At 76.7% G+C, this 83,236-nt stretch carries 85 protein-coding genes and 3 pseudogenes; 66 read left to right on the top strand and 22 right to left on the bottom strand.

Annotated elements, in window-relative coordinates:
- Positions 1 to 107: pseudogene (locus D0Z06_RS18415) on the top strand (IS5/IS1182 family transposase); the annotation flags it as partial.
- Between the two features lie 16 nt (positions 108 to 123).
- Here the strand turns inward: D0Z06_RS18415 and rpmB are convergent.
- Positions 124 to 315 (bottom strand): 50S ribosomal protein L28, encoded by a 192-nt coding sequence (gene rpmB / locus D0Z06_RS18420; RefSeq protein WP_117379010.1) that lies wholly within the window; start codon positions 313 to 315, stop codon positions 124 to 126.
- Between the two features lie 176 nt (positions 316 to 491).
- Here rpmB and D0Z06_RS18425 point away from each other — a divergent pair, with 176 nt between their 5' ends.
- The 12 genes from D0Z06_RS18425 (at position 492) to smc (ending at position 13,080) form a co-directional block, all read left to right on the top strand.
- A complete protein-coding gene (locus D0Z06_RS18425; protein WP_117379011.1) occupies positions 492 to 2,093 on the top strand; it encodes a DAK2 domain-containing protein in 1,602 nt (533 codons plus the stop codon).
- A complete protein-coding gene (recG, locus tag D0Z06_RS18430) occupies positions 2,093 to 4,276 on the top strand; it encodes an ATP-dependent DNA helicase RecG (protein ID WP_117379012.1) in 2,184 nt (727 codons plus the stop codon). Before D0Z06_RS18425 ends, recG begins: the two co-directional genes overlap by 1 nt.
- A gap of 7 nt (positions 4,277 to 4,283) precedes the next feature.
- Positions 4,284 to 4,838 (top strand): 16S rRNA (guanine(966)-N(2))-methyltransferase RsmD, encoded by a 555-nt coding sequence (rsmD, locus tag D0Z06_RS18435; RefSeq protein ID WP_117379013.1) that lies wholly within the window; start codon positions 4,284 to 4,286, stop codon positions 4,836 to 4,838.
- Positions 4,835 to 5,317: a pantetheine-phosphate adenylyltransferase gene (gene coaD / locus D0Z06_RS18440; RefSeq protein ID WP_117379014.1), complete on the top strand. Its 483-nt coding sequence runs from the start codon at positions 4,835 to 4,837 to the stop codon at positions 5,315 to 5,317. The genes rsmD and coaD overlap by 4 nt, the downstream gene beginning before the upstream one ends.
- Positions 5,314 to 6,000, top strand: a complete 687-nt coding sequence (locus tag D0Z06_RS18445) for an ATP synthase subunit B family protein (protein WP_117379015.1) — start codon at positions 5,314 to 5,316, stop codon at positions 5,998 to 6,000. The genes coaD and D0Z06_RS18445 overlap by 4 nt, the downstream gene beginning before the upstream one ends.
- 201 nt (positions 6,001 to 6,201) lie before the next feature.
- Positions 6,202 to 6,786, top strand: a complete 585-nt coding sequence (locus D0Z06_RS18450) for a YceD family protein (RefSeq protein WP_233517797.1) — start codon at positions 6,202 to 6,204, stop codon at positions 6,784 to 6,786.
- 2 nt (positions 6,787 to 6,788) lie between these two features.
- The gene (gene rpmF / locus D0Z06_RS18455; RefSeq protein ID WP_117379017.1) at positions 6,789 to 6,968 is read left to right on the top strand and encodes a 50S ribosomal protein L32; all 180 of its coding nucleotides are present in this window, start codon (positions 6,789 to 6,791) and stop codon (positions 6,966 to 6,968) included.
- 68 nt (positions 6,969 to 7,036) lie between these two features.
- A complete protein-coding gene (gene rnc / locus D0Z06_RS18460) occupies positions 7,037 to 7,897 on the top strand; it encodes a ribonuclease III (protein ID WP_117379079.1) in 861 nt (286 codons plus the stop codon).
- A 2-nt stretch (positions 7,898 to 7,899) separates the two neighbouring features.
- The gene (mutM, locus tag D0Z06_RS18465) at positions 7,900 to 8,808 is read left to right on the top strand and encodes a bifunctional DNA-formamidopyrimidine glycosylase/DNA-(apurinic or apyrimidinic site) lyase (protein ID WP_117379018.1); all 909 of its coding nucleotides are present in this window, start codon (positions 7,900 to 7,902) and stop codon (positions 8,806 to 8,808) included.
- A complete protein-coding gene (locus D0Z06_RS18470) occupies positions 8,805 to 9,074 on the top strand; it encodes an acylphosphatase (protein WP_117379080.1) in 270 nt (89 codons plus the stop codon). The genes mutM and D0Z06_RS18470 overlap by 4 nt, the downstream gene beginning before the upstream one ends.
- A 149-nt stretch (positions 9,075 to 9,223) precedes the next feature.
- Positions 9,224 to 9,415 (top strand): hypothetical protein, encoded by a 192-nt coding sequence (locus tag D0Z06_RS18475; RefSeq protein ID WP_117379019.1) that lies wholly within the window; start codon positions 9,224 to 9,226, stop codon positions 9,413 to 9,415.
- A gap of 98 nt (positions 9,416 to 9,513) precedes the next feature.
- A complete protein-coding gene (gene smc / locus D0Z06_RS18480) occupies positions 9,514 to 13,080 on the top strand; it encodes a chromosome segregation protein SMC (RefSeq protein WP_117379020.1) in 3,567 nt (1,188 codons plus the stop codon).
- Between the two features lie 103 nt (positions 13,081 to 13,183).
- Here the strand turns inward: smc and D0Z06_RS18485 are convergent, their stop codons facing one another.
- Positions 13,184 to 13,978: an endonuclease/exonuclease/phosphatase family protein gene (locus D0Z06_RS18485; RefSeq protein WP_117379021.1), complete on the bottom strand. Its 795-nt coding sequence runs from the start codon at positions 13,976 to 13,978 to the stop codon at positions 13,184 to 13,186.
- Positions 13,979 to 13,983: 5 nt separating this feature from the next.
- Complete coding sequence (locus tag D0Z06_RS18490; RefSeq protein WP_117379022.1) at positions 13,984 to 15,663, bottom strand: alkaline phosphatase D family protein; 1,680 nt, start codon at positions 15,661 to 15,663, stop codon at positions 13,984 to 13,986.
- A 72-nt stretch (positions 15,664 to 15,735) separates the two neighbouring features.
- Between D0Z06_RS18490 and ftsY the strand changes: the two genes are divergently transcribed.
- Positions 15,736 to 16,965, top strand: a complete 1,230-nt coding sequence (ftsY, locus tag D0Z06_RS18495; RefSeq protein ID WP_117379023.1) for a signal recognition particle-docking protein FtsY — start codon at positions 15,736 to 15,738, stop codon at positions 16,963 to 16,965.
- Positions 16,966 to 17,181: 216 nt separating this feature from the next.
- On the opposite strand, the gene D0Z06_RS18500 is transcribed toward ftsY, so the two are convergent.
- From D0Z06_RS18500 to D0Z06_RS18510, 4 genes are read right to left on the bottom strand one after another with little or no spacing between them, the layout of a single operon-like run.
- Positions 17,182 to 17,955: an energy-coupling factor ABC transporter ATP-binding protein gene (locus D0Z06_RS18500; protein ID WP_233517798.1), complete on the bottom strand. Its 774-nt coding sequence runs from the start codon at positions 17,953 to 17,955 to the stop codon at positions 17,182 to 17,184.
- A complete protein-coding gene (gene cbiQ / locus D0Z06_RS18505; RefSeq protein WP_117379024.1) occupies positions 17,952 to 18,734 on the bottom strand; it encodes a cobalt ECF transporter T component CbiQ in 783 nt (260 codons plus the stop codon). Before cbiQ ends, D0Z06_RS18500 begins: the two co-directional genes overlap by 4 nt.
- Position 18,735: 1 nt before the next feature.
- Positions 18,736 to 19,074, bottom strand: coding sequence for a PDGLE domain-containing protein (locus D0Z06_RS25910; RefSeq protein WP_199522409.1), 339 nt, complete (start codon positions 19,072 to 19,074; stop codon positions 18,736 to 18,738).
- A complete protein-coding gene (locus tag D0Z06_RS18510) occupies positions 19,071 to 19,772 on the bottom strand; it encodes an energy-coupling factor ABC transporter permease (protein ID WP_199522410.1) in 702 nt (233 codons plus the stop codon). Before D0Z06_RS18510 ends, D0Z06_RS25910 begins: the two co-directional genes overlap by 4 nt.
- A gap of 346 nt (positions 19,773 to 20,118) precedes the next feature.
- Between D0Z06_RS18510 and D0Z06_RS18515 the strand changes: the two genes are divergently transcribed.
- The 4 genes from D0Z06_RS18515 (at position 20,119) to D0Z06_RS18530 (ending at position 24,828) form a co-directional block, all read left to right on the top strand.
- Positions 20,119 to 21,447, top strand: coding sequence for an ammonium transporter (locus D0Z06_RS18515; RefSeq protein ID WP_117379025.1), 1,329 nt, complete (start codon positions 20,119 to 20,121; stop codon positions 21,445 to 21,447).
- Positions 21,444 to 21,782, top strand: a complete 339-nt coding sequence (locus tag D0Z06_RS18520) for a P-II family nitrogen regulator (protein WP_012950005.1) — start codon at positions 21,444 to 21,446, stop codon at positions 21,780 to 21,782. The genes D0Z06_RS18515 and D0Z06_RS18520 overlap by 4 nt, the downstream gene beginning before the upstream one ends.
- A 382-nt stretch (positions 21,783 to 22,164) precedes the next feature.
- Positions 22,165 to 24,525, top strand: coding sequence for a [protein-PII] uridylyltransferase (locus D0Z06_RS18525; RefSeq protein WP_117379026.1), 2,361 nt, complete (start codon positions 22,165 to 22,167; stop codon positions 24,523 to 24,525).
- Positions 24,526 to 24,612: 87 nt separating this feature from the next.
- Positions 24,613 to 24,828 (top strand): hypothetical protein, encoded by a 216-nt coding sequence (locus D0Z06_RS18530; protein ID WP_117379027.1) that lies wholly within the window; start codon positions 24,613 to 24,615, stop codon positions 24,826 to 24,828.
- 19 nt (positions 24,829 to 24,847) lie between these two features.
- Here D0Z06_RS18530 and D0Z06_RS18535 read toward each other — a convergent pair whose 3' ends face one another.
- Together D0Z06_RS18535 and D0Z06_RS18540 are read right to left on the bottom strand one after the other, a co-directional pair.
- The gene (locus D0Z06_RS18535; RefSeq protein WP_117379028.1) at positions 24,848 to 25,894 is read right to left on the bottom strand and encodes a baeRF3 domain-containing protein; all 1,047 of its coding nucleotides are present in this window, start codon (positions 25,892 to 25,894) and stop codon (positions 24,848 to 24,850) included.
- Positions 25,891 to 26,316: a hypothetical protein gene (locus D0Z06_RS18540; protein ID WP_117379029.1), complete on the bottom strand. Its 426-nt coding sequence runs from the start codon at positions 26,314 to 26,316 to the stop codon at positions 25,891 to 25,893. Before D0Z06_RS18540 ends, D0Z06_RS18535 begins: the two co-directional genes overlap by 4 nt.
- A gap of 242 nt (positions 26,317 to 26,558) precedes the next feature.
- Between D0Z06_RS18540 and D0Z06_RS18545 the strand changes: the two genes are divergently transcribed.
- Positions 26,559 to 26,897 carry a helix-turn-helix transcriptional regulator gene (locus D0Z06_RS18545; protein WP_199522411.1) on the top strand — a complete coding sequence of 113 codons (339 nt, stop codon included), beginning with the start codon at positions 26,559 to 26,561 and terminating at the stop codon, positions 26,895 to 26,897.
- A gap of 7 nt (positions 26,898 to 26,904) precedes the next feature.
- Here the strand turns inward: D0Z06_RS18545 and heR are convergent, their stop codons facing one another.
- Positions 26,905 to 27,696 (bottom strand): heliorhodopsin HeR, encoded by a 792-nt coding sequence (heR, locus tag D0Z06_RS18550; RefSeq protein WP_117379030.1) that lies wholly within the window; start codon positions 27,694 to 27,696, stop codon positions 26,905 to 26,907.
- 260 nt (positions 27,697 to 27,956) lie between these two features.
- On the opposite strand from heR, the gene ffh reads away from it, so the two are divergent.
- A complete protein-coding gene (gene ffh, locus D0Z06_RS18555; protein ID WP_117379031.1) occupies positions 27,957 to 29,543 on the top strand; it encodes a signal recognition particle protein in 1,587 nt (528 codons plus the stop codon).
- On the top strand, positions 29,540 to 30,625 hold the full coding sequence (locus D0Z06_RS18560; protein WP_199522412.1) for an amidohydrolase family protein: 1,086 nt from the start codon (positions 29,540 to 29,542) through the stop codon (positions 30,623 to 30,625). Before ffh ends, D0Z06_RS18560 begins: the two co-directional genes overlap by 4 nt.
- 3 nt (positions 30,626 to 30,628) lie before the next feature.
- On the opposite strand, the gene D0Z06_RS18565 is transcribed toward D0Z06_RS18560, so the two are convergent.
- Both D0Z06_RS18565 and D0Z06_RS18570 read right to left on the bottom strand, forming a co-directional pair.
- Positions 30,629 to 31,873 (bottom strand): sensor histidine kinase, encoded by a 1,245-nt coding sequence (locus tag D0Z06_RS18565; protein ID WP_117379032.1) that lies wholly within the window; start codon positions 31,871 to 31,873, stop codon positions 30,629 to 30,631.
- Entirely contained in the window at positions 31,870 to 32,556 is a 687-nt protein-coding gene (locus tag D0Z06_RS18570; RefSeq protein ID WP_117379033.1) for a response regulator transcription factor, read from the bottom strand. Before D0Z06_RS18570 ends, D0Z06_RS18565 begins: the two co-directional genes overlap by 4 nt.
- A 134-nt stretch (positions 32,557 to 32,690) precedes the next feature.
- Between D0Z06_RS18570 and D0Z06_RS18575 the strand changes: the two genes are divergently transcribed.
- On the top strand, positions 32,691 to 33,371 hold the full coding sequence (locus tag D0Z06_RS18575; protein WP_117379034.1) for a hypothetical protein: 681 nt from the start codon (positions 32,691 to 32,693) through the stop codon (positions 33,369 to 33,371).
- Positions 33,372 to 33,700: 329 nt separating this feature from the next.
- The gene (locus tag D0Z06_RS18580) at positions 33,701 to 35,449 is read left to right on the top strand and encodes a proline--tRNA ligase (protein ID WP_117379035.1); all 1,749 of its coding nucleotides are present in this window, start codon (positions 33,701 to 33,703) and stop codon (positions 35,447 to 35,449) included.
- A gap of 71 nt (positions 35,450 to 35,520) precedes the next feature.
- Here the strand turns inward: D0Z06_RS18580 and D0Z06_RS18585 are convergent, their stop codons facing one another.
- Positions 35,521 to 36,462 (bottom strand): helix-turn-helix domain-containing protein, encoded by a 942-nt coding sequence (locus D0Z06_RS18585; protein WP_158580030.1) that lies wholly within the window; start codon positions 36,460 to 36,462, stop codon positions 35,521 to 35,523.
- Between the two features lie 187 nt (positions 36,463 to 36,649).
- On the opposite strand from D0Z06_RS18585, the gene D0Z06_RS18590 reads away from it, so the two are divergent.
- The 17 genes from D0Z06_RS18590 (at position 36,650) to D0Z06_RS26765 (ending at position 50,598) form a co-directional block, all read left to right on the top strand.
- A complete protein-coding gene (locus D0Z06_RS18590; protein WP_117379037.1) occupies positions 36,650 to 38,776 on the top strand; it encodes a molybdopterin-containing oxidoreductase family protein in 2,127 nt (708 codons plus the stop codon).
- Between the two features lie 244 nt (positions 38,777 to 39,020).
- Positions 39,021 to 39,455 carry a 30S ribosomal protein S16 gene (gene rpsP, locus D0Z06_RS18595; RefSeq protein WP_117379038.1) on the top strand — a complete coding sequence of 145 codons (435 nt, stop codon included), beginning with the start codon at positions 39,021 to 39,023 and terminating at the stop codon, positions 39,453 to 39,455.
- A gap of 3 nt (positions 39,456 to 39,458) precedes the next feature.
- Complete coding sequence (locus tag D0Z06_RS18600) at positions 39,459 to 39,695, top strand: RNA-binding protein (RefSeq protein ID WP_117379039.1); 237 nt, start codon at positions 39,459 to 39,461, stop codon at positions 39,693 to 39,695.
- A 12-nt stretch (positions 39,696 to 39,707) separates the two neighbouring features.
- The gene (gene rimM / locus D0Z06_RS18605) at positions 39,708 to 40,253 is read left to right on the top strand and encodes a ribosome maturation factor RimM (protein ID WP_117379040.1); all 546 of its coding nucleotides are present in this window, start codon (positions 39,708 to 39,710) and stop codon (positions 40,251 to 40,253) included.
- Complete coding sequence (gene trmD, locus D0Z06_RS18610) at positions 40,254 to 40,985, top strand: tRNA (guanosine(37)-N1)-methyltransferase TrmD (RefSeq protein ID WP_117379041.1); 732 nt, start codon at positions 40,254 to 40,256, stop codon at positions 40,983 to 40,985.
- On the top strand, positions 40,978 to 41,478 hold the full coding sequence (locus tag D0Z06_RS18615; protein ID WP_117379042.1) for an NUDIX domain-containing protein: 501 nt from the start codon (positions 40,978 to 40,980) through the stop codon (positions 41,476 to 41,478). Before trmD ends, D0Z06_RS18615 begins: the two co-directional genes overlap by 8 nt.
- A gap of 144 nt (positions 41,479 to 41,622) precedes the next feature.
- Positions 41,623 to 41,979, top strand: coding sequence for a 50S ribosomal protein L19 (gene rplS, locus D0Z06_RS18620; protein WP_117379043.1), 357 nt, complete (start codon positions 41,623 to 41,625; stop codon positions 41,977 to 41,979).
- A 65-nt stretch (positions 41,980 to 42,044) separates the two neighbouring features.
- A complete protein-coding gene (gene lepB / locus D0Z06_RS18625) occupies positions 42,045 to 42,986 on the top strand; it encodes a signal peptidase I (protein WP_117379044.1) in 942 nt (313 codons plus the stop codon).
- A gap of 257 nt (positions 42,987 to 43,243) precedes the next feature.
- The gene (locus D0Z06_RS18630) at positions 43,244 to 43,945 is read left to right on the top strand and encodes a LuxR C-terminal-related transcriptional regulator (protein WP_233517799.1); all 702 of its coding nucleotides are present in this window, start codon (positions 43,244 to 43,246) and stop codon (positions 43,943 to 43,945) included.
- Between the two features lie 257 nt (positions 43,946 to 44,202).
- Positions 44,203 to 44,964, top strand: a complete 762-nt coding sequence (locus D0Z06_RS18635) for a ribonuclease HII (RefSeq protein WP_117379045.1) — start codon at positions 44,203 to 44,205, stop codon at positions 44,962 to 44,964.
- Positions 44,961 to 45,281 carry a DUF2469 domain-containing protein gene (locus tag D0Z06_RS18640; RefSeq protein ID WP_117379046.1) on the top strand — a complete coding sequence of 107 codons (321 nt, stop codon included), beginning with the start codon at positions 44,961 to 44,963 and terminating at the stop codon, positions 45,279 to 45,281. Before D0Z06_RS18635 ends, D0Z06_RS18640 begins: the two co-directional genes overlap by 4 nt.
- 128 nt (positions 45,282 to 45,409) lie before the next feature.
- Positions 45,410 to 45,766: a YraN family protein gene (locus D0Z06_RS18645; protein WP_117379047.1), complete on the top strand. Its 357-nt coding sequence runs from the start codon at positions 45,410 to 45,412 to the stop codon at positions 45,764 to 45,766.
- On the top strand, positions 45,763 to 47,283 hold the full coding sequence (locus D0Z06_RS18650) for a YifB family Mg chelatase-like AAA ATPase (RefSeq protein ID WP_117379048.1): 1,521 nt from the start codon (positions 45,763 to 45,765) through the stop codon (positions 47,281 to 47,283). The genes D0Z06_RS18645 and D0Z06_RS18650 overlap by 4 nt, the downstream gene beginning before the upstream one ends.
- Positions 47,280 to 48,566: a DNA-processing protein DprA gene (dprA, locus tag D0Z06_RS18655; protein ID WP_117379049.1), complete on the top strand. Its 1,287-nt coding sequence runs from the start codon at positions 47,280 to 47,282 to the stop codon at positions 48,564 to 48,566. The genes D0Z06_RS18650 and dprA overlap by 4 nt, the downstream gene beginning before the upstream one ends.
- A 56-nt stretch (positions 48,567 to 48,622) precedes the next feature.
- A complete protein-coding gene (locus D0Z06_RS18660) occupies positions 48,623 to 49,558 on the top strand; it encodes a tyrosine-type recombinase/integrase (protein ID WP_117379085.1) in 936 nt (311 codons plus the stop codon).
- 117 nt (positions 49,559 to 49,675) lie between these two features.
- A complete protein-coding gene (gene whiG / locus D0Z06_RS18665; RefSeq protein WP_199522413.1) occupies positions 49,676 to 50,467 on the top strand; it encodes an RNA polymerase sigma factor WhiG in 792 nt (263 codons plus the stop codon).
- Entirely contained in the window at positions 50,464 to 50,598 is a 135-nt protein-coding gene (locus D0Z06_RS26765) for a hypothetical protein (protein WP_255419357.1), read from the top strand. Before whiG ends, D0Z06_RS26765 begins: the two co-directional genes overlap by 4 nt.
- On the opposite strand, the gene D0Z06_RS18670 is transcribed toward D0Z06_RS26765, so the two are convergent.
- Complete coding sequence (locus D0Z06_RS18670; protein ID WP_233517800.1) at positions 50,567 to 51,151, bottom strand: murein hydrolase activator EnvC family protein; 585 nt, start codon at positions 51,149 to 51,151, stop codon at positions 50,567 to 50,569. The two genes, D0Z06_RS26765 and D0Z06_RS18670, sit on opposite strands and share 32 nt — an antisense overlap.
- Positions 51,152 to 51,444: 293 nt before the next feature.
- On the opposite strand from D0Z06_RS18670, the gene rpsB reads away from it, so the two are divergent.
- The 5 genes from rpsB to D0Z06_RS18695 all read left to right on the top strand — a co-directional run bounded on the left by rpsB (position 51,445) and on the right by D0Z06_RS18695 (position 55,977).
- Complete coding sequence (rpsB, locus tag D0Z06_RS18675; RefSeq protein ID WP_117379051.1) at positions 51,445 to 52,401, top strand: 30S ribosomal protein S2; 957 nt, start codon at positions 51,445 to 51,447, stop codon at positions 52,399 to 52,401.
- A gap of 81 nt (positions 52,402 to 52,482) precedes the next feature.
- Positions 52,483 to 53,298: a translation elongation factor Ts gene (gene tsf, locus D0Z06_RS18680; RefSeq protein WP_117379052.1), complete on the top strand. Its 816-nt coding sequence runs from the start codon at positions 52,483 to 52,485 to the stop codon at positions 53,296 to 53,298.
- A 223-nt stretch (positions 53,299 to 53,521) separates the two neighbouring features.
- On the top strand, positions 53,522 to 54,307 hold the full coding sequence (gene pyrH / locus D0Z06_RS18685; RefSeq protein ID WP_199522414.1) for a UMP kinase: 786 nt from the start codon (positions 53,522 to 53,524) through the stop codon (positions 54,305 to 54,307).
- 72 nt (positions 54,308 to 54,379) lie between these two features.
- Positions 54,380 to 54,937, top strand: coding sequence for a ribosome recycling factor (gene frr, locus D0Z06_RS18690; protein WP_117379053.1), 558 nt, complete (start codon positions 54,380 to 54,382; stop codon positions 54,935 to 54,937).
- Positions 54,938 to 54,957: 20 nt separating this feature from the next.
- The gene (locus D0Z06_RS18695; RefSeq protein WP_117379054.1) at positions 54,958 to 55,977 is read left to right on the top strand and encodes a phosphatidate cytidylyltransferase; all 1,020 of its coding nucleotides are present in this window, start codon (positions 54,958 to 54,960) and stop codon (positions 55,975 to 55,977) included.
- Here the strand turns inward: D0Z06_RS18695 and D0Z06_RS18700 are convergent.
- Positions 55,944 to 57,086, bottom strand: coding sequence for a GNAT family N-acetyltransferase (locus D0Z06_RS18700; RefSeq protein ID WP_117379055.1), 1,143 nt, complete (start codon positions 57,084 to 57,086; stop codon positions 55,944 to 55,946). The two genes, D0Z06_RS18695 and D0Z06_RS18700, sit on opposite strands and share 34 nt — an antisense overlap.
- A gap of 179 nt (positions 57,087 to 57,265) precedes the next feature.
- Between D0Z06_RS18700 and D0Z06_RS26470 the strand changes: the two are divergent.
- Positions 57,266 to 57,706: pseudogene (locus tag D0Z06_RS26470) on the top strand (TrmH family RNA methyltransferase); the annotation flags it as partial.
- 56 nt (positions 57,707 to 57,762) lie between these two features.
- Here D0Z06_RS26470 and D0Z06_RS18710 read toward each other — a convergent pair.
- Positions 57,763 to 58,527, bottom strand: a complete 765-nt coding sequence (locus D0Z06_RS18710; RefSeq protein WP_117379056.1) for a polyphosphate kinase 2 family protein — start codon at positions 58,525 to 58,527, stop codon at positions 57,763 to 57,765.
- Between the two features lie 134 nt (positions 58,528 to 58,661).
- Between D0Z06_RS18710 and D0Z06_RS25480 the strand changes: the two genes are divergently transcribed.
- From D0Z06_RS25480 to D0Z06_RS18730, 3 genes are read left to right on the top strand one after another with little or no spacing between them, the layout of a single operon-like run.
- Positions 58,662 to 59,978, top strand: a complete 1,317-nt coding sequence (locus D0Z06_RS25480; protein WP_158580031.1) for a hypothetical protein — start codon at positions 58,662 to 58,664, stop codon at positions 59,976 to 59,978.
- Positions 59,979 to 60,031: 53 nt separating this feature from the next.
- The gene (rlmN, locus tag D0Z06_RS18725; RefSeq protein ID WP_117379057.1) at positions 60,032 to 61,258 is read left to right on the top strand and encodes a 23S rRNA (adenine(2503)-C(2))-methyltransferase RlmN; all 1,227 of its coding nucleotides are present in this window, start codon (positions 60,032 to 60,034) and stop codon (positions 61,256 to 61,258) included.
- Positions 61,255 to 61,974 carry a VIT1/CCC1 transporter family protein gene (locus D0Z06_RS18730; protein WP_117379058.1) on the top strand — a complete coding sequence of 240 codons (720 nt, stop codon included), beginning with the start codon at positions 61,255 to 61,257 and terminating at the stop codon, positions 61,972 to 61,974. The genes rlmN and D0Z06_RS18730 overlap by 4 nt, the downstream gene beginning before the upstream one ends.
- Before the next feature lie 281 nt (positions 61,975 to 62,255).
- Here the strand turns inward: D0Z06_RS18730 and D0Z06_RS18735 are convergent, their stop codons facing one another.
- Entirely contained in the window at positions 62,256 to 62,582 is a 327-nt protein-coding gene (locus D0Z06_RS18735) for a DUF2631 domain-containing protein (RefSeq protein WP_117379059.1), read from the bottom strand.
- A 91-nt stretch (positions 62,583 to 62,673) separates the two neighbouring features.
- On the opposite strand from D0Z06_RS18735, the gene dxr reads away from it, so the two are divergent.
- From dxr to D0Z06_RS18760, 5 genes are all read left to right on the top strand, one after another.
- Positions 62,674 to 63,876 (top strand): 1-deoxy-D-xylulose-5-phosphate reductoisomerase, encoded by a 1,203-nt coding sequence (gene dxr / locus D0Z06_RS18740; protein ID WP_117379060.1) that lies wholly within the window; start codon positions 62,674 to 62,676, stop codon positions 63,874 to 63,876.
- Positions 63,828 to 65,264, top strand: a complete 1,437-nt coding sequence (locus D0Z06_RS18745) for a M50 family metallopeptidase (RefSeq protein WP_233517801.1) — start codon at positions 63,828 to 63,830, stop codon at positions 65,262 to 65,264. The genes dxr and D0Z06_RS18745 overlap by 49 nt, the downstream gene beginning before the upstream one ends.
- Positions 65,265 to 65,372: 108 nt before the next feature.
- Positions 65,373 to 66,551, top strand: a complete 1,179-nt coding sequence (gene ispG / locus D0Z06_RS18750; RefSeq protein WP_370453374.1) for a flavodoxin-dependent (E)-4-hydroxy-3-methylbut-2-enyl-diphosphate synthase — start codon at positions 65,373 to 65,375, stop codon at positions 66,549 to 66,551.
- Between the two features lie 8 nt (positions 66,552 to 66,559).
- Complete coding sequence (locus tag D0Z06_RS18755) at positions 66,560 to 67,411, top strand: GNAT family N-acetyltransferase (protein WP_117379061.1); 852 nt, start codon at positions 66,560 to 66,562, stop codon at positions 67,409 to 67,411.
- A 22-nt stretch (positions 67,412 to 67,433) separates the two neighbouring features.
- Positions 67,434 to 69,344, top strand: a complete 1,911-nt coding sequence (locus D0Z06_RS18760; protein WP_117379062.1) for a penicillin-binding transpeptidase domain-containing protein — start codon at positions 67,434 to 67,436, stop codon at positions 69,342 to 69,344.
- Positions 69,345 to 69,360: 16 nt separating this feature from the next.
- Here D0Z06_RS18760 and D0Z06_RS18765 read toward each other — a convergent pair whose 3' ends face one another.
- The 3 genes from D0Z06_RS18765 to D0Z06_RS18775 all read right to left on the bottom strand — a co-directional run bounded on the left by D0Z06_RS18765 (position 69,361) and on the right by D0Z06_RS18775 (position 71,157).
- On the bottom strand, positions 69,361 to 70,083 hold the full coding sequence (locus tag D0Z06_RS18765; protein WP_147332080.1) for a hemerythrin domain-containing protein: 723 nt from the start codon (positions 70,081 to 70,083) through the stop codon (positions 69,361 to 69,363).
- A 112-nt stretch (positions 70,084 to 70,195) separates the two neighbouring features.
- Positions 70,196 to 70,651, bottom strand: a complete 456-nt coding sequence (locus tag D0Z06_RS18770) for a ferritin-like domain-containing protein (protein ID WP_117379064.1) — start codon at positions 70,649 to 70,651, stop codon at positions 70,196 to 70,198.
- Positions 70,648 to 71,157, bottom strand: a complete 510-nt coding sequence (locus D0Z06_RS18775; RefSeq protein WP_117379065.1) for a hypothetical protein — start codon at positions 71,155 to 71,157, stop codon at positions 70,648 to 70,650. Before D0Z06_RS18775 ends, D0Z06_RS18770 begins: the two co-directional genes overlap by 4 nt.
- A 227-nt stretch (positions 71,158 to 71,384) precedes the next feature.
- Here D0Z06_RS18775 and rimP point away from each other — a divergent pair, with 227 nt between their 5' ends.
- The 11 genes and pseudogenes from rimP (at position 71,385) to truB (ending at position 81,197) form a co-directional block, all read left to right on the top strand.
- The gene (gene rimP / locus D0Z06_RS18780; RefSeq protein ID WP_117379066.1) at positions 71,385 to 71,978 is read left to right on the top strand and encodes a ribosome maturation factor RimP; all 594 of its coding nucleotides are present in this window, start codon (positions 71,385 to 71,387) and stop codon (positions 71,976 to 71,978) included.
- On the top strand, positions 71,975 to 73,099 hold the full coding sequence (gene nusA / locus D0Z06_RS18785) for a transcription termination factor NusA (RefSeq protein WP_117379067.1): 1,125 nt from the start codon (positions 71,975 to 71,977) through the stop codon (positions 73,097 to 73,099). The genes rimP and nusA overlap by 4 nt, the downstream gene beginning before the upstream one ends.
- 41 nt (positions 73,100 to 73,140) lie before the next feature.
- Positions 73,141 to 73,497: a YlxR family protein gene (locus D0Z06_RS18790; RefSeq protein ID WP_199522416.1), complete on the top strand. Its 357-nt coding sequence runs from the start codon at positions 73,141 to 73,143 to the stop codon at positions 73,495 to 73,497.
- 74 nt (positions 73,498 to 73,571) lie between these two features.
- Positions 73,572 to 73,715 (top strand): annotated as a pseudogene (locus D0Z06_RS26770) (translation initiation factor IF-2 N-terminal domain-containing protein); the annotation flags it as partial.
- 1,068 nt (positions 73,716 to 74,783) lie between these two features.
- Positions 74,784 to 76,616 carry a translation initiation factor IF-2 gene (infB, locus tag D0Z06_RS26480; RefSeq protein WP_233517804.1) on the top strand — a complete coding sequence of 611 codons (1,833 nt, stop codon included), beginning with the start codon at positions 74,784 to 74,786 and terminating at the stop codon, positions 76,614 to 76,616.
- 157 nt (positions 76,617 to 76,773) lie between these two features.
- A complete protein-coding gene (locus tag D0Z06_RS18800; protein WP_117379070.1) occupies positions 76,774 to 77,067 on the top strand; it encodes a DUF503 domain-containing protein in 294 nt (97 codons plus the stop codon).
- 85 nt (positions 77,068 to 77,152) lie between these two features.
- Positions 77,153 to 77,677, top strand: coding sequence for a 30S ribosome-binding factor RbfA (rbfA, locus tag D0Z06_RS18805; RefSeq protein ID WP_117379071.1), 525 nt, complete (start codon positions 77,153 to 77,155; stop codon positions 77,675 to 77,677).
- Positions 77,674 to 77,916, top strand: coding sequence for a hypothetical protein (locus D0Z06_RS18810; protein ID WP_117379072.1), 243 nt, complete (start codon positions 77,674 to 77,676; stop codon positions 77,914 to 77,916). The genes rbfA and D0Z06_RS18810 overlap by 4 nt, the downstream gene beginning before the upstream one ends.
- Positions 77,913 to 78,932 carry a DHH family phosphoesterase gene (locus D0Z06_RS18815; protein ID WP_117379073.1) on the top strand — a complete coding sequence of 340 codons (1,020 nt, stop codon included), beginning with the start codon at positions 77,913 to 77,915 and terminating at the stop codon, positions 78,930 to 78,932. Before D0Z06_RS18810 ends, D0Z06_RS18815 begins: the two co-directional genes overlap by 4 nt.
- Before the next feature lie 34 nt (positions 78,933 to 78,966).
- Positions 78,967 to 80,283 (top strand): MATE family efflux transporter, encoded by a 1,317-nt coding sequence (locus tag D0Z06_RS18820; protein ID WP_117379074.1) that lies wholly within the window; start codon positions 78,967 to 78,969, stop codon positions 80,281 to 80,283.
- A complete protein-coding gene (gene truB, locus D0Z06_RS18825; RefSeq protein ID WP_117379075.1) occupies positions 80,280 to 81,197 on the top strand; it encodes a tRNA pseudouridine(55) synthase TruB in 918 nt (305 codons plus the stop codon). The genes D0Z06_RS18820 and truB overlap by 4 nt, the downstream gene beginning before the upstream one ends.
- Here the strand turns inward: truB and larB are convergent.
- Both larB and D0Z06_RS18835 read right to left on the bottom strand, forming a co-directional pair.
- Complete coding sequence (larB, locus tag D0Z06_RS18830) at positions 81,172 to 81,933, bottom strand: nickel pincer cofactor biosynthesis protein LarB (protein ID WP_117379076.1); 762 nt, start codon at positions 81,931 to 81,933, stop codon at positions 81,172 to 81,174. The two genes, truB and larB, sit on opposite strands and share 26 nt — an antisense overlap.
- 37 nt (positions 81,934 to 81,970) lie before the next feature.
- Complete coding sequence (locus D0Z06_RS18835) at positions 81,971 to 82,651, bottom strand: HAD family hydrolase (RefSeq protein ID WP_117379077.1); 681 nt, start codon at positions 82,649 to 82,651, stop codon at positions 81,971 to 81,973.
- A gap of 83 nt (positions 82,652 to 82,734) precedes the next feature.
- Here D0Z06_RS18835 and D0Z06_RS18840 point away from each other — a divergent pair, with 83 nt between their 5' ends.
- Positions 82,735 to 83,073, top strand: a complete 339-nt coding sequence (locus D0Z06_RS18840; protein WP_117379078.1) for an antibiotic biosynthesis monooxygenase family protein — start codon at positions 82,735 to 82,737, stop codon at positions 83,071 to 83,073.
- Positions 83,074 to 83,236: the final 163 nt, after the last annotated feature.

An 83,236-nucleotide genomic window follows, 5' to 3' on the forward strand; every position in this document is an offset into this window, starting at 1 on the left:
CCTACCTCGCCCTGGCCGCGGCCATCGTCACCGTCCGTGCGCTGTGTCGGGCCGCCTGGCTGCTCTACCGCTGGGACACCCGACCACGATCACGACGCATCCGATGACCTACTGGCGGGGGCTCTAAGCGCGGGTCACCTTGCCGGCGCGGATGCACGAGGTGCACGCCTTGATCCGGCGACGGTTGCCGGGGGCGACCAGGGCCCGCACGGACTGGATGTTCGGGTTCCACCGGCGCGGCGTGCGGCGGTGCGAGTGCGACACCGACATACCGAAACCGGGCCCCTTGCCACAGACATCGCACACGGCAGCCACGGCGGATCACTCCCAGATGAGTCGTTCACAGACGGCGGCGCACCCACGGCAGCCGCACACAGACCGTCGGCGAGTCTAGCCGTTCCCGGCAGCCGCTGCCGGGGCAGGCCCGGCGCCGTCCCCGCTGCCGGGCCGGCGCGGGGCGACCCCGTCGGGACCGTGGGTACCCTCCGCCCGTGCTGGAGGCGCTCGACGACGCCGCGGTCGGCCGCTGGTGCCGGGCCGCGCACGCGGCGCTGGCCGGAGCACGCGGGGAGCTCGACGACCTCAACGTCTTCCCGGTGCCCGACGGGGACACCGGCACCAACCTGCTGCTCACCGCCGAGGCCGTGCTCGCCGCGCTGGACGGCCGGGTCGACGGCGAGCCGGCCTGGGTGGTCGTGGCCCGCGGCGCGGTGCTGGGCGCCCGGGGCAACTCCGGGACCATCCTCGCCCAGCTGCTGTCCGGCCTGTCCGAGCGGCTGGCCGGGAAGGGGCCGGCCGACGGGCCGGCTTTCGCCGAGGCGCTGCACCGGGCCGGCCGGACGGCCTACGGCGCGGTGGCAGACCCGGAGGAGGGCACCTTCCTCACCGTCGCCCGCGCCGCCGGGGAGGCGGCCACCGCGGCCGTCGCGGGCGGGTGCACCGCGCTGCCCGAGGTGGTGCGGGCCGCCGCCGACGGGGCGCGGGCCGCGCTCGACGCCACCCCCGGCCAGCTCGCCGCGCTCCGCGACGCCGGGGTCGTGGACGCGGGCGGAGCCGGGCTCAGCCTGGTCCTGGACGCGCTGGTGACCACGGTGACCGGCGTGGAGCCGGCCCGCCCGCCGCTGGTCCGCCGGCCGGCCCGCCCTCACGCGCACGGCGGGGACCGGCCGCACCAGCCGCCGCCCGGCCCCGGGAGCGAGGTGCAGTACCTGCTCGCCGACAGCGACGAGCAGGCCGTGGCCCGGCTGCAGGAGCGGCTCGCGGCGCTCGGCGACAGCCTCGTGGTCGTCGGCGTCGACACCGCCGCCGGCCGGGAGTGGAACGTCCACGTGCACGTCTCCGACGTCGGCGCGGCCATCGAGGCCGGCATCGAGGCGGGGCGGCCGCACCGCATCGCGGTCACCCCGCTGGCGCCGCAGCCCCCGCCGGCCCCGGACCCCGCGGCGCGGGCGGTGGTGGCGATCGTGCCCAGCGAGGGGATGGCCCGGCTCTTCGAGGCCGAGGGCGTCCGCGCGGTGACCTGCGGGCCCGACGGCCTCACCGAGGAGGAGCTGGTGGCCGCCGTCGTCGACTCGGGGGCGGCGACCGTCGTGCTGCTGCCCAACGACGCGGCGCTGACCGCGGCCGCCTCGCACGCCGCGGAGCACGCCCGGGGCCTGGGGCGCGACGTCGCCGTCGTCCCGACCCGGTCCCCGGTGCAGGCGCTGGCGGCGGTGGCCGTCGCCGACCCGGCGCGCCGCTTCGGCGACGACGTCATCACGATGGCCGAGGCGGCGGCCGCCACGCGCTGGGCCGAGGTGACGGTGGCCGACCGGGAGGCGCTGACCAGCGCGGGGCGCTGCCACCCCGGTGACGTGCTCGGCTCGGCCGAGGGCGACGTCGTGGTGATCGGCCGCGACCCCGCCGAGGTGGCCTGCGACCTGCTCGACCGGCTCCTGTCGGCCGGCGGGGAGCTGGCCACGGTCGTCGTCGGTGCCGAGGCGGGGCTGGGCGACGCGGTCTGCGCCCACCTGGCCGGCCGGCACCCGACCGTCGAGGTGGCCCGCTACGACTGCGGGGCCGGGGGTGTCCCGCTGCTCGTGGGGGTGGAGTGATGGCCGTCGACATGGCGACCCGGCTGGACCGGGTCCTGGGCGCGAAGACGGCCCGGGTGATGGCCGAGCAGCTGGGTCTGCACACCGTGCGGGACCTGCTGCGCCACTACCCGCGCCGCTACGCCCGCCGCGGTGAGATGACCCGGCTCGAGGACCTCCAGGTGGGGGACCGGGTGACGGTGCTCGCCCAGGTGCGCAAGGTCACCACCCGCAAGATGCGCAACCGTCCGGGCACGCTCACCGAGGTGACCGTCGGCGACGGCGCCGGGTCCATGCAGCTGGTGTTCTTCAACCGCAAGCACGCCAACCTGCGGGAGGGGGCCTGGGGCCTGTTCGCCGGCACGGTCGGCGAGTACCGCCGCGCCAAGCAGTTCGCCCACCCCGACTGCCACCTCATGACCGGGGACGACGACGAGGACTGGGCCCGCGCGCTCATCCCCATCTACCCGGCCACCAAGGACGTCTCGAGCTGGGTCATCCAACGCTCGGTCAAGCTGCTGCTCGACGCGACGGGCGGGTTCGGCTTCGTCGAGGACCCGCTGCCCGAGGAGGTCCGCGCCCGGCACGGCCTGCCCGGCCTGGCCGCCGCGCTGCTCGACATCCACCGGCCGACCGGCGAGGAGGACGTCGAACGCGCCGAGCAGCGGCTCAAGTGGGACGAGGCGCTGACCCTGCAGCTGGTCCTCGCCGGCCGGCGGCGCGCGGCGACCCTGGAGCCCGGCATCGCCCGGCCGCGGCGCCCCGGGGGGCTGCTCGACGCGGTCGACGCCGGCCTGCCGTTCGCGCTCACCGAGGGGCAGCGCGCGGTGGGCGAGGAGCTGGCCCGAGAGCTGGCCCGGGAGCAGCCGATGCACCGGCTGCTGCAGGGGGAGGTCGGCTCCGGCAAGACCGTGGTGGCGCTGCGGGCGATGGCCCAGGTCGTCGACGCCGGAGGCCAGGCGGCGCTGCTGGCGCCCACCGAGGTGCTCGCCGCGCAGCACGCCCGGGGCATCCGCGCGCTGCTGGGCCCCCTCGGCCGGGCCGGCGAGCTCGACGGCGACCCGGCCGGCACCCGGGTGGCGCTGCTCACCGGGTCGCTGAAGGCGGCCGCCCGCCGCGAGGCGCTGGCCGAGGTCGCCGAGGGGCGGGCCGGCATCGTCGTCGGCACCCACGCCCTGCTGCAGGAGACCGTGGAGTTCGCCGACCTGGGGCTCGTCGTGGTCGACGAGCAGCACCGCTTCGGCGTGGAGCAGCGCGACGCGCTGCGGGCCAAGGGCAGCCGGCCGCCGCACGTCCTCGTCATGACGGCCACGCCGATCCCGCGGACGGTCGCGATGACCGTCTACGGCGACCTGGAGACCTCCACGCTGCGCCAGCTCCCGAGCGGGCGGGGCGGGGTGCGCAGCTCCGTCGTGCCGGTCCGCGACAGGCCGGCCTGGCTGGACCGGGCGTGGGAGCGGCTGCGCGAGGAGGTGGCGGCCGGCCGGCAGGCCTACGTCGTCTGCCCCCGCATCGGGGAGGAGGCCGGCGCCGAGGAGGAGCCGGGGGACGCCGACGGCGCGCCGGCCGAGGAGGGCGGCGACGAGCGCCGCCCGCCGCTGGCGGTGCTCGACGTCGCCGAGGCCCTGCGCGAGGGTGCGCTGGCCGGCCTGCGCCTGGAGGTCCTGCACGGCCGGCTGGCGCCCGAGGAGAAGGAGGCCCGGATGCGGGCCTTCGCCGCCGGGGACGTCGACGTCCTGGTCGCCACCACCGTGGTCGAGGTCGGCGTGGACGTGCCCAACGCCACCGTGATGGTCGTCATGGACGCCGACCGGTTCGGCGTCAGCCAGCTGCACCAGCTGCGCGGCCGGGTCGCCCGCGGCAGGCACGAGGGCCTCTGCCTGCTCGTCAGCGAGGCCTCCGGCGGGTCGGCGACCGGGCAGCGGCTGGCGGCCGTCGCGGCCACCTCCGACGGCTTCGAGCTGGCCCGCCTGGACCTCGAGACCCGCCGCGAGGGCGACGTCCTCGGGGCTGCGCAGTCCGGCCGCCGGTCGGGCATCAAGCTGCTCTCGCTGCTGGAGGACGAGCAGCTCATCGCCGAGGCCCGCGCCGAGGCCACCGCGCTGCTGGCCACCGAGCGCGGCCTGGCCGACCACCCGGGCCTCGCGGCGGAGGTCGCCGCCCTCGCCACCGACGAGCGCGCCACCTACCTGGAGAAGGCGTGAGCCGCGGGTGACCCGGATCGTCTCCGGCGCCGCACGCGGGCGCCGGCTGAAGGTCCCGCCGTCGGGGGTGCGGCCCACCGGCGAGCGGGCGCGCGAGGCGCTGTTCAACAGCCTGGGCAGCCTGCTGGACCTCGAGGGCGCGACCGTCCTCGACCTGTACGCCGGCTCGGGGGCGCTCGGGCTGGAGGCCCTGTCCCGCGGCGCGGACGGCGTGGTCCTCGTCGAGAACGCGCCGCGGGTGCTGCCGGTGCTGCGGGCCAACCTCGCCGCCGTCGGGCTGCCCGGCGGGCGCGTGGTGGTCGGCTCGGTACCCGCGGTCGTCGCCGGCCCGCCGCCGGCGCGCTTCGACCTCGTGCTCGCCGACCCGCCGTACGCCACGCCCGCCGCCGGGGTCGTCGCCGTGCTGGGATCCCTGGTCAGGGGCGGGTGGCTGGCCGAGGGCGCCGTCGTCGTCGTCGAGCGGCCGGCGCGCGAGGAGCCGTGGCCCTGGCCGACACCCCTGCGCGGACTGCGCGATCGACGCTACGGCGAGGCCGTGCTCCGGTACGGTCGCTGTCCGTGAGACGTGCGGTCTGTCCCGGGTCGTTCGACCCCGTCACCAACGGGCACGTCGACGTCATCACCCGGGCGGCGGCGCTCTACGACGAGCTCGTGGTGGCCGTCCTGGTGAACCCCGGCAAGGCCGGGTTGTTCACCGTCGAGGAGCGGATGGCGCTGCTGCGCGACGCGGTCGCCGGCCTGCCCAACGTCACCGTCGACAGCTTCTCGGGCCTGCTGGTCGACTACTGCCGCGCCCACGACGTCCCGGTGATCGTCAAGGGCCTGCGCGCCGTCTCGGACTTCGAGTACGAGCTCCAGATGGCGCAGATGAACCGCGAGCTCGCGGGGATCGAGACGCTGTTCGTACCGACCGCGCCGCAGGTCGGGCACCTGTCCTCCAGCCTGGTCAAGCAGATCGCCACCTTCGGCGGGGACGTCTCCAGCCTGGTGCCCAAGGCCGTGCTCGACCGGCTCGTCGCCGCGCGGGGGGAGCGGTCGTGACGGAGGTCGTCTACCGCCTCTACGAGACCGTCGACGAGCTCAGCAGCGTCATCGAGAACGCCCGCAGCGTGCCGATGTCGGGCTCGTGCATGGTCCCCCGCGACCACCTGCTCGACCTGCTCGACGACCTCCGGGAGAACCTGCCCGACGAGGTGCACAAGGCCGGGGCGATCGTCGAGCAGCGCACCGAGATCCTCCAGCAGGCCCAGGCGGAGGCCGAACGGCTGACCGGCCGCACCCGCAGCGAGAGCGAGCAGGTCGTGGTGGCCGCCCGGCGGCAGCGCGAGGAGATCCTCGGCACCGCCCGGCGCCAGCGCGACGACCTGCTGGCCCGCGCGCAGGCCGAGGTCGAGGACCTGCTGGCCCGGGCCGAGGAGGAGGCCGAGCGGATCGTCGAGGAGGCCCGCCGGCACCACGAGGCGGTCCTGGCCGACGCGCAGGTGCAGCAGGCCGAGCTGCTCGCCGCCGCGCAGGCCGAGCACGACCGGCTGGTCACCGAGACCGAGGTCTACCGCAGCGCCGTCGAACGCGCCGACGAGGTCGGCGCGCAGAGCCAGGCCGACGCCGCCCGCGTGCGCGGCGAGGTCGACGAGTACGTCGACACCCGCCTGGCCGACTTCGGCACGACGCTGGAGCGCATGCTGCGCTCGGTGGAGAAGGCCCGCGGCGCGCTGCGCGGCTGAGAGGCCCCTCCCGGCCCGGAGCCCGGTCCGCACCGATCGGGTAGTCTCGACGTCCGGTCCGGCTGCCGGTCCCGCACCCGGCGGGTCCGCCCGGTCACCTCCCCGCTGCCTACCGCGAGTACCGACATGCCTGCCGCACCGACGCCCCGTCCCGGCGCCGCGTCCCCGGACGCCCGGCGCCCCTCAGCCGACCCGTGGCGCGTGGACCTGCGCGAGCTCGGCCGGCGGGCCGGCTCCCTGCACGAGCTCGAGCGGAGCATCCCGGCGCCGGCGGACTGGCGGGTCGAGCTCATCGGCGTCCCCGAGGGAGCGCCGATCGACCTGCGGCTGCGGCTGGAGTCGGTCATGGAGGGCGTGCTGGTCTCGGGCGAGGTCGACGCCCCCGTGACCGGGTCCTGCGCGCGGTGCCTCGAACCGATCGAGGAGACCCTCGAGCTCGACGTCCAGGAGCTGTTCGCCTACGAGGGCAGCACCACCGAGGCGACCAGCGAGGAGGACGAGGTCCGGCGCGTCGAGGGCGACCACCTCGACCTCCAGCCCATGGTCCGCGACCTCGTCGTCCTCAGCCTGCCGCTGGCGCCCACCTGCACCGAGGACTGCTCCGGGCTGTGCGCCGACTGCGGCCAGCGGCTCGACGAGCTGCCGGCCGACCACGCGCACGAGGTGACCGACCCCCGCTGGGCCGGGTTGGCCCAGCGCTTCGGCGTCGGCCCGGGTGCCCCGCAGGCCGACCGTCCCACTCCCGCACCGGGCACCCCCGGTCCGGACAACCCAGAGGAGAACTGACCGTGGCCGTCCCGAAGCGGAAGATGTCCCGCGCCAACACCCGTGCCCGCCGGTCGCAGTGGAAGGCCACCGCCCCGACGCTGACCCCGTGCCCGAACCGGGCCTGCGGCGCGCTCAAGCCCCCGCACCAGGCCTGCCCCACCTGCGGGCAGCACCAGGGCCGCCAGGTCCTGTCCGTCTGAGCGCCGGCGCACCGGCCGTGGGGACGCCGCCGCCGTCGGGTGGGCCGCCGGGCTCCCCGGCCGGTGCGGTGCACGCCGCGCGAGCGGCTGCCTGGCTGCGCGACGCGCTGGACGTCGAGCTGCCCGGCGGCCTGCTGGCGCTGGCGCTCACGCACCGCTCCTACGCCTACGAGAACGGCGGTCTGCCGACCAACGAGCGCCTGGAGTTCCTCGGCGACTCGGTGCTGGGGCTCGTCGTCACCGACGAGCTCTACCGGCGCTACCCCGAGCTGCCCGAGGGGCGGCTGGCCAAGCTGCGCGCCTCGGTGGTCAACATGAACTCCCTCGCCGGGGTCGCCCGGCAGCTGGGGGACGGCGGCCTCGGCCCGCACCTGCTGCTGGGCCGCGGTGAGGAGACCACCGGCGGCCGGGACAAGGACTCGATCCTGGCCGACGCCGTCGAGGCCCTGATCGGCGCGGTGCACCTCGGCCTGGGGCTGGAGGCGGCCGCGGTCATCGTGCACCGGCTGTTCGACCCGCTGCTGGACCACGCCGCCACCCGGGGGGCCGGCCTGGACTGGAAGACCAGCCTGCAGGAGCTCGGTGCCGCCCTCGGCCTGGGCGCACCCACCTACCAGGTGGCCGACACCGGCCCCGACCACGCGAAGACCTTCACGGCCGCGGTGCTCCTCGCCGACGTCGTCCGCGGCCGCGGCAGCGGGCGGACCAAGAAGGCCGCCGAGCAGGAGGCGGCGGAGGCCGCCTGGCGCGCGCTGTCGCCCGCCGCCGCCGGCACCGCGGCCCCGGCGGAGACCAGGGGCCCGGGGTCGGACCCGGCACCGGCGAGGGACCCGGCGTCCGCGGAGGGGACCGCACGCCCGCCGGAGGACGCGGCGTCCGCGGAGGAGACCGCGTCCCGGGCGCCGGCCCCCGCGCCGGTAGGGGACTGACCGTGCCGGAGCTGCCCGAGGTCGAGGTCGTCCGGCGGGGCCTCGAGCGCTGGGTCGCCGGCCGCACCGTGGCCTCCGTCGAGGTCCGCCACCCGCGGGCGGTGCGCCGGCACCTCGAGGGCGCCGACCACTTCGTGGCCGCGCTGACCGGCCGCACCCTCACCGCGGCCCGGCGGCGCGGCAAGTACCTGTGGCTGCCGCTCGCCGAGCCGGACGGCACGGCCGTCGGGCAGGCCCTGGTGGCGCACCTGGGCATGAGCGGGCAGCTGCTGGTGGAGAAGCCGTCCCAGCCCGACGAGACCCACCTGCGGGCGCGGTTCGTCTTCACCGACGGCGGCCGGGAGCTGCGCTTCGTCGACCAGCGCACCTTCGGGGGGCTGGCGGTGGAGGACACCGCCGACGACGAGGGGGCGGCCCCGGGCGCGCTGCCGCCCCGGCTGCGGCACATCGCCATCGACCCGCTGGACCCCTCCTTCGACGAGGCCGGGTTCAGCGCGGCCCTGCGCCGCCGCCGCACCGAGGTCAAGCGGGCCCTGCTCGACCAGACGCTGATCGGCGGTGTGGGCAACATCTACGCCGACGAGGCGCTCTGGCGTGCCCGGCTGCACGGCAACCGGCCCACCGACCGGCTGACCCGCGCGCAGGTGCACGACCTGCTCGAGGGGGTGCGGGACGTGCTGGGGGAGGCGCTGGCGCAGGGCGGCACCTCGTTCGACTCCCTCTACGTCGACGTCAACGGGCAGAGCGGGTACTTCTCCCGCTTCCTCGCCGTCTACGGTCAGGGGGACCGGCCCTGCCCCCGCTGCGGGACACCCATCGTCCGGGAGTCGTTCATGAACCGCTCCAGCTACAGCTGCCCGGTGTGCCAGCCCCGGCCGCGCAGCTCCGCGGCACGGTCCCGCCGGTCGTGACCCGCCGCGCCGTCGCGCTCGTCTCCGGCGCCGTGCAGGGCGTGGGCTACCGCTGGTTCGCGCGCAGCCGCGCGGAGGCGGCCGGGCTGGCCGGCTCGGCGACGAACCTGGCCGACGGGCGGGTCGAGGTCGTCCTCGAGGGGGACGACGCCGTGGTCGCCGCCGTCCTGGCCGACCTGGACGGCCCCGGGGCACCCGGGCACGTGACGGACGTGCAGGTGCGGGACGAGCCGCCACGCCGGGGGACGGGCTTCACCACGGCGTGACCAACGCGACATACCCCTGACACAGGGGGTCTGCAGTGTGGCCGTTGACCTGCGTGCTTGGTCCTGTCACCCTGGGAACACCACGACCGCGCCGACCGTCGTACGGGGCGCAGGTCCAACCCTCACGCAGTCGAAAGGCCGTTGTTGCCATGGCCAAGGCCCTGTTCGGTCACGTCGTCGCCCCCGCGGAGCTCCGGGTAGCCGAGGAGAACGCCGTCCTGCGGGCCAAGGTGCGCCGACTGGAGCAGGAAGTCGCGCAGCTGCGCGCCGAGCGCGACGCCCGCATCGCCCACGAGCTGCTCACTATGGCCGGCGAGAACGCCGAGCCCGCGCTCGCCTGAGCAGGATCCCGCCGCCCCCACCGCGCGGGGCCGCACGCGTCCCGCCCGCCCCTGAACTGCCGGGGGCGGGGCGGGCGACCGGCTAAGGTCCGGTACTCGTGCACCTGTCGAGCCTGACGCTGAAGGGCTTCAAGTCCTTCGCGTCCCCGACGACGCTGCGGCTCGAGCCCGGCATCACCGCCGTCGTCGGCCCCAACGGCTCCGGTAAGTCCAACGTCGTCGACGCCATCGCCTGGGTCCTCGGGGAGCAGGGCGCGAAGAGCCTCCGCGGCGGCAAGATGGAGGACGTGATCTTCGCCGGCACCGCCGGCCGCCCCGCCCTCGGCCGGGCCGAGGTCACGCTCACCATCGACAACACCGACGGCGCCCTGCCGATCGACTACACCGAGGTGTCGATCACCCGCCGCATGTACCGCTCCGGTGAGAGCGAGTACGAGATCAACGGCGACAAGGTCCGCCTGCTCGACGTCCAGGAGCTGCTGAGCGACTCGGGCATCGGGCGGGAGCAGCACGTCATCGTCGGGCAGGGGCAGCTCGACGCCGTCCTCTCCGGCCGCCCGGAGGACCGCCGCGCCTTCGTCGAGGAGGCCGCCGGCGTCCTCAAGCACCGCAGGCGCAAGGAGAAAGCGCTCCGCAAGCTCGACGCGATGCAGGCCAACCTCGACCGGCTGGCCGACCTGACCGCCGAGCTGCGCCGCCAGCTCAAGCCCCTGGGGCGGCAGGCCGAGGTGGCCCGCCGCGCCGCCGGTGTCCAGGCCGACCTCCGCGACGCCCGGCTCCGGCTGCTCGCCGACGACCTGGTACAGCTGCGGGAGGCGCTGGAGCGCGACGTCGCCGACGAGGCCGCGGCGCGTGCCCGCCGCGCGGTCGTCGAGGCGCAGCTGGCCGAGGCCGCGCGCCGGGAGGCCGCGCTCGAGTCCGCCCTGGCCGCCGACGCGCCGCGGCTCGGGGCCGCGCAGGAGACCTGGTACCGGCTGTCGGCGCTGGGGGAGCGGTTCCGCTCCACCGCCCAGCTGGCCGCCGAGCGGCACCGGCACCTCTCGGCCGCCCCCGCGGCACCGGCCCCCGGCCGCGACCCCGACCAGCTCGACGCCGAGGCCGAGCGGGTGGCCGCCACCGAGGCCGAGCTGGCCGCCGGGCTGGCCGCGGAGCGGGAGCGGCTGTCGGCCGCCGTCACCGAGCGGACCGCGGTCGAGGCGGCGCTGACCGAGGCCGAGCGGGCCTGGGTGGCCGCCGCGCGGGCGCTGGCCGACCGCCGGGAGGGGCTGGCCCGGCTCTCCGGCCAGGTCGCCGCCGCCCGCTCCCGCGTCACGGCCGGCGAGGCCGAGATCGAGCGGCTCACCGCCGCCGCCGCCGGGGCGACCGAGCGCGCCCAGGCCGCCGCGGACCGGCTCGCCGCGCGGCGCGCCGAGGTGGGCGACCCCGAGGACGCCGACGTCCGGCTCGTCACCGCGCACGCCGACGCCGTCACCACGCACGCGGAGGCCGCCCGCCAGGTCACCGAGCTCACCGCCGCCGAGCGGGCCGCCGAGCGCGACCGCGCCTCCTGGCAGGCCCGCCGCGACGCCCTGGCCCTCGGGCTGGCGCCGGCCGACGGCGCGGCCGCGGTGCTGGCCGCCGCGCTGCCCGGGGTGCAGGGCCCGGTCACCGAGCAGATCACCGTGGCCCCGGGCGCGGAGCTCGCGGTCGCCGCCGCGCTGGCCGGCCTGGCCGACGCGCTGGTCGTGGGCTCGGTCGCCGAGGCCGCCGCCGCCCTGGCGCACCTCAAGGACACCGGCGCCGGGCGGGCCGGGCTGCTGGTCACCGCCGGGCTGCCCGCCCTGCCCCGGGAGGGCTGGCCCGAGCTGCCCGAGGGGGCGCGCTGGGCGCTGGACCTGGTGCAGGCGCCCGGGGAGCTGGCGCCCGCGCTGGCCCGCGCGCTGGACCGGGTGGCCGTCGTCGCCGACCTGGCCGCCGCCGTCGGGCTGGTGACCACCCACCCCCGCGTCCGGGCGGTGACCGCCGACGGGGACCTGGTGGGCGCCGACTGGGCGGCCGGCGGGCAGGCCGACGCGCCCTCCGGGTTGGAGGTGCGGGCCCGGGTCGACGAGGCCGAGCGGGAGCTGGCCACCGCCGCCGCCCGCGCCGCGGAGCTCGCCGACCGGCTGGCCGCCGCCCGGGAGACCGCCCGGCAGCGCTCGGCCGACGTCGACGCCGCCCTCGCCGCCCGCCAGGCGGCCGACCGCACCCGCTCGGCTGCCGCCGCCCAGCTGGCCGAGCTCGGCGCCGCCGCCCGCTCCGCGAGCGCGGAGGCCGAGCGCTCGACCGCGGCCCGCGGGCGCGCCGAGGAGGCCCTCGAGCAGGCCCGGGGGGCGCTCACCGCGCTGGCCGAGCGGCTGGCCGGGGCCGAGGCGGCACCGGTCGAGGACGAGCCCGACCCCGCCGAGCGCGACCGGCTGCGGCTGGAGACCGCCGCCGCCCGCCAGGCCGAGACCGAGGCCCGGCTGGCCGTGCGCACCGCCGAGGAGCGTGCCCGCTCGCTGGCGGGCCGGGCCGAGTCGCTGCGCCGCCAGGCCCGCCAGGAGCGGGCCGCCCGGGAGCGGGCCGCGGTGGCCCGGGCCGCCCGGCAGCGGGGCGCGGCGGTGGCCGCCCGGGTGCGCGCCGGCGCGGAGGCGGCGCTGACCGCGCTGACCGACTCCCTGGCCCGTGCCGCCGCCGAGCGCGACGAGCTGGCCCGGGTCCGCAGCACGCGGGAGGCCGAGCTGTTGGAGGTGCGCACCGCGGTCCGCGCGGCGACCGCGGAGCTGGAGCGGCTCACCGACGAGGTGCACCGCGACGAGGTCGCCCGCACCGAGCAGCGCTACCGGATCGAGTCGCTCGAGGCCAGGGCCGCCGAGGAGTACGGGGTCGACCTGCCGACCCTGGTCGCCGAGTACGGGCCGGCCGCCCCCGTGCCGCCGTCCCCCGCCGACGTGGCCTCCGCCGAGGCGGCCGGGCAGGAACCACCGGCCCCGACCCGGTACGACCGGGCCGCCCAGGAGCGGCGCGCGGCGCGGGCCGAGCGGGACCTCGCCACGCTCGGCAAGGTCAACCCGCTGGCCCTGGAGGAGTTCGCGGCGCTGGAGGAACGGCACTCCTTCCTCGCCACCCAGCTGGAGGACCTCAAGGCCACCCGGCGGGACCTGCTCACCGTCGTCCGGGAGGTCGACGAGCGGATCCACGACGTGTTCGCCGCGGCCTTCGCCGACGTGGCCCGCGAGTTCGAGCAGGTGTTCGCCACCCTCTTCCCGGGCGGGCAGGGGCGGCTGGTGCTCACCGACCCCGAGGACATGCTCACCACCGGGGTGGAGGTGGAGGCGCGCCCGCCGGGCAAGCGGGTCAAGCGGCTGTCGCTGCTGTCCGGCGGCGAGCGGTCGCTGACCGCGGTGGCGCTGCTGGTCGCGATCTTCCGCGCCCGCCCGTCGCCGTTCTACGTGCTCGACGAGGTCGAGGCGGCGCTGGACGACGTCAACCTCGGCCGGCTGCTCACCCTGGTCGAGCAGCTCCGCGCGACGTCGCAGCTGATCGTCATCACCCACCAGAAGCGCACGATGGAGATCGCCGACGCCCTCTACGGGGTGAGCATGCGCGGCGACGGCATCACCGGCGTCATCAGCCAGCGCCTGCGCGAGGCCGAACCCGCCTGAGGCGGGCCCGCCGGGGGCCGGCAGGACCATCGCCGGCGGCGCGGGACCCGCGAACCCCGCGGACGCAGCCGCCGGCGCGGGGATCGGACGCCTCCCGCGAACATCAGACGCCGCTCGGGACCTCCAGGTCGACCACCAGCGGGCGGTGGTCCGACGCGCCGGCCCCCTCCAGGACGCGGGCCGCGGCGACGGTGACCCCCGCCGTGACCCACACGTGGTCCAGGCGCCGCACCGGGCGGCGGGCGGGGTGGGTCTCGCCGTGCTCGCGGTGCCAGAACCGCCAGCCGACCTCGTCCTCGCGCTCCCGGGCGAGCTGCCAGGCGTCGGTGAACCGCTCGCGCAGCGGGGCCAGCTCGGCCGCGTCCGGCTCGGTGTTGAGGTCACCGACCAGCACGCCGGCCCCCATCGGCGTGGTCTGCAGGTCCAGCAGCGCGCGGACCTGCGCGGCGCGGTGGGGGGCCGGCCCGGTGGTGAGGTGGGTGGTGGTCACCCAGAGCGTGCCGCCGTCGAGCTCGACGAGGGTCCGCAGCGCGCTGCGCGGCTCGCCGCTCCCGGGCAGCGCGTGGACGTCGCTGACCAGCAGCGGCAGCCGGGAGAGCAGCGCGTTGCCGTACTGCCGCGACCCGTCGCCGCCCCGGGGACGGTCGATGGCCGGCCCCCAGGCCAGCTGCATGTCCAGCGCCCGCGACAGCAGCAGCGCCTGGTCGACCTCCTCGCTGCGCTCCCCGAAGCGCCGGTCGACCTCCTGCAGGCAGATGAGGTCGGCGTCGGCGTCGGCCAGCACCGTGGCCAGGCGCGGCAGGTCGTGCCGGCCGTCCAGCCCGACCCCGTGGTGGGTGTTGAAGGTGACCAGCCGGACCGGGACGGGCGGCTGGTCGGGTCCGGGTGCGGGCTTCACACCGGTCAGCCTGGCAGCCCGGCGGGGACGTCGGCGGAGAGGGGCAGGTCGGCCACCAGGCGCACCGACTCCCGCGCCTCGTCGTCCCGCTCGCTGACCCAGAGCCGGAGGCGCGCCGCCCGGCCCTCGAGCACCAGCTCGCCGAGCTGGTTGCCGAAGAAGGGGCCGGCGGCCAGCGCCCAGTCGAGCTGCGACGGGCGGACCCGGGCCAGCCGGCCCAGCGCCGTGGTCAGCCGCCGCGCCCACCGGCTCCAGCCCGCCCGGAAGCCCAGCCGGACCACGGAGGGCGCCCGGTTGTGCAGCGGGGACACGGTCAGCTGGTGCACGCGGGTGCGCAGGTCACCGGGGGCGACCAGCTCGGCGGCGTAGGCGTGGTGGACGTCGCCGGAGAGGACCAGCGCCGTCGCGGGTGCACGCCCGTGGTCCCCGCGGGCCAAGGCCACCAGCGCGCGGCCCAGCCGCTCGAAGGAGTTCCCGAAGGCCGCCCAGTGCTCCAGGTCGGCCGCCTGGCGCAGGGCCTCGGACAGCCGGCCCAGCGGGCCCCCGCGGTGCCGGGCCACCAGCGTCTCGTTCCACCGCTCGAGCTCGTGGATCGCGTGCGGCAGCAGCCAGGGCAGCGAGCTGCCGACGACGAGGTGCTCGACGCCCTCGTCGACCGCGCGGCGCAGGGCGGCCTCGACCCAGGCCATCTCGTCGTCGTCGAGCATCTGCCGCGCGCCCTCGTCCAGCACCCGGCCGGCGCGGGTGTCCACCATGACCAGCCGTGCGTCCCCCCAGTGCCGGACGAAGCTCCACCGGAACGACCGCGGGTCGGCGTCGGCGGCCTCGGCCATGGCGCGCAGCACCGGCTCGGCGTCCCCCTCGGCCTGCCGGACCGCCGCCCACGTGGGGTCGGCGGCCAGCTCCTGCGGGCTGAGGTTGCCCAGGTGCTGGTGCACCCAGTAGCTGACCAGACCGCCGACGATGCGCTCGTGCCACCAGTCGGTGGCGCCCACCCGGCGGCGCCACGCCGCCGAGGTGTTCCAGTCGTCGATCATCTCGTGGTCGTCGAACACCATGGACGACGGGACGGTCGACAGCAGCCAGCGGACCTGGGGGTCGCTCCAGGACTCCGCGTAGAGCCGGGTGTACTCCTCCCGGTCCCGCACGTGCGCGTGCGCCGGCACCGGCTCGCCGCGGTGCACCTCCAGCCAGGCGCGCGTCGCAGGGGTGAGCTCGTCGGCGTAGACCTGGTCGCCGAGCAGGACCAGCGCGTCGGGCCAGGTCTCCTCGGGCCGGGTGGCGAGGTCCGCGGCGTAGCAGTCCAGCGCGTCCGGCGGGATCCCCTCGGTCAGGTCGACGGTGCTCGGGGTGGCGTACCGGCAGGAGCCGAACACCACGCGGAAGGGCCCCGGCCGCCCGGGGGTGCGGATCCGGCTCGGCGGGAACGGGGAGGACGCCTCGGGCCACACCCGCGCCCCGTCCAGCCGCACCTCGTACGGCGTGCTGCTGCCGGGCTCCAGGCCGTCGACCACGACCAGCGCGTAGTGGTGGCCGCCGACCTCGAAGGTCCGCGCGGTCCGGCCGAGGACGTCGACGTCGCACGGCCGGTCGGTCTCCACCCAGACGGTAGCCGACACCGGGTCCACGTGCCGCAGCAGCGGCCCCAGGAGGAGGGCGGGGGCGTCCCCGGCGGTCAACGGCATGCCGGCCAGCCTCCTCCACCGACCCGGGTTCCGCCCAGAGCCGGGTGTGCGCCGGCTGGGAGACTGGCGGCCATGGAGTTCGTGCTGATCGCGATCGCGATCCTCGTCGTCGCCCTGATCGCCGGGGTCGGCCTGCTGGTCGGCCGCGGTCGCCGCACCACCCGGCTCGACGAGGACGCCGCCGGCGGCACCACCCTCACCCGGCCGCGCCCGCCCGCGCCGCCGCGCGAGGAGCCACCGCCCCCGTCCGGGGCCACGGCGTCGGGGCTCGGCGCACCGCCGGCGGAGCCGGACGCCGTCACCCCCGAGGCCCCGCCGGAGGTGGAGCTCCCGCCGGCGGAGCCCGACCGGGGCGTGGTCTTCGAGACCCCGCCGCCCTCGGCCGGCCGGCTGGTGCGGCTGCGCTCCCGCCTGGCCCGGTCCCAGTCCTCCCTCGGCCGCGGGCTGCTGACCGTCCTGGCCCGCGAGCGGCTGACGGAGGACGACTGGGAGGAGATCGAGGAGACGCTGCTGGCCGCCGACGTCGGCGTCGCGGCCACGACCCAGATCGTCGACCGGCTGCGCACCCAGTCGATGGTGCTGGCCACCGCGTCGGGCGCCGACCTGCGCCGGCTGCTGGTCCGCGAGCTGACCGCCGTCCTCGGCCCGGACCTGGACCGCTCGCTCGGCGTGGACCGGCGCGAGGGCCGCCCCGGGGTGGTGCTCGTCGTCGGCGTCAACGGGGCCGGCAAGACCACGACGGTCGGCAAGATCGCCCGGGTGCTGGTGGGCGACGGCAGGAGCGTGGTCCTGGGAGCCGCCGACACGTTCCGCGCCGCCGCGGCCGACCAGCTCGAGACGTGGGGTGAGCGGGTCGGCGTGCTCACGGTGCGCGGCCGGGAGGGTGCCGACCCGGCCTCGGTCGCCTTCGAGGCGGTGCGCACCGGCGTGGAGGCCGAGGTGGACACCGTCGTCGTCGACACCGCCGGCCGGCTGCACACCAAGGGCGGCCTGATGGACGAGCTGGGCAAGATCAAGCGGGTCGTGGAGAAGCAGAGCCCGGTGACCGAGGTGCTGCTCGTGCTCGACGCGACGACCGGCCAGAACGGCGTCGTCCAGGCGCGGGTGTTCACCGAGGCCGTCACCGTCACGGGGGTGGTGCTCACCAAGCTCGACGGCACCGCGAAGGGCGGCATCGTCGTCTCCGTGCAGCGGGAGCTGGGCATCCCGGTGAAGCTGATCGGGCTGGGGGAGGGGGCCGACGACCTGGCGCCGTTCGAGCCGGAGGCCTTCGCCGAGGGGTTGGTGGGCGGGGAGGACTGAGCGTTGGTGGGCGGCAGGAAGGGGGCGGCAGGAAGGGGGCGGGGGCGACGTCGAAGACGCGCGCGAAGTCCGGGGCCGGGAGGTCCCCCGGTCGCCGTGCGTCCCGCTCGGCCGACGCGCGGTGCTCGCCCTCCCGTCCGCAGCCCGCCACGGGCTCCTCCTGGTGCTCGGGTCTGCATACCCGCGGCCCGGCGCGGCGGTGAACGTGCCGTCGGCTCAGGCGACCGAGCGCGGGTCGAACCCGAAGGGCAGCTCGAGGCGGTGGGCGGCGAGCAGGTCGGCGTCGGCGAGCAGGTCGCGGGTGGGCCCGTCGGCGACCACGACGCCGCCGTCGAGGACCACCGAGCGCGGGCACAGCTGCAGGGCGTAGGGCAGGTCGTGGGTGACCACGAGGATGGTCACCGGGAGCGCCTCGAGCACCTCGGCGAGCTCCCGGCGCCCGGCCGGGTCGAGGTTGGACGACGGCTCGTCGAGCACGAGGACGTCGGGGTGCATCGAGAGCACCGTGGCCACCGCCACCCGGCGCCGCTGGCCGGAGGACAGGTGGTGCGGCGGCCGCTCGGCGGCCCCGGGCATGCCGACCTGGTCCAGCGCGGCCGCGACGCGGGCGGCGACCTCGGTCTCCGGCAGGCCCAGGTTGCGGGGGCCGAAGGCGACGTCCTCCCCGACGGTCGGCATGAACAGCTGGTCGTCGGGGTCCTGGAAGACGATCCCGACCCGGCGGCGCACCTCCGGGAGGTGGTCGCGGTCGACCGGCAGCCCGGCGACCGAGACCCGGCCCCGGCCGGCGGTCAGGATGCCGTTGAGGTGCAGCACCAGGGTGGTCTTGCCCGCCCCGTTGGGCCCCAGCAGCGCGACCCGCTCGCCGGGGTCCAGGCGCAGGTCGACGCCGAAGAGCGCCTGGTGCCCGTCGGGGTAGGCGAAGGCGAGGTCCTCGACCAGCAGGGCGGGCCCGGGGCGGGACGGGGAGGGCATGCCGGTCGGGGTCACCCGACCAGCATGCCCGCGGCCAGGACCGCGGCGGCGGCCACGGGGAGGCTGAGGGCGGCCAGCCACTCCCGGGGTGCCACCGCCGCGCCCGGCCCGGTGGGCACCCGGCCGGTGTAGCCGCGCGCGAGCATCGCCAGGTGCACCCGCTCGCCGCGCTCGTAGGAGCGGACGAAGAGCGCGCCCGCGGTGGCGGCCAGCACCCGCAGCGCGCCGGGGCCGCGACCGCGGAAACCGCGGGACTCCCGGGCCACCCGCATGCGGCGCAGCTCGCCGCCGACCACGTCGACGTACCGGATCATGAACATCAGGATCTGGGTGAGCGCGGAGGGCAGCCGCAGCCGTTCCAGGCCGCGCACCAGCGCCCGGGGCTCGGTCGTCGCGGCCAGCACGGTGGCGGCCAGCACCGCCAGGGTGGCCTTGGCCAGCAGCCCGCCGGCCGCCGCGAGCCCGCTCTCGGACAGCGACAGCCCGCCGACCTCGACGCGGGGACCGCGCGCCACGACGGGCAGGAGCAGCGCGAAGACCACGAAGGGGATCTCGACGACCAGCCCGCGGACCAGCCGGCCCGGCCGCACCCGGGCCACCGCCGCGGCGGCGAGGACCAGCACCAGGTAGCCGCCGTAGGCGGCCGGCGCCCAGCCGGCGTGCACGGGGGTGGCCACGACGACCACCGCGAAGGCCAGCACCGCCAGCAGCTTCAGGTGCGCCGGCAGCCGGTGCGCCGGGGTGTCCGCGGCGACGTAGGCGGCGCCGAGCGCACCGCCGTGCCCCGCGCCCACGTCAGCCGGTCCGGCCGGCGGGGGCGTCCGCCCGGTCGCGCCCGCGCCGGCGCACGAGCAGGGTCACCCCGCCGGCGAGGACGAGCGTCGCGGCGACCCCGACGACCCCGGCCAGCCCGCCGGAGAGCCGGGCGTCGTCGACCCCCGTGACCGCGTAGTCGGCCAGGGGCGACCCGGCGACCGCGCTGTCGCGCGCGGTGTCCCCGAAGCCCTCCTGCTCGGCCGACCACTCCAGGCCGTCGGGGTGCGAGGAGGCGTAGTAGCTGCCGACCCCCGCGACGAGCAGGGCGAGGAGCAACCCGGCCAGCAGGAAGCCGCCGGTGCGGCGCGCGCGGGTCACCGGGCACCGCCCACGGCCGTGGCCGGGCGGTCGGCCAGCGTCGCGGTACCGCGCAGGCGCCGCGCGGCGTGGACGAGGTCGGGCCGCACGGCGAGCACGGCGCCGAGCACGGCGACGGTGATGGCCGCCTCGCCCAGGCCGATGAGCAGGTGGACGCCGGTCATGGTCGCCGCCATCGCGCCGAGCGGGACGTCGACCGCCCCACCGACGGCGAACAGCCCCACGAAGGCCAGCGCGGCCACCGGGACCGACAGGAAGGCGCCGATCCCGCTGCCGGCGAGCAGGGCGGCGCGGCTGCGCGGTGCCAGCGCGGTCGCCAGGCGGGTGCACAGGTACCCCACCGCGACGGTGACCGCGCCGATGAGCACGACGTTCGTGCCCAGCGCGGTCAGCCCCCCGTCGGCGAACAGCAGCGCCTGGACGACGAGGACGCAGGTCACCGAGAGCACCGCCGTCCAGGGGCCGACCAGCGCGGCGGCCAGCGCCCCACCCATGAGGTGCCCGCTGGTCCCGGCGCCGACCGGGAAGTTCATCATCTGCACTGCGAAGACGAAGGCGGCGGTCAGGCCGGCCAGGGGAGCGGTGCGCTCGTCGAGCTCGGCGCGCGCCCCCCGCAGCGCCACGGCCACGGTGCCCGCGGCCAGGACGGCGGTGCCGGCCGACGTCGTCGCGTCCAGGAACCCGTCGGGGACGTGCACGCTGCCTCCTCTCGGCGCCGGTCCCGCTGCGGGGCCGGCCTCGGTGACCTTATTGCACCCTCCTTGCAGGTGCACTTCGTTCGCAGGAGGAACCGTCCGGTCGGGCAGGGTGCCCCGGCGGGCGGCGGCGCAACACGGCCGGAACACGGGGTGGGGACACGCGGGCCGGAGTTCACCGCGCGGAAACAGCGGCGCGCCACCGCGCGAAACAGGTCGGCGGCACCGTGAACGCCGCGTCGGCCGGCCTCCGGACGACGGCCCCACCAGCACACCGCCCGGCGTTCCCCCTGCGCCGGTGGACCCGACCGATGCGGCCGATGGCCCACGACACGTACAGGAGGTTGCCGTGGTCGACACCGGCAACACCGCCTGGATCCTCACCAGCGCGGCGCTCGTGCTGCTGATGACCCCCGGCCTGGCGCTCTTCTACGGCGGCATGGTCCGCGCGAAGAGCGTCCTCAACATGATGATGATGAGCTTCGGGGCGCTGGCGCTGATCAGCGTCCTCTGGGTCCTCTACGGCTACTCCGTCGCCTTCGGGAACGACGTGGGCGGCGGGCTGCTCGGCGACCCGTTCGAGTACCTCGGCCTCTCCGGGCTGATGACCAGCGTGACCAACGGCCTGCCCGACATGGCCTTCGTCGGCTTCCAGGCCGTCTTCGCCATCATCACCGTCGCCCTGATCAGCGGCGCCGTCGCCGACCGCGCCAAGTTCGGGGCCTGGATGGTCTTCGCCGGCATCTGGGCGACCGTCGTCTACTTCCCGGTGGCCCACTGGGTCTTCGCCTTCGACAACGACGACCTGGGCGTGGTCGGCGGCTGGATCGCCAACGACCTGGCCGCCATCGACTTCGCCGGCGGCACCGCGGTGCACATCAACGCCGGTGCGGCGGCCCTCGCGCTGGCCCTGGTGCTGGGCACGCGGCGGGGCTTCGGCCGCGAGGCGATGCGGCCGCACAACCTGCCGCTGGTGATGCTGGGGGCCGGCCTGCTGTGGTTCGGCTGGTTCGGCTTCAACGCCGGTTCCGCGCTGGGCGCCAACGAGACGGCGGCCACGGTGTGGGTGAACACGCTGGCCGCGACCGGCGCCGCCGTCCTCGGCTGGCTGGCCACCGAGAAGCTGCGCGACGGGCACGCCACCTCGCTCGGCGCCGCCTCCGGCGCGGTCGCCGGCCTGGTCGCCATCACCCCCGCCTGCTCCGCGGTCAACCCGGTGGGCGCGGTCGTCCTGGGCGTCGCCGCCGGCGCGCTGTGCGCACTGGCGGTCGGCCTCAAGTACCGGTTCGGCTACGACGACTCCCTCGACGTGGTCGGCGTCCACCTGGTCGGCGGCCTGTGGGGCACCATCGCTGTCGGCTTCCTGGCCACCGAGGCGGCCCCGGCCGGTGTCGACGGACTCCTCTACGGCGGCGGGGTCGACCAGCTGTGGCGGCAGGTCGTCGGCGCGCTGGCGGTCCTCGTGTTCTCGTTCGTCGTCACCTGGATCATCGGTACCGCGATCAAGGCCACCATGGGCTTCCGGGTCACCGAGGAGGACGAGGTCACGGGCATCGACACCGTCGTCCACGCCGAGTCCGGCTACGACTTCGCCTCGCTGGGGAGCAGCGGCTCGACCGCACCGGTCGGCGGCCAGGCACGGGCTGAGGCCCGCAACACCGAAGGGATCCGGGCATGAAGCTCGTCACCGCCATCGTCAAGCCGTTCAAGCTGGACGACGTCAAGAACGCCCTCGAGCTGATCGGCATCGCCGGGCTCACCGTCAGCGAGGTCCAGGGCTTCGGTCGCCAGCGGGGCCACACCGAGGTCTACCGCGGCGCGGAGTACCAGGTGGACTTCGTGCCGAAGGTCCGCATCGAGGTCGTCGTCGGCGAGATCGAGGCCGCCCGCGTGGTGGACGCGATCGTCGAGGCCGCCTCCACCGGCCAGATCGGCGACGGCAAGGTGTGGGTGACCACGATCGACGAGATCGTGCGCGTCCGCACGGGTGAGCGGGGTGCCGACGCCCTCTAGAAGGACCCCGTCCTCCTCACCGTGGAAGGACCCCGTCCTTCCCGCCCTTCGCGAGCTCAGGGCGGTGCCCTGGACGGGGCCGCGGCGAGCCTCGGGACGGGGCCGCCCGTCCTCCTCACCGTGGAAGGACCCCGTCCTTCCCGCCCTTCGCGAGCTCAGGGCGGTGCCCTGGACGGGGCCGCGGCGAGCCTCGGGACGGGGCCGCCCGTCCCCACCCCGCGCACGCTCGGGGGCGGGACCCTGCAAGGGGGGCCGAGAACACCCGTCGGCCGGGGTGGCGGAGCCCCGCCACCCCGGCCGACGCCGTCCCGGGGTACCGATCCACGACAGCGATCCGGCACACGCCGCCGCACCGCGGCGCACCGCAGACCGAGGGGGACCCGTGCTCGACACCGAGGCGCTGCCCGCGCTGCCGCGGGCGCGGCGGGCGGAGGCGCTGGAGGCCTGGCTGCGCGGCCTGCTCGAGGACGCGGCCGCCGGGACACCGCCGCCGCGGAGCCGCCGGGGCGGTCCGCCCCGCACCGGCACCGACGGCCTGGCCCTGGTGGCGGTGGGCAGCCTGGGTCGCCGGGAGCCCCCGCCGTACGGCGACCTGGACCTGGTCCTCGTGCACGAGGGACGGCCGGAGATCGCCGCCCTCGCCGACGCCGTCTGGTACCCCGTCTGGGACGCCGGCCTGCGGCTCGACCACTCGGTGCGCACCGTCGCCGAGGCGGTCACCACCGCCTCGACCGACGTGAAGGCCGGTCTCGGGCTGCTCGACGCGCGCTTCGTCGCCGGGGACGCCGACCTCGCGGCCGCCCTGCGCACCGCCACCCTGGCCAGCTGGCGGCAGTCGGCCGCCCGGCTGATGCCGCAGCTGCGGGACCTGCGCCGGGGCCGCGCCCGCCAGGTGGGGGAGCTGGCCTTCCTGCTCGAGCCCGACCTCAAGGAGGCCTACGGCGGCCTGCGGGAGGGCCAGGTCCTGCGCGCCGCGGCCGCCGCGCAGCTCGCCGACGAGCCCTCGGCCGAGGTCGGGCAGGCGTACGCGTTCCTGCTCGACGTCCGCGACGAGCTGCGCCGCCGGACCGGCCGTCCGGCCGACGTGCTGGTCCGGCAGGAGCAGCGCCCGGTCGCCGCCGCGCTCGGGCTGGCCGACGAGGACGCGCTGCTGCGCGAGGTGAGCCTGGCCGGCCGGCGGCTGGCCTTCCTCGCCGACGAGACGTGGCGGCGGGTCGAGGCCGGCCTCGAGCGCCGCCCCCGCGGGCGCTACCGCCGGGTGCGTCGCGAACCGCTGGCCGAGGGCGTGGTGCGCCAGGGGGACGAGGTGGTCCTCGCCCGGGACGCCCGCCCGGCCGGGGACCCGGGCCTGGTGCTGCGCGGGGCCGCCGCCGCCGCCCGCGCCGACCTCCTGCTGTCGCCGTACACGCTCAAGGTCCTCGCGGTGCACTCCCCGCCGGTGCCCGAGCCGTGGCCGGCCGAGGTCCGCTGGAACTTCCTGCGGCTGCTGGCCAGCGGGCGCGCCGCCGTCCCGGTGCTCGAGCAGCTCGACCAGGAGGGGCTGCTGGTCCGCCTGCTGCCGGAGTGGGACCGGGTGCGCTCCCTCCCGCAGCGCCACCCGTGGCACCGCTACACCGTCGACCGGCACCTGGTGGAGGCCGCGGCGGCCGCGGCCGAGCTGACCCGGGACGTCGACCGGCCGGACCTGCTGCTGGTCGGTGCGCTGCTGCACGACATCGGCAAGGGCTGGCCGGGCGACCACAGCGTCGTCGGGGCGCCGGTCGCCGGGCGGGTCGCCGCACGGATGGGCTTCGCGCCGGCCGACGTCGCCACGCTCACCGCCGTCGTCCGCCACCACCTGCTGCTGCCCGACATCGCGGTCCGCCGGGACATCGACGACCCGGCGACGGTCGAGCGGGTGGCGGCGACCCTCGGCCACGACCCGGCGCTGCTGCAGCTGCTGCACGCCGTGGCGCAGGCCGACGGCGCGGCGACGAGCACCTCGGCCTGGTCGCCGTGGAAGGCCCACCTGGTGGCCGCGCTGGTGGCCCGCGTCCAGGCGCGGATCGGCGGCTCCGCCGCGCCCGACACCGAGCCCGTCCTGCACCCGGGGGATCCCGCCCCGGGGGTGGAGGCGGACGGGGCGGTGACCGTGACCGTGGAGGACGTCGCCGACGGCCAGCAGGTGACCTTCCGCGCGCCCGACCGCCCGGGGCTGTTCAGCTGCCTGGCCGGCGTCCTCGCGCTCAACCAGCTCGACGTCCGGGCGGCCAAGGTCAACACCGACGGCTCCCGCGCCACCGCGGTGTTCGCCGTCCGCCCGCGCTTCGGCCGACCGCCGGTGCCCGCGATCCTGGCCGACGCCGTGCGGGCCGCACTGGAGGGGACGCTGCCGCTGTCGGCCCGGCTGCGGCAGCGCGAGGCCGACTACCGGCAGGACGACGGCCGCGCGGCCCCGCCCCGCATCTCCTGGCACAACGGCGAGGTCACCGGCGACGCCACCGGCATCGTGGAGGTGCGGGCCGGCGACCGGGCCGGCCTGCTCTACCGGCTCACCGCGGCGCTGGCCGCCGAGGGCCTCGACGTCACCTCCGCGCGGGTGGAGACCCTCGGGGCCGACGCCGCCGACCACTTCTACGTGACCGACGCCTCCGGGACGCCCATCGACGGGGAGCAGCGGGCGCGGGTGGAGGCGGCGCTCGCGGCCGCGGCCCGGGGTGCGGTGCCCGACCCGGTGCCCGGGGGCGCGGACACGCCGGGCTGAGGCTCCCCGGTTCTGTCGGTGGTCCGTGCCACCGTCGGTGACGGAGAGGGGACGGAACGGTCCCACCCCGCCGGGAGAGGAGCCCGCATGACCGACCGCTTCGCCGTCGCGACCGCCGAGGGGCGGGTCTGGGCCTGCGCGGTGTGCGGCGACGACCGCGAGTTCGTGCAGCCCCCGTGCGCCGACGGCCACACCGACGACGGCGGCGAGTGCCCCGACTGGGCGTGCGGCGAGTGCGGCGCCGCCGTGTGGGCCGGGGCGCCGGCGCCGGCCGCCGCCACGCGGGTGACGCGCGCGGCCTGACCGGGCCGGGCCCCGGTGTTCACCGCACGGTGAGCGCCACCCGGCCGTGGTCGGCCAGCGCGCCGTCGGTGACGAGGGCGACCCAGCCGCCGCGCAGCAGCACGACCTCGATGACCTCGTCGACGAGGTCGTCCACGACGTCGGGGTGGTCGACGTCGTCGGCCGGGGTGACGAAGTCCCCGTCCGGGCTGAGCCGGGCGGGGAAGACGTAGCCCTCCTCCACCGCGAGCATCTCCGGCCGTTCCCGCCGCGCCGCCAGCCACACCGCCTCGATGCCGTCGACCACCGCGTGCCGCGACCGGCGGCGGTCGAGCAGCGCGAGGGCCTCGTCCTGCCGGGAGAGCAGGTAGGCGTCCAGCACCTCGCGGATCCGCGGTACCAGGTCGGGCAGCGGGGCCCGGGTCAGGCCCCCGGTGACCGTGCCCGCGAGCCGGCCGAGGTTGCGCGACACCCGGCGGAAGCGGGCCAGCGTGCGCTCGGCGCCGACCAGCACGAGAGGCGCCGGGTGCAGCCGCAGGTGGGTGCCCAGGGACTCGTCGATCCGGCGGAGGAAGGCGTCCCGGCCCGTGCCCTCGGCCAGCACGGGGAAGGGTGAGCGGGGCGGGGGGCGCAGGTCCTCGGCCACCCCCTCCAGCAGCCGCGCCTCCCGCTCGGAGAGCAGGAGCACCAGGTGCCGGGGGGTGCGGTGCAGGGCGCGGACCAGGTCGCGGGTGGCGAACGTGGGGTCGACGACGACCCGGTCGGCCACCGGCACGGGGAGCCGGACCACCTCGCGGACCGCGGGGTTGACGAACACCGCGATGCCGTGACCGGTCGGGCCGGCCCGCGCACCGGCGACGGTCTCGGCCAGCGCGTCGGCGAGCTCGGCCCCGGCGCGGCCGTGCCCGGCGAGCCGGGTGGCGGCTCCGGCGGCCAGGCGCCGGAGCGTCGCGGCGTCGGCCTCGGTCATCCGCGGCGCGGGCCGGGTGGTGGCCAGCAGGGAGACGCAGGGGTCGGTCCGCACGGACTGCAGCAGCAGCACCTGCTCGGGGGTGGGCCAGCCGACCCGCCCGGGCGCGGCCGTCACCGGGGCGCGCCCACGACGACGGCGTCGAGCCGGCGCGCCAGCCGGGCGGCCGTGCGCTCGAGGACCCGCCGGCGCCGCCGCCCGGACAGGCCCGGGCAGCGGTGCAGGGCGACGGTCGCGGGCACGCCCGCCGCCGCCAGCGCCTGCCGGACCTCCGCGCGCAGGTCGTGGGCGAGGCGGTCGGAGAGCTCGACCAGCAGGGCCGCGAGCTCGGCGTCGACGGCGGAGGGCGGTCGGGGGAGGACCACGGCGACGTGCAGCGGTGCGCGGCCGCGCCGGGCCGCGGCGAGCGCGGGGCCGAGGTCGGCGGCGACGTCGCTCCGGTCGGTGACGACGGCGAGCAGTCTCCGGGGCCCCGGGCGGGGCGGGGGCGCGCCGCGCTGGGGTGCGGGGGCCGGTGGGGGCGGGCCGAGGACGGTCACGGGGATCTCCCAGCGGTGCGGCGAGGTCTCCCCCGACCCCGGGTGGGGCCGGCCGGGCCCGGGCCGGGGCCGGGACTGACGGGCGGCGGCTGCGCAGGGTGCGCTCGGGTACTCCCCTCGCACGAAGCATCTTACGCGAAATTCGCTGCCATGGACACGCGTCGGCGTGGTGCCGTGCCGCGGTGGCGCCGCGCAGTGGTCGGCGTCCTGGCCCGCGTCCTGGTCCGCGTAGTGTCCTCCCGGTGACCGGGACCTCTCCGGGGTGGACCTTCCTGTCCAACCACGGGCACGTGCTCGTCAGCCTCGCCGCGGACCCCGAGGTCCGCATGCGGGACATCGCGACCCGGGTGGGCATCACCGAGCGGGCGGTGCAGATGATCGTCGGCGACCTGGAGCAGGCGGGCTACGTGGTCCGCGAGCGGGTGGGGCGCCGGAACCACTACACGGTCGTGGACCGGGGGCGGTTCCGGCACCCGCTGGAGCAGCACGTGCGGATCGGGGACTTCCTCGCGCTCGTGCTGCGGGGCGCCGGGGGAGGGGCGTCGGTCAACGGGGCCGAGCGGGCCGGCCGGCGGGCGTGAGCGCCCGTCACCCGGCCAGCGAGCCGGCGAAGACCTGCCAGGCGAGCGCGCTCTTGGCGACCAGGCTGAGCACCAGGTAGGCCTTCTCGCCGTAGGCGTAGCTGCGCCACGGGCCGACCTCGCGGTACTGCAGCCACTGGTTGACCGCGAAGCTCGTGAAGAACGCGAACAGCGACACGAAGATCCCGTAGACGAAACCCGGTATCTGCTCGGCCCCGACGATGTTCGCGGTGATCGCCACCCAGGGCGCCGCCCCCGCGATGCACCCGAACCAGAACGGGAGCATCGTCGTCCCGGCGCGTCCGGGCGGGTTCGCCCGCTCCTGCAGCCAGCCGAACAGGATCATCGCGACGTTGGCGCCGGCGATGCCGATCAGCGCGGCGAGGCCGGTGATGCCGGTGTAGGCGCAGATGAGCAGCACCATGATCGTCGCGCTGAGCGAGTACTCCAGCCAGCGGAACCGGTTGATGCCGCGGCGCAGGTCCTCCTCGTAGCGCCGGCGCAGCACCGTGGCGGTGACCAGGTGGTCCACCGCGGCCAGCCCCAGGAAGACCGCGATCGCCGCGCCCACGCCGACGTCGACGAGCGGCTCCGGCGCCGGCACCGCCGTGCCCGGCGGCCCGGCCGGGAACGACGACGTCACCGTGATCGCGAAGCCGCTGGCCAGCACGAGGACGGCGACGGCCTGCCCGGCGTGCAGCACCGCCAGTGCGAGGTTCCAGCGCCGGAGGCCGGCCAGCCGTGCGTCGTCCACCCCTGTCGCGACCGGGGCGGGGGCGGGGGCGGCGGTGCGGGTCACGGCGTTCTCCTGGAGCGGGGAGGGTCCGGGCCGGTCGGCCCCATGGTGCCCCGCCGCCTGCGCTGCCGGCCCGGCGCTCCGGCGCCTCCGCGGCGCACCTCCGGGTGGAGTGGCCCCTCGTGGTCCCACCCCGGCGGTGCCGCGCTCGATACCCTGGCGGTCAGGAGGCGCGAGGGTCCGGCCCTGACCGGGCCCGTCGCCCGTGTCGCCGATCGGTTCGACCGGCAGGCCGCGCCCGCGAGCTCTGACGAGGACGTGCTGTGTTCGAGACCCTCTCCGACCGCCTGGACACGGTCTTCAGCGGCCTGCGCGGCAAGGGCCGGCTGACCGACGCCGACATCGACGCCACCGCGCGCGAGATCCGCATCGCGCTGCTGGAGGCCGACGTCGCGCTGCCCGTCGTCCGGTCGTTCATCAGCGCCGTCAAGGAGCGGGCGCGCGGGGCCGACGTGTCGCAGGCGCTCAACCCCGCCCAGCAGGTCATCAAGATCGTCAACGAGGAGCTCATCGAGATCCTCGGCGGCGAGACCCGGCGGCTGCGCTACGCCAAGCAGGCGCCGACGGTCATCATGCTGGCCGGTCTGCAGGGGTCCGGTAAGACGACGCTGGCCGGCAAGCTCGGCCGCTGGCTCAAGGCGCAGGGCCACACCCCGCTGCTCGTGGCCTGCGACCTGCAGCGGCCCAACGCGGTCAACCAGCTGTCCATCGTGGCCGGGCAGGCGGGGGTCGCCGTCTACGCCCCCGAGCCCGGCAACGGCATCGGCGACCCCGTCCGGGTCGCGGCCGACTCGCTCGAGCACGCCCGTCGCACGATGCACGACGTCGTCGTCGTCGACACCGCCGGCCGGCTGGGCATCGACGCCGAGCTCATGGCCCAGGCCGCCGGCATCCGCGACGCCGTCCGGCCGGACGAGACGCTGTTCGTCGTCGACGCGATGATCGGCCAGGACGCGGTCACCACCGCGGAGGCCTTCCGGGACGGCGTGGGCTTCAGCGGCGTCGTCCTCACCAAGCTCGACGGCGACGCCCGCGGTGGTGCCGCGCTGTCGGTCCGCTACGTCACCGGCCAGCCGATCATGTTCGCCTCCACCGGCGAGAAGCTGGCCGACTTCGACGTCTTCCACCCCGAGCGGATGGCCTCGCGCATCCTCGGGATGGGCGACGTGCTCACCCTCATCGAGCAGGCCGAGCAGGCCTTCGACGCCGACCAGGCCGAGCGCATGGCCGGCAAGCTCGCCTCCCGCGAGGGCTTCACCCTCGAGGACTTCCTCGAGCAGATGATGGCGATCCGCAAGATGGGGCCGATCGCCAACCTGCTCGGGATGCTGCCCGGCGCCGGGCAGATGAAGGAGCAGCTCAAGCAGGTCGACGACCGCGACCTGGACCGGACGGCGGCCATCATCCGGTCGATGACCCCCGAGGAGCGGGTCAACTCCAAGATCATCAACGCCTCGCGGCGGGTGCGCATCGCCAACGGCTCCGGCGTGACGGTCACCGAGGTCAACCAGCTGCTGGAACGGTTCGCGCAGGCCCAGAAGATGATGGGCCAGATGGCCGGCAGCATGGGCCTGCCCGGGATGGGCCCGATGTCGAAGAAGGCCCGGGGCCGGCAGATGCAGGCCCAGTCGAAGAAGGGCAGGAAGGGCAAGGGCAAGGGCGCCGCCGCGAAGAAGGGCGGCGGGCCCGCCCGCCGGCCCGCCGGCGTGCCCGGCCTGCCCCCCGGCGCCGGCCTGCCCGGCGGCGGGTTCCCCGGCGGGCAGATGCCGTCGCTGCCGCCCGGCCAGGGCCTGCCCGACCTCAGCAAGCTGGACTTCAGCAAGTTCGGGGACGAGCGGCCCGGCCGGTGAGCACCCCGCCGCTGCACCTCTCCGGCGTCGTCCTCCCGGACGGGGAGCACCGCGACCTCTGGGTGCGCGACGGCCGCTTCACCACCGAGCCGGTCCCCGGTGCGGAGACGGTCAGCCGCGGCGGGTGGCTGGTCCCGGGCCTGGTCGACGCGCACTGCCACGTCGGGATCGGCCGCGGCGGGACCCCGGTCGAGGACCTCGCCGGCCTGCGCGAGCAGGCGCTCGCGGAGCGCGCCGCGGGAGTGCTGGCGCTGCGCGACTGCGGTGCGCCGGTGGACACCCGGGCGCTGGACGACGAGCCGGACCTGCCGCAGGTCATCCGGGCGGGCCGGCACCTGGCCGCCCCGAAGCGCTACATCCCCGGCCTGGCCGTCGAGCTCGGGCCCGCGGACCTCGCCGACGAGGTCCGCGTCCAGGCCCGCCGCGGGGACGGCTGGGTGAAGCTGGTCGGCGACTGGATCGACCGCGGCGTGGGGGACCTCGCCCCGGAGTGGCCCGAGGAGGCCGTCGCCGCGGCGATCGCCGCGGCCCACGAGGAAGGCGCCCGCGTCACCGCGCACACGTTCGGCACCGACGCGCTGCCGGCCCTCATCCGGTCGGGCATCGACTGCATCGAGCACGGCACCGGGCTGACCGAGGAGCTGGTCGCCGAGATGGCCGCGCGCGGCACCGCCGTCGTCCCGACGCTGGTCAACGTCGAGCACTTCCCGTCCTTCGCCGCCGCGGGGGAGAAGCGCTTCCCGGCCTACGCCAGCACGATGCGCCGGCTGCACGCCGGGTCGGGGGCCGTCGTCCGCGCCGCGTACGAGGCCGGCGTCCCGGTCTTCGCCGGCACCGACGCGGGGGGCGGGATCGAGCACGGCCGGATCGCCGACGAGGTGCGCGCGCTGCACGAGGCCGGCCTGCCCGCCGAGGCGGCGCTGGCCGCGGCGTCCTGGGGTGCGCGGGCCTGGCTGGGCCTGCCCTGCATCGAGGAGGGTGCGCGGGCCGACGTCGTGGTCTACGACGCCGACCCGCGGGCCGACCTCGCGACCCTGGCCCGCCCCGCCCGGATCGTCCTGCGCGGCCGCGTGGTGGCCTGACCGTCAGGCCGCCGGCGGGCCCAGCTCCAGGGTGACCGCCGTCCCCGCCGGTGACGAGGCCAGCCGCAGCTCCCCGCCGGCGCCCTCGGCGGTGCGGCGGGCGATGTCCAGGCCCAGGCCGGTCGAGCCCCCGCCGCTGTGGCCCCGGACCGGCGCCGCCGCCGGCAGCCCCGGACCGTCGTCGGCCACCTCGACCTCCGCCCCGCCACCGGCCCGGGCCCGGACGGCGACCCGGAGCCCGGCGCCCTCGGGGGTGTGGGCGAAGACGTTGCCGAGCAGGGCGTCCACGGCCGCGCCGAGGTCGGCGGGGGAGACCCGCACGGGCAGCTCCCCGTCGGGCAGGTCCACGGCCACCGGGCGGCCCTCCTCCTCGGCGAGCACCGTCCAGAACCGCACCCGCTCGCCGACCACCGCCACGGCGTCGCACCCGGCCCCCACCCCCTCGCGGACCGTGCGCCGGGCCTCCGAGATCACCTCGTCGATGCCGCGGCGCAGCGCGTCGACGTCGCCGGACAGCCGCTCGCGGTCGGCCGGCGGGAGCGCCTCGACGTCCAGCCGCAGCGCGGTCAGCGGCGTCCGCAGGCGGTGGGCGAGGTCGGCGGCGGTCTCCCGCTCGGCCGCCAGGAGCTCGCCGATGCGACCGGCCAGCCGGTTGAGCGCCGTCCCGACCTCGCGCACCTCCGGCGGGCCGTCCGGTGCCACCCGTGCGTCGAGGTCGCCGCTGCCCAGGAGGTGCGCGGTCGCGGCCAGGTCGGTGACCGGCCGGGTGAGCGACCGGGCCAGCCGGTCGGCGACCACCAGCGCGAGGACGAACAGGACGACACCCAGACCGGCCAGGACCAGCCAGGTGCGGGCGACGCCGGCACGCAGCCGCTCCGCGGGCACGAAGACCTCGACGACGGCGGTGCCCTCGCCCCGCTCGACCGGCTGGAGCAGCTGGACGCCCGTCCCGGTCGCCGTCAGCCGCGGGCTGGCCGGGTCCACGTCGTCGGCGAGGGCGCCCTCGGTGCCCAGCCACGCCCCGTCGGGCCAGCGCACGCCCACACCGGTGAGCCCGACGACCGCGGCGGCGACCTCCTCGCGGTCGTCGAGGCCGACGGTCGGGACGAGGGCCTGCACCCGGGCCTGGGCGGCGTCGAGGGCGCTGGCCTCGGCGACCCGGGTGACGAGCAGGGCCGCCGGCACGAGGAAGGCCAGGAGGACCACCGAGGTGGTGGCCGCCACCAGCAGCGTGATGCGCCGCCTCACGGCTCGGGCCCGGCCAGCCGCACGCCGACCCCGCGCACCGTGTGCAGCAGCCGCGGCTGCGACGCCGACTCGCCCAGCTTGCGGCGCAGCCACGACAGGTGGACGTCGACGGTCCGGTCCGACCCGCCGTAGGGCAGCTGCCACACCTCGCCCAGGAGCTCCCGCTTGGTCACCACGGTGCCGGCGCGGGCGGCGAGGTAGGCGAGCAGGTCGAACTCCTTCGGGGACAGCTCGACCGCGCGCCCGGCCCGGGTGACCCGGCGGCTGCGCGGGTCGACGGTCAGGTCCCCGACGGTCACCGCGGCCGGCCCGCCCTCCGCCCCGGCGGACCGCCGCAGCACCGCTCGGATGCGGGCCTCCAGCTGGCCGGCCGAGAAGGGCTTGACCACGTAGTCGTCGGCCCCCGCGTCCAGGGCCTGCACCATCCCGGCGTCGTCGTCCCGGGCGGTGGCCACGATGACGGGGACGGCGGACACCGCGCGGAGCATGCGCAGCAGCTCCCCGCCGTCGAGGTCGGGCAGGCCGAGGTCCAGGACGACGAGGTCGGGGCGCTCCTCGACCGCCTGGCGCAGACCGGTGAGCGCGGTGCCGGCCGAGGCGACGGCGTGGCCGCGCTCGCGCAGCGCCCGGATCAGGGCGGTGCGGATGCGCTCGTCGTCCTCCACGACCAGGAGCCGGGCCACGGGCGGACGCTAGCGCCGGGCGGGCCGCCCGCGACGCCCCCACCGCGACCCCCTACCCAGGGGGATGAGATCCGCGCCGAGCCTTGGGACCGTCTTGACGTGCCCTTGACCGACCCGGCGACAGAGTCCACGCCATGAAGCGAACCGTTGGTTTCGGAGCCCTCTGGACCGCGTCGGCGGCGGTCGCCGTCGGCCTCGGCCTGCTCGCCGTCGACCTCGTCGACACCGGTGCGTCGGCGGACACCGTGCCGGTCGCGGCCACGGATACCCCGTCGCCGTCCCGCGCGCCGGGCCCGTCGGCCGGGACCTCGACGTCCACCCCGCCGCCCGCCCCCGCACCGGTCCCGTCGTCCTCGGGCGAGCAGGTGACGGTCGCCGGCACGGTCTTCGCCTCCTGCGACGCCGCCGGTGTCCTCTCCCTCGCCAGCGCTCCCGCCCCCGGCTGGTGGCTCGACGACTCGCAGGACCCCGGCGAGGTCGAGTTCGAGAACGGCACCCAGGACCTCGAGGTGAAGGTCTCCTGCGTCGCCGGTGCACCCCGCTTCCTCGTCGAGGGCCCGCGCGCCGACTCCAGCGGCCGCGGCCGCGGCGGGGACGACACCGCGGTCGGCAGCACGGTGGCGCCGGCGCCGTCGAGCGGCACGCCGTCGGCCGGCACGCCGTCCGTCGTCGACGACTCCGACGGGCGGGTCGGTGGCGGGCACGGCTCCGACGACCCGCCCGGTGACGACTCGGCCGGCCGGGTCGACGACTCCGGTGACGACGACGGGGACGACGACCGCGGACGCGGGCGGGGCCGCGGCAGCGACGACTGACCGGCCCACCTCCCGGACCCGCCGCCGGGCTCGGTGACCCCCCGCACCGAGCCCGGCGGCGCCTCTCCGCGCCCGGCCGGGGGCGGGCTCCGCGGCGATGCGGGAGGGCACCTGGCCGCGGTGTGGGCGGGGGGAGCGGGGCCCGGAGGGTCCCCGAGCGGCGCTGGGTGGTGGGCGCTCCGCGGCGCTGCGGGAGGGCACCTGGCCGCGGTGTGGGCGGGGGGAGCGGGGCCCGGAGGGTCCCCGAGCGGCGCTGGGTGGTGGGCGCTCCGCGGCGCTGCGGGAGGGCACCTGGCCGCGGTGTCGGCCGGTAGGCCGACAATGTCGTCGTGCTGCTGCGGATGTCCACCCTGTTCCTGCGCACCCTGCGCGACGACCCGGCCGACGCCGAGGTCCCGAGCCACCGGCTGCTGGTGCGGGCCGGCTACATCCGGCGGGCCGCGCCGGGCGGGTTCACCTGGCTCCCGCTGGGCTACCGGGTCTTCCGCAACGTGGAGCGCGTCGTCCGCGAGGAGATGGACGCGATGGGCGCCCAGGAGGTGCACTTCCCCGCGCTGCTGCCGCGCGAGCCCTACGAGGCCACCGGCCGCTGGACCGAGTACGGCGACAACCTCTTCCGGCTCCAGGACCGCCGCGGGGTCGACCACCTGCTCGGCCCCACCCACGAGGAGATGTTCACGCTCCTGGTGAAGGACCTGTACTCGTCGTACAAGGACCTCCCGCTGTCGCTCTACCAGATCCAGACCAAGTACCGGGACGAGGCGCGGCCGCGGGCCGGCCTGCTCCGCGGCCGCGAGTTCACGATGAAGGACAGCTACTCCTTCGACGTGGACGACGCCGGGCTGGACAAGTCCTACGCCGCCCACCGCGACGCCTACATCCGCATCTTCGACCGCCTCGGCCTGGAGTACGTGATCGTCTCGGCCATGTCCGGCGCGATGGGCGGCTCGAAGAGCGAGGAGTTCCTGCACCCGACCGAGATCGGGGAGGACACCTTCGTCCGCTCGCCCGGCGGCTACGCGGCCAACGTGGAGGCGGTGTCCACCGTCGTCCCGGAGGCGGTCCCGCTCGACGGGCTGCCCGCGGCGCACGTGGAGGACACCCCGGACACCCCCACCATCGGGACGCTGGTGGCCGTCGCGCGGCAGCTGTTCCCCGACGCCGGGTACACGGCGGCGGACACGCTGAAGAACGTCGTCGTCACGCTCGTGCACCCCGACGGCGCCCGGGAGCCGGTCGTCATCGGCATCCCCGGGGACCGCGAGGTCGACGCCAAGCGGCTCGAGGCCCAGGTCGCGCCGGCCGAGGTGGCGCCGTTCGAGGACTTCGCGGAGCACCCGGTGCTGGTCAAGGGCTACATCGGCCCGCAGGTGCTCGGCGAGGGCAGCGCGTCGGGGATCCGGTACCTGGTCGACCCGCGCGTGGTGCCGGGCACCCGGTGGGTGACCGGGGCGAACGAGCCCGGCAAGCACGTGTTCGACCTGGTGGCCGGGCGCGACTTCACCTGGGACGGCGTCGTCGAGGCCGCCGAGGTGCTCCCCGGCGACCCCGCCCCCGACGGGTCCGGCGCCCTCGAGCTGGCCCGCGGCGTGGAGATCGGCCACATCTTCCAGCTGGGCCGCAAGTACGCCGAGGCGCTCGAGCTCAAGGTGCTCGACGAGAACGGCAAGCTCGTCACGGTCACCATGGGCTCCTACGGCATCGGCGTCTCCCGCGCCGTGGCGGCCATCGCCGAGTCGACGCACGACGAGCTGGGCCTGTGCTGGCCGCGGGAGATCGCGCCGGCCGACGTGCACGTCGTGGCCACCGGCAAGGACGCCGCGGTCTTCACCGCCGCCGAGCAGCTGGCCGGCGAGCTGGTCGCCGCCGGCGTGACGGTCCTCTACGACGACCGCCCCAAGGTCTCGCCCGGGGTCAAGTTCAAGGACGCCGAGCTGCTCGGGATGCCGACGATCGTGACGGTCGGGCGCGGTCTGGCCGAGGGCGTGGTGGAGCTGCGCGACCGGGTGACGGGGGAGCGCGAGGAGGTCCCGCTGGAGGACGCCGCCGCCCGGGTGCTCACCGCCGTGAAGGGCTGAGCGGCGACCTCCTCCCGGTCGCGTCCAGAGGCTCGCGCCGAGCCTGCGAGGCGTGAGGGGGCCGGGGTCCTTCACCAGCCGCCCGCGGTCAGCCCCCGGTAGCGGGACGGCGTCATCCCGTAGGCCGCCCGGAAGGCGCGGCCGAACACCGTCGGGTCGGGGAAGCCGCAGCGGCGGGCGACCGCGGACACGGGCAGGTCGCGGGCACCCCTGCCGGCCAGCTCCTCCCGGGCCCGCTCCAGCCGGCGGTGCCGCACGTAACGGGACACGGTCTCCTGCTGCCCGGCGAACAGCCGGTGCAGCTGGCGGACGGAGACGAAGTGGGCCGCCGCGATCGCCGCCGGGTCGAGGTCGGGATCGGCCAGGTGCTCCTCGACGTAGGCCCGGACGGCGGTGAGCAGGGCCGCCTCGCCGCGCGACGGGCCGGTGACCGGCCGGGCGGCCGGCCCGGCAGCGGTGGTGACCAGGTCGAGCAGCTCGGCGGCGAGCCGGTCGCCGGGGTCACCGCCGACGACGTCCTCGCTGCGCAGCAGGTCGGTCATCATCCGGCTCAGCACGCCGGTGAGGCCGGTCGAGCCGTCCATGCGGCGGGCGGTCAGCGCGGGCGCCGTCGCCGCGGGCCGGCTCCAGGTGAGGACCAGCAGCGACCACTCCGGCCCCGGGCCGCCGGAGAGCTCCCAGGTGAACGGGCGGGCGGTCTCGTAGAGCACGTAGTCCCCGGGGCCCAGCCGGCACTCCCGGCCGTCCTGCCGCACCCGCGCGACCCCGCGCTCGACGAGCCCGACCTGCACGTAGCTGCGCTCGTCGGCCCGGGCCAGCCCCGGGGTGCGCACCGCGTGCTGGTCCACCGACCGCACCGAGGACAGCTGCAGCGAGCCGACGGCCCGGCTGCGCACCTCGCCGGCGAGCGGGCCGTCGGTGGCGGGGTGCACGTCGAGGTCGACGAAGTGCTCGCCCAGGAGGTCCTGCCACGGCCGGACCCCGGTGCAGCGGGTGCTCGGCGGTGTCGGCATGGGGCCTCGCTGGGGTGGGCCGCGCGTCGCGTTCCGGGACGTCGGTCCCGAGCGTGCCACGGGCGGGGCCGCCGCGGGAAGTCGCCGGTCGTCGAGGGCGCGGCGCGCACCGTCGACCCGCCTCCCGGCGCGGGGTCCACGCTCGCGGAACCGCGCCGAGCCGCCGGCGCCGGGGAGGAGGGCGACCATGTCGGTGACCGACCTGCCGATGCCGGGGACGACCACGGTGCACGGCGCCTGCCCGCTGGACTGCCCGGACACCTGCGCGCTGGAGGTGACCGTCGAGGACGGGCGGGTCACCCGGGTCCGCGGGGACCGCACGCACCCTTACACCCGCGGCGGGCTGTGCGTGAAGATGAACGACTACGACCGCACGGTCAACAGCGAGGAGCGGGTCCTGCACCCGCTGCGGCGCACCGGCCCCAAGGGCAGCGGGCGCTTCGCGCGGATCTCCTGGGACGAGGCGCTGGACGAGATCGCCGACCGGTTCCGGGAGATCGCCGGCACCTCCGGCCCCAAGGCGATCATGCCGGTGAGCTACCTGGGCACCCAGGGCATCCTCAACGGGCTCAACGTCGGCGACGCGTTCTTCAACCGGCTGGGCGCCACGATCAGCGAGCGCACCTACTGCGACTCCGGCTCCTGCACCGCCTACGCGATGACGGTCGGCGCGACCGCCGGCGTCGACCCGGAGTCCTTCGTGCACGCCCGCTACATCGTCATCTGGGCCAACAACATGCTCAGCACCAACCTGCACCTGTGGCCGTTCGTCGCCGAGGCGCAGCGGCGCGGGGCGAAGGTCGTCGTCATCGACCCGGTCCGGCACCGGACGGCGCAGCACGCCGACTGGTACATCCCCATCCGCCCCGGCACCGACGGCGCGCTGGCGCTGGCGATGATGCACGTGATCATCGGCGAGGGGCTGACCGACGCGGACTACGTCGCCCGGTACACCGTCGGCTTCGACGAGCTGGCCGAGCGGGTGGAGACCTACACCCCGGAGTGGGCGAGCGGGGAGACCGGCATCCCCGCCGAGGACATCCGGACGCTGGCCCGCGAGTACGCCGCCGCCGACCCGTCGGTCATCCGCATCGGGGTGGCCATCGAGCGGCACGCCGGCGGCGGGCAGACCGTGCGGGCCATCTCCTGCCTGCCCGCGCTGACCGGCGCCTGGCGGAAGCCCGGCGGCGGCCTGCTGCAGCTGCCCCTGTGGGCCTTCCCGGTCAACTGGCCGGCGTTCCTCGGCGCGGAGTTCATCCGCCCCGGCACCCGCGTGGTCAACCAGTTCCTGCTCGGCCGGGCGCTGACCGGTGAGCTGGGTCTCGATCCGCCGATCCGCGGGCTGGTGGTCTACAACAGCAACCCGCTGGTGGTGTGCCCCGAGCAGGACAAGATGGTCGCCGGGCTGTCGCGCGAGGACCTGTTCACCGTCGTCAGCGAGCACTTCCTCACCGACACCGCGGACTTCGCCGACATCGTGCTGCCGGCCACCACCCAGGTCGAGCAGCGCGACGTGATGTTCTCGTGGGGCCACCTGTACGTGACCGTGAACGAGCCGGCGGTCCCGCCGATGGGCGAGGCGGTGCCCAACACCGAGCTGTTCCGCCGGCTGGCCGCCCGGATGGGCTTCACCGAGCCGGTGTTCACCCGCACCGACGAGCAGATGGTCGCCGAGGCGTTCGACTGGTCCTCCCCGGTCATGGCGGGCATCACGCCGGAGAGCCTGGCCCGCGACGGCTGGGCCCGGCTGCGGCTGCCCGGCCCCGACGAGTACGCCCCCCACGCCGAGGGCCGCTTCCCGACGCCGTCCGGGAAGGTGGAGTTCGTCTCCTCGGCGGCCGCCGGCGGCAACTTCGTCCTGCCGCTGTTCCGGCAGGGCAGCAACGAGCACCAGCCGGGCGACCCGGTGGACCCGCTGCCGCACTACGTGCCGCCGCGCGAACGACCCGACGGGCGCCACCCGCTCACCCTGCTGTCGCCGAAGTCGCACGCCTACCTCAACTCCAGCTTCGCCGACCGGCCGGGCCAGCAGCGGGTGCAGGGCGATCCCGCCCTGCACATGCACCCCGAGGACGCCTCCGCGCGCGGGCTCGCCGACGGCGCGGAGGTGCGCGTGGTCAACGACCGGGGCCGCTTCGCCGCCCGGCTGCACGTGACGGCGGACGTCGCGCCGGGCGTCGTGGTCTCGCCCATGGGCGCCTGGCGCAAGCACTCGCGGGGCGCGACGGTCAACGCGCTGAGCCCCTCGGTCTTCGCCGACCTGGGCAACGCGCCGACCTTCTCGGACAACCTCGTCGAGGTCGAGCCGGCCTGAGAAAGGGCCCCTCTGCCCCCCACCGCTCGCGGGCTCGCGGCGGGCCCCTGCAGAGGGGCCGCCCGTCCGCCACCCACGGCCGGGAGGCCGGGGCCCGCCGTCTGGCATGATGGACGGTCGAGCACGGCGGTGGGCGGCCCTCTCACCGTTGCCGGCCGTGTCCAGCCGCACCGCCCCCGGCGTACCCCCACGCGCCGCCCGGGGCGCTGCACACGACCTGCGTTCGAGGAGAACACCGCACACCGTGGCCACCAAGATCAAGCTCATGCGCCTGGGCAAGATGCGCGCCCCGTACTACCGGATCGTCGTCGCCGACGCCCGCACCAAGCGGGACGGCCGCGCCATCGAGACGATCGGCAAGTACCACCCGAAGGAGGAGCCCTCCTTCATCGAGGTCGACAGCGAGCGCGCCCAGTACTGGCTGGGTGTCGGCGCGCAGCCGACCGAGGCCGTCGCGGCCATCCTCCGCGTCACCGGTGACTGGCAGAAGTTCAAGGGCGAGCCGGCCCCGCCGCCCATGAAGGTCGCGGCGCCCAAGCCCGACCGCAAGGCCATCTACGAGGAGGCCGTGCGCAACGCCGGTGCCGAGGAGCCCGCCGGCGGCGCCACCACCCCGCGCAAGAAGGCCGCCCCCAAGGCCGACGACGCGGCCGCGCCGGCCGAGACGCCCGCCGAGTAAGACGTGCTCGAAGAGGCGCTCGAGCACCTGGTCAAGGGCATCGTCGACCACCCCGAGGACGTCACCGTCGACCTGGTCGGCGGCCGCCGGGGCAAGACGCTCGAGGTCCGGGTGCACCCCGACGACCTGGGCAAGGTCATCGGCCGCGGCGGGCGCACCGCCAAGGCCCTGCGCACGGTGATGACCGGGGTCGGTGGCCGGGGCCTGCGGGTCGACGTCGTCGACACCGACGGGCGCTGAGCCGCCGCCTCCGTGCAGCCCAGCACCACCCCACCCGACACCGTGGTGGTCGGCCGGATCGGCCGGCCCCACGGTGTCCGCGGTGAGGTGACCGTCGAGGTCCGCACCGACGACCCGGACCTCCGCTTCGCCCCCGGCGCCGCGCTCCTCACCGAGCCCGCCGGGCGCGGGCCGCTCACCGTGACCGGGAGCCGCTGGCACCGCGAGGTGCTCCTGCTGTCCGTCGAGGGCCCCGGCGGCCGGCCGGTCGACAGCCGCGAGGCCGCCGAGGAGCTGCGCGACACCCTCCTGCACGTCCCGGTCGCCGAGCTGCCGCCGCTCGAGGACCCGGACGCCTACTACGACCACCAGCTGGTCGGGCTCACCGCCCGGCTGCCCGACGGCACCGAGCTCGGCGAGGTGGTCGCCGTCCGCCACGAGGGCGCCGACCTGCTCGTCGTCCGCCGGGTCGACGGCGGGGAGCTGCTGGTGCCGTTCGTCACCGCCATCGTGCCGACCGTGGACCTCCCCGGCGGGGCGCTGGTCGTCGACCCGCCCGAGGGGCTGCTGGACCTCTAGATGCGCATCGACGTCGTCACGATCTTCCCCGAGTACCTCGCCCCGCTGCGCCAGTCGCTGCTGGGCAGGGCGGCCGAGCGCGGCCTGGTCAGCATCGGGGTGCACGACCTGCGGCAGTGGACCGACGACGTGCACCGCACCGTCGACGACGCCCCCTACGGCGGCGGCCCGGGCATGGTGATGCGCCCGGAGCCGTGGGGGCGGGCCCTCGACGCCGTCCGGCCGCCGGGCACCCGCCTGGTCGTGCCCACGCCGGCCGGGGAGCTGTTCACCCAGGCCACGGCCGCGGCGTGGGCCGCCGAGCCGGGGCTGGTCTTCGCCTGCGGGCGCTACGAGGGCATCGACCAGCGGGTGGCCGACTGGGCCCGCGACGCCGGCCCGGTGTCGGAGGTCTCGATCGGCGACTACGTGCTGGCCGGGGGGGAGTCCGCGGTGCTGGTCATGGTGGAGGCGGTCACCCGCCTGCTCCCCGGGGTGGTGGGCAACCGGGAGTCGGTGGAGTTCGACTCGCACGCCGACGGCCTGCTGGAGGGCCCGGCCTACACCCGGCCGGCGTCCTGGCGCGGGCACGACGTCCCCGCGGTGCTGCTCTCCGGCGACCACGCCGCCATCGCCCGCTGGCGGCGCACCGAGTCGCTGCGGCGGACGGCGACCCGCCGTCCCGACCTGATGGGCGCCCTCGACGAGGCCGCCCTCTCGCCGGCCGACCGGGCCGCGCTCGACGGTGCCTGACCGGCCGTGGGTCCGGCCGACCGCCCGGGTGGTCGTCCTGGACCCGGCCGGGCGGGTGCTGCTGCTCGGTGCGCGGCTCACCGACCCGGCGGTCCCACCGGGGGAGGTGCTGTTCTGGTACACCCCGGGCGGCGGTGTCGAGGACGGCGAGGGCGTCCGGGACGCCGCCGCCCGGGAGCTCGCCGAGGAGGTCGGCCTGGTCGTCGCCCCGGAGGCGCTGGAGGGCCCGGTGTGGCTGCGCCGGCACGTCGGGCCGTTCGCCGGCCGGCAGATCGACTCGCGGGAGACCTTCTTCGTCCTGCGGGACGTCGTGCACGAGGTCGACCCCGGGGGGCGCACGGAGCTCGAGGTCCTCGGCGACGAGCCGCACCGCTGGTGGAGCGCGGCGGAGATCGCCGAGGCCGCGGTCGCCTTCGCCCCGGCCGAGCTCGCCCGGTTGCTCCCGGAGCTGCTCGCCGGCCCCTGGACGGAGCCGCCGCGCTTCGTCGGCTGAGGATGTGGCACAGTAGAGAGCTGCTGCGGACCGTCGGCACCCTCGACGTCAGCTCCTCCCGGAGCCCAGCCCCCCGGAACCACAGGCCGGGGCAGGCCGCTGTCCGCACCGAGACACCGCCACCGCTAGGACAGGACTGCCGCGATGAACACCCTGGACGCACTCGACGCCGACTCGCTGCGCGACGACATCCCCGAGTTCCGCCCGGGTGACACCGTGAAGGTCCACGTGCGCGTCATCGAGGGCAACCGCTCGCGCATCCAGGTCTTCCAGGGCGTGATCATCCGCCGCCAGGGCGGCGGCATCCGCGAGACCTTCACCGTGCGCAAGGTCAGCTTCGGCGTGGGTGTCGAGCGCACCTTCCCGGTGCACACCCCGGTCGTGGAGAAGATCGAGGTGGTGACCCGCGGTGACGTCCGCCGGGCCAAGCTGTACTACCTCCGCGAGCTGCGCGGCAAGGCCGCCAAGATCAAGGAGAAGCGCGAGACCGTCGCGCGCTGACGTCCCGGGCCGCCGCAGCGCGGCCCGTCCGCGGCGGGTCCCCCGCGGCCGTACCCTGGCTCTCGATGACCAGTGACCGGCCCGGGAGGCCCGCCGACGTCGTTCCGGAGCCCGAGGAGCCCGGTGCCGGCACCGGGCAGGGGCCGGCGGCCGCCGGCTCGCGGCGCCGGGCGCAGGACCCGAAGAAGGGCTCCCTGCTCCGCGAGCTGCCGGTGCTGCTGCTCGTGGCCTTCGTCCTCGCCCTCCTGGTGAAGACCTTCCTCGTGCAGGCCTTCTTCATCCCCTCCGGGTCGATGGAGCAGACGCTGCACGGCTGCCCCGGCTGCACGGGGGACCGGGTGCTGGTCAACAAGGTCCCGTACTGGTTCGGCGAGCCCGAGCCCGGCGACATCGTGGTCTTCGAGGGCCCCGACACCTGGTCGCCCGAGGTGACGGTGAGCGAGCCGGGCAACTGGTTCTCCGGCGCCGCCCTGTGGCTGGGGCGGGCGATCGGCGTCGCCCCGCCCAGCGAGGACGACTACATCAAGCGCGTCATCGCCGTCGGCGGGCAGACCGTCGAGTGCTGCGACGAGCAGGGCCGGGTCACCGTGGACGGCGAGCCGCTCGACGAGCCCTACCTCTTCGAGAACACCCCGCCGGAGTCGCGGGCCTTCGGCCCGGTCACCGTGCCGGAGGGCCGGCTGTGGGTGATGGGGGACCACCGCTCGGCCTCGGCGGACTCCAAGGCGCACATCGGCGACCGGTACTCCGGGACGATCGCGGTGGACGACGTCATCGGCAAGGCCGCGCTCATCGTCTGGCCGCTCGACCGGCTCGACGTCCTGGACTCCCCGGACATCCAGGGCACGGAGGCGCAGGGCCTGCAGCCCGCGGGCGCGGGGACCGCGACGCCGGGCGGCGGGGCCGCCGCGCTGGCCGCCCCCTACGCCCTCGGCCTCGCCGGCGCCCTGCCGCTGCGCGCCTGGCGTCGCCGGCGCGCCCGCCGCGGCAGGCATCGACCCGGCTGAGACCGAGCCGGCGGCCGACGGCCCGCACCCCGGACCCGGGGTGCGGGCCGTCGTCGTCCCGGCGGGGGACGGTACGCGTCGCCATGTCGACAGAAATGGCAACTGTCGTCGAGAAGCGTTACGGATGTGACCCGGTGCCATTCTGAACTGGATTTCCAGGCGCCGCGAGAAAATGTCGGAAAAGCGTTCAAGCAACCGTCTCACCCGTCCGATGGAGAACGTGAGAGTTCCCCCCGAACGGTGAAACGGAGTCAGTTGTGTCCGCACCCATGGCGAGCGTCCGCGGTGTCACCCGCGTGCTCCTCCTCGCCGATGCCCCCGTCGTGCGTCGTGGCCTGGTCAGCATGGTCAACGAGACCGCCGGCATGCAGGCGGTCGGCACCCCGGGTGAGGTGCGGCGCGCCCTCACGCTCGTCGAGACCGCCCGCCCCGACGCCGTCGTCGTCGAGCTCGGCCCCGGCCGCGCCGCCACGCTCAACGTCTGCCGGGACCTGCGCCGCCGCTACCCCCGGGTCACCATCATCGCCCTGGCCACCTCCGAGGACCCGGCCGTGGTGAACGAGGCCCTGGCCGCCGGCATCCGCGGGTACCTGCTGCTCAACACCTCGCCCACGCTGCTGGGCTGGGCGATCCTCGCCGCCCGCGCCGGGCGGGTCGTCGTCGACCCGCAGATCCGCCGGGTGGAGCCCTCGGCCGTCCCGGCGGGCAAGCCGCTGACCCCCCAGGTGCCGCTGACCCGGCGCGAGTCCGACGTGCTCGACGAGCTCATCCAGGGCCAGTCGAACCGGCAGATCGGCCGCAACCTGTTCATCAGCGAGGACACCGTCAAGTCGCACGTGAAGGCCATCCTGCGCAAGCTGGGTGCCCGGGACCGGGCGCACGCGGTGTCGCTGGTCCTCTCCTCGCGCAACCCCGGCTGCACCTGCGGGGCGCACAGCCTGGCGTCGGCCGAGGCCTGAGGGCCGCCCCCGACCGCCTCCGGTGGTCCCGGCCTCCTCCCGGGACCACCCGGCGCCCGCCCGGGCCGTCCGCCTCCTCGGCGGCCCGGGCGGACGCCGCGCGGACCGGCCGGCGCTGCGGCGCCCGGCCCGACCGGGAGCCGGCCCCCGACCCGGGGGCCGGCTCCCGGCACCTCCGGAGCCGGACCGGCCGGCCCGTCACGGTCCCGGGCGCCTCCCGGCCGGCCGCGGCCGCGGGGTCGTACTGTCGGGGAGCGATGGCAGGACGCACCACCCCGACCCTCCCGGCGCCCCGCACCCGCGCGGCGGCCGGGCGGCCGGACGCTCTCTGGGAGATGGAGCGCTCCCTGCGGCGGCGCGGGTTCGCCGCCGTCGCCGGCGCCGACGAGGCCGGCCGCGGCGCCTGCGCCGGCCCGCTGGTCGCGGCCGCCTGCGTGCTGCCCGAGGGGCGGCGCGGGCGCGTCCCCGGCCTGGCCGACTCCAAGCTGCTGACCGCCGCCGCCCGGGAGCGGGTCTACGCGGAGGTGGTCGACCGGGCCGTGGCCTGGTCGGTGGTCGTCATCCCGGTCGCCGACCTCGACGAGCGCGGCATGCACGTGACGAACCTGGAGGCGCTGCGCCGGGCGGTGTGCACCCTCGACCCCGGCGCCGACTACGTGCTCACCGACGGTTTCGCCGTGCCCGGCCTGGCCCGGCCGACCCTGGCCGTGTGGAAGGGCGACCGGGTGGCCGCCTGCGTCGCCGCCGCCTCGGTGCTGGCCAAGGTGACGCGCGACCGCATCATGCTCGACCTGCACGAGCGCTGGCCGCAGTACGACTTCGCCGTCCACAAGGGCTACACGACCGAGGCCCACACCGCGGCCCTCGAGCGGTTCGGGCCCTGCCCCGAGCACCGGATGCGCTTCGTCAACGTGGCCCGGGCGCTGGGCGCACACGCCGGGCGGGGGCTCCCTCCGACCGGTTCGGCCGGCATGGTCGATGATGGGTCCATGCGCCCTGCGTCCGGAGAGCCGCGATGAGCAGCGAGGACCTGGAGAAGTACGAGACCGAGATGGAGCTGCAGCTCTATCGCGAGTACCGGGACATCGTCCGCCAGTTCACCTACGTGGTCGAGACCGAGCGGCGCTTCTACCTGGCCAACGCCGTCGACCTGCAGGTGCGCGAGGCGGGGGGCGAGGTGTACTTCGAGCTCAAGCTCTCCGACGCGTGGGTGTGGGACATGTACCGGCCGGCCCGCTTCGTCCGCAACGTGCGCGTGCTGACGTTCAAGGACGTGAACGTCGAGGAGCTCGACAAGCCCGACCTCGAGCTGCCCGACGGCCCGCGCCTGCCCTGATCCCCGCACGCCCGGCAGGCTGCCACCGGCCGGGGGCGGCGGGGCCGCCGCCGTCCACAGCCTGCTGACCCGTCCACAGACCCCGGCCGGGTCCCCCGGCCGCCCCGGCGGCGGCGCACGGTCGCCCGGTGCCTACCGACGACCTCGGCGGCCGTGGTGAACGCATCGCGGCCGCCTACCTGACCCACCAGGGCCTGCGGGTCCTCGACCGCAACTGGCGCTGCCGCGACGGCGAGGTCGACATCGTCGCCCGCGAGGGGTCCGCGCTGGTCTTCTGCGAGGTGAAGACCCGGCGCGCCACCGGCTTCGGCCACCCCGTCGAGGCGGTGACGCCGGCCAAGCAGCGCCGGCTGCGCGTCCTCGCGCAGCGCTGGCTGGCCGCCCACGACGAGCACGCCCCCGACCTGCGCTTCGACGTGGTCGGCGTGCTGGTGCGGCAGAGCGGCCCGGCCGAGGTCACCCACCTGCGGGGGGCGTTCACGTGACGCTCGCCCGCACGTGGTCGGTCGGCCTCGCCGGGGTGCAGGGGGCGATGGTCGAGGTCGAGGTGGACATGTCCGCCGGGGTGCCCGGCGTCGTCCTCGTCGGGTTGCCCGATGCCGTCGTCCGCCAGTCGGTGGACCGCGTCCGGGCGGCGGTGGTCAACACGGGCGCGCGGTGGCCGCTGCGGCGCATCACCATCGGGCTGTCCCCGGCCGCCATGCCCAAGCAGGGCAGCGGCTTCGACCTGGCGCTGGCCGCGGCGGTCCTGGCCGCCGACGGGGCGGTGCCGGCCGCGGCGCTCGACCACCTGGTGCTCCTCGGCGAGCTGGGGCTCGACGGCTCGGTGCGCGCGGTCCGCGGGGTGCTCCCGGCCGTGCTCGCCGCCGTGCGCACGGGCCACCCCGCGGTCGTGGTCCCGGCGGGCAACGCCGACGAGGCGGCCCTGGTCGACGGCGTCGAGGTCCTCCCCGCCGCGACGCTCGCCGACGTGGTCGCGCACCTCACCGGCCGCGCACCGCTGGTCCGGCACCACCGGGTCCGGGTCCCGCCGCCGCCACCGGGGCCCGACCTCGGCGACGTCCTCGGCCAGGCGGCCGGGCGGCGCGCGGTGGAGGTCGCCGCGGCCGGCGGCCACCACCTGTTCCTCTCCGGCCCGCCCGGGGCCGGGAAGACCATGCTCGCCGAACGGCTGCCGGGGCTGCTCCCGCCGCTCGACGAGGCCGCGGCCCTGGAGGTGACCGCGATCCACTCGGTGGCCGGCACCCTGCCGCCGGGGGCCCCGCTGGTGACCCGGCCGACGTTCGAGGCCCCGCACCACTCGGCCACGACGGCCGCGCTGGTCGGGGGCGGGTCGGGCCCGATCCGGCCCGGCGCGCTCTGCCGGGCGCACCGCGGCGTGCTCTTCCTCGACGAGGCGCCGGAGTTCCCCCGCGCCGTGCTCGACACGCTCCGCCAGCCCCTCGAGCGGGGTGAGGTGACCATCGCGCGGGCGCGGTCCGCGGCCACCTTCCCGTGCCGCGCGCAGCTGGTGCTCGCGGCCAACCCCTGCCCGTGTGCCTCCGCCGCCGGCGACACCGCCTGCACCTGCAGCCCGCTGGAGCGCCGCCGCTACCGCGCCCGGCTCTCCGGGCCGCTGCTCGACCGCGTCGACCTGCGCGTCGACCTGCCCCCGGTGACCCGCGCGGCGTGGCTGGACGGCGTCGCGGCGCCGGAGCCGACCGCCGTCGTCGCTCGCCGCGTGTCCGCGGCCCGGTCGGCCGCGGGGGAGCGGCTGCGCGGCACGGGGCTGCACCTGAACAGCGAGGTCCCGGGCCGTCTGCTGCGGGAGCGGTGGGCGCCGCCCCGGCGGGCGCTCGCGCTGGCCGAGCGGGCGTTGGAGCGCGGCGCGCTGTCCGTCCGCGGGCTGGACCGCGTCCTGCGGGTCGCGTGGACGCTGGCCGACCTGGCCGGCCGCCCGGTGCCCGACCCCGACGACGTCGCCGAGGCCCTGGGGATGCGGCTGCAGCGGGCCGCCGCGTGAGCGCCGGACCCTCGCTCGACGAGGCCCTGGAGGAGGCCTCGGTCGGTGCCTCGGTCACGGTGTCCGGGCCGGCAACCGCGACCGGCCTGCGCCGTGCACGGGCCTGGCTGACCCGGGCCGCCGAGCCCGGCAGCGTGGCCTTCTGGCGCTTCGTCGACGAGTGGGGGCCGGTCGAGGCGGTGCGCCGGCTGCGGGCCGGCTCGGCACCCGACGCCGTCCGCGCGCTGGTCGGTCCCCGCGCGCAGCAGGACGCCACCCTCGCGGACCTGGCGCGGGCGCAGCGGTGCGGCGCGCGGCTGGTGACCCCGGAGGACGACGAGTGGCCGGCCCTGGGGCTGCACGCCCTGACCGTGGCGGTGGCCGAGGAGCCGGGGCAACCCCGGTACCAGTCCCCGCGCACGGTCGCGCCCGTGCCGCCGGTGGCGCTGTGGGTCCGCGGGGCGGCGCGGCTCGACGAGCTGTTCGACCGGTCGGTCGCGGTCGTCGGGGCGCGGGCGTCGAGCGCCTACGGCGAGCACGTGGCCGGCGAGCTGGGCCACGACCTCGCCGCCCGCGGCTGGACGGTCGTCTCCGGCGGGGCCTACGGCATCGACGGCGCCGCCCACCGCGGGGCGCTGGCGGCCGGGGGGCCGACGGCGGCCGTGCTCGCCTGCGGGGTGGACCGGCCCTACCCGGAGGGGCACGGCGCCCTCTTCCACCGCATCGCCGCCGACGGGCTGCTGGTCAGCGAGTGGCCACCGGGCGCCGCCCCGCACCGGCACCGCTTCCTCGTCCGCAACCGGCTCATCGCCGCCCTGACCCGGGGCACGGTGGTGGTCGAGGCCGCCGCCCGCTCCGGGGCGCAGGCCACCGCCCGGCGCGCCGAGCGCCTCGGCCGGCCGGTCATGGTCGTGCCCGGGCCGGTCACCTCGGCGATGTCGGTGGGCTGCCACGAGCTGCTGCGCGACGAGGCGCTGCGCGCGGCGCTCGTCGCCGACGCCGCGCACGTGGTCGAGGTGGTGGGCCGGATCGGTGCCGACCTCGCCGACCCGCCGGCCCGGCCGCAGCAGGCCCGCGACTCCCTCTCCGACGTCGCGGTGCGGGTGCTCGACGCCTGCCCGGTGCGGCGGGGGGTCAGCGCCGAGCGGCTGGCGGCGACCGCCGGCTGCGAGGTGGTGGAGGTGCTGCGGGTGCTCCCGGCGCTGGAGCTCGCCGACCTGGTGCAGTGGACCGGCACCGGCTGGCGACTCACCCCGCGCCCCGGGGGCGCGGGGGACGGGCCGGAGGGCGCCGGCGGGGGCTGAGAGCGGCACCGGCGCGGCAGCTTGACCGGGCCTCGCCGCCGGCGCACGGTGCCGGCGTGGGGGACCGGACCGAGGAGGTGCGCGCGGCTCTCGCGCCGCCGCTGGCCGGGGCGCTGGCCGTCTACGAGGACCACCTGCGCGCCCAGCGGGAGCTGTCCGCGCACACCGTGCGGGCCTACGTCGGTGACGTCGTCCGGCTGCTGGACCACCTGGCGCGGCGCGGGGGCGGGCGGGTCGACGACCTCGACCTGGCCACCCTGCGCAGCTGGCTGGCGCAGGGCCGCACGCGCGGGGCGAGCCGGGCCACGACCGCCCGCCGCGCCGCGGCCGCCCGCTCGTTCACCGCCTGGTTGCGCCGGGCCGGGCTCACCCCCGACGACGTGGGCCAGCGCCTGGTCAGCCCCCGGGCCCACCGCACGCTGCCCGACGTGCTCGCCCCCGACCAGGCGCGGGCGGCCGTCGAGTCGCGGGCCGGCGCCGAGGACCCGGTGGGGCTGCGCGACGCCGTCGTCCTGGAGCTGCTCTACGCCAGCGGCATCCGGGTCAGCGAGCTCGTCGGCCTCGACGTCGACGACGTCGACCGCGGCCGCCGGCTGCTGCGGGTGCTGGGCAAGGGTCGCAAGGAGCGCAGCGTGCCCTACGGGGCGCCGGCCGAGCGGGCCCTCGACGCCTGGCTGACCCGCGGCCGGCCGGTGCTGGCCACCCCCGGCTCGGGCCCGGCCCTGCTGCTCGGTCGGCGCGGGCGCCGGCTGGACCCCCGGGAGGCCCGCCGGGCGGTGCACGCCGCGGTCGCCGCCGCGCCCGGTGCGCCGGACGTCGGCCCGCACGGGCTGCGGCACTCGGCGGCCACGCACGTCCTCGAGGGCGGCGCCGACCTGCGCTCGGTGCAGGAGCTGCTCGGTCACGCCAGCCTCGCGACCACGCAGATCTACACCCACGTCACGGTGGACCGGCTGCGCGCGGTCCACGCCCAGGCGCACCCGCGAGCCTGAGAGGAGTTCGGCGTCCGTCTGGGAGAGTGGCCGTGGGTGCGATCGGCACCGGCCGCCCACCCAGTGCCCGACCACGGCCTCACCGGAGGCCCACGACCCGCCGGGGGAGCGCGAACCGTGCCCGAGGTCACCATCGACCGGCTCGACGAGGCCGGTGACGACACCCTGGCCGAGCTGTGGTCGCGCTACGTCGTCGACCGCGACACCGCGCTGCGCGACCGGCTGATCCTGCACTACGCGCCGCTGGTGAAGTACGTCGCCGGCCGCGTCGGCAGCGGCCTGCCCGCCCACGTCGAGCAGGCCGACCTGGTGTCCTACGGCACCTTCGGCCTCATCGACGCCATCACCCGGTACCAGCCCTCCCGCGAGGTCAAGTTCGAGAGCTACGCGATGGCGCGCATCCGCGGCGCGATCATCGACGAGCTGCGCAGCACCGACTGGATCCCGCGGTCGGTGCGCATGCGGGCCCGCCAGTTCGAGCGCACCGTCGCGGCGCTGGAGAGCCGGCTGCAGCGCAGCCCCAGCGACGAGGAGGTGGCCGCCGAGATGGACATGGACGTCGAGGAGGTCCGCAAGTTCCTCGGCCAGCTGTCGCTGGTCAACGTGGTGGCGCTCGACGAGCTGCTCGGGGACGACGAGGGCGGCGCCCCCCGCCTGGTCGACACGCTGCAGGACTCCAGCGCCCTGGACCCGCAGGCGATGGCCGAGCACGGCGAGGCCCGTCAGCTCCTGGCCCGGGCGGTCGAGCAGCTGCCCGAGCGCGAGAAGGTCGTCGTCAGCCTGTACTACTTCGAGGGCCTCACGCTCGCCGACATCGGCCGGGTGCTGGGCGTCACCGAGAGCCGCATCTGCCAGCTGCACACCAAGGCGGTGCTGCACCTGCGGAGCCGGCTCGCCGACATCGCGTGACGACGGCGGGGACGGCGGCCGGTAGCGACGGCGAGGCCCTCGAGCAGGCCCTGCTGCCGCGGCACCACCTCGACGACCCGTTCCCGGTCGTCGAGCACGTCACCGAGGTCCCGCGGGGGCTGCCGGGCTGAGCAGCGGCAGCAGCCGAACTGCGCGCGACAGCAGCGTCAGCGGGTCGAGGTAGGTCTCCCCGCGGCGCAGGCCCCAGTGCAGGCAGGCCTCGACCGGGCACCCGTCGTGCCCGGCGGCCAGGGTGCCCAGCGGCTCCCCCCGCAGCACCGCCCGGCCGGCGCCGACGAGGGCGGTCACCGGCTCGTACGTCGTCCGCAGGCCGCCGGCGTGCTCGACGCTGACCACGGGACGGCCGGCCACCATGCCCGCGAAGACCACCGTGCCGTCGCCGGCGGCGCGCACCACCCGGCCCGGTGAGCCGGCGAGGTCCACGCCCCGGTGCCCCGCCGCGTAGGGGTGCGGCAGGTCGTCGAACGGGCGCGTGACCGCGCCCTCCACCGGGCGCGTCCACGCCCCCGCCGCGGCCGCGGGGGAGGGCCGCGCCGGCTCCGCACCGGCCGCCCCGGCGGCGAGGACGGGGCCGGCGACGAGCAGGCCGACGGGGAGCAGGACGACCAGGGCCAGCCCGTGGAGGGACCGGAGCCGGACGACGCCGAGGGAGAGGGAGCGCACCTGCCCACGGTCCGCGGGGGAGGGGGTCGGGAGGGGCCGGGCGGCGGGCCTGTGGACGGCCCCCGGGGCGCGGGTGGGGGTGCCCGCGGGACGGGTATGCTGTCCGGTGCGGCCCGCTCCGGCGGGTCGACTTCGCGCGTCCTCCCCCGCCGGTCGGCGGGGCGGTCGTCACCTCGGTCCCTGCGGGGTTCGTGACGCCGCAGGACGCCAGGGCGGGCCACCACCCCGGTGCCCGCGTCAACCGAGGAGCGCGGCCGCCCGGCGGCCGCGCGCGTACAGAGAGGCTGCGCACCATGGCAGTCGTCAGCATGAAGCAGCTGCTCGACAGCGGCGTCCACTTCGGGCACCAGACCCGTCGCTGGAACCCGAAGATGAAGCGGTTCATCTTCACCGAGCGCAACGGCATCTACATCATCGACCTGCAGCAGACGCTCGGGTACATCGACAACGCCTACGAGTTCGTCAAGCAGACGGTCGCGCACGGCGGCACGATCCTGTTCATCGGCACCAAGCGCCAGGCGCAGGAGGTCATCGCCGAGCAGGCGCAGCGGGTCGGCATGCCCTACGTCAACCAGCGCTGGCTGGGCGGCATGCTCACCAACTTCCAGACCGTGCACAAGCGGCTGCAGCGGCTGAAGGAGCTCGAGGACATGGAGCAGACCGGCGTGATGGCCAGTCTCTCCAAGAAGGAGACCCTCGGCCTGACCCGCGAGAAGGCCAAGCTGGAGCGCAGCCTCGGCGGTATCCGGGACATGCAGAAGGTCCCCAGCGCCGTCTGGGTCGTCGACACCAAGAAGGAGCACATCGCCGTCGGCGAGGCACGCAAGCTGGGCATCCCGGTCGTCGCGATCCTCGACACCAACTGCGACCCGGACGAGGTCGACTACAAGATCCCGGGCAACGACGACGCGATCCGCAGCGCCGCCCTGCTCACCCGCGTGGTCGCCGACGCCGTCGCCGAGGGTCTGATGGCCCGCTCGGCGGCGCAGGCCAACGCCGGGCGCGCGGACGGCGAGGCGCCGGCCATCGGCGGCGACGAGCCGCTGGCCGACTGGGAGCGCGAGCTGCTGACCGGTCAGCAGGACGCCGCCCAGGAGGCCGCCGCGCAGGACGCCGCCGTGCAGGCCGAGCCGCTGCCGGAGACCCCCGCCGCCGCGCCCGAGGTGACCGCCGACGAGGTCGCCCCGGTCGAGGGCGTGCCCGCGACCGGCGACACGACCACCGGCACCCAGGGCGCCCAGAACGCGTAAGGACCCTGCTGCCCCCCACGCCTCGCACGCTCGGCGCGGGGCCCTGCAGCAGGGCCGGACCTGACACCAGAGAGAAGAGACATGGCTGACTTCACCGCGGCCGACGTCAAGCGTCTCCGCGACGCCACCGGCGCCGGCATGATGGACTGCAAGAAGGCGCTCACCGAGGCCGAGGGCGACTACGACAAGGCCGTCGAGCTGCTGCGCATCAAGGGCGCCAAGGACGTCGGCAAGCGCCTGGAGCGCTCGACGACCAACGGCGTCGTCGTCAGCAGGGACGGCGCCCTGCTCGAGCTCGACTGCGAGACCGACTTCGTCGCCAAGAACGCCGACTTCGTCGCACTGGCCGAGCGCCTGCTCCAGATCGGCCTGGACAGCAGGCCGGCCGACGCCGCCGGGCTGCTGGAGACCGAGGTCGACGGCCGGACCGTGGCCTCGCTGGTCGAGGGCGAGTCGGCCCGCATCGGCGAGAAGCTCGTGCTGTCGCGGTTCGTCGCCTTCGAGGGGCAGACCGCGACCTACCTGCACAAGCGCGCCACCGACCTGCCGCCGGCCATCGGTGTCGCCGTGCAGTACAGCGGCGGGTCCGAGGACGCCGCGCGCAGCCTGGCGATGCACATCGCCGCCGCGCGCCCCCGCTTCCTCTCCCGCGACGAGGTCCCGGCCGAGACCGTCGAGACCGAGCGCCGGGTCGCCGAGCAGACGGCCAAGGAGGAGGGCAAGCCCGAGCAGGCGATCACCAAGATCGTCGAGGGTCGGGTCAACGCCTACTACAAGGACTTCGTCCTGCTCGAGCAGCCGTCGATCACCGAGCCGAAGCGCACGGTCAAGCAGATCGTCGACGAGGCGGGCCTGACCGTGGAGCGCTTCGCCCGCTTCGAGGTCGGCCAGGCCTGACACCGGCGGAGCAGAGGACCCCGCCACCCCCGATCGGCCCCGCCGCAGGGGCCCGCGCCGCACCTGCGAGGCGCGGAGGGGGTGGCGGGGTCCTTCTCCGTCCGGTTCCCGCGTCGGGACCGCGGGCCTGCCCGGGTACGGGAGGGGCGGCCGGTGCTCCGGGAGAACGACCAGGGGCCATGCGGCAGGATCAGGGGAACGCCGCCGAGCGAGGGAAGAACCGTTGACCGACACCGCCGCGCCGACCACCGCCGTCCCGCTGTCCGCGCCCAGCGCCTTCCAGCCCGCCGACGGCGCCGGCTACACCCGCGTCCTGCTCAAACTCTCCGGCGAGGCCTTCGGCGGCGGCCGGGTGGGCGTGGACTCGGCCATCGTCCAGGGCATCGCCGAGCAGCTGGCGGCCGTCGTCCGCAGCGGCACGCAGGTCGCCGTCGTCGTCGGCGGCGGCAACTTCTTCCGCGGCGCGGAGCTCGCCGAGGCCGGGATGGACCGCCGGCAGGCCGACTACATGGGCATGCTCGGCACGGTCATGAACGCCCTGGCGCTGCAGGCGTTCTGCGAGCAGGTCGGCCTGCAGACGCGGGTGCAGACGGCGATCGAGATGGGCCAGGTCGCCGAGCCCTACATCCCGCGCAAGGCGGTGCGGCACATGGAGAAGGGCCGCCTGGTCATCTTCGGGGCCGGCGCCGGCATGCCGTACTTCTCCACCGACACGGTGGCCGCCCAGCGGGCGCTGGAGATCGGCTGCCAGGTGCTGCTCATGGCCAAGAACGGGGTGGACGGCGTCTTCGACGACGACCCGCGCACCAACCCGGGCGCGGTGATGTACGGGGACCTCGACTACGCCACCGTGCTGGCCAAGCAGCTCAAGGTGGCCGACGCGACGGCCATCAGCCTGTGCATGGACAACCGCATGCCGATCGTGGTCTTCAACCTGCTGCGCGACGGCAACATCGCCCGCGCCGTGGCAGGTGAGAGGATCGGGACGCTGATCAGCGACCCGGCCTGACCCGCGGTGCCGACGACCGGCCCGCGTCCCGTGAGACCGGCGGCTCCGCCGCTGCCCCAGGAGGAGAGACCCGTGATCGACGACACCCTGCTCGACGCCGAGGAGCGGATGGACAAGGCCCTGTCGGTCGCGCGCGAGGACCTCGGCTCGGTGCGCACCGGTCGCGCCGCGCCGTCGATGTTCAACAAGGTGCTGGTCGACTACTACGGCGCCCCGACACCGGTGCCGCAGATGTCGTCGATCACCGTGCCCGAGGCGCGCATGGCGGTCATCAAGCCCTACGACGTCAGCCAGCTCTCGGCGATCGAGAAGGCCATCCGCGACAGCGACCTCGGGGTCAACCCGACCAACGACGGCCAGATCATCCGCGTGGTCTTCCCGCAGCTGACCGAGGAGCGCCGCCGCGACCTGGTCAAGATGGCCCGCTCGAAGGGCGAGGACGCCAAGGTCGCGATCCGCAACATCCGGCGCCGCAGCAAGGAGGAGCTCGACCGCATCGCCAAGGACGGCGAGGCGGGGGAGGACGACGTCCGCCGCGCCGAGAAGGAGCTCGACGACCTGACCGCCAAGCACGTCGGCAGCATCGACGAGGCGGTCAAGAACAAGGAGTCCGAGCTCCTCGAGGTCTGAGCGCCCCCGTCCCCCCTGCGATGACCCGCGATCCCGACACCGGTCCGCTGCCCGCCTCCGGCCGGCCGGTCCCGCCGACGTCCCCGACCCGGCCGCCGGCCGAGCCCCGGACGGGCGAGCCCCGGACGGTCGAGCTGGCGGTCCCCGGGCCGGTGCCGGCCCGCGCGCCCGACGACGAGCCCACGACGGAGTCGGTCGGCCCGAGGCTGGTCGACCCGCCGGCGAAGCCGCGCGGCCGGGCCGGGCGCAACATGCTCGCCGCCATCGGCGTCGGCGCCACGCTCGGGGCGCTGGTCCTGGTCTCGCTGCTGGTCTGGCGGCCGGCGTTCCTCGGCGTCCTGACCGTGGCGATCCTGATCGGGGTCGTCGAGCTGACCCGCGCCCTGGAGGCCGGGGACGTCCGGCCGCCGCTGGTCCCCGTCCTGGTCGGGACGCTGGCCATGATCGGCCTCGCCTGGACGCGCGGCCCCTCGGGGCTGGTCGTGGCCTTCCTCCTGACGGTCCTGGGGGTCCTCCTCTGGCGGCTGGCCGAGGGGCCCGAGGACTACCTGCGGGACGCCTCCGCCGGGGTGTTCGTCGCGTTGTACGTCCCCTTCCTCGCCGGGTTCGCCGTCCTGCTGCTGGTGCCCGACGACGGCGCCGTCCGCGTGCTGCTGTTCATCGCGACCGTGGTCGGCAACGACGTCGGCGGCTTCGCGGCCGGGGTGCTCCTCGGCCGGCACCCCATGGCGCCCTCGGTGAGCCCGAAGAAGTCGTGGGAGGGCATGGCGGGGTCGGTGCTGGCCTGCGTCCTCGTCGCCACGCCGATCGTCGTCCTGGCGCTGGACGGGCCCTGGTGGGGCGGCGTGCTGCTCGGCGTCGCCCTCGCGGTCAGCGCGACCGTCGGCGACCTGGCCGAGTCGCTGCTCAAGCGCGACCTCGGGATCAAGGACATGGGCAGCCTGCTGCCCGGCCACGGCGGGCTGATGGACCGGCTCGACTCGCTGCTGCCCTCGGCGGCGGTGGCCTACCTGCTGCTGTCCTGGGTCGTCCCGGCGTAGGTCGTCGCGGGGCGCGTGGCGTCCCAGCAGGCGCCGACGTCGACGAAGCCCCGCCGGGCGTACCAGTGCCGCGGCCAGTCGTCGGCCGCGGCCTCGAGCACCACCAGGTCGCACCCGGCCGCGGCGGCCCGCCCGAGCAGCCGGGTCAGGACGGCGTCGGCGTACCCGCGGCCCCGCACCTCCGGCTCGGTCGCCACCCCCTCGACGGCCGCGGTGGCGCCGTCCACCCGCAGCTGGCCGGTGGCCACCAGCCGACCGGACTCGCGCACCGCCACGTCGGTGACCGCCACCACCGCCCCGGTGCGGTGCTCCCGGCCGACCAGCTGCGCCACGACCTCGTCGAGGTCCGGCCGCGCCGGCAGGTCGCGGCGCCAGGACCGCACCCAGAGGTCGTGCACCTCCTCCTGCGCGACGACCTCGGCGCGCCGGCCGCCGTCCACCGGTCCGTCCAGGCGCCGGGCCATGACCCGCAGCTCGCCCACCTCCCACCCGCGCCGGGCCAGCTCGGCGGCGACCTCCCCGCCGCCGGGTCCCCGCAGCGCCACCGACTCGGCCGGCCACCCGGCGTCGGCGGCGACCTCCCGCGCGGTGCGCGCCACGGTCGCGGCGTCGACCGGCGCGGTGAGCACGAGGGCGTTGTCGTCCCGGGAGAAGCGGTACGCGGGGTCGAGCACCGCGACCCCGCCGGGCACGTCGCGGACCTCGGGGGCGCGCCGGACCTGCAGCGAGGTGAACAGCGCGGTGGCCCGGCCGAGGGCGTCGTCCGGCCCCGGGAGCAGCGGCGGCACCGGCGGCCGGTAGGGCACCACGGCGGTCACCGCCCGGGTGGGCAACGGCCCGTGCAGGTGGGGGAAGCGCATCCCGGCCGGGTCACCGGGCGCGCCGGGCTCCCAGCGCAGCGGGTCGGGCAGCCGGGCGGGGTCGACGACGAGCAGCACGAGGTCCCGGCGGCCGGGGAACAGCCGCCGCGCGGGCAGGTGCACCTGGGCGGGCGTGGACAGGTGCACGAAGCCGGCCTCGGCGAGGGACGGCGGGCGCAGCGCGCCGGTGTCGAGCGCCGCCCGCCAGGCGGCCGGCTCGACCAGGTGCAGCAGGACGTCGTCGGGCACTCTGCGATCCTGCCCGGGTGACCGCCGAGCCCGAGCCCGGGGCCGGGCCGACCGAGTGGGGGAGCGCCGTCGGCGTGGGCCCCTGGGCCGGTCCCTGGCCCGAGGACCCCCGCTACGACCCCGAGCTGCTGGCCGCCGGGGACCGCCGCAACGTCGCCGACCGCTACCGGTACTGGTCCGTGGAGGCGATCGTCGCCGACCTGGACACCCGCCGGCACCCCTTCCACGTCGCCATCGAGAACTTCGGCCACGACCTGAACATCGGGACGGTCGTGCGCACCGCCAACGCGTTCCTGGCCGCCGAGGTGCACGTCGTCGGGCGGCGCCGGTGGAACCGCCGCGGTGCGATGGTCACCGACCGCTACCAGCACCTGCGCCACCACCCCGACGTGGCGTCCCTCGCGGGCTTCGCCGCGGCCGCCGGGCTGCCCGTCGTCGCCGTCGACACCGGACCCGGGGCGGTGCCGCTGGAGACCGCCGTGCTGCCGGAACGCTGCGTGCTCCTCTTCGGCGCGGAGGGACCGGGGCTGACCCCGGAGGCGCGCGCGGCGGCCGCCGTCACCGTCTCCATCGCCCAGTTCGGCTCCACCCGGTCGATCAACGCCGGGGTGGCCGCGGGGATCGCCATGCACGCCTGGGTGCGGCAGCACGCCGACCGGGGGGGGCGCCCGGTGACTCAGGACAGCGGCGGGTCGGGGTCGACACCCCGGGCCCGCAACGCCTCCTCGACGGCCGTGCAGACGGTGCGGACGACGTCCACCCGGGCCCACCGCTTGTCGTCGCCGGCGACCAGGTGCCACGGGCCGGCGGGGTGGTCGGTGCGCTCGAGCATCTCCTCGACGGCCGACTCGTAGGCCCCCCGCTTCTCGCGGTTGCGCCAGTCCTCGTCGGTGAGCTTCCAGGCCCGGTAGGGGTCGCGGTGCCGGGACTCGAACCGGCGCAGCTGCTCCTCCGGGGAGACGTGCACCCAGAACTTCACGAGGACCGTGCCCTCCGCGGCCAGGGTCGTCTCCAGGTCCACGATCTCCCCGTACGCCCGCCGCCAGGCCTCCTCGGGTGCGAACCCCTCGACGCGTTCGACCAGCACCCGGCCGTACCAGGTGCGGTCGAGCACGGCCATGCCACCCCAGCCGGGCAGCACGGGCCAGAACCGCCACAGGAAGTGGTGCCGCTTCTCGTCGTGGGTGGGCGCGGCGAACTGGGCGACGCGGACGTGCCGGGGGTCGAGGTGGTCGACCAGGCGCTTGATCGCACCCCCCTTGCCGGAGGCGTCCCAGCCCTCGAAGAGCACCAGCAGCGGCGGGCCGAGCTCGCCGGGGCCGATCTGGCCGCCCAGCAGCAGCCGCAGGTGGACCAGGCGCTCCTGCGCCGCGGCCAGCTGCCGCTTGCCCTCCCCCTTCGACAGGCGCAGGGACAGGTCGACCTCGGCCAGCCGGCTCATGCGGCCAGCCTGGCAGCAGGGACGGGTGAGCAGCACCTCGGCCGTGCCTCCGGCGACCGACCGCCGGTGTCCGGCACCATCGCACCGACAGCGGTGAGTTGCCACAAAGACACTGTGCGTGGTCAGGAGGGTGGATGGGGACGCCGGACGAGCGGGGCGGGGCCGACGGACCCCAGGCCCCCGACTGGGACGAGGCCTGGCTGCCCGGGTGGCTGGACGCCGGGGGTGCCGACGAGACCGCCGCCCCGGTCGCCGGGCCGCCGGCCGAGGACGGCCGGCCCGCGCCGGACGCCGCCGAGCCGGCCGTCGCCTCCGAGCCGGGGGCTGCTCCCGAGCCGGAGGACGCTCCTGAGCCGGTGGACGCTCCCGAGCCGGAGGACGCTCCTGAGCCGGTGGACGCTCCCGAGCCGGTGGACGCCGGGGAGCAGACGGACGCCACCGAGGCTGCGGAGGACGTTCCCGAGCCGGTGGACGCCGGGGAGGCGGAGGACGCTTCCGAGCCGGTTGATGCCCTCGAGCCGGTGGATGCCGCCGAGCCGGTGGACGGGCCGCCGCAGGACGCCCCCGCCGCCGATCCCCTGCCGGTGCTCGTCGCGGCCGCAGGGCCGCCGCCCGACCACGCCGCCGAGCCGGTGCGGACGGTGCCTCGGGCGGTCGCCGCACCGGCAGGGCCACGCCGGACGAGGGCGGCCGTCGCCGGCCTCGTGGTCGCCCTGCTCGTCGCCGGTGGCGTCGCGGGCGCCTGGCTGCTGGGCGGGCCGGACACCCCCGCCACCCGCTCGCAGGCCAGCGACCGGTCCGGCGAGGTCGGCGGCACCTGGACCGCGCCGGACCGCTGGGGCGCGGCGACCCCCGACGAGGCGCCCGCCCCCGGGTCGACCGCACCGGTCCCGGTGGCACCCCCCACCACGACCGCGTCCTCCGCGGTGGCGCCCGCACCTCCGCCGCCCCCGCGCCCCGCGGTCCGCGCGACGGCACCGGCCCGCACGGCACCGGCCCGGACGGCACCGGCCCGCACGGCAGCGGCGCCCAGGACGCCGGCGCCACCGACGCGGGTCCTGCCCGGGGCCGGCACGGGCTCCACGGGGACGCCGTCCGACCGGGACGCCGGACCCGTCCGCGAGCCGGTGCGGTCGACCGCCGCACCCTCCCCGACGGTGCCCCCCGAGACCACCACGCCGACGACCGCGACCCCCACGAGGGCGCCCACCGCGACCCCCCGGTCGTCCGCGCCCACCCCCACGACGGCGCCGCGCACCCCGTCGGTCACGCCCACGACCCCGCCGCCGCCCACGAGCCCGTCGACCACGCCGTCCCCGGCGCCCACCGCGGACCCGGACGGGGACGCGGGCGAGGAGGCGGACGAGAGCCCCGGGGCGTCCCCCACGCCTCCGGCCGATCCGGGCGATCCGGGCGGGGAGCTCCTGCGCGCGACCGGCGTGGTGCCCTGAGCCGCGGAGATCACGCGCGCCGTCCCCGTCCCGGGTGGGACCATGGGGGCGTCATGACTGCCCTCCCTCTCGTGTTCGACGCCCCCCGCCGGGGCCGGCCCCCGCGGCACCTCGCCGACCTCACCCGGGTGGAGGCGCGCGAGGCGGTCGCCGACCTCGGCCAGCCGGCCTTCCGCGCCGACCAGCTGGCCCGGCACTTCTACCGCGGGGTGAGCGACCCCGAGCGGATGACCGACCTGCCGGCCGCCGTCCGCAGCACCCTCACCGAGGCGCTGCTGCCCGGCCTGCTCACGCCCGTCCGGCACCAGTCGGCCGACGGCGGGCGCACCCGCAAGACCCTGTGGCGGCTCCACGACGGCGCCCTGGTGGAGAGCGTGCTCATGCGCTACCCGGACCGCGCCACGGTCTGCATCTCCAGCCAGGCCGGCTGCGGCATGGCCTGCCCGTTCTGCGCGACCGGTCAGCAGGGGCTGACCCGCAACCTGTCGGCCGCGGAGATCATCGGCCAGGCCGTGGCGGCCGCCGCCGCGATGGCGTCCGGCGAGCTCCCCGGTGGGGCGGGGCGGCTGTCCAACGTCGTCTTCATGGGCATGGGGGAGCCGCTGGCCAACTACGCCCGCGTCCGCCGCACCCTCGACGCCCTCGTCACCCCGGCGCCGCACGGGCTGGGGCTGTCGCAGCGCTCGGTCACCGTGTCGACGGTGGGCGTGGTGCCCGCGATCCGCCGGCTGACCGAGGAGGGCCTCGCGGTCACGCTCGCGGTCAGCCTGCACGCCCCCGACGACGAGCTGCGCGACACCCTGGTGCCGGTCAACACCCGGTGGAAGGTCGGCGAGGTGGTCGAGGCCGCCGACGCGTACGCCGGGCGCACCGGCCGGCGGTACTCGGTGGAGTACGCGCTGATCCGCGACGTCAACGACCAGCCGCACCGGGCCGACCTGCTCGGCCGCCTGCTCGCCGGCCGCCGCGCGCACGTCAACCTCATCCCGCTCAACCCGACCCCGGGCAGCCCCTGGGACGCCAGCCCGCTGCCCGCCCAGCGCGAGTTCGTCACCCGCCTCCGTGCGGCGGGTGTGCCGACGACGGTCCGCGACACCCGCGGCCAGGACATCGACGGCGCCTGCGGGCAGCTCGCCGCGGCCGACGGCGTCGAGGGTGTGCCGAGCGTCGCGGTCGGTCCCGTCGCGGGGGCCCGCCGCGAGCCGGTGAGCGGTGGGGGGCACGGGGGTCCGGCAGCGGTCGAGCCCCCGGTCGAGCTCGGCGCCGAGTCGGACGGGTGAGCGCGGGCGAGGCGCCCGCGGCCGAGGCGCACGAGCACAGCCACGCCGACGTCTCCGGCGGGTGGCTGCGCGCAGCCACGTTCGGGGCGATGGACGGGTTGGTCACCAACACCGCGCTCGTCGCCGGCGTCGGTGGTGGGGGAGCCGCGCCGCGGGCGATCGTGCTGGCCGGCGTGGCCAGCCTGGTCGCCGGGGCGATCTCCATGGCCCTCGGCGAGTACACCTCGGTCAAGACGCAGAACGAGCAGCTCGACCTCGAGGTGGCCAAGGAGCGCCGCGAGTTGCAGCGCAACCCCCGCGGCGAGCTCGCCGAGCTGGTCGCCATGCTCCGCGCGCGAGGGGTGGACGCCGACCTCGCCCAGCGGGTCGCCGTCCAGCTGCACCGCGACCCGGACGTCGCCCTGCGGCTGCACGTCGTCGCCGAGCTCGGCCTGAACCCGGAGGACAAGCCCAGCCCGCGGACGGCGGCGGTCTCGTCGTTCCTGACCTTCGCCACCGGCGCGGTGATCCCGCTGCTGCCGTACCTGCTCGGGTTCTCCCTGCTGGGGGTCGCCCTGCTGTGCGGCGGCGTCGGGCTGGCCGCCGCCGGCGCGTTGAGCAGCCGCTTCACCCCGCGCCCCTGGTGGTACGCCGCGGGCCGGCAGCTGCTCTTCGGAGCCGCGGCGGCGGGCCTGACCTACCTGATCGGCGCGGCGATCGGCGTGAGCATCACCTGAGCGCACCATCCGGCGCCGACCCCGGTGACCGGGTGGAACGGCCCCCTCCCGGGGGCCCGCGCCGAGTGCTCGAGGCGGGGGGCAGGTGGCCCCGTCCCGAGGCTCGCCGCGAGCCGGTGACCGGGTGGAACGGCCCCCTCCCAGGGGCCCGCGCCGAGTGCTCGAGGCGGGGGGCAGGTGGCCCCGTCCCGAGGCTCGCCGCGAGCCGGTGACCGGGTGGAACGGCCCCCTCCCAGGGGCCCGCGCCGAGTGCTCGAGGCGGGGGGAGGGAGGGGGTCCTCTTACTGGCTCCGCCAGGCGTTCTTCCGCCGGAACCAGTCGTAGACCTTGAGCAGGATCATGAGGCCGACGACGGCGATCAGCCAGATGTCCTCGACCCGGCCCTCGTGGTTGCCGATCAGGTAGGCCGCGATGAACAGGATCGCGATCCAGGAGGCGATGCGGCCCCACTTGCCGGTCTCGCCGTGCCAGCCCCAGTCCTCGGGCCGCTCGTGCTCGATCGGCGCGGCGTCGTGGCGGACCAGCGCCTCCTCGCGGCCGGGCTGGTTGACCCGCTCGGTCGCGGGGGAGTTCGTGGAGATCCGCTCGCGGTGGGTCTGCTCGCTCACGCCCTCCATCCTGCCAGCCGGCCACGGGGCCCACCCGCGGAGGTGGGGCGGCGCGTCGGTGGGTGCGCCGGCCGTCGGGGAGGATGCGGGCGTGAGCACCGCGCGCGAGGTGACCGTCCTCGGCTCCACCGGCTCGATCGGCCGGCAGGCGATCGAGGTGGTCCGCCAGAACCCCGATCGGCTGCGGGTGACCGCGCTGGCCGCGGGCGGGGGTGACGTCGGGCTGCTCGCCGAGCAGGCGCTCACCCTGGGCGTGCGCACCGTCGCCGTGGCCCGCGCGACCGCGGCCCAGGACCTGCAGCTGGCCTTCTACGCGGCGGCCCAGCAGCGCGGCTGGGCGCAGGGCCAGTACGCCCTGCCCGAGATCCTGGCGGGCCCGCGGGCCGCCGAGGAGCTCGCCGCCCGCCCGGCCGACGTCGTCCTCAACGGGATCACCGGCTCCATCGGCCTCGGGCCCACCCTGGCGGCGCTGGCCGCCGGGCGGACCGTGGCGCTGGCCAACAAGGAGTCGCTGGTGGCCGGCGGTGACCTGGTGACGGCCGTGGCGCAGCCGGGGCAGCTGGTCCCCGTGGACTCCGAGCACTCGGCCCTCGCCCAGTGCCTGCGCGGCGGGGCCCGCGCGGAGGTGGCCCGGCTGGTGCTGACCGCCAGCGGCGGGCCGTTCCGGGGCCGCACCGCCGCCGAGCTCGAGGGCGTCACCGTCGCCGATGCCCTGGCCCACCCGACCTGGGACATGGGGCCGGTGGTGACCATCAACTCGGCCACGCTGGTCAACAAGGGGCTCGAGCTCATCGAGGCCCACCTGCTCTTCGGCGTCCCGTACGCCGACATCGACGTGGTCGTGCACCCGCAGTCGATCGTCCACTCGATGGTCACCTTCGCCGACGGCGCCACCATCGCCCAGGCCAGCCCGCCGGACATGCGGCTGCCGATCGCCCTCGCGCTCGCCTGGCCCGACCGGCTGCCGCACGTCCAGCCGGCCCTGGACTGGTCGGCCGCCAGCACGTGGGAGTTCGCGCCGCTGGACGACGAGGCGTTCCCGGCGGTGCGCCTGGCCCGCGCCGCCGGAGAGGCCGGGGGCGTGCTGCCGGCCCTCTACAACGCCGCCAACGAGGAGGCGGTGGCGGCGTTCACCGCGGGTCGGCTGCCGTTCCACGGCATCGTGGACACCGTCGCGCGTACGCTCGACGACGCGCCGGACCTCGGCGCCCCCACCTGCGTCGAGGACGTCCTGGCGGCGGAGGGGTGGGCCCGGGACCACTCCCGGGGTCTGATCGCCGGAGGCCAGAGCTGAGCGGGTTCCTGCTGACCGTCCTCGGGATCGTCGCCTTCGCCGTCGGCCTGCTGTTCTCGATCGCCTTCCACGAGGCCGGTCACTTCTTCTGGGCCCGCAGGTTCGGCATGCGGGTGCCGCAGTTCATGGTCGGGTTCGGCCCCACCGTGTGGTCCCGGCGGCGCGGGGAGACCGAGTACGGGCTCAAGGCCGTCCCGCTCGGCGGCTACATCCGCATCGTCGGCATGATCCCCCCGGCCGAGGAGAACGAGAGCGCGCGCGCCACCCGCATGCGCAGCTTCATCGCCGAGGTCCGCGGGCAGGCGCTCAACGACGTCCGGCCCGAGGACGCCGGGCGGGTGTTCTACGCCAAGCCCTGGTGGCAGCGGGTGGTCGTCATGGCCGCCGGGCCGGTGCACAACCTGGTCCTGGCGGTGGTGTTCTTCACGGTCACGCTCACCGCTGTCGGCACCGGCGTCATCACCACCCAGGTCGACGCCGTCCCGGCCTGCGTCGTCCCGGCCGGCGCGGAGAGCATCGCCGTCGCCGACGAGCAGGGCACCGACGTCTGCGGCATCCCCGTCGTCACCGAGGGCGCCGACGCCGGGCAGGTCTGCGAGGCGGGGACGCCGGGCTGCGCCCTCCCCGCCCCGAGCCCGGCCGCGCAGGCCGGGCTGCGGCCCGGCGACACCATCGTCGCGGTCGACGGCCGGCCGCTGGACCCCACCGCGCACGACAGCTGGGTGGCGGTGCAGGAGGCCATCCGGGGCTCGGCGGGCCAGCCCCTCGACCTCACCATCGAGCGCGACGGGGAGCGCCGCGCGCTGACGGTCGTCCCGATCGAGAACACGGTGGTCACCGACGACGGCGAGGGCACCATGACCGCCGGCTACCTGGGCGTCAGCCCGGTGGTCGGCTTCGCCCGCCAGTCGCTCCCCGACGTCCCCGGGTACCTCGGCACGGTGGTGGTGACCTCCGTCGAGCGGCTGGTCGAGATCCCCGAGCGGATCCCGCAGCTGTTCCGGGCGGCGTTCCTGGGCGAGGAGCGGGACGAGAACGGCCCGATCGGCGTGGTCGGCGTCGGCCGGATCTCCGGCGAGGTGTTCGCCATCCAGGAGTTCACCGGCGCCGAGAAGGTCAGCTTCTTCCTCAGCCTGCTGGCCAGCGTCAACCTGGTGCTGTTCCTGTTCAACCTGCTGCCGATCTACCCGCTGGACGGTGGTCACGTGGCCGGGGCCCTGTACGAGAAGGCCCGCTCGGTCGTTGCCCGGTTGCGCGGCCGCCCCGACCCCGGCCCCTTCGACATCGCCCGGCTGATGCCCGTGGCCTACGTCGTCGCCGGCCTGTTCATCGGGCTGTCGGCGTTGCTGCTGGTCGCCGACGTGGTCAACCCCATCACGCTCCAGTAGGAGGAGGACCCCGTCGTCCTCACCGCTCGCAGGCTCGCGGCGAGCCTCTGGACGGGGCCACCTGCCGCGGTACCGGCGGGAACGCGCGGGCGGGGGATACTGGGTGCCATGGCGATCCCCGTCAGCCTCGGCATGCCCGCTGCGCCCCCGCCCGTCCTCGCGCCCCGGCGCACGACCCGCCAGTTGATGGTGGGGGACGTCGGGGTCGGCAGCGACCACCCCGTGAGCGTGCAGTCGATGACGACGACCAAGACCGCCGACATCAACGCCACGCTGCAGCAGATCGCCGAGCTCACGGCCTCGGGCTGCCAGATCGTGCGGGTCGCCGTACCCGACACCGACGACGCGGAGGCGCTGCCGATCATCGCGAAGAAGTCGCAGATCCCGGTCATCGCCGACATCCACTTCCAGCCCCGGTACGTGTTCGCCGCGATCGACGCCGGCTGCGCCGCCGTCCGGGTCAACCCCGGCAACATCAAGAAGTTCGACGACAAGGTCGGCGACATCGCGAAGGCCGCCAAGGACGCCGGCATCCCGATCCGCATCGGGGTCAACGCCGGCTCGCTGGACAAGCGGCTGCTGGCCAAGCACGGCAAGGCCACCCCGGAGGCGCTGGTCGAGTCGGCGCTGTGGGAGTGCTCGCTGTTCGAGGAGCACGACTTCCGCGACATCAAGATCTCGGTCAAGCACAACGACCCGGTGGTCATGGTCCGCGCCTACGAACTGCTGGCCGCGCAGTGCGACTACCCGCTGCACCTGGGCGTCACCGAGGCCGGGCCGGCGTTCCAGGGCACGATCAAATCGGCCGTGGCCTTCGGCGCGCTGCTGAGCCAGGGCATCGGCGACACCATCCGCGTCTCCCTCTCGGCCCCGCCGGCCGAGGAGGTCAAGGTCGGCACCCAGATCCTCGAGTCGCTGAACCTGCGCCAGCGGGGTCTGGAGATCGTCAGCTGCCCCTCCTGCGGGCGGGCGCAGGTGGACGTCTACACGCTGGCCGACGAGGTCACCGCGGGTCTCGACGGCCTGGACGTCCCCCTGCGGGTCGCCGTCATGGGCTGCGTCGTCAACGGCCCCGGGGAGGCCCGGGAGGCCGACCTCGGCGTGGCCTCCGGCAACGGCAAGGGCCAGATCTTCGTGAAGGGCGAGGTCATCAAGACCGTGCCCGAGTCGCGGATCGTCGAGACGCTCATCGAGGAGGCCATGCGGCTCGCCGGGGAGATGCGCCCGGACGGCGAGCAGGCCGGTGCCGGCGTCGGTCCCGGGTCGCCCACCGTCACGGTCGGCTGACGACGCAGGTGCTGCGCACGCCCACCGCGCGCGTCCTCGACGAGGACGACGAGCCCGCCGTCCGGCGCCTGCTGGCCACCGACCCGGTCGCCGCCTGCGTCATCGCCGGCCGGGTCGAGGCCGCGGGCACCGCGGCCGCGTCGCTGGGCGCGCCGCTGTGGGGGTTCGGCGGCGCGGGCCGCCTCGAGGCGGTCTGCCTCGCCGGGGCCAACCTCATCCCGTTCGCGGTCCCGGGCGCCGAGCGGGCCGCCGCCGACGCGTTCGCCGGGCGGGCCCGGCGGACCGGGCGCCGGTGCTCGACCATCGTCGGCCCGGCGGCCGCGGTCGGGCCGCTGTGGGACCTGCTGGCGCCGGCGTGGGGGCCGGCCCGCGACCACCGCCCCTGCCAGCCGCTCATGGCCATCGACGGCCCGCCGGCCACCGTCCCCGAGCCGCGGGTCCGCCCGGTGCGCCCCGAGGAGCTGGAGACCCTGCTCCCCGCGGCCGTGGCGATGTTCACCGAGGAGGTCGGCGTCAGCCCGCTGCGGGTCGACGGCGGCGCCGGCTACCGCGCCCGGGTCGCCGAGCTCGTCCGGGCCGGGCAGTCGCTGGCCTGGATCGAGGGGGGCGAGGTCCTGTTCAAGGCCGAGATCGGCGCGGTGTCCCGCTCGGCGTGCCAGGTCCAGGGCGTCTGGGTGGCACCGCGCCACCGCGGCCGCGGCATCGGTGCGGCGGGGACGGCGGCGGTCGTCGACTACGCCCGCGCCGTCATGGCCCCGGTGGTCAGCCTCTACGTCAACGACTACAACGCCCCGGCCCGGGCCGCCTACGCCCGGGTCGGGTTCCGCGAGGTCGGGCGGTTCGCCAGCGTCCTCTTCTGAGGATCTGGGACGCTGTCCCACCGTGCGCACACGTCGGGGGACCGTTCTCGGGACCGCGCTGACCCTGCTCGCCCTCCCGGTGCTGGGCGCGTGCTCGGCCGACCCGCGCGACGACGTCCGCGCCGCCGCCGACGCCTTCCTGTCCGACTGGGCCGCCGGGGACACCGCCGCCGCCGCGGGCGCCACCACCGACCCCGACGCGACCACCGCGCTGCTCGAGCAGGCCGCCGCGGACCTCCCCGGCGCCACGCTCACCCTCGAGGTGGGCGGCGTCACCGTCGAGGACGGCAGCGCCACCGTCGACTGGACCGCCACCTGGGACCTCGCCGCGGCACCCGACTGGAGCTACCGCGCGACCCTGCGGCTGCGGGAGGCCGAGGAGGGCTGGGACGTCGTCGCCGACCCGACCGTGGTCCACCCCGAGCTGGGGGAGGGGCAGCACCTGGTCCTCGAGCGCCGGCTGCCCGAGCGGGCGGCGATCACCGACGCCGCGGGGCAGCCGCTGTTCACCCCGACCGAGGTCGTCGAGGTCGGCGTCGACCCGGCCGGCGTCACCGACCTGCCCGCCCTGGCCGCGGGGCTGTCGGCGGCCACCGGGATCCCCGCCGAGGAGATCAGCGCCGACGTCCAGGCCGCCCCCGCGGGGCAGTTCGTGCCCGTGATCTCCCTCCGGCGACCGGACTTCGAGGCGATCCGGGCCCAGGTCTACGACCTGCCAGGGGCGGTCTTCCCGACCTCGACCCGCCTCCTGGCCCCGAGCGCCCGGTTCGCGCAGGCGCTCCTCGGCCGGGTCGGGCCGGCCACCGCCGAGGTGCTCGAGGAGACCACCGAGGACGGCGACCCGGCCTACGCCGCCGGCGACCGGCTCGGGTTGTCGGGCCTCCAGCGGGCCTATCAGGAGCAGCTCACCGGCACGCCCGGGTTCACCGTCACCGTCGTCAGCACCGACGTGGCCACCGGGGACGCCGGGCGGCAGGTCGACGCCGTGGCACCGGTGCCCGGGGAGCCGCTGCGGACCCCGCTGGTGCGTGCGGTGCAGGAGGCCGCCGACGCGGCGGTCGCCGGCTCGGCGCAGCCCACGCACCTGGTCGCCGTCCGCCCGGGCACGGGGGAGCTCCTCGCGGTCGCCTCGAACGAGGCCGCGGTGCCCGTGAACGCGCTGACCGGGCAGTTCCCGCCGGGCTCGAGCATGAAGGCGATCACCGCGACCGCCCTGCTCTCCGCCGGCGTGCTGACCCCGCAGACCCCGGTCGCCTGCCCCGGCACCCTCGTCGTCGACGGCCGGGAGTTCGAGAACGAGGACCGCTTCGACCTGGGCACGGTGCCGTTCACCGAGGCCTTCGCGCGGTCCTGCAACACCACCTTCATGCAGCAGGCGCAGCAGCTGCCGGCCGACGCCCTCGCCGCGGCCGCGGCCTCCTACGGGGTCGGCACCGACTGGCAGCTGCCCGTCGACGTCTTCGGCGGCAGCGTCCCGGCCGACAGCACGGGCACCGGCGCCGCCGCCGACGCCATCGGCCAGGGGGAGGTGCTGATGAGCCCCGCCCAGCTGGCCCTCGTCGCCGCGGGCATCGCCTCGGGGCGGCCGGCCGCCCCGGTGGAGGTCGTCGGCGCCGAGCCCGCCGGCCCCGCGCCCGAGGCGCCCGACGCCGCGGTGCTCGACGCCCTGCGGCCGATGATGCGGGAGGTGGTGCTCTCGGGGACGGCGACCGCGCTGGCCGACCGCGGGGAGGTCTACGGCAAGACCGGGACGGCGGAGTACGGCAGCGGCACGCCCCCGGACGCGCACGGCTGGTTCACCGGCTACCGGGTCGCCGGCCCCGGGGGGAACGGCGGTGCCGGGGACGTCGCGTTCGCGGTGCTGGTCGAGGGCGGCGGCTCGAGCAGCGCCGCGGTGGCCGTCACCGACGCCTTCCTCGGCGCCCTCGGCTGAGGCCGAGCCCGCGCCCTCACGCGTACCGGAACGCCTCGGCCTCCCGGCGGGTGTAGCGGCCGCGGGTGGACCGGTACAGGACCCGGAAGGGCCAGCCGGCGTCCGCGAGCACGTGCTCCCGCGTCGGGCGGTCGAGCCCGTCGGCGGCCCACGGCACGAGGAACAGCAGTTCCCGCGGGCCGAGGGTGCGCTTGGCCACCCGGTTGGACCGCGCCCACGCGTCGGGGGACAGGTGCCGCTGCAGCAGGGGCAGCGCGTCGGTCTCCTCGTGGGCGAGGTGGCGGCCCAGCGACGCCCGCGCCTCCGCGAGCCGCTCGACCAGCGCGTCGCGCGCGGCGGCGCCGGGCCGCTCGACCATCGCCGAGAACGCCCGCGCGCAGCCGTCGAGCAGGGGGTCGATCACCTCGTGCTCGGCCTGCATGGCCTCGAGCGTCGCCCGGTCCCCCGGTGCACCGGCGGCATCGACCGCGGCCAGCAGCGGCGGCCAGAGGGTGCGGTCCTCGACCCGGTGGTGGTGGTGCAGCTGGGCGGCGAACCGGCGCCACCGCGTCGCCAGGGCGGCCCAGGTCGCAGCGGCGTCCACCGGGGTGGAGCGCGCCGCCGTGACGAAGCGGTCCAGGTCCCGGCGGAAGGCGTGGTGCAGGACGTACATGACGGACAGGTCGGTCGGCCCGTCGGCCGTCGCGGCCTGGCCGGGGAGGGACAGCTGCGGGACGTGCGTCCCCTCGGTCGCGCTCACGGGCACCTCCGGGCCGGGCGCCACGTCGGAGGGGTGGGCGCCTGCGGGGACCGAGCGTCCTCCCGGGGGGCGCGGTGCCCCAGGGGCGATGGGCCCTGGGGTGCGGGCGCGGTCAGGTCGGGGACAGCCCGGGGAGGGCGCGGGTCACCGGGGTCTGCCCGGCGGCGGCCCGCCACGCCACGGCGCGGGTCTCGGTGCCGCCGAGGGCGTCGACGGCCAGCCGGCGCACCGTGCCCTGGTCGGCCCGGTCCAGCACCACGGCCCAGGCCTCGGCGACGCCCTCCTCGAGGACGACCGCCAGCGCGGCGGCGTCCACGGGGGAGAGGACGGGGAACGGCAGCCGGTACCCGGCCTCGGCCGGCACCGGCTCGGCGTCCCGGTCCTCGAGCAGGGCCACCAGGACGTCGCGCAGCCCGCGGTGGGCCAGCTCGGCGGCGACCGCGCCGGCCCGCGCCTCCGGCGGCAGGGCGGCGCCCACCGTCCCGTACCCCCACACGGCGGCGTGCTCGGCGGCCAGCGCCTCGCGGAGCGCCGCGGTGCCCGCGCCCGCGGTGTCGCCGGCGGTCACGCCAGCACCGTCCCGTGCCCGAGCAGCCCCGCGGCGACCGAGCCCAGCAGCGCCGCACGGGCGCCGGACTGGTCCACGCAGGCCTCGGCGTGCGACGCGGCCGCGGCCACGACCCGCTCGCGCAGCCAGGCGCGCACGTCGCTCCCCGCCGGCGGCGCGGCCGCCGTCGACGCCGCGGGGGGCGTCGCCGACGCCGTGCCCGACCGCGTCGCCGACGGGGCCGCCGCGCGCAGCCGGTCCAGCTGCACCGACGCCTGGGTGGCCAGCTCCGCCAGGTCCGGGGCCAGCGCGGGGTCGGCCGCGGCGGCGGACGCGTAGGCGGCGACCAGCTCCTCCTGGACGGCGACCTGCGTGTCGAGCCGGCCGGCCTGCTCGCCGGTGACCTCGTCGGCGCCCCCGCCACCCGAGCCGGTGCACCCGGCGGCCAGCAGGGCGAGCCCGGCGGTGCCCGCGAGGAACGTTCGCCGGGACAGCACCGGGGGAGCGGGTGCGGGCGGTGCGGACATCGCCGCCCATCCTCTCAGGGTGCGGCGGGCTCGCCGGGCACCCGCCGCGGCGGGTCCCGGCCCCGGGCCGCCCACGGCCGGCCTCCCCGGCGCGACCTCTCGGGGTCGGGCCGCGGGCGGTAGCCTGACTGTTCGCCGGTTCCCGGCCGGGCCGCACCACGCGCCTGCCCGAGGGCGACCCGGGACCGCCGGTGTGCCGGTCGCCGAGCCAGGAGAGGGAGGAGCCCGTGCCCGCCGCACCCCGCACCGACCCGGTCGCGACCCGGTTGGCCGGCTGGATCGCACCCGTCGTGTCGGCCGCCGGCTACGACCTCGAGGAGCTGGTCGTCACCCCGGCCGGGCGGCGCAGCGTCGTCCGGGTGGTCGTCGACCGCGACCAGGGCGTGACCCTCGACGACGTCGCGGAGGTCAGCCGGGCGGTGTCGGCCGCGCTCGACGAGAACGACGGCGACCTGGGCCGCGCGCCGTACGTGCTCGAGGTGACCAGCCCCGGCGTGGACCGGCCGCTGACCGAGCCCCGGCACTGGCGGCGCAACACCGGCCGGCTGGTCAGCGTGGCGGTCGCCACCGACCGCGGTACCGAGCAGCTGACCGGTCGGGTCGAGGAGGTCGGGGGTGACGGGGTGACGCTCGCGGTGGAGACCCCGGGCAAGCCCGGGGCCAAGCGGCGCCCGCCGACGCGGCGGCTCGTGCCGTGGCAGGAGCTCGGCAGCGGTCGCGTGCAGGTGGAGTTCGGCCGGTCGGCCTCCGGGGACACCACGGCGGGGCAGGCCGGACCGGCCGGGCCCGCGGACGACGACGACGACGGAGACGAGCAGTGAACATCGACGTGACCGCCCTCAAGGCGGTCGAGCGGGAGAAGGGCATCCCCGCCGACACGGTCATCCAGGCCATCGAGACCGCGCTGGTGACCGCCTACCGGCACGCCGACGGGGCGGCCAGGCACGTGCGGGTGCACGTCGACCGCAAGAGCGGCGAGGTCGCCGTGCTGGCCCAGGAGCTCGGGGACGACGGCGAGGTGGTCCGGGAGTGGGACGACACCCCCTCGGACTTCGGCCGGATCGCGGCGAGCACGGCCAAGCAGGTCATCGTGCAGCGGCTGCGCGACGCCGAGCACGAGCAGACCTTCGGCGAGTACGCCGGCCGGGAGGGCGACATCGTCAGCGGCGTCGTCCAGGCCGACCAGCGGCGCAACGCCAGCGGCACGGTCCTGGTCGACATCGGCAAGGTCGAGGCGGTGCTGCCCCCCGGCGAGCAGGTGCCCGGCGAGAGCTACCCGCACGGGTCCCGGGTGAAGGCCTACGTGATCTCGGTGTCCCGCGGCTTCCGCGGCCCGCAGGTGACCGTCTCCCGGACGCACCCGAACCTGGTGCGCAAGCTGTTCGCCCTCGAGGTGCCCGAGATCGCCGACGGCAGCGTGGAGATCGTCGCGGTCGCCCGCGAGGCGGGGCACCGCTCGAAGATCGCCGTCCGGACGTCGGTGCCCGGGCTCAACGCCAAGGGCGCGTGCATCGGGCCCATGGGGCAGCGGGTCCGCAACGTCATGAGCGAGCTGCACGGCGAGAAGATCGACATCGTCGACTGGTCCGACGACCCCGCCACCTTCGTCGCCTCGGCGCTGAGCCCGGCCCGGGTGGGCAGCGCCCGGCTGGTCGACGCCCAGGCCAAGGCCGTGCGGGTGGTCGTCCCGGACTACCAGCTGTCGCTGGCGATCGGCAAGGAGGGGCAGAACGCCCGCCTGGCCGCGCGGTTGACGGGGTGCCGGATCGACATCCGCAGCGACGCCCAGCCCGACGACGCCGCGCCGTCCCCGGGCGTCGGCCGCCCGCCGCTGCGCTCCGGCCCGCCGCTGCGCCCCGCGGCCGCCGGTGGGCGCCCCGGGCGACCCGGTCGGGTGGGCGGTCCCAGGAGCGCGGAACACCCCGGCTCCGCCGCGCGCTAACATCAGGGGTGGCCGAATCGTCGATCCCGGTGCGCACCTGCGTGGGCTGCCGGGAACGCGCTCCGGTCACCGACCTGCTGCGCGTCGTCGTGCGGGACGGGGCCCTGGTCCCCGACCTGCGGCGGAGGCTCCCCGGCCGGGGTGCCTCCCTGCACCCCACCCCGGAGTGCCTGCGCGCGGCAGAGCGACGCCGGGCCTTCGTCCGGGCGCTGCGCTGCAGCGGCCCGGTGGAGGCCGGTCCGCTCCGGGTCCACGTCCTCGGTGCGCCGTCCGCGGTGCCTCCCGGGCGCGGCGCCGAGGCGGGCGACGGACGAACGACAACCGCACCAGAGCAGACGGACCGGCACCCGGCCGGTCCGCAGTCGAGAGCAGGACGTCGTCGGATGAGCAAGCCGTGAAGTCCCCACGATGACCATGCAGTACTGACGACGAGGTCGAGCGGGCCAGCCGCCGGCCTCACCAGAGGAGACCCGTGCCAGGCAAAGCCCGCGTACACGAACTCGCCAAGGAGTTCGGTGTCGACAGCAAGACCGTGCTCGCCAAGCTCAAGGAGCAGGGCGAGTTCGTGAAGTCCGCCTCCTCGACCGTCGAGGCCCCCGTGGCCCGTCGGCTGCGGGAGGCGCTCGGCGGGGCCGGTGGCTCCGCCGACGGTGGCTCGCAGGCCACGCCCCGACCCCAGGCCCGGCCGGTCCCGCAGGCCCCGGCGGCGGGTGCTCCGCAGGCCCCGGCGGCGGGGGCTCCGCAGGCCCCGGCGGCCCCGCAGACGCAGGGGCCGCGTCCCGGTGCACCGCGCCCGGGCATGCCGCGGCCCGGCGCCCCGACGCCCGGCCCGCGGCCGACCGCGCCGGCTGCGCAGACCCCGGCTCCGCAGGCCCCGGCTCCGCAGGCCCCGGCTGCGCAGGCCCCGGCTGCGCAGGCCCCGGCTGCGCAGGCCCCGGCTGCGCAGGCCCCGGCTCCGCAGGCCCCGGCTCCGCAGGCCCCGGCGGCCGGTGCACCCGCCCAGCCCCCGGTGGCCCCCAGCGGCCCCCGCCCGGGTCCGGCCGGTCCGCGTCCCGGCCAGACCGGTGGCGCCGGCCCGCGCCCGGGTGCTCCCGGCGCCGGCCCGCGCCCGGGCCCGCGTCCGGCCCCGCGGCCGGGCAACAACCCCTTCAGCAGCGCCCCGCGCCCCGCGCCCTCCGGCGGTCCGCGCCCCGGCCCCGGTGGCGGTGGGCCCCGCCCCGCCCCGGGTGCGGGTGGTCCGCGTCCGGGTGCCCCCGGCGCCGGTCCGCGGCCCGGTCCCCGGTCGGGTCCCGGTGCCGGCGGCCCGCGCCCGGGTCCCGGTGCCGGCGGTCCGCGCCCGGCGGCCGGTCCCGGCGGCCCGCGCCCGAACCCGGGCATGATGCCGCCGCGCCCGTCGCCCGGCATGATGCCGCCGCGCCCGGCCGGTGCCGGGCGGCCCGGTGGTCCCGGCGGTGCCGGTGGCCGTGGCCGCCCCGGGGGTCCCGGCGGTGGCGGTGGCTTCCGCCCCGGCGGCGGCGGCGGAGCGCCCGCCGGCGGTGGTTTCCGCGGTGGTGGCGGCGGCGGTCGCGGTCGCGGCCGCGGCGGCTCCGGTGCGGGCACCGCGGGCGCCTTCGGCCGCCCCGGTGGCCGCGGTCCGGTCCGCGGCCGCAAGAGCAAGAAGCAGCGGCGTCAGGAGTTCGACTCCATGGCGGCGCCCAGCATGGGCGGCGTCAGCCTGCCGCGCGGCAACGGGCAGACCGTCCGCCTGCCGCGGGGTGCCTCGCTGACCGACCTCGCCGAGAAGATCGGCGCCCAGCCGGCCGCGCTGGTCACCGCCCTGTTCCACCTGGGCGAGATGGTCACCGCGACCCAGTCGGTCAACGACGAGACGCTGCAGCTGCTCGGGGCCGAGATCGACTGGGACATCCAGGTGGTCAGCCCCGAGGACGAGGACCGCGAGCTGCTCGAGAGCTTCGACCTCACCTTCGGCGACGAGGGTGACGAGGAGGACTGGGAGGCCCGCCCGCCGGTCGTGACCGTCATGGGTCACGTCGACCACGGGAAGACCAAGCTGCTGGACGCGATCCGCGACGCCAACGTGGTGGCGCGGGAGGCCGGTGGCATCACCCAGCACATCGGCGCCTACCAGGTCACCTCCGAGCTGGAGGGCCAGGAGCGGCCGATCACCTTCATCGACACCCCGGGTCACGAGTCGTTCACCGCGATGCGTGCCCGAGGCGCGAAGGTGACCGACATCGTCGTGCTCGTGGTCGCCGCCGACGACGGCGTCATGCCGCAGACGGTCGAGGCGCTCAACCACGCCCAGGCCGCCGACGTGCCGATCGTGGTCGCGGTGAACAAGGTGGACAAGGAGGGGGCCAACCCCGCCAAGATCCGCCAGCAGCTCACCGAGTACGGGCTGGTGGCCGAGGAGTACGGCGGCGACACGATGTTCGTCGACGTCTCCGCGATCACCCGCCAGGGCATCGACGACCTGCTCGCGGCGATCCTGCTGACCACCGACGCCTCGCTGGACCTGCGCGCCAACACCGAGCAGGATCCGCAGGGCGTGGTGATCGAGGGCAAGCTGGACAAGGGCCGCGGCCCGGTCGCGACCGTCCTGGTCCAGCGCGGCACGCTGCGCCAGGGCGACTCGATCGTGGCCGGCGACGCCTACGGCCGCGTCCGCTCGCTGCTCGACGAGCACGGCAACAAGCTGAAGGAGGCCCTGCCGGCCCGCCCGGTGCAGGTCGTGGGGCTCACCTCGGTGCCGCGTGCCGGTGACACCTTCCTCGTCGTCGAGGAGGACCGGGTGGCCCGGCAGATCGCCGACCGCCGCCAGGCCCGCATCCGCAACGCGCAGAACGCCTCGATGCGCAAGCGGATCAGCCTCGAGGACCTCGACGCGGCCCTCCGGGAGAACCGCCAGCTCAACCTGATCATCAAGGGCGACAACTCGGGCACCGTGGAGGCGCTCGAGGAGGCGCTGATGAAGATCGAGGTCAGCGACGACGTCTCGCTGCGGGTCATCCACCGCGGCGTCGGCGCGATCACCAAGAGCGACATCGACCTGGCGCTGGCCGACGACGTCATCGTCCTGGGCTTCAACGTCCGGGCCGAGGGGCAGGCGACCGAGCTGGCCAACCGCGAGGGCATCGACGTCCGGTACTACTCGGTCATCTACCAGGCGATCGAGGAGATCGAGGCGGCCCTCAAGGGAATGCTCAAGCCGGAGTTCGAGGAGGTCGCGCTCGGCTCGGCGGAGGTCCGCGAGGTCTTCCGCGTGCCGCGCATCGGCAACGTCGCCGGCTCGATCGTCCGCAGCGGGACGATCAACCGGAACTCCAAGGCCCGCCTGCTGCGCGACGGTGTCGTGGTCGCCGACAACCTCACCGTCGAGTCGCTGCGCCGGTTCAAGGACGACGTCACCGAGGTCCGCGAGGGCTACGAGTGCGGTATCGGCCTCGGCTCGTTCAACGACATCAAGGTCGAGGACGTCATCGAGACCTTCGAGGTCCGCGAGAAGCCGCGCGCCTGAGGAAGGGCCCCGCTGCACCCCGCGACGCGCTTCGCACGCCGCGGGTCCCTGCAGCGGGGCCGTCCCTCGTCGTCGCCGGCAGCAGGTCCGAGGGAGAGGGAGGACCCCGCTTCCCCGCCCCTCGCAGGCTCGGGGCGGGGCCCGGGACGGAGCCACCATGTTCACCGGGTCGTTGACCGCGGACCTGCTGCTGGGTGACGTCCACTCGCTGAAGGGCAAGCGCTCCGTCGTCCGCCCCATCGTGGCCGAGCTGCGGCGTCGCTTCGCGGTGGCCGCCGCCGAGGTCGGGGACCTCGACCTGCACCGCCGCGTGCAGGTCGGGGTCGCCGCGGTGGCGGCCGACGCCGCCCAGGTCACCGACGTGCTCGACGCCTGCGAGCGGTTGCTGGCCGAGCGGCCCGAGGTGACGCTGCTGTCGACGCACCGGCAGCTGTTCTCCGGGTCCGACTGAGGCTCGGAGGCACCCGCGGTCCAGACCGGCGGCCGCACCCGTATCCCGTGCCCCCACCCGGGGGTGCCCGGCACCAGGAGGTCCGATGGCCGACCCGGCTCGCGCGCGCAAGCTCGCCGTGCGCATCCGTCAGATCGTCTCGTCGGCGATCGAGACGCAGATCAAGGACCCCCGTCTGGGGATGGTGACCGTCACCGACGCCCGCGTGACCGGTGACCTCCGCGAGGCGACCGTCTTCTACACCGTGTACGGCGACGCCGGTCAGGTCGAGGACTCCGCCAAGGCCCTGGCCTCGGCCACCGGCGTGCTGCGCTCGACCGTGGGGCGGCAGACGGGCATCAAGTTCGTCCCGACGCTCACCTTCGTCGCCGACCACGTGCCCGACACCGCGCGGGAGCTCGACGCCGCGCTGGAGCGCGTTCGGCACGCCGACGCCGAGCTCGCCCGCATCCGCCAGGGCGCCCGCTACGCCGGCGAGGCCGACCCCTACCGGCGCCCCGCGGTCGAGGACGACGACGACCCCGACGGCGCCGGGACTGCCGATGACGGTGTCGGCACGGACACCGGCGCCACCGACACCGGCGCTACCGAGATCAGGAGCCACTCGTGAGCGAGAACGACCCGGATCCGCACCTGCCCGACGAGGGGCTGGAGCGCTCGGAGCTGGGCGGCCGGCCGCAGCCGGACGCCGGTGACCCCACCCGGGGCGGTCGCCGTGGCGCGGTGGGGGAGACCGCCGGCATCGCCGCCGACTCCCCGGACGACGGGTCGCAGTACCCCGTCGGGGGAGGCCGGGTGACCGAGGAGGAGGACGCCCCCCCGGTGGCCGACCCGGGCCCGTCCGAGTGACCCTCTCGCCGCCCCGGGGCAGCGACCTGACGGCGGAGGCGACCGCGGTCCTGGCCGCCGCCGCCGCGGACCGGGCGACCGTCGTCCTCTCCGGGCACGTGCAGCCCGACGCCGACGCGCTGGGCAGCACCCTGGCCCTGGCCGAGGGGCTGCGCCGCCGCGGCGCCCGTGTGCTGCCCACCTTCCCGGAACCGTTCACGCTGCCGGCGTCCCTGGCCTGGCTGCCCGGGGCCGACGCGCTGGTGCCCTCCTCGGAGGTGCCCGCGTCGCCGGACGTCTTCGTCAGCCTGGACGCGGCCTCGCCGGCCCGGCTGGGGGAGCTCGCCCCGCTCCTGCAGCGGGCCGGCACCTCCGTCGTCGTCGACCACCACGCCAGCAACCCCGGGTTCGGGCGGGTGCGGGTGGTCGACCCCGCCGCTCCGGCCACGGTGACCCTGGTGGCCGACCTGCTCGACGGCCTCGGGGTGCAGCTAGACCGGCGGCTGGCCACCTGCCTCTACGCGGGGCTGGCCGCCGACACCGGCTCCTTCCGGTTCGGCAGCACCCGGCCGGACACCCACGAGCTGGCCGCCCGCCTGCTGGCCACGGGGATCGACCACGCGGCGATCAGCCGGCGGCTGTTCGACACCGCGCCGTTCAGCTGGCTCGGCCTGCTGTCGGTGGTCGCCGGGCGGGCGACGCTCGAGCCCGACGTCGGCGCCGGCCTGGTCTGGACCTGGTCGAGCACCGCGGAGGCCGCCGAGCACGGGCTGCCCGGCGAGCAGCTCGAGGCGCTCGTCGACGTGGTCCGCGCAACCCAGGAGGCCGACGTCGCCTGCGTGCTCAAGGGTCAGGACGACGGCTCGTGGTCGGTGTCGCTGCGCTCGCGCGGCGCCACGGACGTCGCCCGGGTCGCCGCGGCCCTCGGCGGCGGCGGCCACAGCGCCGCGGCGGGCTTCACGTCGGACCGGGACCGCGAGGGCACCGTGGCCGCCCTCCGGTCCCTGCTGGGCGGGCCCGCGATCATGGTGTCGTGACCGCCCCGGGAGCCCCGGGCGCGGTCCCCGCGCCATGATCGTCGAGGGCGGGAGGCGGGCGCCCGGCGTCCTGGCGCTGGCCGCCCCGGCGCTGGTCGTGCTGGCCGCGGAACCGCTGTACCTGCTGGTCGACACCGCCGTCGTCGGGAACCTCGGCACCGTGGCCCTCGGCGGGCTCGCCGTCGGCGGCGGCCTGCTGGCCTGGGCCGCGGCGCTGCTGAACTTCCTCGCCTACGGCACCACCGCGCGAGCCGCCCGGCGCGCGGGCGCGGGCGACCGGGCCGGAGCCGTCGCCGAGGGCGTGCAGGCCACCTGGCTCGCGCTCGCCCTCGGCGCGCTGGTGCTCGCCCTCTTCCAGGCCGCCGCGGGGCCCCTCACCCGGCTGCTCGCCGGTGGCGCCGGCCCGGTCGCCGAGGCGGGGGAGACCTGGCTGCGCGTCGCCTCCCTCGGCGCGCCGCTGCTGCTCGTCGCCCTGGCCGGCAACGGCTGGCTGCGCGGTGTCCAGGAGTTGCACCGCCCGGTGCGCTACGTCCTCGCCGGCAGCGCGGTCAGCCTCGTGCTCTGCCCCGTGCTCGTGTACCCGGCCGGCCTGGGGCTGGTCGGGTCGGCGGTCGCCAACGTCGCCGGCCAGGCGGTGTCGGCCGCGCTGTTCGTCCGGGCCCTGCTGCACGAGGGCGTGCCGTGGCGGCCGCGGGTGGGCGCGCTGCGGGCCCAGCTGGTCATCGGCCGGGACCTGCTGCTGCGGGCCGCCGTCCTGCAGGTCGCCTTCCTCGTCGCCACCGGCGTCGCCGCCCGGGTCGGGGCCGCGGCGCTCGGCGCCCACCAGATCGCCGTCCAGCTGTTCTTCTTCCTCGCCCTGGTGCTCGACGCCTACGCCATCGCCGCGCAGACCCTCGTCGGCCAGGCCCTCGGTGCCGGCCGGCCGGCGGACGCCCGCGCCACCGCCCGCCGCGTGACGCTGTGGGGACTCGGCACCGGTGTGCTGGTGGCCGCCGGGCTGCTCGCCCTGCGCCCGGTCGTGCCGCCGCTGTTCACCGACGACCCGGCGGTGGTCGCCCAGGCCGGCGTCGCGTGGTGGTTCCTCGCGGCGATCCAGCCGGCCGCCGGGGTCGTGTTCGCCCTCGACGGCGTGCTCATGGGCGCCGGGGACGTCGCGTGGCTCCGGACCGTCACGGTCGGCGCGGCCCTCGGTGGGTTCCTGCCGCTCTCGCTGCTCGCCGTCCCCCTCGGCTGGGGGTTGGCCGGCGTCTGGACCGGCCTCACCCTGTTCGTCGTCCTGCGGCTGGTGGCCGTGCTGGCCCGGGTGGCCGGCGACCGCTGGCTGCAGGCGCCTGGCACCGTGACGGCGTGAGCCCCCGCAGACCCGACGCCGACGTCCCGCCCGCCCTCCTGTTGGTCGACAAGGCCGGCGGGATGACCTCGCACGACGTCGTGGCGCGCGCCCGCCGGGTGCTGTCGGTCCGCAGGGTCGGGCACGCGGGCACCCTCGACCCGATGGCGACGGGCCTGCTCGTGCTCGGTGTCGGCGCCGCCACCCGGCTGCTGGGACACGTGGGCGGGCACGACAAGACCTACGCGGCCACCATCCGGTTCGGGCGGACGACGGTCACCGACGACCGCGAGGGCGAGGTGCTGACGACCACCTCGGCCGCCGCCCTGGACGAGGCCGCGGTGCGCGCCGCGCTGGCCGGCCAGACCGGCCCGCTGCTGCAGGTGCCCTCGTCGGTGAGCGCGGTCAAGGTCGCCGGGCGGCGCTCCTACGACCGGGTCCGCGCCGGCGAGGACGTCGTCCTCGAGCCGCGGGCGGTCACCGTGCACGCGCTGGAGGTGCACCGGGTCACCCGGCCCACCGCCGACCTGGTGGACGTCGACCTCACCGTGACCTGCTCGGCGGGCACCTACGTCCGCGCGATCGCCCGGGACGCCGGTGCCGCGCTCGGCGTGGGCGGCCACCTCACCGCGCTGCGCCGCACCGCCTCCGGGCCCTTCGCCGTCGACCGGGCCGCCCCGGTCGAGGACGCCGCGGGTGCCCTGGCCGCCGGCGGGGGGGCCGGCGTGCTGCCGCTGGCCGACGCCGCCCGCACCGTCTTCCCCGCGCGGGCGCTCACCGCCGAGGAGGCGGTCGCCCTCGGCCACGGCCGGCGGGTCGCCGCGACCGGTGCGCCGGGGCTGCACGCCGCGCTCGCCCCCGACGGCCGCCTCGTCGCCCTCGTCGAGGACGCCGGCCGGACCGCCCGGGTCACCGTGGGCTTCCCCGGCCCCTGACCCTCGCGGAAGAGGAAGCCATCCCTGCGTCAGCGGGCCCGTGACGGGGAAGAGCTTCCTGTGCCACCCCCCGGACCGAGCGCACGATCCGCGCCGCGGCCACCCCGGCCCCGAAGCCGTTGTCGATGTTGACCACCAGCACCCCCGGGGCGCAGGCGGTGAGCATGGTGAGCAGCGCGGCCAGCCCCTCGAAGGCGGCGCCGTAGCCCACCGACGTCGGGACGGCGACCACCAGGCGGTCGGTCAGCCCCGCGACCACGCTGGGCAGCGCGCCGTCCATCCCGGCGACGACGACGACCGCGTCGGCCACCGCGATGTCGGGGGCGACCGCCAGCACCCGGTGCACCCCGGCCACGCCCACGTCGTCCACCCGGTGGGCGCCGACCCCGCAGGCCCGCAGGGTGGCCGCGACCTCGGCCGCCACCGGTCCGTCGGAGGTGCCCGCCGTGAGCACCAGGACCTCGCCCACCGGGTCCGGGGGCGTGCCGACGAACGCGCAGCGCGCCGCCTCGTCGACCGCCGCCCCGGGCCACCGGGAGCGGACGGCGGCCGCGGTCGGCCCGTCCACCCGGGTGGCCCACGCGAAGCCGGCGCCCTCCAGCAGCGCGGCCAGGCAGGCGACCGTCTGCTCCGGGGTCTTGCCGGCCGCGTACACCACCTCGGGGGTGCCGGTCCGGCTGCCGCGGTCGAGGTCGAGGCGGGCGAACCCGAGGTCGGCGGTGCGGGGCGCGTCCATGCCGCCAGTCTCGGCCCGCCGTCCCGCTCCCTGCGCGTCAGCCCCGGGCGACCCGCCCGAGCAGGGAGTCGTCGAGGTGGGCGAGGAGGTCGGCCGGGTCGGCGTAGACCTCGTCGGCGCCGGCCTCCACCAGCTCGCCGCGCCCGATCCCACCGCAGGTCACCGCGATGCAGGGCAGGCCGGCGTCCTTGGCGGACCGGACGTCCCAGACGGTGTCGCCGACCGCCACGGTCCGGGCGGGGTCCAGGCCGTGGTCGGCCGCCGCCGTCTGCAGCAGGTCCGGTGCCGGCTTGGCGGAGGTGACGTCGGCCGACGTGGTCGCGCCGGCGACGGCGTCCCCGGCCCCGATGGCCGGCTGCATCCACTCGAGGTCGGACTCCGCGCCGCTGGTCGCCAGCACCACGGCCAGGCCCCGCTCCTCGCACGCGCTGAGCAGCTCGGCCACCCGTGGGAAGGCCACCACCTGGTCGCGCAGGGCCTCGTAGCGCCGGCTGTGCGCCTCGACCACCTCGTCGGTGCCGGGGACGTCGTCCCCCAGGAGGTGGCCCACCAGCTCGGCGCTGGCGATGCCGATCGAGCGGTGGCAGTCGGCCATGGACACGTCGGTGTGCCCGGTGTCGCGGAAGGCCTGCCACCAGGCCAGGACGTGCAGGTAGTTGGTGTCCAGGAGGGTGCCGTCGACGTCGAAGAGGACGCCGGGCCGGGCCGACGGGGTCATCGGGTCATCGTCGTCCGCGGCCGGACCCGGCGCAGGACGGGTGGCGGGGTTGACCGCGCGCCCGGCCGGGAACGGGGGAGCCCATGAGCGTCGTGAAGATCAACGCCATCACCGTGCCCGAGGACCGGCAGGAGCGCTTCGAGGAGCGCTTCCGCGGTCGCGCCGGGGCCGTGGAGAGCACGCCGGGGTTCGAGTGGTTCGAGCTGCTGCGCCCCCGGGAGGGCACCGACCAGTACCTCGTCTACACCCGCTGGAGCAGCGAGGAGGCCTACGAGGCGTGGCAGAACAGCCAGGACTTCGACCGCGCGCACGCCGGCGGCGGCGACACCCTGGCCCCCGCGGCGGCCGGCTCCAGCCACCTGTGGAGCTACGAGGTGATCGAGTACGCCGGCCCGCGGGTGCACCAGGAGGGCCAGGCCTGAGGCGCGTTATGGGGGTTGACTTATGCAACCCTCAGCTCGGCGGCGTGAACCCGTAGCAGGGTGTGCGCGGCGATGGTGGCGGCGGTGCGGGTCAGCAGGCCCCAGAAGGTGTGGGCGCCGTGGCGGGCCAGTTCCATCCGGTCGGTGAGCTCGCCGAAGGTGA

Source organism: Geodermatophilus marinus (genome assembly GCF_003428645.1).
Classification (GTDB): domain Bacteria; phylum Actinomycetota; class Actinomycetes; order Mycobacteriales; family Geodermatophilaceae; genus Geodermatophilus.

Bases quoted from the DNA above. Each gene is read 5' to 3' on its own strand.
- recG (WP_117379012.1), top strand. From the start codon at position 2,093: ATGGCCGTCGACATGGCGACCCGGCTGGACCGGGTCCTGGGCGCGAAG.
- D0Z06_RS18475 (WP_117379019.1), top strand. From the start codon at position 9,224: ATGGCCAAGGCCCTGTTCGGTCACGTCGTCGCCCCCGCGGAGCTCCGG.
- D0Z06_RS18490 (WP_117379022.1), bottom strand. From the start codon at position 15,663: ATGCCGTTGACCGCCGGGGACGCCCCCGCCCTCCTCCTGGGGCCGCTG.
- ftsY (WP_117379023.1), top strand. From the start codon at position 15,736: ATGGAGTTCGTGCTGATCGCGATCGCGATCCTCGTCGTCGCCCTGATC.
- D0Z06_RS18520 (WP_012950005.1), top strand. From the start codon at position 21,444: ATGAAGCTCGTCACCGCCATCGTCAAGCCGTTCAAGCTGGACGACGTC.
- D0Z06_RS18530 (WP_117379027.1), top strand. From the start codon at position 24,613: ATGACCGACCGCTTCGCCGTCGCGACCGCCGAGGGGCGGGTCTGGGCC.
- D0Z06_RS18575 (WP_117379034.1), top strand. From the start codon at position 32,691: ATGAAGCGAACCGTTGGTTTCGGAGCCCTCTGGACCGCGTCGGCGGCG.
- D0Z06_RS18585 (WP_158580030.1), bottom strand. From the start codon at position 36,462: ATGCCGACACCGCCGAGCACCCGCTGCACCGGGGTCCGGCCGTGGCAG.
- D0Z06_RS18590 (WP_117379037.1), top strand. From the start codon at position 36,650: ATGTCGGTGACCGACCTGCCGATGCCGGGGACGACCACGGTGCACGGC.
- trmD (WP_117379041.1), top strand. From the start codon at position 40,254: ATGCGCATCGACGTCGTCACGATCTTCCCCGAGTACCTCGCCCCGCTG.
- rplS (WP_117379043.1), top strand. From the start codon at position 41,623: ATGAACACCCTGGACGCACTCGACGCCGACTCGCTGCGCGACGACATC.
- lepB (WP_117379044.1), top strand. From the start codon at position 42,045: ATGACCAGTGACCGGCCCGGGAGGCCCGCCGACGTCGTTCCGGAGCCC.
- D0Z06_RS18635 (WP_117379045.1), top strand. From the start codon at position 44,203: ATGGCAGGACGCACCACCCCGACCCTCCCGGCGCCCCGCACCCGCGCG.
- D0Z06_RS18640 (WP_117379046.1), top strand. From the start codon at position 44,961: ATGAGCAGCGAGGACCTGGAGAAGTACGAGACCGAGATGGAGCTGCAG.
- rpsB (WP_117379051.1), top strand. From the start codon at position 51,445: ATGGCAGTCGTCAGCATGAAGCAGCTGCTCGACAGCGGCGTCCACTTC.
- tsf (WP_117379052.1), top strand. From the start codon at position 52,483: ATGGCTGACTTCACCGCGGCCGACGTCAAGCGTCTCCGCGACGCCACC.
- D0Z06_RS18695 (WP_117379054.1), top strand. From the start codon at position 54,958: ATGACCCGCGATCCCGACACCGGTCCGCTGCCCGCCTCCGGCCGGCCG.
- D0Z06_RS18710 (WP_117379056.1), bottom strand. From the start codon at position 58,527: ATGAGCCGGCTGGCCGAGGTCGACCTGTCCCTGCGCCTGTCGAAGGGG.
- D0Z06_RS25480 (WP_158580031.1), top strand. From the start codon at position 58,662: ATGGGGACGCCGGACGAGCGGGGCGGGGCCGACGGACCCCAGGCCCCC.
- rlmN (WP_117379057.1), top strand. From the start codon at position 60,032: ATGACTGCCCTCCCTCTCGTGTTCGACGCCCCCCGCCGGGGCCGGCCC.
- ispG (WP_370453374.1), top strand. From the start codon at position 65,373: ATGGCGATCCCCGTCAGCCTCGGCATGCCCGCTGCGCCCCCGCCCGTC.
- D0Z06_RS18775 (WP_117379065.1), bottom strand. From the start codon at position 71,157: ATGTCCGCACCGCCCGCACCCGCTCCCCCGGTGCTGTCCCGGCGAACG.
- infB (WP_233517804.1), top strand. From the start codon at position 74,784: ATGGCGGCGCCCAGCATGGGCGGCGTCAGCCTGCCGCGCGGCAACGGG.
- D0Z06_RS18800 (WP_117379070.1), top strand. From the start codon at position 76,774: ATGTTCACCGGGTCGTTGACCGCGGACCTGCTGCTGGGTGACGTCCAC.
- rbfA (WP_117379071.1), top strand. From the start codon at position 77,153: ATGGCCGACCCGGCTCGCGCGCGCAAGCTCGCCGTGCGCATCCGTCAG.
- D0Z06_RS18820 (WP_117379074.1), top strand. From the start codon at position 78,967: ATGATCGTCGAGGGCGGGAGGCGGGCGCCCGGCGTCCTGGCGCTGGCC.
- larB (WP_117379076.1), bottom strand. From the start codon at position 81,933: ATGGACGCGCCCCGCACCGCCGACCTCGGGTTCGCCCGCCTCGACCTC.
- D0Z06_RS18835 (WP_117379077.1), bottom strand. From the start codon at position 82,651: ATGACCCCGTCGGCCCGGCCCGGCGTCCTCTTCGACGTCGACGGCACC.
- D0Z06_RS18840 (WP_117379078.1), top strand. From the start codon at position 82,735: ATGAGCGTCGTGAAGATCAACGCCATCACCGTGCCCGAGGACCGGCAG.